General features: G+C 62.7%; 114 protein-coding genes and 1 tRNA gene (2 of these 115 cut by a window edge). 69 read left to right on the plus strand and 46 right to left on the minus strand.

What is annotated here, in order from left to right:
* On the plus strand, positions 1–1810 hold the 3' portion of the coding sequence (pcrA, locus tag FFI94_RS06950; RefSeq protein ID WP_260683897.1) for a DNA helicase PcrA. 797 nt of this gene lie to the left of the window's left edge; only the last 1810 of its 2607 coding nucleotides appear in the window; the start codon falls outside the window, past its left edge; its stop codon occupies positions 1808–1810.
* A gap of 79 nt (positions 1811–1889) precedes the next feature.
* Here the strand turns inward: pcrA and FFI94_RS06955 are convergent, their stop codons facing one another.
* Positions 1890–2927 carry a M23 family metallopeptidase gene (locus FFI94_RS06955; RefSeq protein ID WP_138872338.1) on the minus strand — a complete coding sequence of 346 codons (1038 nt, stop codon included), beginning with the start codon at positions 2925–2927 and terminating at the stop codon, positions 1890–1892.
* A 233-nt stretch (positions 2928–3160) separates the two neighbouring features.
* Between FFI94_RS06955 and FFI94_RS06960 the strand changes: the two genes are divergently transcribed.
* The 3 genes from FFI94_RS06960 to sucD all read left to right on the plus strand — a co-directional run bounded on the left by FFI94_RS06960 (position 3161) and on the right by sucD (position 7333).
* Positions 3161–5053, plus strand: coding sequence for a hypothetical protein (locus tag FFI94_RS06960; RefSeq protein ID WP_260683898.1), 1893 nt, complete (start codon positions 3161–3163; stop codon positions 5051–5053).
* 192 nt (positions 5054–5245) lie between these two features.
* Positions 5246–6415: an ADP-forming succinate--CoA ligase subunit beta gene (sucC, locus tag FFI94_RS06965; protein WP_138872340.1), complete on the plus strand. Its 1170-nt coding sequence runs from the start codon at positions 5246–5248 to the stop codon at positions 6413–6415.
* A 15-nt stretch (positions 6416–6430) separates the two neighbouring features.
* Positions 6431–7333 carry a succinate--CoA ligase subunit alpha gene (gene sucD, locus FFI94_RS06970; protein WP_033234208.1) on the plus strand — a complete coding sequence of 301 codons (903 nt, stop codon included), beginning with the start codon at positions 6431–6433 and terminating at the stop codon, positions 7331–7333.
* A gap of 113 nt (positions 7334–7446) precedes the next feature.
* Here the strand turns inward: sucD and FFI94_RS06975 are convergent, their stop codons facing one another.
* The gene (locus FFI94_RS06975) at positions 7447–8070 is read right to left on the minus strand and encodes a YigZ family protein (protein ID WP_138872341.1); all 624 of its coding nucleotides are present in this window, start codon (positions 8068–8070) and stop codon (positions 7447–7449) included.
* Between the two features lie 86 nt (positions 8071–8156).
* On the opposite strand from FFI94_RS06975, the gene FFI94_RS06980 reads away from it, so the two are divergent.
* From FFI94_RS06980 to purH, 4 genes are all read left to right on the plus strand, one after another.
* Positions 8157–9125, plus strand: a complete 969-nt coding sequence (locus tag FFI94_RS06980) for a DUF5336 domain-containing protein (protein ID WP_138872342.1) — start codon at positions 8157–8159, stop codon at positions 9123–9125.
* Positions 9126–9195: 70 nt separating this feature from the next.
* Positions 9196–10716 carry a DUF6350 family protein gene (locus tag FFI94_RS06985; protein WP_185993144.1) on the plus strand — a complete coding sequence of 507 codons (1521 nt, stop codon included), beginning with the start codon at positions 9196–9198 and terminating at the stop codon, positions 10714–10716.
* Between the two features lie 57 nt (positions 10717–10773).
* On the plus strand, positions 10774–11415 hold the full coding sequence (gene purN / locus FFI94_RS06990) for a phosphoribosylglycinamide formyltransferase (RefSeq protein ID WP_185993391.1): 642 nt from the start codon (positions 10774–10776) through the stop codon (positions 11413–11415).
* Entirely contained in the window at positions 11408–12967 is a 1560-nt protein-coding gene (gene purH, locus FFI94_RS06995) for a bifunctional phosphoribosylaminoimidazolecarboxamide formyltransferase/IMP cyclohydrolase (RefSeq protein ID WP_138872344.1), read from the plus strand. The genes purN and purH overlap by 8 nt, the downstream gene beginning before the upstream one ends.
* Positions 12968–13049: 82 nt before the next feature.
* On the opposite strand, the gene FFI94_RS07000 is transcribed toward purH, so the two are convergent.
* The 3 genes from FFI94_RS07000 to FFI94_RS07010 all read right to left on the minus strand — a co-directional run bounded on the left by FFI94_RS07000 (position 13050) and on the right by FFI94_RS07010 (position 15336).
* Positions 13050–13271, minus strand: coding sequence for a hypothetical protein (locus FFI94_RS07000; protein WP_138872345.1), 222 nt, complete (start codon positions 13269–13271; stop codon positions 13050–13052).
* Positions 13272–13767: 496 nt separating this feature from the next.
* Complete coding sequence (locus FFI94_RS07005) at positions 13768–14736, minus strand: alpha/beta hydrolase (protein ID WP_138872346.1); 969 nt, start codon at positions 14734–14736, stop codon at positions 13768–13770.
* A gap of 27 nt (positions 14737–14763) precedes the next feature.
* A complete protein-coding gene (locus tag FFI94_RS07010) occupies positions 14764–15336 on the minus strand; it encodes a DUF4126 domain-containing protein (protein ID WP_138872347.1) in 573 nt (190 codons plus the stop codon).
* 85 nt (positions 15337–15421) lie between these two features.
* Between FFI94_RS07010 and FFI94_RS07015 the strand changes: the two genes are divergently transcribed.
* The 3 genes from FFI94_RS07015 to FFI94_RS07025 are packed head-to-tail and all read left to right on the plus strand — an operon-like array spanning position 15422 to position 19204.
* Positions 15422–15826 (plus strand): VOC family protein, encoded by a 405-nt coding sequence (locus FFI94_RS07015; RefSeq protein ID WP_138872348.1) that lies wholly within the window; start codon positions 15422–15424, stop codon positions 15824–15826.
* Between the two features lie 53 nt (positions 15827–15879).
* Positions 15880–17256, plus strand: a complete 1377-nt coding sequence (locus FFI94_RS07020; RefSeq protein WP_138872349.1) for an ATP-binding protein — start codon at positions 15880–15882, stop codon at positions 17254–17256.
* 10 nt (positions 17257–17266) lie between these two features.
* A complete protein-coding gene (locus tag FFI94_RS07025; RefSeq protein ID WP_138872350.1) occupies positions 17267–19204 on the plus strand; it encodes a VWA domain-containing protein in 1938 nt (645 codons plus the stop codon).
* Here FFI94_RS07025 and FFI94_RS07030 read toward each other — a convergent pair.
* Together FFI94_RS07030 and FFI94_RS07035 are read right to left on the minus strand one after the other, a co-directional pair.
* Positions 19201–20226, minus strand: a complete 1026-nt coding sequence (locus tag FFI94_RS07030) for an agmatine/peptidylarginine deiminase (protein ID WP_138872351.1) — start codon at positions 20224–20226, stop codon at positions 19201–19203. The genes FFI94_RS07025 and FFI94_RS07030 overlap by 4 nt on opposite strands.
* Positions 20226–21170: a nitrilase-related carbon-nitrogen hydrolase gene (locus tag FFI94_RS07035; protein ID WP_138872352.1), complete on the minus strand. Its 945-nt coding sequence runs from the start codon at positions 21168–21170 to the stop codon at positions 20226–20228. Before FFI94_RS07035 ends, FFI94_RS07030 begins: the two co-directional genes overlap by 1 nt.
* 164 nt (positions 21171–21334) lie before the next feature.
* Between FFI94_RS07035 and FFI94_RS07040 the strand changes: the two genes are divergently transcribed.
* The gene (locus FFI94_RS07040; RefSeq protein ID WP_138872353.1) at positions 21335–21946 is read left to right on the plus strand and encodes a TetR/AcrR family transcriptional regulator C-terminal domain-containing protein; all 612 of its coding nucleotides are present in this window, start codon (positions 21335–21337) and stop codon (positions 21944–21946) included.
* Between the two features lie 64 nt (positions 21947–22010).
* Here FFI94_RS07040 and FFI94_RS07045 read toward each other — a convergent pair whose 3' ends face one another.
* From FFI94_RS07045 to FFI94_RS07055, 3 genes are all read right to left on the minus strand, one after another.
* Positions 22011–23564, minus strand: coding sequence for an APC family permease (locus FFI94_RS07045; RefSeq protein ID WP_138872354.1), 1554 nt, complete (start codon positions 23562–23564; stop codon positions 22011–22013).
* Positions 23561–24460, minus strand: coding sequence for a universal stress protein (locus FFI94_RS07050; protein ID WP_138872355.1), 900 nt, complete (start codon positions 24458–24460; stop codon positions 23561–23563). Before FFI94_RS07050 ends, FFI94_RS07045 begins: the two co-directional genes overlap by 4 nt.
* A gap of 89 nt (positions 24461–24549) precedes the next feature.
* Positions 24550–25980, minus strand: a complete 1431-nt coding sequence (locus tag FFI94_RS07055; RefSeq protein WP_138872356.1) for a gamma-aminobutyraldehyde dehydrogenase — start codon at positions 25978–25980, stop codon at positions 24550–24552.
* A 168-nt stretch (positions 25981–26148) separates the two neighbouring features.
* On the opposite strand from FFI94_RS07055, the gene FFI94_RS07060 reads away from it, so the two are divergent.
* Positions 26149–27666, plus strand: coding sequence for a PucR family transcriptional regulator (locus FFI94_RS07060; RefSeq protein WP_138872357.1), 1518 nt, complete (start codon positions 26149–26151; stop codon positions 27664–27666).
* A 33-nt stretch (positions 27667–27699) separates the two neighbouring features.
* On the opposite strand, the gene FFI94_RS07065 is transcribed toward FFI94_RS07060, so the two are convergent.
* The 7 genes from FFI94_RS07065 to rpmB all read right to left on the minus strand — a co-directional run bounded on the left by FFI94_RS07065 (position 27700) and on the right by rpmB (position 31689).
* Positions 27700–29061 carry an NAD(P)/FAD-dependent oxidoreductase gene (locus FFI94_RS07065; RefSeq protein WP_138872358.1) on the minus strand — a complete coding sequence of 454 codons (1362 nt, stop codon included), beginning with the start codon at positions 29059–29061 and terminating at the stop codon, positions 27700–27702.
* Between the two features lie 115 nt (positions 29062–29176).
* Complete coding sequence (locus FFI94_RS07070) at positions 29177–29641, minus strand: hypothetical protein (RefSeq protein WP_138872359.1); 465 nt, start codon at positions 29639–29641, stop codon at positions 29177–29179.
* 19 nt (positions 29642–29660) lie between these two features.
* Entirely contained in the window at positions 29661–30596 is a 936-nt protein-coding gene (locus FFI94_RS07075) for an AEC family transporter (protein ID WP_138872360.1), read from the minus strand.
* 112 nt (positions 30597–30708) lie between these two features.
* Positions 30709–30966, minus strand: a complete 258-nt coding sequence (gene rpsR / locus FFI94_RS07080; protein ID WP_003946414.1) for a 30S ribosomal protein S18 — start codon at positions 30964–30966, stop codon at positions 30709–30711.
* Positions 30967–30975: 9 nt separating this feature from the next.
* Entirely contained in the window at positions 30976–31281 is a 306-nt protein-coding gene (gene rpsN, locus FFI94_RS07085; protein WP_138872361.1) for a 30S ribosomal protein S14, read from the minus strand.
* Positions 31282–31283: 2 nt separating this feature from the next.
* Complete coding sequence (rpmG, locus tag FFI94_RS07090) at positions 31284–31448, minus strand: 50S ribosomal protein L33 (protein WP_003946358.1); 165 nt, start codon at positions 31446–31448, stop codon at positions 31284–31286.
* Between the two features lie 4 nt (positions 31449–31452).
* Positions 31453–31689: a 50S ribosomal protein L28 gene (rpmB, locus tag FFI94_RS07095; RefSeq protein ID WP_138873644.1), complete on the minus strand. Its 237-nt coding sequence runs from the start codon at positions 31687–31689 to the stop codon at positions 31453–31455.
* Positions 31690–31794: 105 nt separating this feature from the next.
* Here rpmB and mrf point away from each other — a divergent pair, with 105 nt between their 5' ends.
* The 9 genes from mrf to FFI94_RS07140 all read left to right on the plus strand — a co-directional run bounded on the left by mrf (position 31795) and on the right by FFI94_RS07140 (position 38748).
* Positions 31795–33033: a ribosome hibernation factor-recruiting GTPase MRF gene (gene mrf / locus FFI94_RS07100; RefSeq protein ID WP_138872362.1), complete on the plus strand. Its 1239-nt coding sequence runs from the start codon at positions 31795–31797 to the stop codon at positions 33031–33033.
* Complete coding sequence (locus FFI94_RS07105; RefSeq protein WP_138872363.1) at positions 33030–33284, plus strand: type B 50S ribosomal protein L31; 255 nt, start codon at positions 33030–33032, stop codon at positions 33282–33284. The genes mrf and FFI94_RS07105 overlap by 4 nt, the downstream gene beginning before the upstream one ends.
* Positions 33284–33457, plus strand: coding sequence for a 50S ribosomal protein L32 (rpmF, locus tag FFI94_RS07110; RefSeq protein WP_138872364.1), 174 nt, complete (start codon positions 33284–33286; stop codon positions 33455–33457). The genes FFI94_RS07105 and rpmF overlap by 1 nt, the downstream gene beginning before the upstream one ends.
* A gap of 18 nt (positions 33458–33475) precedes the next feature.
* A complete protein-coding gene (locus FFI94_RS07115) occupies positions 33476–34087 on the plus strand; it encodes a trimeric intracellular cation channel family protein (protein ID WP_138872365.1) in 612 nt (203 codons plus the stop codon).
* A 71-nt stretch (positions 34088–34158) separates the two neighbouring features.
* Positions 34159–34845, plus strand: a complete 687-nt coding sequence (locus FFI94_RS07120) for a response regulator transcription factor (RefSeq protein ID WP_033234232.1) — start codon at positions 34159–34161, stop codon at positions 34843–34845.
* Between the two features lie 68 nt (positions 34846–34913).
* Positions 34914–36293, plus strand: coding sequence for a HAMP domain-containing sensor histidine kinase (locus FFI94_RS07125; RefSeq protein WP_260684462.1), 1380 nt, complete (start codon positions 34914–34916; stop codon positions 36291–36293).
* A gap of 191 nt (positions 36294–36484) precedes the next feature.
* A complete protein-coding gene (locus FFI94_RS07130) occupies positions 36485–37969 on the plus strand; it encodes a S1C family serine protease (RefSeq protein ID WP_138872367.1) in 1485 nt (494 codons plus the stop codon).
* Positions 37970–38049: 80 nt separating this feature from the next.
* Positions 38050–38547: a molybdenum cofactor biosynthesis protein B gene (locus FFI94_RS07135; protein WP_179300869.1), complete on the plus strand. Its 498-nt coding sequence runs from the start codon at positions 38050–38052 to the stop codon at positions 38545–38547.
* A gap of 6 nt (positions 38548–38553) precedes the next feature.
* Positions 38554–38748: a hypothetical protein gene (locus FFI94_RS07140; RefSeq protein WP_138872368.1), complete on the plus strand. Its 195-nt coding sequence runs from the start codon at positions 38554–38556 to the stop codon at positions 38746–38748.
* 61 nt (positions 38749–38809) lie between these two features.
* Here the strand turns inward: FFI94_RS07140 and mscL are convergent, their stop codons facing one another.
* The 4 genes from mscL to FFI94_RS07160 form a co-directional block, all read right to left on the minus strand.
* Positions 38810–39232, minus strand: a complete 423-nt coding sequence (gene mscL, locus FFI94_RS07145) for a large-conductance mechanosensitive channel protein MscL (RefSeq protein ID WP_138872369.1) — start codon at positions 39230–39232, stop codon at positions 38810–38812.
* 97 nt (positions 39233–39329) lie between these two features.
* Entirely contained in the window at positions 39330–40073 is a 744-nt protein-coding gene (locus FFI94_RS07150; protein WP_138872370.1) for an SAF domain-containing protein, read from the minus strand.
* Between the two features lie 91 nt (positions 40074–40164).
* The gene (locus tag FFI94_RS07155) at positions 40165–40473 is read right to left on the minus strand and encodes an FmdB family zinc ribbon protein (protein ID WP_138872371.1); all 309 of its coding nucleotides are present in this window, start codon (positions 40471–40473) and stop codon (positions 40165–40167) included.
* A gap of 158 nt (positions 40474–40631) precedes the next feature.
* Positions 40632–41207: a 5-formyltetrahydrofolate cyclo-ligase gene (locus FFI94_RS07160; protein ID WP_138872372.1), complete on the minus strand. Its 576-nt coding sequence runs from the start codon at positions 41205–41207 to the stop codon at positions 40632–40634.
* 59 nt (positions 41208–41266) lie between these two features.
* Here FFI94_RS07160 and FFI94_RS07165 point away from each other — a divergent pair, with 59 nt between their 5' ends.
* The 5 genes from FFI94_RS07165 (at position 41267) to FFI94_RS07185 (ending at position 45402) form a co-directional block, all read left to right on the plus strand.
* Positions 41267–42178: a UTP--glucose-1-phosphate uridylyltransferase gene (locus FFI94_RS07165; protein ID WP_138872373.1), complete on the plus strand. Its 912-nt coding sequence runs from the start codon at positions 41267–41269 to the stop codon at positions 42176–42178.
* Between the two features lie 126 nt (positions 42179–42304).
* Positions 42305–43564 carry a gephyrin-like molybdotransferase Glp gene (gene glp, locus FFI94_RS07170; protein ID WP_138872374.1) on the plus strand — a complete coding sequence of 420 codons (1260 nt, stop codon included), beginning with the start codon at positions 42305–42307 and terminating at the stop codon, positions 43562–43564.
* A gap of 57 nt (positions 43565–43621) precedes the next feature.
* On the plus strand, positions 43622–44257 hold the full coding sequence (locus FFI94_RS07175) for a GNAT family N-acetyltransferase (RefSeq protein WP_138872375.1): 636 nt from the start codon (positions 43622–43624) through the stop codon (positions 44255–44257).
* A gap of 243 nt (positions 44258–44500) precedes the next feature.
* On the plus strand, positions 44501–45238 hold the full coding sequence (gene glpR / locus FFI94_RS07180) for a gephyrin-like molybdotransferase receptor GlpR (RefSeq protein WP_138872376.1): 738 nt from the start codon (positions 44501–44503) through the stop codon (positions 45236–45238).
* Between the two features lie 88 nt (positions 45239–45326).
* A tRNA-Ala gene (locus tag FFI94_RS07185) sits at positions 45327–45402 on the plus strand.
* A gap of 301 nt (positions 45403–45703) precedes the next feature.
* Here the strand turns inward: FFI94_RS07185 and FFI94_RS33575 are convergent.
* Positions 45704–46030, minus strand: a complete 327-nt coding sequence (locus FFI94_RS33575) for a hypothetical protein (RefSeq protein WP_185993145.1) — start codon at positions 46028–46030, stop codon at positions 45704–45706.
* Here FFI94_RS33575 and FFI94_RS33580 point away from each other — a divergent pair.
* From FFI94_RS33580 to FFI94_RS07200, 4 genes are read left to right on the plus strand one after another with little or no spacing between them, the layout of a single operon-like run.
* Positions 46024–46197, plus strand: a complete 174-nt coding sequence (locus FFI94_RS33580) for a hypothetical protein (RefSeq protein ID WP_185993146.1) — start codon at positions 46024–46026, stop codon at positions 46195–46197. The two genes, FFI94_RS33575 and FFI94_RS33580, sit on opposite strands and share 7 nt — an antisense overlap.
* A 7-nt stretch (positions 46198–46204) precedes the next feature.
* Positions 46205–46909, plus strand: a complete 705-nt coding sequence (locus FFI94_RS33585; RefSeq protein WP_185993147.1) for a hypothetical protein — start codon at positions 46205–46207, stop codon at positions 46907–46909.
* Between the two features lie 46 nt (positions 46910–46955).
* Entirely contained in the window at positions 46956–47417 is a 462-nt protein-coding gene (locus tag FFI94_RS07195) for an ImmA/IrrE family metallo-endopeptidase (RefSeq protein ID WP_045069236.1), read from the plus strand.
* Positions 47414–48427, plus strand: coding sequence for a hypothetical protein (locus tag FFI94_RS07200; RefSeq protein WP_138872378.1), 1014 nt, complete (start codon positions 47414–47416; stop codon positions 48425–48427). Before FFI94_RS07195 ends, FFI94_RS07200 begins: the two co-directional genes overlap by 4 nt.
* 49 nt (positions 48428–48476) lie before the next feature.
* Here FFI94_RS07200 and FFI94_RS07205 read toward each other — a convergent pair whose 3' ends face one another.
* Positions 48477–48893 (minus strand): helix-turn-helix domain-containing protein, encoded by a 417-nt coding sequence (locus FFI94_RS07205; RefSeq protein ID WP_033234244.1) that lies wholly within the window; start codon positions 48891–48893, stop codon positions 48477–48479.
* 504 nt (positions 48894–49397) lie between these two features.
* Between FFI94_RS07205 and FFI94_RS33590 the strand changes: the two genes are divergently transcribed.
* The 3 genes from FFI94_RS33590 to FFI94_RS07215 all read left to right on the plus strand — a co-directional run bounded on the left by FFI94_RS33590 (position 49398) and on the right by FFI94_RS07215 (position 51064).
* Positions 49398–49553 (plus strand): hypothetical protein, encoded by a 156-nt coding sequence (locus FFI94_RS33590; protein WP_185993148.1) that lies wholly within the window; start codon positions 49398–49400, stop codon positions 49551–49553.
* 116 nt (positions 49554–49669) lie between these two features.
* Positions 49670–50518, plus strand: coding sequence for an SDR family oxidoreductase (locus FFI94_RS07210; RefSeq protein WP_138872379.1), 849 nt, complete (start codon positions 49670–49672; stop codon positions 50516–50518).
* A gap of 54 nt (positions 50519–50572) precedes the next feature.
* A complete protein-coding gene (locus tag FFI94_RS07215) occupies positions 50573–51064 on the plus strand; it encodes a DUF2505 domain-containing protein (protein WP_138872380.1) in 492 nt (163 codons plus the stop codon).
* 7 nt (positions 51065–51071) lie between these two features.
* Here FFI94_RS07215 and FFI94_RS07220 read toward each other — a convergent pair whose 3' ends face one another.
* On the minus strand, positions 51072–51557 hold the full coding sequence (locus tag FFI94_RS07220; protein ID WP_138872381.1) for an FABP family protein: 486 nt from the start codon (positions 51555–51557) through the stop codon (positions 51072–51074).
* 61 nt (positions 51558–51618) lie between these two features.
* On the opposite strand from FFI94_RS07220, the gene arcA reads away from it, so the two are divergent.
* On the plus strand, positions 51619–52836 hold the full coding sequence (gene arcA, locus FFI94_RS07225; protein WP_138872382.1) for an arginine deiminase: 1218 nt from the start codon (positions 51619–51621) through the stop codon (positions 52834–52836).
* Between the two features lie 3 nt (positions 52837–52839).
* On the opposite strand, the gene arsC is transcribed toward arcA, so the two are convergent.
* A complete protein-coding gene (gene arsC / locus FFI94_RS07230) occupies positions 52840–53193 on the minus strand; it encodes an arsenate reductase (glutaredoxin) (protein WP_138872383.1) in 354 nt (117 codons plus the stop codon).
* A 95-nt stretch (positions 53194–53288) separates the two neighbouring features.
* Between arsC and FFI94_RS07235 the strand changes: the two genes are divergently transcribed.
* The 4 genes from FFI94_RS07235 (at position 53289) to FFI94_RS07250 (ending at position 56541) form a co-directional block, all read left to right on the plus strand.
* Complete coding sequence (locus FFI94_RS07235; RefSeq protein WP_138872384.1) at positions 53289–53972, plus strand: SDR family oxidoreductase; 684 nt, start codon at positions 53289–53291, stop codon at positions 53970–53972.
* Positions 53972–54334: a GntR family transcriptional regulator gene (locus FFI94_RS07240; RefSeq protein ID WP_138872385.1), complete on the plus strand. Its 363-nt coding sequence runs from the start codon at positions 53972–53974 to the stop codon at positions 54332–54334. Before FFI94_RS07235 ends, FFI94_RS07240 begins: the two co-directional genes overlap by 1 nt.
* A 47-nt stretch (positions 54335–54381) precedes the next feature.
* Entirely contained in the window at positions 54382–54813 is a 432-nt protein-coding gene (locus FFI94_RS07245) for a DoxX family protein (protein WP_138872386.1), read from the plus strand.
* Between the two features lie 84 nt (positions 54814–54897).
* Positions 54898–56541 carry a BCCT family transporter gene (locus FFI94_RS07250; protein WP_138872387.1) on the plus strand — a complete coding sequence of 548 codons (1644 nt, stop codon included), beginning with the start codon at positions 54898–54900 and terminating at the stop codon, positions 56539–56541.
* Position 56542: 1 nt separating this feature from the next.
* On the opposite strand, the gene FFI94_RS07255 is transcribed toward FFI94_RS07250, so the two are convergent.
* A complete protein-coding gene (locus FFI94_RS07255) occupies positions 56543–58102 on the minus strand; it encodes a dolichyl-phosphate-mannose--protein mannosyltransferase (protein ID WP_138872388.1) in 1560 nt (519 codons plus the stop codon).
* A gap of 23 nt (positions 58103–58125) precedes the next feature.
* Here FFI94_RS07255 and rsmI point away from each other — a divergent pair, with 23 nt between their 5' ends.
* Positions 58126–58956, plus strand: a complete 831-nt coding sequence (gene rsmI, locus FFI94_RS07260; RefSeq protein ID WP_138872389.1) for a 16S rRNA (cytidine(1402)-2'-O)-methyltransferase — start codon at positions 58126–58128, stop codon at positions 58954–58956.
* Here rsmI and FFI94_RS07265 read toward each other — a convergent pair whose 3' ends face one another.
* Both FFI94_RS07265 and metG read right to left on the minus strand, forming a co-directional pair.
* Positions 58957–60126 (minus strand): DUF2786 domain-containing protein, encoded by a 1170-nt coding sequence (locus tag FFI94_RS07265; RefSeq protein WP_138872390.1) that lies wholly within the window; start codon positions 60124–60126, stop codon positions 58957–58959. It lies immediately after the preceding gene.
* Between the two features lie 152 nt (positions 60127–60278).
* Positions 60279–61877 (minus strand): methionine--tRNA ligase, encoded by a 1599-nt coding sequence (gene metG / locus FFI94_RS07270; protein ID WP_138872391.1) that lies wholly within the window; start codon positions 61875–61877, stop codon positions 60279–60281.
* 21 nt (positions 61878–61898) lie between these two features.
* Here metG and FFI94_RS07275 point away from each other — a divergent pair, with 21 nt between their 5' ends.
* Both FFI94_RS07275 and FFI94_RS07280 read left to right on the plus strand, forming a co-directional pair.
* Positions 61899–62726 (plus strand): TatD family hydrolase, encoded by an 828-nt coding sequence (locus tag FFI94_RS07275; protein WP_070385506.1) that lies wholly within the window; start codon positions 61899–61901, stop codon positions 62724–62726.
* 77 nt (positions 62727–62803) lie between these two features.
* Positions 62804–63193: a DUF6578 domain-containing protein gene (locus FFI94_RS07280; RefSeq protein ID WP_138872392.1), complete on the plus strand. Its 390-nt coding sequence runs from the start codon at positions 62804–62806 to the stop codon at positions 63191–63193.
* A gap of 120 nt (positions 63194–63313) precedes the next feature.
* Here FFI94_RS07280 and FFI94_RS07285 read toward each other — a convergent pair whose 3' ends face one another.
* Together FFI94_RS07285 and FFI94_RS07290 are read right to left on the minus strand one after the other, a co-directional pair.
* Positions 63314–64060 (minus strand): amino acid ABC transporter ATP-binding protein, encoded by a 747-nt coding sequence (locus FFI94_RS07285; RefSeq protein WP_138873646.1) that lies wholly within the window; start codon positions 64058–64060, stop codon positions 63314–63316.
* A gap of 17 nt (positions 64061–64077) precedes the next feature.
* Positions 64078–65526 carry an amino acid ABC transporter substrate-binding protein/permease gene (locus FFI94_RS07290; protein WP_138873647.1) on the minus strand — a complete coding sequence of 483 codons (1449 nt, stop codon included), beginning with the start codon at positions 65524–65526 and terminating at the stop codon, positions 64078–64080.
* Between the two features lie 237 nt (positions 65527–65763).
* On the opposite strand from FFI94_RS07290, the gene FFI94_RS07295 reads away from it, so the two are divergent.
* From FFI94_RS07295 to rsmA, 3 genes are read left to right on the plus strand one after another with little or no spacing between them, the layout of a single operon-like run.
* Positions 65764–66888, plus strand: coding sequence for a resuscitation-promoting factor (locus FFI94_RS07295; protein WP_138873648.1), 1125 nt, complete (start codon positions 65764–65766; stop codon positions 66886–66888).
* Positions 66889–66923: 35 nt separating this feature from the next.
* Positions 66924–68051, plus strand: coding sequence for a resuscitation-promoting factor (locus tag FFI94_RS07300; protein WP_138872393.1), 1128 nt, complete (start codon positions 66924–66926; stop codon positions 68049–68051).
* Between the two features lie 10 nt (positions 68052–68061).
* Positions 68062–68958 (plus strand): 16S rRNA (adenine(1518)-N(6)/adenine(1519)-N(6))-dimethyltransferase RsmA, encoded by an 897-nt coding sequence (gene rsmA / locus FFI94_RS07305; RefSeq protein ID WP_138872394.1) that lies wholly within the window; start codon positions 68062–68064, stop codon positions 68956–68958.
* Between the two features lie 69 nt (positions 68959–69027).
* Here the strand turns inward: rsmA and FFI94_RS07310 are convergent, their stop codons facing one another.
* Genes FFI94_RS07310 through FFI94_RS07320 form a run of 3 tightly spaced genes read right to left on the minus strand, consistent with a single transcriptional unit; the run spans position 69028 to position 71668 of the window.
* Positions 69028–71265 (minus strand): cation-translocating P-type ATPase, encoded by a 2238-nt coding sequence (locus FFI94_RS07310; protein WP_138872395.1) that lies wholly within the window; start codon positions 71263–71265, stop codon positions 69028–69030.
* Positions 71262–71453, minus strand: a complete 192-nt coding sequence (locus FFI94_RS07315) for a hypothetical protein (RefSeq protein ID WP_138872396.1) — start codon at positions 71451–71453, stop codon at positions 71262–71264. Before FFI94_RS07315 ends, FFI94_RS07310 begins: the two co-directional genes overlap by 4 nt.
* A gap of 5 nt (positions 71454–71458) precedes the next feature.
* The gene (locus FFI94_RS07320; protein ID WP_033234263.1) at positions 71459–71668 is read right to left on the minus strand and encodes a heavy-metal-associated domain-containing protein; all 210 of its coding nucleotides are present in this window, start codon (positions 71666–71668) and stop codon (positions 71459–71461) included.
* Positions 71669–71981: 313 nt separating this feature from the next.
* On the opposite strand from FFI94_RS07320, the gene FFI94_RS07325 reads away from it, so the two are divergent.
* Positions 71982–72185: a cold-shock protein gene (locus FFI94_RS07325; protein ID WP_033234264.1), complete on the plus strand. Its 204-nt coding sequence runs from the start codon at positions 71982–71984 to the stop codon at positions 72183–72185.
* Positions 72186–72283: 98 nt separating this feature from the next.
* Here FFI94_RS07325 and FFI94_RS07330 read toward each other — a convergent pair whose 3' ends face one another.
* Entirely contained in the window at positions 72284–73252 is a 969-nt protein-coding gene (locus FFI94_RS07330) for a YafY family protein (RefSeq protein ID WP_138872397.1), read from the minus strand.
* A 98-nt stretch (positions 73253–73350) separates the two neighbouring features.
* On the opposite strand from FFI94_RS07330, the gene FFI94_RS07335 reads away from it, so the two are divergent.
* The 4 genes from FFI94_RS07335 to FFI94_RS07350 are packed head-to-tail and all read left to right on the plus strand — an operon-like array spanning position 73351 to position 77947.
* Entirely contained in the window at positions 73351–74337 is a 987-nt protein-coding gene (locus tag FFI94_RS07335) for an ABC transporter ATP-binding protein (protein ID WP_260683901.1), read from the plus strand.
* Between the two features lie 31 nt (positions 74338–74368).
* Positions 74369–75145, plus strand: a complete 777-nt coding sequence (locus FFI94_RS07340) for an ABC transporter permease (RefSeq protein ID WP_138872398.1) — start codon at positions 74369–74371, stop codon at positions 75143–75145.
* A gap of 58 nt (positions 75146–75203) precedes the next feature.
* Positions 75204–76139, plus strand: coding sequence for a 4-(cytidine 5'-diphospho)-2-C-methyl-D-erythritol kinase (locus tag FFI94_RS07345; RefSeq protein ID WP_033234267.1), 936 nt, complete (start codon positions 75204–75206; stop codon positions 76137–76139).
* On the plus strand, positions 76139–77947 hold the full coding sequence (locus FFI94_RS07350; RefSeq protein WP_138872399.1) for an ABC-F family ATP-binding cassette domain-containing protein: 1809 nt from the start codon (positions 76139–76141) through the stop codon (positions 77945–77947). Before FFI94_RS07345 ends, FFI94_RS07350 begins: the two co-directional genes overlap by 1 nt.
* A gap of 219 nt (positions 77948–78166) precedes the next feature.
* Here the strand turns inward: FFI94_RS07350 and FFI94_RS07355 are convergent, their stop codons facing one another.
* A complete protein-coding gene (locus tag FFI94_RS07355; RefSeq protein WP_138872400.1) occupies positions 78167–79510 on the minus strand; it encodes an HNH endonuclease signature motif containing protein in 1344 nt (447 codons plus the stop codon).
* 259 nt (positions 79511–79769) lie between these two features.
* The gene (locus FFI94_RS07360; RefSeq protein ID WP_138872401.1) at positions 79770–81257 is read right to left on the minus strand and encodes an acetyl-CoA acetyltransferase; all 1488 of its coding nucleotides are present in this window, start codon (positions 81255–81257) and stop codon (positions 79770–79772) included.
* 153 nt (positions 81258–81410) lie between these two features.
* Here FFI94_RS07360 and FFI94_RS07365 point away from each other — a divergent pair, with 153 nt between their 5' ends.
* The gene (locus FFI94_RS07365; protein WP_185993150.1) at positions 81411–82235 is read left to right on the plus strand and encodes a helix-turn-helix transcriptional regulator; all 825 of its coding nucleotides are present in this window, start codon (positions 81411–81413) and stop codon (positions 82233–82235) included.
* An 18-nt stretch (positions 82236–82253) separates the two neighbouring features.
* Here FFI94_RS07365 and FFI94_RS07370 read toward each other — a convergent pair whose 3' ends face one another.
* The 3 genes from FFI94_RS07370 to FFI94_RS07380 form a co-directional block, all read right to left on the minus strand.
* The gene (locus FFI94_RS07370; protein ID WP_138872403.1) at positions 82254–82721 is read right to left on the minus strand and encodes an SRPBCC family protein; all 468 of its coding nucleotides are present in this window, start codon (positions 82719–82721) and stop codon (positions 82254–82256) included.
* Between the two features lie 70 nt (positions 82722–82791).
* Positions 82792–84549: an ABC transporter ATP-binding protein gene (locus FFI94_RS07375; protein ID WP_138872404.1), complete on the minus strand. Its 1758-nt coding sequence runs from the start codon at positions 84547–84549 to the stop codon at positions 82792–82794.
* Positions 84546–86207: an ABC transporter ATP-binding protein gene (locus FFI94_RS07380; RefSeq protein WP_260683902.1), complete on the minus strand. Its 1662-nt coding sequence runs from the start codon at positions 86205–86207 to the stop codon at positions 84546–84548. Before FFI94_RS07380 ends, FFI94_RS07375 begins: the two co-directional genes overlap by 4 nt.
* A 226-nt stretch (positions 86208–86433) precedes the next feature.
* Here FFI94_RS07380 and FFI94_RS07385 point away from each other — a divergent pair, with 226 nt between their 5' ends.
* From FFI94_RS07385 to FFI94_RS07435, 11 genes are all read left to right on the plus strand, one after another.
* Entirely contained in the window at positions 86434–87321 is an 888-nt protein-coding gene (locus FFI94_RS07385; RefSeq protein ID WP_260683903.1) for a siderophore-interacting protein, read from the plus strand.
* A complete protein-coding gene (locus FFI94_RS07390; RefSeq protein WP_138872407.1) occupies positions 87318–88406 on the plus strand; it encodes a Fe(3+)-siderophore ABC transporter permease in 1089 nt (362 codons plus the stop codon). The genes FFI94_RS07385 and FFI94_RS07390 overlap by 4 nt, the downstream gene beginning before the upstream one ends.
* Positions 88403–89452, plus strand: coding sequence for an iron-enterobactin ABC transporter permease (gene fepG / locus FFI94_RS07395; protein ID WP_138872408.1), 1050 nt, complete (start codon positions 88403–88405; stop codon positions 89450–89452). Before FFI94_RS07390 ends, fepG begins: the two co-directional genes overlap by 4 nt.
* Before the next feature lie 20 nt (positions 89453–89472).
* Positions 89473–90309 carry an ABC transporter ATP-binding protein gene (locus FFI94_RS07400; protein ID WP_138872409.1) on the plus strand — a complete coding sequence of 279 codons (837 nt, stop codon included), beginning with the start codon at positions 89473–89475 and terminating at the stop codon, positions 90307–90309.
* Positions 90306–91334 carry an ABC transporter substrate-binding protein gene (locus FFI94_RS07405; RefSeq protein ID WP_138872410.1) on the plus strand — a complete coding sequence of 343 codons (1029 nt, stop codon included), beginning with the start codon at positions 90306–90308 and terminating at the stop codon, positions 91332–91334. The genes FFI94_RS07400 and FFI94_RS07405 overlap by 4 nt, the downstream gene beginning before the upstream one ends.
* A gap of 154 nt (positions 91335–91488) precedes the next feature.
* The gene (locus tag FFI94_RS07410) at positions 91489–92499 is read left to right on the plus strand and encodes an ABC transporter substrate-binding protein (RefSeq protein ID WP_138872411.1); all 1011 of its coding nucleotides are present in this window, start codon (positions 91489–91491) and stop codon (positions 92497–92499) included.
* Positions 92496–94319 carry an ABC transporter ATP-binding protein gene (locus FFI94_RS07415; RefSeq protein WP_138872412.1) on the plus strand — a complete coding sequence of 608 codons (1824 nt, stop codon included), beginning with the start codon at positions 92496–92498 and terminating at the stop codon, positions 94317–94319. Before FFI94_RS07410 ends, FFI94_RS07415 begins: the two co-directional genes overlap by 4 nt.
* Positions 94316–96070 carry an ABC transporter ATP-binding protein gene (locus tag FFI94_RS07420; RefSeq protein ID WP_138872413.1) on the plus strand — a complete coding sequence of 585 codons (1755 nt, stop codon included), beginning with the start codon at positions 94316–94318 and terminating at the stop codon, positions 96068–96070. Before FFI94_RS07415 ends, FFI94_RS07420 begins: the two co-directional genes overlap by 4 nt.
* A gap of 6 nt (positions 96071–96076) precedes the next feature.
* On the plus strand, positions 96077–96718 hold the full coding sequence (locus FFI94_RS07425) for a TetR/AcrR family transcriptional regulator (RefSeq protein ID WP_138872414.1): 642 nt from the start codon (positions 96077–96079) through the stop codon (positions 96716–96718).
* 95 nt (positions 96719–96813) lie between these two features.
* Complete coding sequence (locus tag FFI94_RS07430) at positions 96814–97317, plus strand: nuclear transport factor 2 family protein (protein WP_138873650.1); 504 nt, start codon at positions 96814–96816, stop codon at positions 97315–97317.
* Positions 97314–97973, plus strand: a complete 660-nt coding sequence (locus tag FFI94_RS07435; RefSeq protein ID WP_138873651.1) for a pyridoxal 5'-phosphate synthase — start codon at positions 97314–97316, stop codon at positions 97971–97973. The genes FFI94_RS07430 and FFI94_RS07435 overlap by 4 nt, the downstream gene beginning before the upstream one ends.
* A gap of 9 nt (positions 97974–97982) precedes the next feature.
* On the opposite strand, the gene FFI94_RS07440 is transcribed toward FFI94_RS07435, so the two are convergent.
* The 3 genes from FFI94_RS07440 to FFI94_RS07450 all read right to left on the minus strand — a co-directional run bounded on the left by FFI94_RS07440 (position 97983) and on the right by FFI94_RS07450 (position 101041).
* A complete protein-coding gene (locus FFI94_RS07440) occupies positions 97983–98531 on the minus strand; it encodes a hypothetical protein (RefSeq protein ID WP_138872415.1) in 549 nt (182 codons plus the stop codon).
* 165 nt (positions 98532–98696) lie between these two features.
* A complete protein-coding gene (gene pnuC / locus FFI94_RS07445; protein WP_138872416.1) occupies positions 98697–99347 on the minus strand; it encodes a nicotinamide riboside transporter PnuC in 651 nt (216 codons plus the stop codon).
* Complete coding sequence (locus FFI94_RS07450) at positions 99347–101041, minus strand: peptide chain release factor 3 (RefSeq protein ID WP_138872417.1); 1695 nt, start codon at positions 101039–101041, stop codon at positions 99347–99349. Before FFI94_RS07450 ends, pnuC begins: the two co-directional genes overlap by 1 nt.
* A 192-nt stretch (positions 101042–101233) precedes the next feature.
* On the opposite strand from FFI94_RS07450, the gene FFI94_RS07455 reads away from it, so the two are divergent.
* Entirely contained in the window at positions 101234–102868 is a 1635-nt protein-coding gene (locus FFI94_RS07455) for a fatty acyl-AMP ligase (protein ID WP_138872418.1), read from the plus strand.
* Positions 102869–102871: 3 nt separating this feature from the next.
* On the opposite strand, the gene pth is transcribed toward FFI94_RS07455, so the two are convergent.
* The 4 genes from pth to FFI94_RS07475 all read right to left on the minus strand — a co-directional run bounded on the left by pth (position 102872) and on the right by FFI94_RS07475 (position 107153).
* Complete coding sequence (pth, locus tag FFI94_RS07460; protein WP_033234284.1) at positions 102872–103444, minus strand: aminoacyl-tRNA hydrolase; 573 nt, start codon at positions 103442–103444, stop codon at positions 102872–102874.
* A 109-nt stretch (positions 103445–103553) separates the two neighbouring features.
* Positions 103554–104150 carry a 50S ribosomal protein L25/general stress protein Ctc gene (locus FFI94_RS07465; RefSeq protein ID WP_138872419.1) on the minus strand — a complete coding sequence of 199 codons (597 nt, stop codon included), beginning with the start codon at positions 104148–104150 and terminating at the stop codon, positions 103554–103556.
* Positions 104151–104419: 269 nt separating this feature from the next.
* A complete protein-coding gene (locus FFI94_RS07470) occupies positions 104420–105883 on the minus strand; it encodes an FAD-dependent oxidoreductase (protein WP_138872420.1) in 1464 nt (487 codons plus the stop codon).
* 88 nt (positions 105884–105971) lie between these two features.
* On the minus strand, positions 105972–107153 hold the full coding sequence (locus FFI94_RS07475; protein WP_138872421.1) for an aminotransferase class V-fold PLP-dependent enzyme: 1182 nt from the start codon (positions 107151–107153) through the stop codon (positions 105972–105974).
* Positions 107154–107209: 56 nt separating this feature from the next.
* Between FFI94_RS07475 and FFI94_RS07480 the strand changes: the two genes are divergently transcribed.
* From FFI94_RS07480 to FFI94_RS07505, 6 genes are all read left to right on the plus strand, one after another.
* Positions 107210–108442 (plus strand): APC family permease, encoded by a 1233-nt coding sequence (locus tag FFI94_RS07480; RefSeq protein ID WP_138872422.1) that lies wholly within the window; start codon positions 107210–107212, stop codon positions 108440–108442.
* Between the two features lie 94 nt (positions 108443–108536).
* A complete protein-coding gene (gene egtA, locus FFI94_RS07485; protein ID WP_138872423.1) occupies positions 108537–109742 on the plus strand; it encodes an ergothioneine biosynthesis glutamate--cysteine ligase EgtA in 1206 nt (401 codons plus the stop codon).
* Positions 109742–111049 (plus strand): ergothioneine biosynthesis protein EgtB, encoded by a 1308-nt coding sequence (egtB, locus tag FFI94_RS07490; protein WP_138872424.1) that lies wholly within the window; start codon positions 109742–109744, stop codon positions 111047–111049. Before egtA ends, egtB begins: the two co-directional genes overlap by 1 nt.
* A gap of 1 nt (position 111050) precedes the next feature.
* On the plus strand, positions 111051–111797 hold the full coding sequence (egtC, locus tag FFI94_RS07495) for an ergothioneine biosynthesis protein EgtC (RefSeq protein ID WP_138872425.1): 747 nt from the start codon (positions 111051–111053) through the stop codon (positions 111795–111797).
* Positions 111794–112759 carry an L-histidine N(alpha)-methyltransferase gene (egtD, locus tag FFI94_RS07500; RefSeq protein WP_138872426.1) on the plus strand — a complete coding sequence of 322 codons (966 nt, stop codon included), beginning with the start codon at positions 111794–111796 and terminating at the stop codon, positions 112757–112759. Before egtC ends, egtD begins: the two co-directional genes overlap by 4 nt.
* Positions 112760–112964, plus strand: partial view of a sorbosone dehydrogenase family protein gene (locus tag FFI94_RS07505; RefSeq protein WP_138872427.1) — the 5' portion only. It continues 1031 nt past the right edge of the window; only the first 205 of its 1236 coding nucleotides appear in the window; it begins with the start codon at positions 112760–112762; the stop codon falls past the right edge of the window.

Consider the following 112964-nt stretch of genomic DNA (forward strand, 5'->3'; position numbering starts at 1 on the left):
TCTGCTCCAGAACTTCCCGCAGATCACGGAGTACTACCGTCGACGCTTCCGGCACGTCCTCGTCGACGAATACCAGGACACCAACCATGCGCAGTACATGCTGGTGCGTGAATTGGTCGGTGGCGCAGGCGAATCAGACCACGCGGTGGCGCCGGCAGAGCTGTGTGTGGTGGGCGACGCCGATCAGTCCATCTACGCGTTCCGCGGTGCAACCATCCGCAACATCGTGGAGTTCGAACGCGATTACCCGGACGCCCGCACCATCTTGCTCGAGCAGAACTACCGTTCGACGCAGAACATCCTTTCGGCTGCCAACGCCGTCATCTCCAAGAACACGGACCGACGCGAGAAGCGATTGTGGACCGATTCCGGTGAGGGCGAACTGATCGTCGGATACGTCGCGGACAACGAGCACGACGAAGCATCCTTTGTCGCCTCCGAGATCGATCGGCTGGTCGAGAACGGTGACGCAAAATTCTCGGATGTCGCAGTCTTCTACCGCACCAACAACTCGTCGCGTGCGCTCGAGGAGATCTTCATCCGCCTCGGTGTGCCATACAAGATCGTGGGCGGCGTCAGGTTCTACGAGCGCAAGGAAGTTCGCGACATCGTCGCCTACCTGCGCGTACTCGCAAACGAGGACGACACGGTGAGCTTGCGTCGAATCCTCAACACTCCACGACGCGGAATCGGCGACCGTGCAGAAGCCTGTGTTGCCGTGCATTCGGAGCATCGCAACATCAGCTTTGCTGCCGCGTTGCGGGATGCGGCCGAAGGCAAGGTTGCACTTCTCAATACGCGTTCCCAAAAGGCGATCGTTGCCTTCCTCGACATGATGGACGGCCTGCGAACGTTGCTTCCGGCCGAATCTGCTGACGGCAGTGAGTCTTCCGAGATCGGTGACATCGGTGAAGTGGCAGAGGCTGTGCTCGAGCGCAGTGGCTACCGCGCCGAACTTGCCGCCAGCAGTGATCCTCAGGACGGTGCCCGGCTTGACAACCTCAACGAGCTTGTCAGTGTGGCAAGGGAATTCAGCTCTGATGCGCGAAATGCTGCCGGACTGATCGACCCGGACGACGAAGAAACCGCAGCGATGCGCGAAGGTGAACCCGATCCGGGTTCGCTGGCAGCGTTCCTCGAGCGAGTGTCGTTGGTGGCCGACGCGGATCAACTGCCCGACTCCGACGAAGGCGTTGTCACCATGATGACACTGCACACCGCCAAGGGTCTCGAATTTCCCGTCGTCTTCGTAACCGGTTGGGAAGACGGTCAATTCCCGCACATGCGGGCCCTCGGCGATCCGGCGGAACTCTCCGAGGAACGACGCCTCGCCTATGTCGGCATCACGCGCGCTCGGCAACGGTTGTATCTGACGCGCGCGATCATGCGCTCCGCGTGGGGGCAGCCGATTCAGAACCCAGCATCACGGTTCATCAGCGAAATCCCCGAGGATCTGATCAACTGGCGCCGCGAAGACCCGGGCACCGGCGGCGGTTTCGGCAGCGGCCGACCCGGTTACGGTGGCGGTCAGGGCTACGGCGGTGGTCAGGGCTACGGCAATCAGGGTGGCCGCGGGTACGGCAACACCTCTCGAAACGACTCTCCCGCACCCAGTTTCGGTGCTGCGCGAGGCCGAAACAACAACCTGGTTCTTGCAGTCGGTGATCGGGTCAGTCATGACAAGTACGGGCTGGGTACGGTCTTGGAAACCAAGGGCACCGGTCCGACTGCGACAGTCACGATCGACTTCGGCAGCGCAGGCAAGGTGCGTCTGATGCTCATCGGCGGCGTCCCGATGGTGAAGCTGTAGGGGGAAGAGAAACTGTAGCAAAAAACTTTTGGCCCGCACCGGATAAGGTGCGGGCCAAAAGTTTTGGTATCGGCTAAGTCTAGTCCTGCTCGACGCCCAGGCTGATGCCGCGCGAAGCGAGCCAGGGGAGGGGATCGATCTTGTTCTCGCCGGCGAGGTGAACCTCGAAGTGCAGGTGCGGGCCGGTGGAGAAGCCGCGGTTGCCCACGGTGGCGATCTGATCGCCGGCCATGACCTGCTGGCCGACCGTGACGAGGGTGGTATCGATGTGGCCGTAGACGGTGATGGTGCCGTCGGCATGCTGCAGGCGAATCCACATGCCGAACCCGGAAGCCGGGCCGGAGTCGATGACGGTGCCGTCGGCTACTGCGACGATAGGCGTTCCGATGGGTGCTGCGATGTCGACGCCGGCATGCAGGGTGCCCCAGCGGCTACCGAAGTTCGACGTGAAGGTTCCGACGGCGGGGAGGACGAACAGGGGGCGCCGGGCAGCGGCTTCGCGGGCTGCGCGCTCTTCGCTGAAACGCTGTCCCTTGGCAAGGAGGTTACTGAACTGCGACAGGTCGGTCGGTGCGGCGACGTTGAGCACCTGGGGTGCGTCGGCTGCGGTGGTGGACGACGCTGCGGCGGTGGGTGCGAACTGGGCTGCCTGCGGCTGTGCTGTGGTTCCGATGGTGGAGGACTGATCGGCCAGTGCGATGTCCGAGTGCTCGACTGCGTTACCTGAGCCGTTGTTGACTACTGCTTGCCCTGCGGCGACTACCGCGCCGGCTGCGACGGCAAGAACTGCGGCGCGGCCCTTGAGTGCGGAGGGCGGGGTGGGGATGCGGTGGGCGCCGGTGCGACGAACCGGGGAGGTGACATCTGCAGATGCCGGTGGGGTGAAAGTCGAGATGCTGTTCACGTCGGACTCGACGGTCTCGAAGTCTGCCGGGAAGGCGTCTACCGAGTCGGAATCTGACGACGTGGGGGAAGCGGAACGAGTGAACATAATGGAAGAAATCTCAGAACTTTTGGTCTCGGTGTAACGCCGGGCCGAGTGCGTTGGATAAGAGGGCGTGACCTCGTCCGGTTCTGATTTTGTGAACCTACTGGCGGTGAACTGGCTGTGTCGCATATGCCTGTTCGCTCCTTGGGGTTCGTGATCAGCCTGTGACTTAGCTGGAGCAACGGTAACGAAATGGTTGCGACACGTGCAACCTATACAGCAAACGAGCCTCTGTTTGTGACGTGGCTCACACTCTGACCAGGCAAAACATCGTTTCGGACAAATCGGACCAAGTATCTCGATTGATGTCAGGGTGTGTCACAACCAGATCACCGGCCTGCGCAGGCACTACCGTCGACCAGGTGTCGTCATCACCCCGAAGCTCGTCGGTACACGCGTCCGGCGATGTTCGCACCGATCGCCCACTCCCACCGCGGCTCGCCCTGGCACTGGTTCTGGGGCTGCTCGGCGCGGCCGCAGTCTCCGTTGCGCCGCTGATCGGTGTGGGGAGTGGACCTGGTGCGTCCGGCTCGATCGTGACCGCCTCGATATTCAGTGCGCTGTGCGCACTCACGATCCCGGCCGCTGCGATTGTGGTGACGCGTCGTCACCCTGCGATGGCGGGAGCGCTCTTGGCCGGTGCCGGTGCGCTGTCCTTCGGAGTCGCGATTCTCGATCTGCAGTTGTTCGTCGACGCAATCGACGCAAACCGCTTGGAACTCTTCCGTCCGATTTCCGCCGGAGCAATCACCGCCGGTGCCGGGTCGTACGTTGCACTCCTCGGACATGCGCTGTTGGTTGTTGCCGGAATCCTGGGACTCGTGGTGGTTCACGGTGAGTCCGAGCGCGACGGATACGGCAGCGCGCGTGCCGCCGAGTTCGACGGTAGATCCGTGGGTGGACGCATCGGTGCCGGTGCGACGTCCGTATTGATTCTTGCCGCAGGCGTCTACGCGATCTCTCTGTTCGGGCCTGCCTTCGACTCGCAGGATCCGATCTTTCTCGCGCGCACTCTCGTCGACAGTCCGGCAGCCAGTGCTGTCGGAACCGCGTTGGTCGCCGTTGCAGTCCTGATTGTCACGGCGTCGGCCCTGACGTCGATTTCGCCGTGGGTGGGCGCAGGCGGCGTTGTCGGAGCCGGTGTCGGCGCACTGGGAGTCAGTGGCACTCGCGTTGTTGCCGGTCTGGCGTCCGACGACCGGATCGGTGTCGGCGCGGGATCGGTCGTCGGTGCCGTCGCGGCGGTGGTCGTCGTGGGAGTTGGTGCGGTTTTACCGATTCTGGCGACGCGGCGCGAGGTCGCTGCAGCGGAAGAAGCAGAAGTGCGGCCGGTGAGATCCGGGAGTCAGGCACAGACCGTCGGCACCAAGAAGGCACGCCGAGCCGCGATGATCGAGCAGGCCCGCGAAGCGCAGGCTCACGTCACGAAGTTGCATCGCATCGCCGGGGCGCTCGGAATCGGCGCAGCAGTCTTGGCTGGACTGGGAGCGTCGTTGCCGATTCTGTCCCTACCCGGGGGCCTTGCCGAACCGTCGATACTTGCCACCCGCATCGTCTTCGTGGCGGCGATCGTCCTCCTCGTCGCGTCGCTCGGGTTGTGGATTCCGGGGCGCGGTGTTGCCATTCGGCCGGCCGTGGGAACGCTGTGGACCACCGTCGTCATGGGAATTGCCGCTGTACTGCAACCAGCTGTCATCGCGACCGATGTTTCGGGTGTCGGACTCGGGGCCGGGGTGTACGTGATGGGCGTGGCCTCCGCGCTCGCAGCTGCCGCCGGCCTGGCGTTGTGGTTCGCCGGAACCGCGGAACGCGAGGAAATCGATACATCCGTCGAGATCGAGGCGAACTCCGTGGTCCGAATCCTCGCCGGACTCGGCGGTGTACTTGCACTTGTCGGCACCGCCCTGCCGCTGTATCGCGGTGCAACTCACACTGCGGCGTCGATCACGCAATGGCCGTGGGGAAGCGACGCGTGGGGGATCGATACCTGGGGTCAACTCCTCGTCGGAGTGTCCGTCCTGCTCGCATCCGTCGTCGCCACCCGATCCCGGCCGCCGCGCGCCGCCGCGCTCCTCGTCGGATCGGCGGTGTCGGTGTCGGTGTATCTCGCAGCGGGACCACTGACGTCTTCACGCATACCGGACGCAACAGTGGGGGCGGGTGCGATCGCATCGGCGACGGGCCTACTCTTGCTAGTCGTTGCTGCTTTCTTCAGTGCGCGAACCACGCTGTCGATGCATGCCGGGCGGCGGTGAGACCCGCGCTTGACAAATGGGTGCGAAGTTACGTTTCCGATCGGTGACGACTGCCGCACCTGGCGATGTCGCGTGACATGGGCCACATAGCATGTATGCGGGCGCAAACCGAACGCAGCAACTGGTTAAAGTCCAGAACAGACCCGCTCCTACCCCTCGAGCGGGTGTCAACGCAGACGAGACGGTGAGCAGATGGATCTCTTCGAATACCAGGCGAAGGAACTCTTCGCCAAGCACGGAGTGCCGACTTCGGCTGGGCGTGTTACGGACACGGTCGCAGGAGCACGCGAGATTGCCGAAGAAATCGGCAAGCCCGTAATGATCAAGGCGCAGGTCAAGGTTGGTGGCCGCGGCAAGGCCGGTGGCGTGAAGTACTCGCCCGACGTGGATGCCGCAGTGGCAAACGCAGAGGCAATCCTGGGCCTGGACATCAAGGGCCATGTCGTCAAGAAGCTGCTGGTCGCAGAGGCAAGTGACATTGCCGAGGAGTACTACATCTCCTTCCTGCTCGACCGCACCAACCGCACCTACCTGGCTATGTGCTCGGTAGAGGGTGGCGTCGAGATCGAGGTCACCGCCGAGGAGAACCCCGACGCTCTCGCCAAGATCCCCGTCGACGCAGTCAAGGGCGTCGACCTCGCGTTCGCGCGCAGCATCGCCGAGGCAGGAAAGCTGCCCGCAGAGGTGCTCGACGCAGCGGCCGTCACGATCCAGAAGCTGTGGGAGGTCTTCATCAACGAGGACGCACTCCTCGTCGAGGTCAACCCCCTCGTTCGCACGCCTTCCGACGAGATCCTCGCCCTCGACGGCAAGGTCACCCTCGACGAGAACGCAGCGTTCCGTCAGCCCGGCCACGAGGCATTCGAGGATCGCGACGCAACCGATCCCCTCGAGCTCAAGGCCAAGGAAAACGACCTCAACTACGTCAAGCTCGACGGTGAGGTCGGAATCATCGGCAACGGCGCAGGCCTTGTCATGTCCACGCTGGACGTCGTCGCATACGCCGGCGAGAACCACGGTGGCGTGAAGCCCGCCAACTTCCTCGACATCGGCGGCGGAGCTTCCGCTGCAGTCATGGCAGCCGGCCTCGACGTCATCCTCAACGACGCACAGGTCAAGAGCGTGTTCGTCAACGTCTTCGGCGGCATCACCGCGTGTGACGCTGTTGCCAACGGCATCGTCGGCGCACTGAAGACCCTGGGCGACGAGGCAAACAAGCCGCTCGTCGTTCGCCTGGACGGTAACAACGTCGAAGAGGGTCGTCGTATCCTCGCCGAGGCCAACCACCCGCTGGTCACGGTCGTCGCAACCATGGACGAGGCCGCCGACAAGGCCGCCGAACTCGCTCACGCAGCGAAGTAAGGGACTCACAGAACAATGGCAATCTTCCTCACCAAGGATTCAAAGGTCATCGTCCAGGGCATCACCGGCGGCGAGGGCACCAAGCACACCGCTCTGATGCTCAAGGCCGGCACCCAGGTCGTCGGCGGCGTCAACGCACGCAAGGCCGGCACCACGGTCTCGCACGTTGCTGCTGACGGTTCCGCTGTCGAGCTCCCCGTCTTCGCGACGGTCGAAGAGGCAATCAAGGAGACCGGCGCAGACGTCTCCATCGCGTTCGTCCCCCCGGCCTTCTCGAAGGACGCCATCGTCGAGGCTATCGACGCCGAGATCCCGCTCCTCGTGGTCATCACCGAGGGCATCCCGGTCCAGGACTCCGCTTACGCTTGGGCGTACAACGAGTCCAAGGGCAAGAAGACGCGCATCATCGGACCGAACTGCCCCGGCATCATCACCCCGGGTGAAGCTCTCGTCGGCATCACGCCAGCCAACATTGCCGGCACCGGCCCCATCGGCCTGGTCTCCAAGTCGGGCACCCTGACCTACCAGATGATGTACGAACTCCGTGACTTCGGCTTCTCCACCGCCATCGGCATCGGCGGCGACCCGGTCATCGGCACGACGCACATCGATGCCATCGAGGCATTCGAGAACGATCCAGACACCAAGGTCATCGTGATGATCGGTGAAATCGGTGGCGACGCGGAAGAGCGCGCAGCCGATTACATCAAGGCTCACGTCACCAAGCCGGTTGTCGGCTACGTGGCAGGCTTCACCGCTCCCGAAGGCAAGACCATGGGCCACGCAGGCGCCATCGTCTCCGGTTCCTCGGGAACGGCTCAGGCCAAGCAGGAAGCTCTCGAAGCTGCAGGCGTGAAGGTCGGCAAGACGCCGTCCGCCACCGCTGCTCTCGCTCGCGAGATCCTTCAGAGCCTCTAAGTTCTTCGTGCGGAGCGTAATGCTTCGCGTGTTCGGACTACAGCGCCCGCAATCAGGTTTTCTCCTGGTTGCGGGCATTGTTCGTTACTGCGAGAGCGTGGCTGCCGGGCGTCTCAGACGTCCACCCACGTATCGCCCGCGGTTTCGAGTTGGCCGGCGCCCGAGGTGATCGACGCAACCGTCGACGCAAGGTATTCGGGGTCGTGAGTGGCAAGTGTCAGAACAGCTTTCGATCCGTAGTCGGTCCCCAGGACTACAACTCCGCGGGCGCGCAGTTCGGCCTCGACGCGGCCCGCCTCCCCATGTCGAATTGCCAAGGTGTGCAACGTTCGTCGCTCGCGGCCGACCAATGGGGCGGAATCCACCGCGACCGACACGGCCCCGGAATACGCGCGCACCAAACCGCCCGCGCCCAGCTTGATGCCACCGAAATAGCGTGTCACGACCACGATTACGTCCACGAGATCGCGGGCCTTGAGTACCTGCAGCATCGGAATCCCGGCAGTGCCGCCGGGCTCGCCGTCGTCGTCGGCGCGTTCGGACCGCGACGATGCGTCGTAGCCCACCACGAAGGCCGAACAATGATGGCGCGCATCCGAATACAGTGATTTCTGTTCGGCCAGGAATTGTTTTGCGGCCTCTGTGTCCTCGACTCGGCGGAGCGAGGCGATGAACCGCGAGTGCTTCACTTCCGTCTCGACAGTGTGATCCGCGCCGGGAGCGAGAGTGAAGGGCATCTGTCCATTGTCTCCTGTCGGTGTTGGCGTGAGAAGACAAGGCACATAGGCTGGAATCGACAGCCGTCCGTCCACGAGGGGAAGCCATGACGTTCACACCGCAAGGGTCAAATTTCGGAGGATCCTCGTACGGATCGCCGACGCCCCCGAACGCAGGCGGTGGGGCCAAGATCGGTTTCTTCTTGACCATCGCTGTAGCCGCGTTGGGAATCGTCAACTTTCTGCTCGGGTTCGCCCCCTTCACCTCGATCACGAGTTCCGGCGTCGGTTCCGAAGTGAGCACGACATCCAGCTTCTTCGAAACCAGCGTCTACGGACTCGGATTCCTCTTTGCCGGCGGTGTTCTGGCTGCGGTGTCATTGCTGCCGCAGCAACGCTACGCAGGGATATTTGCCGCGTTGTCCCTGGTCGGATATGTCTCGTTGGTGTTCACCGCGTTCAGCCTCGGTTCGACGGATTACCTCGATATCGGCTTCGGATGGGGACTGGTAGTCGTCCTCGTCCTCGGATTCGTGCAGACCGTCGTCGCGGTGGCTGCGCTGCTCTTCGACATCGGAATCCTCAAGGCCCCCGCGCCCCGGCCGGTAGCTCCCCAGGCGTTCGGGCAGGGCTACCAGCAGTACGGCCAGCCGCAGCAGCAGATGTACCAGCAAGGCCAGCCGGGGCAGCCGCAGCCGGGCCAGGCGCAGCAGTACGGGGCTCAGAGCCAGCAGTACGGACAGCAGTACGGCCAGACACCGCAGCCTGGCGCGCAGCAACAGGGATATGCGAGCGGATACGGCGCCACACCCGCGGATTCCGGCGACACGTCGGCCCAGCAATCCCAGCAGTACGGCGGGTACACGCAGTCCGCGCCGCAGTACCCCTCCGGGCAGCAGCCTCCGGCCGGGTATCCGTCCCAGCACCAAGCGTCGTCGTACCCGTCTGCCCAGCCCACGCCTTCACAGCAGACCGGTTTCGAAGCTCCCGCAACTCCCGAAACGGGCGAGAACACCGACCCCGCAGCCGAGACTCGAGCTTTCGAACCTCGGAACCCCGACGAGCGTCAGCAGTAAGGGGTTTTCGGATTTGTCCCGGCGGCGCGCCTGAGTGCGCGCCGCGACGTCGGGTGAAATCCTCGAGGGGATGAATTCTTTGACTGATCGAACACGACCACGCCCTTCTGCCGGTCAGCAAACACGAGGGCGTACGTCGCTGCGAACACCCGCGCCCGAAGCAGACGAGACGCGAACCTTGCTCACGGTGGCCTTCCGGTCGTCGGGAATGGCGATCCTGCTGATCTCGGCCGTCGTGGTCGTCACACTGGTATCGGCGAGCAGTGATCTGACCGGGACATTCGGCGCCATCGCGGCGACGTGGCTGGCCATTCATCAAGTTCCCGTTTTCATCGACGACGTTCAACTCGGTGTGCTGCCGTTGCTCCCCACCGCACTCATGATGTGGGTGGTAGCCCGGCGATGCGCGTCGGCGGCAACACTCGTCGATACGCGCGTAGCAGCAGCGCGACTCGTGGGCGCAGCTGTGGCGGGACCGCTCACAGTGACCGCGATCTGCCTGGCTGTCGTTGCGGACGCGTCCGCGGCAATCCCACTGTCGAGCCCCAATGCACTGAGTGCGTTCGGATGGGTCGCCGGAATTCACCTCGTGGCCGCGGCGGTCGGCGTTGCTGTCGCTCACTGGCAGATCATCGAACCGGAGCTTCCACGCTGGGCATCTGCTGCCGTTCGCCCGGGCGCGTGGACAACAACGGCGCTGCTGGCAGCGGGATCGATCGCCGTTCTGTGTGCGCTTCTCATCTCCTGGTCCACCGTCGGCGATCTCCTTTCACGCGGCGGTGGCTTTGTCGGAGCACTGGGTCTGACCGTGCTGTCGCTGCTCTATCTGCCCAATCTTGTTGTCGGTGCTGTCGCCGTCATGACGGGCGCAAGCGCCGACATCGGTGAGGTCTCCACCAGCGTTTTCGGCAACGTCGGCGGCGATCTTCCACCCCTGCCGATTCTCGGAGCCGTTCCGGCCGGCCAAGGTGGCGGGTTCTGGCCCGTCCTCCTCGTAGTTCCGGTTGCGATCGGGATTTACCTCGGCCGCGACTGCGCACGCCGCGTCGGCGGGCAGGACGGAATCCTCACAGCCGTTGCCGCCGCGTTCATGAGCGGAACAGTGATCGCCTTCCTCGCCCTCGCCAGTGGTGGGGAGTTGGGGTACTTCGGTGCCGTCGAGGTGACCTGGTGGGCCGTCGGGTTGCTGACCTTCGGCTGGTTGGCGTTGTTCGGATCGATCAGCGCACTGATCACGACGTGGTTGCAGCATCGGGCGGTACCCGCGCCGAAACCCACGGTGACGGCGCCGCCAGTCGAAGCTGCAGAGTCGGATGAACCCGCGGAGTCGGCTGAAGCTGCAGAGTCGGCTGAGTCCGAAGACGATGATGCGAGCACGGACCGGGCCGACGAGTCGGTGGACGAAACCGATTCCGCGCACGAGACGGAGCCCGAGGAGCCCGAGGAGCCCGAGGAGCCCGATGCTCCAGAACTCGAGGCTGAAGAAACCAAGGCTGACGAGGTCGAGGTTGACGCTGTCACCGTCGTTGACGATTCTGCCGACGAGTCTGCGACCGACCTGCCCTCACCGGTGAAAGACCCCAGCGACTAAGCTGTCGTCTGGCCGATTGTCCGGCCACACCATCTTCTAGATCTCAGGAGTAGAGCGCTGACTGCCTCGGCCCACAACCTGCAGCAGGCGACGCCTACCCGCGTCGTGGTTCTCGCCTCCGGAGCCGGAACCCTCCTGGCCTCGCTCATCGAAGCGTCGTACACCGAGAACTATCCCGCGAAGATCGTTGCCGTCGGTGTCGATCGAGACTGCGCGGCCACCGAACATGCGGGCGCCGCCGGGATTCCCGCGTTCAAAGTGTCGATCAAGGACTTTGCCGATCGCGCCGCCTGGGACCTGGCACTGACTTCCGCTGTTGCGGAACACCAGCCGGATCTGGTGGTGAGCGCCGGTTTCATGAAGATCCTCGGACCCAGTTTCCTCGCGAAATTCGGTGGCCGGATCATCAACACCCACCCCGCGTTGCTGCCGGCCTTTCCCGGCGCGCACGCGGTTCCCGACGCGATGGCGTACGGCGTCAAGGTCACTGGATCGACGGTGCATCTGGTCGACGACGGCGTCGATACCGGGCCGATCCTGGCCCAAGAACCTGTGGCAGTGCTTCCCGACGACACTGAGTCGTCATTGCACGAGCGCATCAAAGTTGTAGAGCGGCGGTTGTTGGCGGACGTTATCGCCGCTGTCGCTACACACGGAGTAGTTTCCGATGGACGAAAGGCCGTGATCCCCAGTGAGTGAACGCAAGGCTGTGCGCCGCGCTCTTGTCAGTGTCTACGACAAGAGCGGTCTGATCGAGCTGGCAACGGGTCTGCACGAGGCCGGTGTCGAGTTGGTGTCGACCGGCTCGACCGCGTCGAAGATCGCCGATGCTGGCATCCCCGTGACCCCGGTCGAGGCTCTGACCGGATTCCCCGAATGCCTCGAAGGTCGAGTGAAGACGCTGCACCCGCGCGTTCACGCCGGCGTTCTGGCTGACACCCGCAAGCCGGATCACCTCGCGCAGCTCGAGGAACTCGGCATCGCGACGTTCGAGCTCGTTGTTGTCAACCTGTACCCGTTCACGGCGACGGTTGCCTCTGGCGCCACGCCGGACGAGTGCGTCGAGCAGATCGACATCGGCGGTCCGTCGATGGTGCGCGCTGCCGCGAAGAACCACCCGTCGGTTGCCGTTGTGGTTGATCCGGCCCGTTACACCGATGTTCTGGCAGCTGTGGCCGGCGGCGGATTCACACTGCGTGAGCGCACAGTCCTTGCAGCGCAGGCATTTCAGCACACCGCGTCGTACGACGTGGCTGTTGCGAGCTGGATGACCAGCACCATCGCGGCGGACGAAGACGGCTCGCAGTTCCCGGCCTGGGTCGGTGCCACCTGGAACCGCAGTGCTGTTCTGCGTTACGGCGAGAACCCGCATCAGGATGCTGCGCTGTACGAAAACCCGGCCGCTCCGGCAGGTTTGGCTCAGGCCGAGCAGTTGCACGGCAAGGAAATGTCGTACAACAACTACACGGACTCCGACGCCGCGTGGCGCGCAGCTTACGACTTTGCTGACCCGGCGGTCGCAATCATCAAGCACGCCAACCCTTGTGGCATTGCCGTCGGCTCCGATATCGCCGACGCCCACCGCAAGGCGCATGCCTGCGACCCGGTCAGTGCTTTTGGTGGCGTCATCGCAGCCAACCGTGAGGTCACCGTCGAACTGGCCGAGCAGATCGCCGACATCTTCACCGAGGTTGTCATCGCGCCGTCCTATGCCGACGGCGCCGTCGAGGTTCTGCAGCGCAAGAAGAACATTCGTGTTCTGAAGGCTGCCGCACCGACCGCAACCGGCATCGAGCTTCGCCCCATCTCCGGTGGCACCTTGCTGCAGCAGCGTGACGTCCTCGACGCCGATGGTGACAACCCGGCCAACTGGACACTTGCCAACGGTGAAGCAGCAGACGCGGAAACACTCAAGGATCTGGAATTCGCTTGGCGCGCAAGCCGCTCCGTGAAGTCCAACGCAATCCTACTGGCTTCCGGCGGCGCCTCGGTCGGCGTCGGAATGGGCCAGGTCAACCGCGTGGATGCGGCGCATCTTGCCGTCCAGCGTGCCGGTGATCGTGTTGTCGGTTCGGTTGCCGCGTCCGACGCGTTCTTCCCGTTCCCCGACGGACTTCAGGTTCTCCTGAACGCGGGCGTCAAGGCTGTAGTTCAGCCCGGCGGTTCCGTTCGTGACAACGAAGTGATCGAGGCTGCCAAGGAAGCCGGCATCACGCTCTACCTGACAGGTGCGCGCCACTTCGCGCACTGATCAACTTCGTGTGAAGCGGGCCTCGACGTGAATGTCGGGGCCCGTTTTGTTGTCTCTAGCTTCTCGCGGTGTGTCTATCGGGTCAGGCAGCGTGGATGTGTGTTCCCTGAAGTTCACGCGGAGTTCCGGTGATCACGACACGGGAAGCGCCGCGGGCGCGGATCTCGCTGATCAAGGCGCCAAGAGTCGCTTCGTGGGCCGCGTCGGAGTGCGAGAGGTCCAGCGTCACGGCGTAACCGCTCAGGTCGGAGGGCAGATCGGCATACGGGGGCGCAGTGGACAGTTGGTTGACTCGAAGTTTCATGTTGTTCTCCTGCATGTGAAAGGTAAAAGAAAAGGCACCCGAGGCGTTTGCCCTGGGTGCCCGAAAAAGGATCCGATCAATCGGTGGATCATTCTCGGGGTACACCGCGCTTATGGCTCGCGTGCTTGTGATTCATCGCCTTGCCTGCCAGACGATCTGCCGATGTGACGGCCGAAAAAATCTGTACGGGGGCGGTGCAACTGCGCCAGGAAAGCGCGGATGCAAAGTCCGGGTGAAGCGTCATCTGATCCGTGCCTTTCTCGTTCGGCGTAGCTGGTTAATGGATGACCGTACAGGACGCTGCCAGGGTTTGCACCAATAAAAAACAACACAAACGTAAACTTCGCGTGACTTTTGTCCCGGTGATCGGCGTCGTGCGGTCGCTCTTTGTGCAGGTCCGGTGCTGAAAACGAAAGTCCCCTCACGATGATTCGCAAGGGGAACTTTCATGGTGAAAACAAGGTCGTTCGGTCTGTATGCAGCCCGGCAGTGTGACTCAGCGCAGAGATCGAACCCAGGCAGCAAACGGTTCCGCAAACTCGCTCGAGTACGGCAAGGGTGCAACGTAATCGGGACCGGTCGAGAACTCGTCACCGAGATCCTTGAGCACAAAACTCGCGTTCTTCATCCGTACCGACGTGAGCGCGGTATGGGCGAGAGCCTCGTCGAGTGCCGCGACTTCAGCCGGAACGATCTGGATGTCTTTCGCCGAGCAACTGGTGAGGACTGGCATGCCGGCGGGGAGTGCCGCCACCAGTGCAACCGGGTCCAGTGCATCTTCTTCGGCGAGAGCCTTGGCATTTGCGTACACCAATCCGGCATTGCGAAGAGGTTCGGGAAGATCGTCGGGAACCGTACCGTCACTGCGCAACGATTCGACGGCATCGGCAAGTGCCACACGAAGCTCGTCAGCCAATTCGACCGGCAACTGCCCGGCCCCGACAACTGCGTCGAGCTGCCCGTGAATCTGGTTTGTCAGAAGGTCGAGGAGCCTGATACTCAGCGGCTCGACCAGAGCGAGAGCGTGGACGCGGGAACCGTCGTGACCAGTTGCCACGGCAAGAGCCACCACCGCGCCGTCGCTGTGCCCGATGATGATCAGTCGATCGGCGTCGACGCCGGGTTGCGCCGCCAGGAAGTCCAGACCGGCAGAGGCCGCGTCGACGTACGTGTTGAAACCGAGATCTGCGATGTCGTCGACCTCGTATGGCCCCAATCCGGTTTCGCCGCTGCCGATCTTGTCGTAACGCAGACTTGAAATGCCCTGTTCCTCAAGGAGATCCGCGATGAATCGAAGCGTTCCGATATCGCCTTCGAGTAGTGCGCTGTCGCCGTTGCGATCGGTGGGACCGCTACCCGCGAGGATGAGTGCGGCCGGTGCTTGTTCGTCTGGAGTGGTGGCGAGGCGCAGGCTCCCGAAGAGGGTGACGTCGCCGGATTGAAACGTGATCTCGGTGTCGGACATGACGACCTGTCTACCAGGTTCGGATGTTCAGGCTGTGCGCGCACTGCGGAGGCGGCGCAGGCCCCGCCAACTGAACCACAAGAGCGCGGCGAGCAGCGGAATGATCAGAAGAGGAAGGATCATCGCAATCAACGACGTGAAGAACGTCAGCACGTCCTCGACGACGGAGAGAACAGGGTTGGCGAGCCCGCCGGTAGTTGCCGTACTGACCGCTCGCGCGCCGGTCTGTGCGGAGCTGAAAGTCAGGGCTGTTGGTGCCCCGACGATGATGGCGGCTATCCCGGCCACCGCAGGATCAAGATGGCTGAATGCCGCCCAGGCCGCGATCACCCCCGCGATGGGGCCGGTGACATTGCCGACCACGGACAGCGCGTTGTCGACAAACGGAATGAGGTCGGCACCCAATTCGACGACGGCGGCTATCGCCAGCGCCACCAGGGCACCGGTCGATCCGATCCACTGCATCGACTCACCGACAGTGATGCCGAACAGCTCGAAATGGACGGCAGCGCTCAGCATCAGTAGCGGTAGGAACGTTCGCATCCCCGACGCGGCGGCAAGGCCGAGGCCGAGCATGGCGGGCAAGACCCAGGTATCCATGGGTGGAGTTTAGGTCTACTGTGCGCCTTTATTAACCGCCCGCGGTTGATAAAGGCGCACAGCAGATCATCCGGAAAGGGACACCATGTCGACCATGTTCTTCCTCAACCTGCCTGTCACGGACCTGGGTAGGGCAACCACGTTCTACGAGGGACTGGGATATGCCAAGAATCCGCAGTTCTCCGACGACAACGCGTCGTCGATCGTCATCAGCGACGAAATTGTCGTGATGTTGCTGGCAGAACCATTTTTCAAGACCTTCACGTCGAAGGAAATCGCCGACACGTCTACGTCGACGGAAGCGCTGTTGGGTCTGTCGGCGGAGACTCGTGAGGCGGTGGACGCCATTGTCGACAAGGCGCTCGCGACCGGTGGTAGCGCTGGAAATGCCACTCAGGACCACGGATTCATGTACTCCCGCAGCTTCCAGGATCCCGACGGTCATATCTGGGAAATCATCTGGATGGACCAGTCTCAGGTGGAGGGCTGACCTCGAATCTTTCTCGGCGCGCGGCGCAATCACGCAAATGCTCGTAACTTGGTGTGGTGACTGTCGCCAAGACCCTCGGTGAGCTACGCGCCGCCGGACACGTGCAACGGAGTGTCAAAGAAGAAATACGGGAGAACCTTCTCGCCGCGTTGCGGGACGGCCGCGATCCTTGGCCCGGGATAGTCGGGTTCGAGGACACGGTCGCTCCGCAACTCGAGCGGGCGCTGATCGCCGGCCACGACGTCGTTCTTCTCGGCGAACGTGGGCAGGGCAAGACGAGAGTGCTTCGTACGCTCGGCCTGCTGCTCGACGAGTGGACGCCCGTCATCGAAGGATCGGAACTGGGGGAGCACCCGTACGAGCCGATTACGCCGGCTTCGATTCGCCGCGCCAAGGAATTGGGCGACGATCTGCCGGTGGCGTGGCGTCACCGCAGCGAGCGGTATTCCGAGAAACTCGCGACTCCCGATACCTCGGTCGCGGACTTGATCGGTGACGTCGATCCGGTCAAGGTCGCCGAGGGACGCAGCCTCGGTGACCCCGAAACCATTCACTTCGGCCTCGTACCTCGCGCGCATCGCGGCATTGTCGCGATCAACGAACTTCCCGATCTCGCCGAGCGCATTCAGGTGTCTCTTCTCAACGTGATGGAAGAGCGGGACATCCAGGTTCGTGGATACACGTTGCGGCTCCCGCTCGACGTGCTGTTGGTGGCAAGCGCCAATCCAGAGGACTACACCAACCGCGGGCGCATCATCACGCCGCTCAAAGACCGTTTCGGTGCCGAGATCCGTACTCACTATCCGGTCGAATTGATGGACGAAATTGCCGTGATCGAGCAGGAAGCGCATCTCGCGGCGGAGGTTCCCGACTACCTACTCGAGATTCTTGCCCGCTTCACCCGACTGCTCCGCGAGTCCACCTCGGTGGACCAGCGTTCAGGCGTCTCTGCCCGGTTTGCCGTGGCCGGTGCCGAGACCGTCAGTGCCGCAGCGGTACGACGCGCCGCCGTCCTCGGTGAGGCGGATCCTGTTGCGAGACCGGTGGATCTGGACTCGGTGGTGGAAGTACTGCGCGGCAAGGTGGAGTTCGAATCCGGTGAAGAAGGCCGCGAACTGGAGGTGCTCGAGCACCTGTTGCGTCGAGCGACGGCAGATACCGTCCGGGTGCGCCTGGGCGGAATCGACCTGGGTATGTTGGTTGCCGCCGTGGAGATGGGCAATACCATCGTCACGGGTGAATCCGTCACGGCCAAGGCGCTTCTCGACGAACTGCCGGAGATCGAGGTTCTGGACGAGATCGCCGAACGCCTCGGTGCCCAATCCGACGGTGAGCGTGCCGCGGGCGCCGAGCTGGCACTCGAGGGGCTCTACCTCGCACGGAGGATCTCCAAAGATCAAGGCCCGGGCGGCCGCTCGGTGTACTCGTAAGGAGCGGGCGATGATTCACAATCCGCGCTACGGGCCGTACGACGGCGGCCCTGATCCGCTGGCACCGCCGGTGGACCTGCGAGAGGCATTGGCGGCGATCGGTGACGACGTGCTGTCCGGCACGTCGCCTCGCCATGCGCTGCGCGAGCTCCTGAGGCGCGGAAACCGGGACATGCGCGGGCTCGACGACCTCGCTGCCCAGGCGAATCGGCGTCGACGCGAACTGTTGCGCCGCAACAACCTCGGCGGCACTCTCGACGAGGCCCGGAAATTGCTGGACAAGGCAGTTCTCGAAGAGCGCAAGGAGTTGGCGCGCGCTCTCGACGACGATGCCCGGTTCAACGAAATGCGCATTGAGGAGCTGCCACCGTCGACGGCTCAGGCGGTTCAGGAACTCGCCGATTACAACTGGCGCAGCGAGCAAGCGAGAGCCGACTACGAGAAAATTCGTGATCTTCTCGGACGCGAGGTTCTCGATCAGCGTTTCTCGGGAATGAAGCAGGCTCTCGAGGGTGCTACCGACGAGGATCGTGAACAGATTCGCCAGATGCTGGCAGATCTGAATCAACTGCTCGACGCCCACGCACGAGGGGTTGACACTCCAGAGCAGTTCGCGGAGTTCATGGACAAGCACGGGGAATATTTTCCCGACAACCCGCGCAATGTCGAGGAACTACTCGACTCTCTCGCGCAACGCGCTGCTGCCGCGCAGCGCCTCCGGAACTCCCTGTCGCAAGAGCAACGCGAAGAGTTGGATGCGCTGGCGCAGCAGGCTTTCGGTGATCCGAGCCTGATCGACGAACTCGGAAAACTGGATCAGTATCTGCAGGCGGCACGGCCAGGGGAGGACTGGGAAGGTTCGCAACAGTTCCGCGGTGACAACGGACTGGGCTTGGGCGAGGGAACCGGCGCACTGTCGGACATCGCAGAGTTGGAATCCTTGGCAGATCAACTCTCCCAACAGTATGCGGGCGCACAACTCGACGACATCGACCCCGAGCTGCTCGCGCGGCAACTCGGCGACGAAGCCGCAGCCGACGCACGTACACTCGCCGAACTCGAAAAGGCGTTGCAGGAACAGGGCTTCTTCGATCGGGCACCCGACGGTCAATGGCGCCTGTCGCCCAAGGCAATGCGCCAACTCGGGCAGACCGCGCTGCGCGACGTTGCCGGTCAGTTGTCTTCGAGAAACGGACAACGAGATACGCGTCGGGCCGGTTCGATGGGCGAACCCACCGGAGCGAGCCGGGAATGGGAGTTCGGCGACACGGAACCGTGGGACGTGACCCGAACGATCACCAACGCGGTTCTGCGTGATCCCGGCCGAATCCCGGTGCGGCTGAGCGTCGTCGACGTCGAGGTTGCCGAAACGGAGCAGCGTAGTCAGGCTGCCGTCGCGTTGTTGGTGGATACGTCGTTCTCCATGGTGATGGAGGATCGCTGGGTGCCGATGAAGCGCACCGCTCTAGCGCTCAATCATCTGGTGAGCACCAGATTCCGCAGTGACGAACTGCAACTCATCGCCTTCGGACGCCACGCACATGTACTGAACCCGTCGGAGTTGGCGGGATTGGACGGCGCGTGGGACCAGGGAACCAACCTCCACCATGCGCTCTTGTTGGCAGCTCGGCACCTTCGACGCCATTCCAACGCGCAACCGGTGGTGCTGATCGTCACCGACGGTGAGCCGACGGCTCACCTCGAAGCCGACGGGGAAGCGCGGTTCGACTACCCGCCGAGTGCCCGAACCCTCGGACTTACGGTTCGTGCGCTCGACGCGGTCGCCAGGCTGGGCGCCAAGGTCACGTTCTTCCGACTCGGTGACGATCCTGGTCTGGCCAGGGTGGTCGATCGCATGGCGCACCGCGTGGGCGGACGCGTCATAGCTCCTGATGTCGACGGTCTCGGCGCAGCCGTGGTGAGTGACTACATGCGGGGGCGCCACTAGTTCTGTTCCGCAGGTTGGTGCTGGGTGATGCAGTGGATTCCGCCGCCGCGTTCGAAGAGCGGCCTAGCGTCGACTGTGACGACGGTTCGTCCGGGATACGCGGCTGAAAGAATCTCTACCGCTTCGGCATCGGCGGGATCGTCGAAGCTGCAGGCGATCACACCGCGATTGACCACAAGATGATTGATGTAGCTGTAGTCGACAAACCCCTCGTCGTCGCGCAGGATCTCGGGCGCGGGTACTCGGATGACCTTCCACGGCCGCCCGCCGACGTCGGTCGAGCGTTCGAACAACGCGATGATCGTCTTGCTGACCGCGTAGTCCGGATGTATCGGGTTGCGTTGGTCGTGGACCAGTACCACTCCGGGGGAAGAGATGGCCGCGACGATGTCGACGTGTCCGCGGGTTCCGTAGGTTTCCTGATCGCGAGTCAATCCGCGCGGCAGCCAGATCACGTGCTTGGCGCCGATGGTGCGCGCGAGTTCGGCCTCGATGTCGGCCTTTGTCAGCTCGGGGTTGCGCCCCGGATCGAGTTGGACGGTTTCGGTGACCAACACGGTGCCGAGACCGTCGACCGCAATGCCGCCGCCCTCGTTGACGATTGGTGAGTCGACCAACTGGGCGCCGGACTGCTCGACGACAAACCTGCCGATCTTCGAGTCCTTGTCCCACTGTGCCCACTCCTGTGCGCCCCAACCGTTGAACACCCAGTCGACTCCGCCGAGACGGCCATCCTCGGACAAGACGAACGTTGGTCCGATGTCGCGCATCCACGCGTCGTTGAGCGGCGCTTCGACAATGTCGACCTTCTCAGACAGGTACTTTCGTGCTTCTTCGGCCTCGGCGGGATCCACGACGACAGTGACCGGCTCGAACTCTGCAACGGCGTGGGCGACGGCAGCCCACGTCGAGCGCGCTTCGTGCTGTTCTTCCGCGGTGTCCCCGAGGGAGTATCCGGCGCTGGGGTACGCCATCCAGGTACGTTCGTGCGGTTCGCTTTCCGCGGGCATACGCCAGGTCATCAGTTGACTCCAGCAGTGTTCACCGGTGCGGTCAGCGCCGAGTACGTGTCGGGACGACGCGTTGCCAGGAACGGGAACAATGCAAGCCAGTCGTCACGGTGCTGAAGATCGAGATCTGCGACCAGCACGGCTGATTCGTCGCGGGGAGCCTGAACGAGGATGCGCCCGTACGGGTCCGAGATGAACGACGAACCGTAGAACGTGATGAGGCCTTCACTGCCGTGGCGGTTGGGGACAACCATGAAGGTGCCGTTCGCTATACCGTTTCCGACGATAACCTGCTGCCACAGTGGTTGGGTGTCGAAGTTCGGGTGATCGGGCTCCGAACCGATCGCCGTGGGATACACCAGGATCTGTGCACCGGCGAGCGAGTATGCGCGCGCAACCTCGGGGAACCACTCGTCCCAGCACGTCGGGAGTCCGAACTTGGCGCCGAGTGCCTCGTGAACGGGGTATGCGTCCGTGGCGGGACCGCCGCGGAAGTACGTGTCCTCGTAGTATCCGGCTGTCACCGGAATGTGGAGCTTGCGGGTTCGGGCGAGAAGTTCCCCGTCGGGCGAGACGAGGATGGCGGTGTTGAATCCCAGACCGTCCTCGGCCTCGCTGCGCTCGTACAGCGACGCGTGAACGAGGACCTGGTTCTTTGCGGCAGCCTTGGCGGCGAAGGCAAGCGTTGGTCCGGTGAGTAGGTCTTCCGCTTCGCGTCCGGGATTGTCGCCGGCCGGGGTGGAGGCAGGGTAGCGGCTGAGCGTCAACTCCGGAAGGAAGACCACTGACGCGCCCAACTTCGCTGCGGCCGCGATGCCCTCGTTCAGCTCGGTGTGGAGGTCGCTCGGGTCCTCGTGCCAGCGATGCTGGACGAGGCCCACACGCAATGGGGCGGACGTGGACTGCGCTGTCGCGGCCAGGGACTCAGGCGCCGTGAGGGCGGTGATCGTCAGCATGGGGTTTCCTCAGTGCTCGGGTGTTCGACGTTCAACGTAAAACGAATGTGATTCGTTAAGTATGGTGGGTGAGCGCTGATTGATCAAGGACTTTCGGGGAATTGTTTTTGCGGCGTCTGGACCAGCGCCCAAGATCGAACCGTTCGGATTACACAGGAGGACACATGCCGCGGCCATCGCAACGACTGCTCTCGCCCGAAATCATCACCGAGGCGGCAATCGAATCGGTGGACGAAACTGGCGACTTCACGATGCCGGGACTCGCCGCAAGGCTGAAGGTGCGGCCGTCGTCGCTGTACAACCACGTGTCCGGACGAGCCGAGATCGTCGAACTGATGAGAGCGCAATTGATGGCGGGCATCGATCTCGAATCAGTTGACGGTTCGTGGACTGACACCGTCGCCGCGTTGGCGTCCGAATATCGACGCAGCTATGCCGAGCATCCTCGACTGATACCGCTCTTCACTGCGCAGACCGTGCAAGCTGGCGTTGCCTTCGGCCTGTACAACGCACTGGCGCAGGCCTTCTCGGACGGCGGGTTCGATCCGTCGCAGACGCTCCACGCGATCACGACCGTCGACAGTTTTGTTCTCGGTTCGGCGTTGGATCTGGCAGCGCCGGAGATCCAATGGGCCGCCGGACCAGAAGTGAACGACGCCATGAAGGCGGCATTGGCAACGTCGGGGAAAAATCCCGAACGTGCCGATGCCGCCTTCGAATTCGGTTTGCGCGTGCTGATGGCAGGGTTGGTTGCCCAGTCTCCTACGTCGAACTGAGATCATTTTCTCCTACGTCGAACTGAAATCACTTTCTCCTACGTCGAACTGAAATCACTTTCTCCTACGTCGAACTGAGATCACTTTCGTCGCGCAACGCGACGGTGTCACGGTTGAGGGTCTTGCCCTGGAAGAACTCCGGGTTGCGCACCCGCATGACCATCATCAGTACGGCGCCGAGAATCAGGATTCCGAAGCCCAGGAAGAACACCAGGCCGATTCCGCCGATCGAAGCGCCACTCGCATTCTCCGGGTCCATACTCTCCTGGATCGAGATGACGAACACCGCGAGTAGCATCAAGCCACCCAGTAGCGGGAACGCCAGGCGGAACACGAAGTTGCGCATGCTGTCGAACACGGTGCGGCGGAAGTACCAGACACACGCAAACGCCGTGATGCCGTAGTACCAGCAGATCATGATGCCCAACGCGGCAATCGTGTCGAGGAGAGCGCTTTCGGAGAGGAACGTGACAACGGTGTAGAACACGGCCGTCACGGCGCCGGCAACCACCGTCGCGTAGGACGGCACCAGGAACCGGGGGGATACCTCGGCGAGCTTCTTGGGGAAGGCTCCGTAGGCGCCCATCGCAAGCATGGTTCGTGCGGCCGGGAGGAATGTGGTCTGGAGGCTGGCAACCGAGGATACGAAGACGGCAAGGAAGAGGAGCATTCCGCCCCAGTCGCCCAGCACGGGGTCTGCCAATGCGCCGAAGACGTTCTCGGAGTTGTCGGGATTTCCGAGGCCGAGGCCTTCCTCGCCGACGCCGGCGTACATCATCGCGGCAACGGCAACCAGCAGGTAGGTCAGGAGAATCGTTGCAACACACAGCAGTCCGGCGCGTCCGGGCGTTTTCTTGGGGTTTTTCGATTCCTCGCCCAGCGTCAGGCAGGTGTCCCAACCCCAGAATGCGAAAATCGAACCGGTGAGGCCGATGACAAAAGCGCCGATGGCGAGTCCGCTGAAGGGGTTGAACCAACTCAAGTCGAACGACAGCCCGGCCGGAGCGTCTCCGGCACCGACATGAACCAGCGCGACGACGGCGAAGACGACGAGCAACACCATCTGGAACCCCACGAGCGCGAATTGCACGCGCTCACTTGTGGTGATTCCTCGACTCGCTATCCAGGTGGCCAGGGCGATGAACACCAGCGTGGTGCCGACGTTGACGAGTTTGTTACCCGGTAGATCCGCGATCGACGGGTTGTCGACGACACGGGCGATGAACAGGTAGAAGAAGTCGACCGCAATGGCGGCGAGGTTGGACAGCACGATGATGGTGGCGATCACCATGCCCCAACCGCACATCCAGCCGACGTACGGGCCGAATGCCTTGGTGGACCACGTAAATGACGCCCCACAATCAGGAGTGTCGGAGTTCAGTTCGCGATACGCGTACGCAGTGAGGAACATCGGGATGAAGCCGGCGATGAAGATGGCCGGCATCTTGAGACCGACAGCGGCGACGATCAAGCCGATACTGGCCGTCAGCGTGTAACCCGGTGCTACCGAAGAGATTCCGAGGACCGCGCCGGAGATCATCCCGATCTTGCCGGTGGCGAGACCTTTGGAGCTCAGTTCACTGCCGGCAGGTGGCTGCGTAGTTTCGTTGCTCGTCATGACAGTGCCTCCGGCTGGGTGAATTCGTGCTTGGGCACTACGACCATGGGAACGGGCAACACACGCAACATCTTGGCGGCGGTGGAACCCAGGAAAAGTTTGCGCGGTTGCGCGAGGCGGCTGGAACCGACCATGACGAGATCGCCGTCCTGCCAGTCAAGTTGGCGCACCGCCGATTCCACCGTGGAGCCGTCGGCGATGATGACCTCGATGGGAACCTCCTCGGGCAGCGCTGCCCTTGCGACGTCGAGTGTTTCCTGAGCGTGACTTCGCGCGCGCTCTCTCGCCGACTCGGCGGTGTCGCGGTGATCGCGCAGATCGTTCTGTGGGTCCAGCGCCACCAACGAGACCAGTCGCAGCGGAACATGCATCAGTTCGCTGGTGCGCACAGCCGTGTTCAAGACGATATCGGCGCCGACCCGGGTGCCGAGGGCGCACGTGACCTCACGAATCGCCGTAGCCGACGAGTGCCGGGTTCCGCGCGGCGCCAACGCCACCGGGACGTGCGCCGAGTGCAGCAGTTCGGTGGATACCGAACCTATCGAGTGTCGGCCGAGTAGACCGTCGCCGGACGCACCCACCACAATCGCCAGCGCGCCCAGTCGATCCACTTCGTCGAGCAGTCCCTGAGCAAACGACTCGTGGAAACTCAGGTGTACTTCTACCTGAATATCCTCGGGTACCGACGCTTTCGCCTCGCTGAGCCACTCGTGCGCGCGGGCGGCGAGGATGTCGTCGTAGCCGGCTTCCGAGGGAATCTTGGCCGGGAGGGTTCGGTCCGGGGGGAGGACCATGCAGATGTCGAGTTGCGCGCCGAGACTGCGCGCGAGCTGTGTCCCGAGGACCAGCCCGTCTTTACCGCTGGGTGTGGCGAGGTATCCGACGATAAGGCGCATGGTGGCTCTTTTCCGGATCGGAGGAATCTGCTGTGCGCCTTTATTAACCGCGGGGGTTAACAAAGGCGCACAGCAGAAGGGGACAGCGACTAGTCGTGCGAACTCATGACGTGCTTGAGACGGGTGTAGTCCTCGACTCCGTAGGCCGAGAGATCCTTGCCGTATCCGGAGTACTTGAAGCCGCCGTGCGGCATCTCGGCGACGAGCGGGATGTGGCAGTTGATCCATACCGCACCGAAGTCGAGAGCAGCGGAGACGCGTTGCGTGACACCGTGATCCTTGGTCCAGATGCTCGAGGCCAGGCCGAACCGAACGTCGTTGGCAAGCGTGATCGCCTCCTTCTCGTCGGAGAAGCTCTGGACGGTGAGGATAGGGCCGAAAGTCTCTTCCTGCACGATGTCGTCCGATTGTGCGACGCCGGTGATGACGGTCGGCTCGAAGAAGAATCCGGTTTCGCCCGAACGCTTTCCGCCGGTGACGATCGTTGCCGACGCCGGCAGGTTCGCGATCTTGTCGCTCACGGCGTTGAAGTGGTTGATGTTGTTGAGCGGTCCGTAGAAGGCATCGGGATCGGTCGGGGCGCCGGGACGCAGCTTCTCGGCGTTCCGCACGAGAGCGTCGACAAGCTGATCGTGAATGGATTCATGGACGATGACGCGGGTGGCTGCGGTGCAGTCCTGTCCGCCGTTGAAGAACGCCGCCTCGGCGATACCGGTGGCGGTTTTCTCGATGTCGACGTCGTCGAACACGATGGCCGGCGCCTTGCCGCCCAGTTCGAGGTGGGCGCGCTTGAGCTGCTGCGCCGCGGATACGGCGACAGCGATGCCCGCGCGTACGGAACCGGTGATCGAGACGAGGCCGAGGGCTGGATTCTCCACCAACGTCGCGCCGGTACCGCCGTTGCCGAGTACGACGTTGAACACGCCGTCCGGCAGGATTCCCTTGGACAGCTTGGCCAGAACCAGCGTGCTGCCCGGGGTGGTGTCGCTCGGCTTGAGGACGATGGTGTTGCCGGCCGCGAGTGCGGGTCCGATCTTCCACAGCGCCATCATGAACGGGTAGTTCCACGGCGTGACCTGACCGACGACGCCAATGGGCTCACGACGGACGTAGGAGGTGAAACCCTCCATGTACTCCCCGGCGGCCTTACCTTCGAGGAGGCGGGCGGCCCCGGCGAAGAACCTCATCTGATCGGCGCCGACCTTGACTTCCTCGTCGGCGATCATCTGGTGCGCCTGGCCGGTGTTTGCGCTCTCGGCGGCGACGATTTCGTCGCTGTGCGCTTCGATCGCGTCGGCGAGCTTGAGGAGTGCGGCCTGGCGGACACTCGGTGTGGTCTTGCCCCATGTCTCGAAGGCGCGTTGCGCCGCGTTGACGGCGGCGTCCACGTCGGCTTTGGTGGAGATCGGCGTACGCCCGACGATGCTCTCGTCCACCGGGCTGATCAGGTCGAGCGTTTCCGTTGCGGACGAGGCGACGAATTCACCGTTGATGTAGTTCTCGAGTACGACGATCGACATCGGTACCGGTTCCTCTCGAGGTCGAACGAGTTCCGGCCGTGTGATCAGCACGGAACTCGCACTTTGTGGGGCGTGTGTGAGCAAGTGTGCGCTGACTCACACGTAAAGACAGCTGCCAAAAAGGTGAAATCTTTGATCACCGACGCGCCGAGTTGTACAGTCCACCGCATGGCGATCCCCGTGCGGTGGATGTTGGCACAGTCGGACCTCGCTCTGGAACTCAAAGGCGGGGCGCCGGGAATCGGCCGTGAAATCACATTCGCGCACGCCACGGAACTGCTGGACCCCTTCCGATGGTTGACCGGCGGCGAATTCATCCTCACGACCGGCATCAGGTTGCCGTCGACTGCGCAGAAACGCGGGCGGTATCTCCGCATGCTCGACGCGGCCGGCGTGGCCGCGGTCGGATTCGGAACTGGACTCTCGTACCCCGAGGTACCGGCCGACCTGGTTACCGTCGCCGACGAAATCGGCTTACCGCTGATCGAGGTGCCGCTGCCGACTCCCTTTGCTGCAGTGGTCAAACGAGTGATGAGCCGGCTGGCCGAACAGGAATACGAAGCGGTTCTGCGGGCGTCGCGGGCGCAACCGAAGATGACGCGCGCGGTGATCTCCGGCGGAACCGCCTCGACGGTGCGTGAACTCGCCATCGCGACGTCGGCGTCCGTCCTGCTGCTCGACGCGGCGGGGCGGGTACTCGAGAGCTATCCCGAACTTCCGGCAGACGACGTGATCGAGGAGGTGCGGGGGACTTTGGGTGGCCGCGCGTCCAGCAGCGTGACCCTCACGAGTTCCGGAGCGTCCATTGCGGCGCAACAGATATCCGTCGGGCGAACCCTTCACGGGTATCTCGCGGTGATCAGCCCGTCGCCACTGAGTTATGTCGATCAGATCCTGCTCGGCCACGCGAACTCGTTGCTGGCATTGGACTTCGAGAAGCCGGCCAGATTGCTGGCAACGCAGAATCAATTGAACTCGCACGCGCTCGGCTTGCTGCTGACCGAGGATCGCGACCCCGCGCCGGCGTGGCAACAGATCCGGCCGGCGGCAGACGGAGATGGCATGATCCGCGGACTGACGGTTCTGGCCGACACCGCGGACATTGCGGCGCGAGTCTCGAACGAAATTGCGTCGTTCATGAACAAAGCCGGCCGGCAGCTCTTCTCACGTATCCACGACGCCCGCGTCACGGTTGTTCTGCGTGGAAGCGACGACGTGGACTTCGTTCGAGCGCTGCTCCGGGATGTGGCGACCAGTGATCGCCGTTCGCTGAGGGTGGGCCTGAGCGGCAAACGTGAGGTGCTGGCACTGGCGGCCACAGTCGAGCAATCACAACTCTGTGCGTCGGCAGCGGAAACCGGCGGGGAGCCTTTGGAATTCGCAGCCCTCACCGGGAGCGTGCTGCTGGCATTCAGTTCCACCCGAGACGTGCTGAACACGCTGGCGGAAACGATGATCACCCCGCTCGATCGCTACGACCGGGACAACGGCACCGAGTTGCTGGCGTCGTTGCGGGCTTTCCTCGAAGCCAACGGGCATTGGGAAGCGGCGGCAATCACGATGGGCGTTCATCGGCATACGCTGCGCAGTCGAATTGCAAAGGTGGAGACGCTGATCGACTGCAGTCTGGACGTGGCACGTGTGCGTGCGGAGTTGCTACTCGCGATCATTGCCCGGCAGTCGTAACCGGCTGCCGGGCAATGATCGAGGCTAAGAGGATTACGGCTTGACTCGGGAGACGATGTCGGCCGCCGTCCGTTGTCCCATCCGCACAGCGCCATCCACGTGCTGGTAGCCCTCGGCCGCAATGTCGGAGCAGGAGAAGTGAATCGGGCCGACCGGCGTCCGTGAATCGGCGCCATACCGGTGCAGGCCACCGAGATCGAAGCTCGCGGCGTACGCGCCTCGGGTCCATTCCTCCGAACCCCAGTCGGACTCGTAGTACACGACCGGCTCCGTAGCCTTCGGGCCGAGATAGCGGGCGAGTGAGGCGAGGATCGTGGCCTTACGCTCCTCGACGGAGAGCTCGAACATCGCGTCGGCCTTCTCGTCGGAGACAAAGGCGACCAGGGTGCCACGATCGTCCTCGTGGTTGGTGTTGTCGTACACCTCCTGGACTACCTCGGATGCGCCGAAGCCGGTGCCGGACAGGCCGTCTTCGCGCCAGAACGGAGTCTCGTACACCGCGTGCACCTTGATGACCAGGCCGAGGGACTGGTGCTGGTGCATCTGGTGCTGGCGGCGCGGCAGCGGGGGATCGTAGGAAATCCGGGAGTAGAGATTAGGCGGCACGGCAAGGATGACCTTGGTTGCCTCGACGCGAACATCACCGTCCGCCAACACAACTGCACCGTCTTCGGTCCACTGCACGGTACGCACAGGAGCGTTGAGGAAGACATCGTCGCCGAGGGCAGCAGCCATGCGGATCGATACCTGCTGCATTCCGCCGATCACACGCTTGTCGAGGATGAAATCCTCGTCCACCAGATTGGAGAACGAACCGGCGGAAGCGGCCATGAGAACTGCTTGCAGCGCGGAGAACGCGTGGGCCGGCTTGGTGAGCATGCCACCCGCGATGAAAAGCCCGATGTTGTCGCGAGCTTCGGCGTCGTCGGACTGATTGATCAGCCACTGCTTGAACGAGACGGTGTCGAGATCACGGGCGAGGGGATGCGCCCACGGCTCCTCGGCGCCGATCTGTGCTGCGAGATCGTCCATCTCGTCGATGAGACGGTCCATTTCCTTTTTTGTGGTGTCGTTCGTGGGGAAGGAGTCGCCCGTGTAGCGGGTGCGTTCGCCGGTGGTGGAGATGTAGACGGATTCGCCCTCCCGGTATCGGTCGAATGTCGTAAGGCCGAGTTCGTCGAGAAGCCCGATCAGCGCGGTCTGGTCGGGGGAGACCCACTGGCCGCCGATTTCCAGGACGGCACCGTCGACGGTGTCGGTCCAGGTGCGGCCGCCGACGCGGTCGCGCGCCTCGAGCACGGCGACGGACAAGCCGGCTTTGCGCAGCGCGGTTGCGGCTGCCAGGCCGGAGGGGCCGGCGCCGACGATTGCGACATCTCTCTGGAGAGTAGGCACTTGCGAGCTCCTTCGTAGAACGGGTGACTGATCTCAGTCTGTCGTGAGGAGACCCACGCCACACCTGACGAAACGGAGTGTTGCCCCGCAGAAGTTGTGACGAAAAGGCGTGCGGCTATCCGTTGATGACAAGACGATCGCCGAGCGGTCTACTCAAATGCACGTCAAGTGAACCGAACACCGCCACGAGAACGCACATCCTGTCCGCAGCCTCGGGCAGCGCCCCGGTGTGGAGAGTGATGACTACCGCGTCATCGGTTTCGTCGAGCGTTGTGTATGCGCCGTAACATTCCGGCGTTCCGGTCACGAAATGAACAGCAACCGTGGTGTCGTCCACTTCCGACCACGACTCGAACATGGTCGGCGCGGCGCCGACGATGTCCGGGCGATCCTCGAACATCGTGCCGATATCGGTGTCGTCGACCTCCGTGGGGACCGGCGATTCCCGGACCCAATCGGCGGGAACAGCGCCCTGCGCTGCAAGCACTTTCGGAGTCCCGACGCCGGCGTTGGTACCTGCAGCGAAGGTACATCCCGCCAATGCCAGGGCCGCCAGAACGGCGAGAGTGATTACGCGCATGCATCCACCGTAACCCTGGTCATGCGAGTAGTGCCGTGACCAGCGCAATTGCCGGAATTGATATCAAAGTGGTGACAAAGGCGCTGTCTCGGGCCAACACCATTCCGCGACGATAACGACTCGCGTAGATGAAGACGTTCTGAGCTGTCGGCAAGGTGGAGACGACCACGATCGCAAACAATTCGTGACCGTCGATGCCGAGCAGGTAATGCGCCATCAGATAGGCGAGCACCGGTTGGACGACGATCTTGAGCGTCGACGCCAATGCCACGTCCCGGCGCGGACTGGAGCCTTTCTCGAGCACCCGCACGCCGTACAGGGACAGGCCGAACGCAAGCAAGGCTCCGGGTACCGACGTTGCCCCGATCAGTTCGAACGGCTGCATCAGCGGCCGCGGCGGAACCCAGCCGATCAGCGCGACGATCAGACCGGCCGCACCCGCGAGCACGATCGGGTTCTTGAACGGAGCGGTCACCGTGTCGATCAGTGACAGCTTCTCGGCGTCTCCGCGCAATGCCGTCAGATCGAGGATCGTCAAAGCGATCGGGGAGTACACAACGATCTGGAACAACAGGAGCGGCGCCACGAAGGTCGCGTCACCGAGAACGAAAACGGCGATCGGGATACCGAGGTTCGCCGAATTCACGTACGACGCGGACAGTGCGCCGATCGTCAGTTCGGGAAGTGGTCGATGCAGCCAGAGTTTTGCGATCACGACGTACAGAGCGCCGACGCCGAAGGCTGTTGCCGACGCAACTGCGAGGGTGGGTGAGAAGATCACCGACAGATCGGACGACGCGAGGGTCGTGAACAGCAGCGCGGGCGTTGCGACGAAGAAGACGAGGCGCCCGAGAACGAATTGGCCCTGGCTACCCAGCGTGCCGAGGCGGCCGAGCAGATAGCCGATCGCGATGACAACAAAAATGACGGTGAAACCCGCAATAACTCCCGACACGCTGCGGGCACCTCTCGACTGGAATGAACGACTTCGGGAAATCTTAGTCCGGGCAACAAAAAGGTCGCGCAGTCGAGTGACTGCGCGACCTCTTCGGTACTTCTACGTTTGACTACCGTGCTGCGGTGAAGGGGAGCAACGCCATTTCGCGTGCGTTCTTGACTGCTACGGCGACCTGACGCTGCTGCTGCGGGGTCAGGCCCGTGACGCGACGGCTACGGATCTTGCCGCGGTCCGAGATGAACGTGCGAAGCAAGTTGATGTCCTTGTAATCGACATGCGTGATCTTCGCTGCGAACAACGGGTTCTTCTTGGGCTTACGTCCCTCTACGGGGCGTGGCTTCTTCGACGGTGAACGCTTGACTGCCATCCGACTTCCTTACCAGCTCGACTTGTGTACGCCAGGCAGTTCCCCACGGTGCGCCATTTCTCGCACGCGAATCCGGGATAGCCCGAACTTCCGCAGGTGGCCGCGCGGACGTCCATCCGCAGCGTCTCGATTGCGCAATCGTACCGGACTCGCGTCACGTGGTAGACGTTGCAGGGTCGCTTGGGCCTGTGCGCGCTCCTCGGGGGAGCTTTTCGGGGAGCGAATCGTCTCCTTCAGAGCGGATCGCTGCTCCGCGTACCGCGCGACTACTACCCGTCGCTGGTTGTTCTTGGCGATCTTCGACTTCTTCGCCATACCTACTTCTCTTCTCGGAAATCGACATGCTTGCGGAGTACCGGGTCGTACTTCTTCAGGACGAGTCGATCGGGGTCGTTGCGGCGGTTCTTGCGGGTCACGTACGTGTAGCCGGTGCCTGCGGTGGACTTCAGCTTCACGATCGGACGGATCTCGTTGCGGGCCATCTGCTCAGATCTTCTCGCCGCGGGCGCGGATTCGGGCGACGACGGATTCGATGCCGTCGCGGTCGATGGTCTTGATGCCCTTCGTGGACAGCGTGAGGGTGATACGACGCCCTTCGCTCGGCAATTCGTACGTCTTGCGCTGGATGTTCGGGTTCCAGCGGCGGTTCGAACGTTTGTGGGAGTGCGAGACGGATTTTCCGAATCCCGGCACCCGTCCGGTCACTTGGCAGTGAGCCGACATGAGTGTTCCTTTCAGATTGCAGATGACAATCATTTTCGACAATGCGGTGAGATCAATGTAGCGTTCATCTTCGGTAATGACAATCATTCCCAGAAAGGCTGCGCTGTGAACACGATCCTGGACGGCAGGACTCCGCTGGTCCTGGTCGCCGGCATGAGCGAAACCACCGCACCGACGGCACGTGCACTACTGCGGGCCGGAACGGTGCTGGTGCACCACGACCTGAGTCACGTCCGCGAGGGAGTCGTTCGACGGACGATCACGACAGTCGCCGGCAACACGGTCTCGGAACGGGAGACCATCCTCGAACTCGCACACGGCTGCGTGTCCTGCACACTCCGCCAGGATTTACTGCCGCTGCTGCGTCGACTACACGCTCGCAGTTCGGTTCAGCGCATCGTCCTGCTGCTGGATCGCCAACTCGAACCCGAAGCGTTGTGCTGGGCGATCGAGCACGTCGTAGTAGCCGGAGTGGTCGGTCAACTGGACGGTCCGGCCGACCGAGATGTTCGCATCGACGCCGTTGTGACCTGCATCGACGCCGGAAGCTGGCTCACGGACGCGCTCAGTGACGAAGCCATCGACGACGACCGGACACTGGCTCAGGTCGTCGTCGGTCAGGTCGAATTCGCCGACGCACTTGTCGTGCAAGGAATGGCAGATCTCGACAGCTGGCAACGAACCCGCCTGGGAGCCGTCCTGGCGCGGCTCGCGCCACGGGCACCCGTCGTCGATGCGGGCGGTGACATCGACAAGGTGCTCCTTGCGGTGCCGGACGATTCCAGACGCGGTGAACTCTCCGACGCGCACTCGCCGCTGCTGCGCTTTCAGCCACCGCTCAACGAGGACAGCGGAGTGATGCTCGTCGAGTTCACCGCCAACCGCCCGTTTCATCCCGGACGTCTACATGACGCGATCGACGTCCTGCTCGACGGCGTCGTGTGTTCGCGTGGACGAGTGTGGGTGGCGACGCAACCCGGAGAAGCGCTGTGGCTGGAATCCGCCGGCGGCGGCCTGCGGGTTGCGAGCGCAGACACGTGGCTGGCGGCCATGACCGCCGAGGAACTGGAGGGCGTGCCGGTCGAGCGACGCGTACTGGGCGCTCTGAAATGGGACGAGCGTTTCGGTGACCGAGAGACCTCGATGGTGGTGCTGGTGTGCGATGCCAACCCGCTCGAGATCGACCGAACGCTGCAACACGCGTTGGTCACCGACGAGGAACTGGCCGACGAAAAATCGTGGTCTACCTGGGACGACCCATTCGGCGAGTTCCACGAGGACCCGTGTGACGAATCCGAATCACCCTACGCAGAAACCGAATCGACCCGAGAGGCAAACGAATGAAAAAGCAACTGCATCCCGACTACCACCCCGTGGTGTTCCAGGACGCCAGCTCCGGCAAGAGCTTCCTCACCCGTTCCACCGTGACGAGTGACCGAACCACACAATGGGAAGACGGCAACACCTACCCACTGCTGGTAGTCGACGTCACGAGCGACTCGCACCCGTTCTGGACCGGAGCGCAACGCGTCATGGACACCGCTGGTCGCGTCGAGAAGTTCGAGCGTCGCTACGGAAAGCGCACGGCACGCTGATGGCTGTTCCCAAGCGGAAGATGTCCCGCTCCAACACACGTAGTCGACGGGCTCAGTGGAAAGCGACACCGCCCGATCTGGTCGAGGTCACAGCCTTCGGCCAAACCCACAAGGTTCCCCGACGGCTGGTCAAAGCAGTTCGACTCGGGGTGATCGACCCTCATCGCATCTGACCGTGCGATCCTTGGCCGGTGCTGCTGTCGATCCTCGAACTGGTGGGCATCGTGGCGTTTGCCGCTTCCGGTGCCCTGGTGGGCGTCACCAAGCGTCTCGACATCTTCGGGGTGTGCTCGGTGGGCGTGTTCACCGGTATCGGCGGCGGCATCGTCCGCGACGTCCTACTCGGCGTCCACCCACCGAGTTCGCTGAGCAGCTGGCCGTACTTCGGAACGGCGGCACTCACGTCGCTGGTGGTGTTCTACCTGCACGAGCCGTTCAACCGACTGCGCCGTGAGATCCTGGCGCTCGACGCGTTGGGCATGGGCCTGTTCGCCAGTACCGGAACCGTCATCGCTCTCGAGAACAACGCCAGCGGACTTGCCGCGACGCTGATCGGTGCCACCGCGGCAATCGGCGGCGGCGTGATCCGCGACGTCCTCGTCAACGAGGTGCCGTTGCTGCTGCACAAGGACCTCTACGCCGTCCCGGCGCTCCTCGGCGCTGCGTTGGTGGTCACAGTCTCGGCGTTGGGGTTGTCCACGAACGGGGCCCTCGTGGTCGGCACCGCGTTTGCCGCAGTCTTCAGATTGCTTGCGCTGTGGCGTCATTGGAGCCTGCCAGGACCACGCCGAACCGAAGACTGATCGCGACACGCCGAACCTCCCGAACGGGACCCTCTCAGCCCTATCTCAGCACTTCAGTCCAAACTGTCGGTATGCGTATTTTGGTGGTCGACGACGACCGGGCGGTTCGCGAGTCGCTCCGGCGCTCGCTCAGCTTCAACGGCTACACGGTCGAACTGGCGGTGGACGGACTCGACGCACTCGAGAAGATCCTCGCGAACCGACCGGACGCCGTGGTTCTCGACGTCATGATGCCGCGCCTCGACGGACTCGAAGTGTGCCGTCGACTGCGCAGCGCCGGCGACGATCTCCCCATCCTGGTGCTCACTGCCCGCGATTCCGTCAGCGAACGCGTCGCCGGTCTCGACGCCGGTGCAGACGACTACCTTCCCAAGCCTTTCGCCCTGGAAGAACTGCTCGCCCGGCTGCGCGCCCTGCTCCGCCGAACCGCACCGGATCCCGACGCCGACTCCGAGATGATGACCTTCGAGGATCTCACCCTCGACCCGGTGACCCGTGAGGTTCGGCGAGGCGAGCGATCCATCAGCCTCACCCGAACCGAGTTCTCGCTGCTCGAAATGCTGATGGCCAACCCGCGCCGCGTCCTCACTCGCGGCCGTATTCTCGAGGAGGTGTGGGGATACGATTTCCCGACCTCCGGCAACGCGCTCGAGGTTTACGTCGGCTATCTGCGTCGTAAAACCGAGGCCGACGGCGAACCGAGGTTGATTCACACCGTGCGCGGTGTCGGCTACGTCCTGCGGGAGACACCACCGTGATCGCAGCACCCTTCGGTAAGAACACGGAGCCGAAGACTTCGAGCACATCGAACGGATCGGCGGCCGGGATGCGTCCGCCGATGCCGCTCACCCGGTCGGTGTCGCTGCGCTGGCGGGTCACGTTGCTGGCTGCGTCCGTCGTTGCGGTGGCCGTCGCCGTCATGGCCATCGCGGCCTATGCGGTGGTTTCGCGTGCGCTGTACGCCGACGTTGATCACCAGTTGCGCACTCGCGCATCGGTTCTCATCGACAGCAACATCGTGCGCTTCGATCCTCGGTACATCACCGGTGCCACCCTGTACACCACCGATATCAGTGTGGCCCTGGTCTTTTCGAACCTCGATACGTATCAGCCGCCAGGCTCCGACGTGCCGATCGGCGAACCCGAACTCGCCGTCGCCCGCGGCACAGCAGAGTCGTCGCTGCGAACCGTCGAAGGCCAGCGCGTGCTGGCGCAACGAACCCACGACGGCAGCACTTTGGTGATCGCGCAGCGTTTGGAGCCGACCGTCGCAGTGCTCGATCGACTTGCCTGGGTGCTGTTTGTCGTCGGTGGCTGCGGCGTCATCCTTGCCGCGGTAGCCGGTACGACAGTGGGGCGCACCGGTTTACGACCTATCGCGCGATTGACGGATGCCACCGAACGCGTTGCCCGAACCGACGATCTGACACAGATACCCGTAACCGGCAGTGACGAACTGGCGCGGCTCACCGAGAGTTTCAACACCATGCTCCGGGCGCTCGCCGAATCCCGGGAACGGCAGAGCCGACTCGTCGCCGACGCCGGTCACGAACTTCGCACACCGCTGACATCGCTCCGGACCAATATGGAGCTGCTGATCGCGTCGAGTAGGCCAGGGGCACCACAAATTCCGGACGAGGACATGGCGGAGCTGCGAGCCGACGTCGTGGCGCAGATCGAAGAACTGTCGACTCTTGTCGGTGACCTCGTCGACCTCGCACGCGAAGACGCACCCGAAACCGTGTACGAGCGGGTCGATGTCAGTGACGTCGTTGAACGCTCGCTCGAACGTGCGCGTCGACGCCGCAACGAAATCGAATTCGAGGCCGTGACAACACCGTGGTTCGTCTACGGCGATCAAGCGGGACTCTCGCGTGCCGTACTCAACGTCCTCGACAACGCCGCGAAGTGGAGCCCCAAGGGTGAGCAGGTGCGCGTCGAGATGCGTCCTGTCGGTCAGGGTCTGTTGGAACTGACAGTAAGTGATGCGGGACCGGGCATTCCGGAGGAAGATCGGGAGTTGGTGTTCGATCGTTTCTACCGGTCCACCGCTGCGCGTTCCATGCCGGGATCCGGTCTGGGACTTGCGATAGTGCGGCAGGTAGTGATCAAGCACGGTGGCACCATCGCGATCGAGGAATCCGATCGTGGTGGGGCACTGGTTCGGATCGTGCTTCCCGGGGAGCCAGGTCCGATCGCAGAATAATTGGACATAGTGGGTAATGTCTTCAGCGGGAGTGCTTTTCGAAAAGTGTGCGGGGTGCGCAGAATGCTCACTGCAAACTCTGGGCAAAGTGACAGGTGAGTCTCAGCGGCTTCTCAGCAGCGCAAGGCAGTCTTGTAGTCAACAGAGTTGTGGCCAACCATGTTGGTGGTCACCGAGACGAAAGCGAGCCGATGACCGAGGACCGTAACACTGGGCCGAACCGGCCCGAGCAGCCCGACAACGAACCCCAGCCGACGCAGGCCCAGCCGACACAGGCCTACCCGACTCAGCAGAATCCTGCCCAGCAGAACCCCACGCAGGCTTATCCGACTCAGCAGCATCAGCCGCCGACGCAGGCCTACCCGACCCAGCAGCATCAGGCGCCGGGTTACGGGCAGCACTACGGCGCGCATGAGGCCGCCCACCAGCAGCCCTCGCCCTATCAGAGTGCGGCGAGCGCCGCCGGGCCTGCCGGACCAGGAGGCCCCGCTGGACCGGGAGGCCCCGTCGGACCAGGCTCTGACACACCGATTCCGGCTCCGCTGCGCGGACCCAACGCCGATCCGGCTCCGGCCAAGAAGCCGAAGCGTATGGCGCTGGTCGCCGGTGCACTGGCCCTGGTGCTGGTCAGTGGCGGCGTCGGCGGTGCGGTCGGCGCGATCGTGGCGGACAACAACAACGGTGGCAGCGGCACAGTCACCAACTCGCTCAACGCTGCCAAGCCGACGGCAACCAACACGTCCAACGCGCCGGCCGGTTCGGTTCAGGCCGTTGCCGAGAAGGTAGTGCCCAGCGTGGTCCAGATCGAAGTGGCCACGGCGCAGGGCTCCGGCGGTGAAGGATCCGGCGTGGTTCTGTCCTCCGACGGTCTCATCCTGACCAATAATCACGTTGCCGGCGCGGCAGGCGCGCAGTTGAGTGTGTCGTTCTCCGACGGCAGCAAGGCATCGGCCAAGCTGGTCGGCGCCGATCCTGTTTCCGACATCGCCGTCATCAAGGTCGACGGCCGTAATGATCTGACACCGATCGACCTGGGCAATTCGGCTGACGTAGTAGTTGGTCAGCAGGTTGTGGCAGTCGGTTCGCCGTTGGGGCTGGCCGGAACGGTCACCGAGGGCATTATCTCGGCACTCAACCGCCCGGTGTCCACCAGCGGTGAGTCCGGCAACCAGAACACCGTCATCGATGCCCTGCAGACCGACGCAGCCATCAACCCGGGTAACTCGGGTGGCGCACTGGTCAACATGGACGGACAGTTGATCGGCATCAACACGGCCATCGCGTCGCTCGGAGCGTCGTCGGGCACGCAGGGTGGTTCGATCGGACTCGGCTTTGCCATCCCGATCGATCAGGCGCGACGTGTTGCCAACGAGCTGATCGAAACCGGCAAGGCCACTCAGGCCATGATCGGCGTGACGGTGCCATCACAGGACAGCGCCGACGGCGCGACAGTCATGGACGTCACCGCTGACGGTCCGGCCGCCAAGGCCGGAATCCCGAAGGGCGCTGTCATTACGAAGGTCGACGATCGTGTTGTCGCAGACGGTGATTCGCTGATCGCGGCAGTTCGTTCGCATGCTCCCGGTGACAAGGTGTCGATCACGTACACCGATGGTGGCCAGACCAAGACCGTCGAGGTCACTCTGGGAACCGCACCGGCACAGGGCGGGCGATGACAATTGGTGATCTGCCGACGATCACCCCGATCTTCGGCCGGATCGCAACTGATTCGGGGCGCGGCACTACGGTAGGAGTCATGGAACTCGAAGCCACATCGGCCGGCCGCGCCCTGGTTGTCATCGTCGACGATCGCACAGCTCACGGTGACACCACCGACTCCATCGGTCCGCTGGTCACCGAACTGTTGAACGAAGCAGGTTTTCACGTCGACGCGACGGTTGCGGTCGCCGCTGACGAGGTGGAGATCCGGAATGCACTCAACACCGCGGTGATCGGTGGTGTCGACTTGGTGATCTCGGTCGGCGGCACCGGCGTGTCACCGCGCGATGTGACACCGGACGTGACGGCCGAGGTGCTGGATCGGGAGATTCCGGGAATCGCCGAGGCACTGCGCGCGTCCGGTCTGTCCGCAGGATCGCTCGAAGCAGGCTTGTCTCGTGGTTTGGTGGGCGTCTCGGGCAGCACCGTCGTCGCCAACCTGGCGTCGACGCGCCCCGCGATTCGTGACGGCATGGCAACTTTGACGGCTTTGGCGGGTCACGTGATCGCCGAACTGTCCAGCCTCGAGGGCTGAGCAGAGTTGTCCGACGACAACGGCTCTGGCAAGAAGGACAAGTCCTCTGGCAAGAAGCCTGTCGACAAAGAGGCTTTGGCACGCATTTTCGGGGACGTGTTCCCGGAGACCACGTCAGACGAGCGTGATCCGCAAGGATCATCCGGTTCGTCGGATGACGAGTGGTTACGCAGGCAGGTTCCGCCGCATCACGGTGGTTGACGTACAACACACATCAGGCCCGCCCGGACATTCCGGGCGGGCCTGATGTGTCAGATGAGCGCTAGTCGAAGCTCTTGGCGTGCGCGCCGGAGTCGGGGTCCGTCGCGCCGGAAGCGAGGATGTCGCGAATCTGGATGAGCAGATCGGTTTCGCTGGCTTCCTTGTCCTCGGGTTCGGTGGCGAACTTCTTCTTGGCCGCGTTCGCGGGAACGATCAGCACGAAGTAGACGACTGCCGCGACGATGACGAAGTTGATGATCGCGGTGACCACGGCACCGATGTTCACGAAGGTCTCGGCATTGCCGGCGATGATTTCTTTTCCCCAGCCCAATTCGTCCGATCCACCGATAGCGGCGATCAGTGGGTTGATGATGTTCGACGTAAAGGCTGTGACGATGGCGGTGAACGCTGCGCCGACGACCACTGCAACGGCCAGGTCCAGAACATTTCCGCGGAGCAGGAAGTCTTTGAATCCCTTGAGCATTTCGGTGTCCCCCGAATTGTGTGTGAGGTGAACGTGGCGGTTCTCCGGCGAGAGCCGACTGCAAAAATCCTAAAGGAGCAAGCACCAATATGTTTGCTCACTTGAACGTCACCGTGATTGCGCTGACGAGCGATGCGGCCGCGACGCGGGTCGCAGCCTCGGTGGGCAACGCCAGCATGATCACCTGTTCTCGCTGGTTACGTGTACTTTCTGCAGCAGTGACCAGGACCACGACGGCGTCGGACGCAAGAATCGTGGGGTTGCTGTCGTTTGTCTGCTCGTTCGGAGTGTCGGGCCCAACTGTGAGCACGTCGACAATGTCTCCGCTACGGACAATGTCCGAAACAGCGGCATCGGCGAGCCGGACCGGGACAATTCGAGCGTCGTCGGTTCCCGTGGACTCACGGGCCAGGCGCGAGCCGAGAACCCGGACATCGGTGACGATTTCTCCGCGGCGAACAGGCCCGGCGACGGTACTGCCCACCACGTCACCGACCTCGGTGAGCGTTCCGTCGGGGAGGTGGTCGGCCGGGAACTCACTGATTCCGAGATCGTCGACGGTGACAAGTTGTCCCGGAGCAACATCGCGGGCGGCAGTGACAACGCGAACGATATCGGTGGCGGGATCGCCGCGAAACAGCAGTGCTATTCCGAGCCCGGCAAGAGTGAGGGCAGCGATTTTTCGAACTGTCGCGCCGCGCGCACGGTTCGGTTTGGTGATCTCAACCAACCGGTCGACGACGCTGGGCGTGAGATCGACGTCACCGAAATTCTGTGATCCGGGTCGACCCTGACTCCGAGAGTGCGCTCGGAACAGCCCTGACAGGAATGGTTGTCGCATAGACAAACGGTAGGGCCGGAAGCGTGCTTTCCGGTCCTACCGATATTTGTCTGTGCACAACCTCGCGGTTGTGGAGAAAGTTGTGCTCGAACTAGCTGGCGGCAGCCTTTGCAGGAGCCGGAGTGCTGGTCGACGACGAGGAAGACTCGGACTTGGTCGACGACTCGGACTTTGCGGCCGGAGCGGAATCGCTCTTGGCGGGTTCGCTGGCCGTGCCGGAGCCACCTCGGCTGTCGGTGCGGTAGAAACCGCTGCCCTTGAACACGATGCCCACCGAGTTGAACAGCTTGCGGAGCTTGCCGGAGCAGGCTGGGCAGACCGTCAGCGAATCTTCGCTGAACGACTGGACGATGTCGAAACGGTTGTCACATTCCGTACATGCGTATGAGTAGGTAGGCACCGGGCTTCCTCCGCATTGTGATCTAAGTGCTTCATCAGGTCTGGCGAGTGCTGTCGAGCCAGTTCTGACACCGCAGCCCTTAGCACTCTACAAGTGACAGTGCCAACAGCGCTAATTACGTGTCCATTCCCACTGTCCGAGAAATGGTGGCGGACGCCTCATCGGCCCAGTCGGGTCCAACCCGCAGTCGGGGTCAGAGCCCAGCCCATCGGAATGTCGTGCGGGTCTGCGGGGAGCCGTTCCACGAGTTCGGAGTCGCGAACTACCGCGACGAGCCTGGCAGTCGGCGACGCCAACCCCAGCGTGCGGTCGTAGTACCCGGCGCCGCGTCCCAACCGAGTGCCGTGCAGATCCACCGCGAGAGCCGGGACAAAAATTGTGTGGGCGAGCGCAACGGTTTCCGGTGGCAGCACGGGTCCGACGGGTTCGCGTAACCCGTACGCAGCGGGGCGAAGTGCGTCGACGCCCGTGTATTCGACCCAGGACAGGGGACCGGGTGTGCCGGTGATCGGCAGGAGAACGCGATCTACGACGGCTGCCAGTGCGTCCAGCAGGTCAGTGGTTCCGGGTTCGGTTCGGGTAGGAACGTAGGCGCACACAGTCGTCCCCGGGATTGTCAGATCGATCGAGTGCGCGGTGAGAGCCGATGATTCGGTGCTCCGAGTTTGCTCGGATATCGCACCCCGCTCGGTCAGCACTGATTGTCGCCATTGCGCTTTTTCTCGAGGTTCCACCACTTCACGATAAGCATCGTGCTGACCATTGGGTAACAAGCTGCCGTTAGGGTGTTGGCATGACAGACGTGGTCGCTAGCAACAAGAAGGCCTTTCGCACGGCCGTGGTTCCTGCTGCAGGATTGGGCACCCGCTTCCTGCCGGCCACCAAGACTGTTCCCAAGGAATTGCTGCCGGTCGTCGACACACCGGGCATCGAACTGGTTGCCGGTGAGGCCGCCGATTCGGGCGCTGAGCGACTGGTCATCGTGACTTCGCCGGGCAAAGACGGCGTTGTTGCCCATTTTGTCGAGGACCTCGTCCTTGAAAGCAAGCTGGAGGCGAGTGGAAAGCTCGCTCTCCTGGCCAAGGTGCGTAAGGCGCCAGGGCTCCTCGAAGTCGACTCCGTGATCCAGGATCAGCCGCTCGGACTGGGACACGCGGTCGGTTGCGCCGAAGCTGTCCTCGACGACGACGAAGATGCGATCGCAGTTCTGCTGCCCGACGATCTCGTGTTGCCCAGAGGTGTGCTCGAAACTATGGCCAAGGTGCGCGCCAAGCGCGGCGGTTCGGTTTTGTGCGCCATCGACGTTCCCAAGGACAAAGTCAGCGCGTACGGCGTCTTCGACGTCGAGATCGTGCCGGACGCCACCAACCCCGACGTCCTCAAGGTCATCGGAATGGTCGAGAAGCCGTCGATGGAAGATGCGCCGTCCACGTTTGCTGCCGCAGGTCGATACCTGCTCGATCGCGCCATTTTCGACGCACTGCGACGCATCAAGCCCGGAGCCGGTGGTGAGTTGCAGCTGACCGATGCCATCGCGCTTCTCATCTCCGAAGGCCATCCCGTGCACGTCGTCGTTCACCGCGGTACTCGACACGACCTCGGAAATCCCGGCGGTTACCTCCGCGCTGCGGTTGACTTCGCACTGGACATGGATGACTACGGCCCGTCGTTGCGAGAGTGGTTGATCGCTCGTCTCGAACGATAAGGACCAGTTCGGACATCTCCGCACAGCAGTTGACGCAGGATCGAGATGACCGGCCAATCGTGTGGCAAGGCATCATGGGCTGCGGGTAACACGAGTTTCGCGACAAAGTAGGAGGACGCAGTCCATATGCGGTCGGTTGAGGAGCAGCAGACCAGGGTCACAGCCGCTGCAGTTGCGCCCCGGCCGGTTCGTGTCGCTATTTCGGAGGCGCAGGGGTTGCTCTGCGCCGAGGAAGTGGTTACCGAGCGGCCGCTGCCGGGGTTCGATCAGGCCGCTATCGACGGATACGCAGTCCGTAGCGTCGATGTTGCGGGTGCCGGAACGGACCTGCGTGGTGAGGACGGCGAGCCGATCGACTTGAGCCTCCCGGTCGTCGGTGAGGTCACGGCCGGTTCGCGTCAGCCGATCCGGCTGCAGCCCCGGCAAGCTGTGCGCGTCGACACCGGCGCGCCGCTGCCCACGCTGGCCGATGCGGTCCTACCGCTGGAGCAGACGGACGGTGGCCGTGCCCGCGTGCGAGTCTTCGCGCCGGTGCGCTCAGGTGACTACGTACGACGCGCCGGTGACGACGTGCAGCCGGGTGATGTCGCTGTTCGAGCGGGAACCATCATCGGGGCTGCTCAGGTCGGGCTGCTCGCGGCAGTGGGCCGGGACAAAGTTCTGGTGCATCCGCGTCCGAGGCTCTCGGTCATCAGCGTCGGCGGCGAACTGGTCGACATCGACAGAACTCCTGGACCCGGCCAGGTCTACGACGTGAATTCGTATGCTCTGGCCGCGGCCGCCCGCGACGCCGGAGCCGACGTCAACCGGGTCGGTATCGCCGGATCCGACGCTCGCCGCTTGCGTGAGGTCGTCGAGGGACAGTTGATCCGATCCGAGATCGTGGTCATCGCCGGTGCTGTCGGCGGTGGAGCGTCCGACGAGGTCCGCGATGCTCTGGCCGAACTGGGCATGCTCGAAGTCGAGCGGGTTGCGATGCATCCGGGATCCGTTCAAGGGTTCGGCCAGCTCGGGCGTGACGAGGTACCGACGTTCCTGTTGCCGTCGAATCCGGTCAGCGCGCTCGTGGTGTTCGAGGTCATGGTCAGGCCGCTCATCCGGATCGCGCTCGGTCGTCGCCAGCCGATGCGCCGCATCGTGAAGGCCCGGACAGTGGGAACGATTACGTCGATCGCGGACCGTAAGGGATTCCTGCGTGGACAGTTGATGCGTGACGAAGCAACGGGGGAGTACCTGGTCCAGGCCCTCGGCGGCGCTGCGGGTGCGTCGTCCCACCTGTTGGCGACGTTGGCCGAAGCGAACTGCCTGGTTCTCGTCGACCGTGATGTCACCGAAGTGCAGATCGGTGAAGAAGTCGACGTCGCATTTCTCGCCCAGCGTGGCTGAGTCACGGTTGGTTCACTTCCGGTGCGCCGCTTCGACTTTCCGACCGAATGAGGTGTGATGTCAGTCCATCCCGGATGGCCCGAGAAGCTGGGCCCGATTCGTGTGGCTGCCGGTGTGGTCACCGTCCGGCCGATTCGGCTGCGTGACGCGTCCGCCTGGAGCAGATTGCGCATTCGCGATCGCGAGCACCTCGAGCCGTGGGAACCGACCGGCGAATCACCGTGGGACGCCAGACATCACATCACCGTGTGGCCGTCGTTGTGCGGAAGTCTGCGATCCGAGGCGCGCAAAGGCCGGATACTTCCGTGGGTGATCGAGCTGGACGGCAACTACTGCGGCCAGATCACGGTCGGCAACATCGTTCGCGGCGCTCTGCGTTCCGCCTGGGTGGGCTATTGGGTTGCGTCCGACGTCACGGGTGGTGGTGTGGCGACAGCAGCGGTGGCGCTCACGCTGGACCATGCTTTCTCCCGAGTGGGATTGCATCGCGTCGAGGCAACTGTTCGTCCGGAGAATTCGTCCTCGCGCGCTGTGCTCCACAACGTCGGCTTCCGTGAAGAGGGACTCCTTCGCCGGTATCTCGACGTCGACGGGCAGTGGCGCGATCACGTGCTTGTCGGGATGACGATCGAAGAGATTCCCACCACAGTTGTGGATCGGCTTGTGCGCGCCGGTCGGGCGTCGTGGGTATGAAGTCCCTAGTTAAAAGGTAGTTACCGCCCCAATTGGCATCAAAATGACCGAGGCAGGTCATTGTGAGTTCAACTTTTCCTGCGACAGATTCCGGCGGATCGGTCAGTTCGGTTCGGTACGCGTGTGACACATGAGTAAGGTGGGGTTCGGCGCGTCGGCAACGATGCGAGCCGGTTGGCCGTTAACCTTGATTCATCAACGGCTGGCATAGGTGCTGGTAGGTGATCGGGAGGAGGTCGCGGCATGCCTAGTTCATTCGTGTGGATCGGGCTCGTGGCCGTCTGGTTGTTCGTCCTCGTGCCCATGCTCGTGAACAAGCGCCCCCGGATCCGCCAGACCAGCGAAGCGGCTCTTGCGACTCGCGTACTGCACCGCGGCGACAGCAATCCTGTGCGACGCGGACCGGCAGCCGGACATCGAAGCGATCCGAACTGGCAACCAGAACCAGTGCGCAGCGGCTACGACGCGGAGGACCAGATGGACACTCACGCAGAAGACAGCGACTACAGCGGCGGACGTGCCCCGGTCAGGGAGTTCGTGCCTGTTCGACGCGGACGCGGTGGATTCGATCCCGAAGCTGATGCCGTCGCCCGAGAAGCGCGCTACACATTTCGTCAGCGCACTCTTCTCGGACTTGCCTTCGTCTCGATCATGGCCGGCGCACTCGCGCTGATCGTCTCGCCCCTCGTGTGGTGGCTCTGTGCCTTGTCGTTCGCCGGCCTTGTCGGTTACCTGGCATATTTGCGTCGGCAGGTGCGGATCGAGCAGGAGATTCGTCGCCGTCGCACGGAACGGCTCAACCGGTCGCGCCTTGGCGTCGAATCACACACTGACGAGGAATTGCGTCTCATTCCTTCGCGTCTGCGCCGACCGGGCGCAGTAGTCCTGGAGGTTGACGACGGCGACCCCGCGTTCGATCACCTCGATCACTACGAGGAAGTGCCGATGCAGTCGGAAATGCGACGCGCATCGGGGCAGTAAAACGTCCACCGTTCGGAAGGCGGGTAACTCGAGGCGCGGACTTCGGTCCTGCTAGAGTTGCCGAGCACCCGCTTTCGGGCGGCGGCAAGGGGCTGTGGCGCAGTTGGTAGCGCGCTTCGTTCGCATCGAAGAGGTCAGGGGTTCGATTCCCCTCAGCTCCACCACGTAGTCACCCGCAACAGGTCCTTCAGTAAGTACTGAGGGGCCTGTTTTCGTTTCAGACCGCTCGGTCGACAAATCGCGCAGACTCGCGAAGAATGTGCGGGTGTGTGCAGGTTCATAGGGTCGTTTGGGCTCATCACAACCCGTTTCGAAGCGGTTGAGGCATGATCCTTGGTGAGCCAGTTATTTTCTGGACATGTAACGACCGTGGTGTAGCGACGATAACCCCACTGTGTCGCTGGGATCGTGCATGCAGCTAGAACGTATTTTGTCGGGAGGAACTTGATGAGCCAGCCGCGACGGCTAGCCATGGCGCTTGTAGCTGTCCTGTGTCTGACAGGTGTGGGGTTCCTCGCGATTTCTGTCTTTCCGACTGTCGTTTCGGCGCAACCAGGTGCAGCCGACAACACCACCGGTACTGAAATCGCCGACGACAATCCGAGTGCCGACGCCCTCCGCCCTGGCGGCAACGGCAATAACGGCAACGGCAATAACGGCAACGGCAATAACGGCAACGGCAATAACGGCAACGGCAATAACGGTTGCGGTAACAACGGCAATGGTTGGGGTAACGGTTGCGGCTGCGGCAATAACGGCAACGGTTGGGGTAACGGATGTGGTGGTTGCCACCACCATTGCCCGACGACAACCCCTGTAGTGACCACGACAAGTCCAGCGGCGACGACAACAACTCCGGTGGTGACGACGACGACCGATCCTGTGGTGACGACGACTACCGATTCGGAAGTTCCGACGACGGACCCGACCGAACCGGAAGTTCCGACCACGACTACTGATCCTGTCGTGACCACGACGACTGATCCTGTGGTGACGACGACTACCGATTCGGAAGTTCCGACGACGGACCCGACCGAACCGGAAGTTCCCACGACGACTACTGATCCCGTCGTGACCACGACTACTGATCCCGTCGTGACCACGACCACGACTACTGACGCTGTCGTGACGACGACTACCGATTCGGAAGTTCCGACGACAGGCTCGACAGAATCCCAGAGGCCGAGCCAGTCGACTGAAGTGTTTGCAAGTACTGAAGTGTCTGCAAGTACTGAGGCGCCTACTAGTTCAGAACAGCCCAGCGAAACTTCGGCAGCGGCAGCTCCGGCCGGGCCCGAAAATCCGCAGGGCCCGTCTGCTCCGGGTGGGGCGCCGTCGCCGGGGCCATCCGGTGGTGCAGGTGACGCCGCAACGCCGGCAGCACCTCAAATCTTGGCTGCACCGGCACCGATCGCTGTTGCGGTGCAATCCGATACCCCGAATTCCTCGGCCTCGACACAAAATAACGACCCGCAAGCTCTCCCGGTGGTCTTCACCTCAGGATTGCCTCCAATTCAGAATGCTGCTGCGGTAGTAGGCGGCCTTGCGGGAATGACGTTGGTTGCGGCGGGTGCAGGTGCGTTGACGTTCAGAGGCGCGTCGATGCAGAAGGCTCGATTGACAGCGGCGCGGGCTGAGTTCCTGGCACCCCGATCCGGAAGAGGTGTGTAGGAAAGTGCCGACAAACAGACGATCGCATCGTCGAGTTCTCGCCGCGGTGGACGCGGTGTGTGATGCTGCGGCATCGTCGGAGGCGGTGAATTTGTTGACGGTTGTCGAGGCGGTGGCGCTCGAGCGTGAGCGGCCGATCGAGATCGATCTACAGACTCCGTTGGCGACGGGGGTGTGCGGTCAGCGGCGCGCGTTCGACGACCATGACGTGATCGTTCTGGCCCCCGGCTTACCCAACGTCGAGCGAACTCTTGCGCATGAGTTGGGGCACATCGTGTTTCGGCATGAAGGGGCGGAGATTGCGGAGGCGACGTTGGAAGCGAGCGATGATCTGATCGCGTACATGCTGAGCCAGCGATCGTTGCGCCGCAATGAGCCGGTTCCCATGGATGATCTTGCAGAGTGGGAAGCGGAGACCTTTGCTTCGATGCTGTTGATGAGGTTGAAAACGATGAGTGGCCGTGGGACGCCGTTGTCGGTGCTGCGGTACGACGAGGCGATCGGATGATCGCTTGGGCTATTGCCTTGGTGGTGTGGATCGCGGCGGGTGCAAGACTGGGGCGCGTGGTGGCGCGAGTTGCCACGCCGCTGCGTACGGCCATGGTTATCGTCGGATTTTGTGTTGCGTTGATGGTTACGGTGATTGTCCCCGGGGTGTGGGACATCGTGGACAGAATTTCTCCCGATCAGCACTTTGCGGCGATGGTTGTTGTTGTGCTGTGGGTGTTCTTGTCGGCGGCAAGCGCGGTTGGTGCGGTTTCGGCGTGGCCTGTGATGACGCGTTCGGCGATGCGCGGCGTTGCGATCGTGTTGTACACGGTCGGGTTGCTTGTTTCGATAGCCGTGGCGGTCGGTTATTCGGTTCCGGCTTTGCTCTTTGTCGTTGTCGCGCTGGCGCTGGTTATCTCGACCGGGTTGCGGCACGTTGCGTGGGCGCCGTTGGGTCGCGGAATCGGACTCATCGTGGTGGGTTCGATGATTTTGTTGATTGTTGTCGTGGTCATGCTGGTCGAGTCGGTGCGTGGGGCGAACGCACTCGAGTCGGGTATCTGGTCCGGCGCCGGCGTCCAGTTCGTGTCGGTGGCGGGGCTACTGATCGCGTTGGGTATCACGTGGATGCTGACCGAGACGTGGGTGCGCGCGCGTTTGGATCTGAAGCGACTGCGGGGCATGCACGGCCTGCTGGTGAAGCGTTTTCCGGAGGTTGTGGATGCTGACAGCGCGGCAACCACAACAGTGCTCAAAGCGTCGGACATGATCGCGCAGATCATGGACGCCATGTACATCCAGGCGGGTGCCGGTTTGTTCGACGTCGGGGGGAGGGAGCCACCGAGGTCGCTCGCCACTCATTCCGCGATATTGACCGAGTGGATTGTGAATCCACTGGAATCAGATGTTCTCGATACCCGTTGGATTGCGCCTCCTGACGGTATGTCTGCCAGGAGATGGGTTCTAGTTCTGGCCAGGGATTACGACAAGCTTGAACCCCAGCCGAATACGACAAAAGCAGGCCGATAGGTGTCGATCGACCTGCTCAGTGACGTCCAGGGACAGCCCTGGCCTCGCGTCAACGTGACGCGTCTGGTGGAACTTCAGGTAGTCCTTCGCTTGCGCGGAGCTTTTCGGCCATAGTCGTGAGAAGGTTCTGGGACTCTTCAGACAGATCGAACGCTCGGCTCGACAGTCGACGCAGACCGTAACCCTGGAGCTGTGCGAGCAGTTCGAGGTCGTGATCGATCTTCGCGGCATAGATGTCGTTGAAGAAGTAGTCGGGCTTCACTTTGAAGAAGCGCGCAAAAGCAGCGACGGTCTCGTCCGACGGGTTGGTGCGTTGTCCCGAGCGGAGCTGTGAGATGTACGGCTTGGAGATCTGGTGGCCGTCCTCGATCAACGCGGAGGCAACCTCGGCGTTGGTGTGGGGCTTGCGCCCGGGAGGATGGACACTGTCGAACAATTTGTTCAGTCGTTCTGCAAAGTCAGCCATTGTGAACCGCCCCGTAATCCTCTCTATCAGCGATTGTTTCGTTCAGCGAATCCCACGATATCACGCGGATAACCGATTGGTAGCTCGCTGTAGTCCATTCAGTGGGCTCGGGTCGCAAAGTCGGGTTCTGTGATTAGGGGAGCTCCGAGGCGGATTCCGTCGAGTTCGGGGGCAATTTCAGGTCCGTCGATATCGCAATAGGACCATTTATGCGGGAACTGCGGACCTACTCCAGTGCTGCCTATTGTCACCATAACGAACCGTTTACCCGTTTTGCGTGCAGTAGCTATACGTTAACCCGGTTTTGGCGGTTCTTTCGGTTCGAATAATCGCAGTTCAGCCCCCGGTTGACTGCAGTTAACCTGCAGAAGCTGGCCTTATCGGGACTTCTGGCCCGAATTGCCGAGATGTGGCCCACAGTCTGCTGCGCAGAGGGCGGTCGGGGTTTACCGAAAAGGGCGTTCGCCACTAGCCATGGCCTGATGGTTGGCGCAAAATTGTGACATGAAACACATCATGAGTGACGAAGAGTTACGCCGAGCGATTCGTGCCCTCCAAGATCGCGCCCTCGATGCGCGCAAGCGTGGAGACCGTGAAGCAGCAGACGCAATCGAGCGCACCATGCGTGACTATCAAGACCAGATGGCGCACCGCTTGTAGATAAATGCACCATGGTGATGGTCCCCGGCGAAGGGGACATAAGCCCTGCCGGCAGGTGCTGCGTGCGTACACTTCCCTTCCATGTCCACAGTGCTAGCGCGGGGGAGTGTAAAGCCATGTCGATAAGGTCGCTCGATGGAAAGAAATGCCTGATCACGGGTGCGGGTAGCGGGATCGGTCGAGCTACGGCGATCGCGGCGGGCGCTGGCGGGGCAGAGTTGTTTCTCACGGATATCAACAGTTCCGGTCTTGATGAGACCGTCGAAATGGTGTCCTCGGCCGGCGGTACCGTCAGCGTGGCAGAAGCGTTCGATGTTTCCGATTACGACGCCGTATCGAAATTCGGCGCAGAAGTGGCTGAGCAGTTCGGATCGATGGATGTCGTGATGAACGTTGCCGGCATATCGGCGTGGGGAACAATCGAGAATCTCGAGCATCGGCACTGGCGATCCATGGTGGACGTCAACCTCATGGGTCCCATTCATGTCATGGAGACGTTCATTCCGCCGATGATCCGCGCCGGAAAGGGCGGTCATCTGGTCAATGTCTCGTCGGCCGCCGGACTGCTCGCTCTGCCCTGGCATGCGGCATACAGTGCCAGCAAGTTCGGTCTACGTGGCGTGTCAGAGGTGCTTCGGTACGATCTGAAGCGTCACGGTATCGGCGTGAGCCTCGTTGTCCCGGGTGGGGTGAAGACTCCGTTGGTGGGCACCGTCGAGATTGCGGGTATCGATCGGGAAGACCCGCGGGTCAAGTCATTGGTCCATCGATTCGAGAAGCGGGCGGTCTCCCCGGAAAAAGTGGCGGCATGCATTCTCTCCGGAATCGAGAAGAATCGATATCTGGTTTATACGTCCAATGACATCCGGTTCGGTTATTGGTGGGCTCGCAAGTTCTCTCCGCCCTATGAATTTGTTATGCAGAAAGCGAACGACCAGTTCGCCAAGCTGTTACCACGCTCGTAATTAACTGTCGGTTAGGACCTGTGTCGAACTCGGATAGGGACCAAGGTCACCAAAATGTCAAAGAGCTTTCGATTTGGTATCGAATTCAACTTTCCGCCCGAGCGTGTCCATGCGGCATTGACGGATACCCGGTATTGGATGGTCCGACTTGGCGACCTGTATTCCAAAGCCGTTATCGAAGTCGGGGGTGGAGCCATAACGGTGTCGTTAGCCGACAATCTCGAATCGTCGGCATTGCCGGGGCTGATTGCAAAGCTGGCTCCGGACCGACTCGGCGTCGAGCGAGCTGATCGGTGGGGTCCGCTCTCCGACGGCCGGGCCGTCGGATCGGTGACCGGGAGAACACACGGATTGCCTATCCGCATCGAGGTCGACCTCGAATTGGCTGAGTCAGGCGAAGCTCGTTCCGTTCTGAACGTCGATGGCTGGGCCGAGGTGAAGATTCCGGTTGTCGGCGGCCAGATCGAGAGGCTGTTGAAGAATATGGCCCAGGATCTACTGCGCCGCGATCACGACGCTGTCGAAGCGTTCCTCCTGAATCCCTGAACGCTAGCTACTCGTCGACGCGATGAAGCTCGGCATGCAGATGATGAGTGAGGGGCGTCTGATCGTGTGCCATCCAGATGTCGTACGTCAGCGTGTCTTCGTGAACCCGCATTACGCGTCGTACATCGACGACAGGCTTGGCGTCCGGTGACGCCGCCAGTGTGAACAGTGTGAAGGCAAGAGTGCCATCGGCGTCGATGCTTCCGCGGTGGATCTCCACGAAACCGGTCGGCTGCGTGATCAGCAACTCGAGCTCGTTGCCGGAGACCGGGCGCAAGTATCCCGATTCCATGTGAAGCGGGCGGCCGTCGGGCAAGCCACGTGTGCGTGAGCTGTACGTCAGAAAAGGTTTGGGGGTCGGAGCGAAGACGATTTCCTCGGAGTACTCGAAATCGTCGATCGTCGGAAAGTGCCCGCTACCCGTGCCGGCCCAGCGTCCACGCAACAACTCGACCCCTCGGTGCTCGTTCTCGGGTCGCTGTGGTGCCGTCATGGTGGTTCCTCTCACTGGTGTCGGCCATCAGATTACGCATCAGCGGGAATACTGTTTATCCATGAACGGTTCTGGATCCGTCTCGCTCGGTGTCGACTCCGAGGTAGGTAAGTTGCGTTCGGTCATCCTGCATCGTCCGGGCGACGAATTGAAGCGGCTCACCCCGCGAAACAACGACCAACTGCTGTTCGACGGTCTGCCGTGGGTTGATCGGGCGCAGGACGAGCACGATCAGTTCGCGTCGGTGCTGCGTGAGCACGGTGTCGAGGTTCTGTTGTTGGCGGACTTGCTCACGGAAGCCTTGACGGTCAGCGGTGCGGCCCGGATTCAGGGAATTTCGGCTGCAGTGGACACCCGGAAGATCGGGCATTCGCTGGGGCAGCATCTGTCGTCGTATCTGCGCAGTGTGCCGCCGGCGGAGTTGTCGTCGATCCTCACCGCCGGCATGACCTTCGACGAACTCCCGGTGGATGCGTCGTCGACGTCGCTGGTGCGTCGGATGCATCACGGCGGGGATTTTGTAATCGATCCGTTGCCGAATCTGCTGTTCACGCGTGATTCGTCGTTCTGGATCGGGCCGCGGGTGGTGATTACGTCCTTGGCGTTGTCGGCGCGGGCGCGGGAGTCGTCGATCACCGATCTGGTGTATGCGCATCATCCGCGGTTTCGCGGTGTGCGGCGGGCGTACGAATCACACACCGCTCCGGTGGAAGGTGGTGACGTGCTGCTTCTCGCTCCCGGTGTGATTGCCGTCGGTGTGGGTGAGCGCACGTCGCCGGCGGGAGCAGAAGCACTGGCGCGCAGTGTGTTCGACGACGATCTGGCGCATACGGTGTTGGTGGTTCCGATCGAGCAGCGCCGCGCGTCGATGCATCTCGATACGGTGTGCACGATGGTGGAAGCCGATGCTGTGGTCATGTATCCAGCTATTCAGAACACATTGTCGGCCTTCACTATTCGGCGTGAGGACGAGGGTGTGAGCATTCGTGGCGCTGACCCCTTCCTCGAGGCCGCCGCCGACGCGATGGGGATCGGGAAGCTGCGGGTCATCGACACCGGATTGGACACGGTGACTGCCGAACGTGAGCAGTGGGACGACGGAAACAACACTCTGGCAATCGAACCCGGCGTGGTGATCGCCTACGAGCGCAACGTCGAGACGAACGCGCGGTTGGAAGCGTCTGGTATCGAAGTGCTCCGGATCGCGGGGTCGGAACTGGGATCCGGCCGAGGTGGTCCCCGGTGTATGTCCTGTCCGATCGCCCGCGATCCGCTGTGATGCCTAGAGAATTTCTTCGACCTTGTCCGCCGGGCGGGCGAGGACAGTGCCCTTGTCAGTGACGACAAAGGGGCGTTCGATGAGAATCGGGTGTTCGATCATGGCGTCGAGGATCTTGGACTCGGACGCGTCGGCGAGCCCGAGCTCCTTGTACTGCGATTCACGCTTGCGGACTGCCTGGCTGGGAGTGAGGCCGGCGTCGGAGAGGAGTTTTTCCAGTTCCGAACGGGTAGGCGGTGTATCGAGGTACATGACGACGTTCGGTTCGATGCCGTGTTCGCGCAGCCGCGCGAGAACGGTTCGTGAGGTGTTGCATCGTTGATTGTGGAAGATCGTTGCAGAGGCCATGGTCGACATTGTGCCTGGCGTGATCAGCCGTCCGGTCGGGAAGTGGGAACAAACGACCCCTTCCGGCGCGCTGGACTGAAGTACCGACGTATGAGGAGTGGATGATGACGGAACATCGGAGTGTCGACGAACGGCGGGTGGCGATCGCCGGAGGTCACGGCAAGATCGCGCAGCACCTCATATTTTTGCTGGCCGGGCATGGTGATCGGCCGATAGCGCTGATCCGCAATCCGGATCATGAGGGTGCAGTCCGCACGTTGGGTGCATTTCCCGTGGTGATCGATTTGGAAACTTCGACCGTCGACGAGGTTGCGAAGGTGTTGGCGGGGTGTGATGTTGCGGTTTTTGCGGCGGGAGCCGGTCCGGGGAGCGGAGTTGCCCGTAAGGACACTGTCGACCGGGCGGCGGCCGTACTGCTTGCCGATGCCGCGGAAAAAGCGGGTGTTCGTCGTTTCATCCAGATCAGTGCAATGGGCGCCGGTGAACCGGTAGCGGAGGGGACCGACGAAGTCTTTGCGGCGTATCTCGAGGCAAAGACGGCTGCCGAGAACGATCTGAAGGGTCGTACCGAGTTGGAGTGGACGATTGTGCGTCCGGGGCTTCTCACGGATGACGACCCGACCGGTGAGGTAACACTGGCAGAACCCCCGGTTGCGCGTGGAGCGGTCAGTAGGGCGGACGTGGCGGCGGTGATCGAGGCGCTGATCGATGCGCCCGCGAGTGTTGGCAAGACGTTGGTTCTGACGTCCGGCCCCGACCTGATTCGCGACGCGGTCGATGCCTTGTGATGACCGGCATCGTGATCGACCATGATTCGTCTGTGGCGCCGTACGACCAACTGCGGCAACAGATTATCGAGCAGGTGCAGACCGGGGGACTGATTGCGGGGGCCAAGATTCCCACGGTTCGGGCGCTGGCGACAGATTTGGGTTTGGCGGCGAATACCGTTGCAAAAGCGTATCGGGTGCTCGGCGAGCAGGGGGTGATCGAGACCCGAGGGAAACAGGGCACGTTCATCGCGTCGGGAGACGATCCGGTGCGAGCGCAGGCGGAGCAGGCGGCGACGGCCTTCGTGAAAGATGTGCGTGCTCTCGGATATTCGGACGATGAGATCGTGACCATGGCCCGGGCGGCATTGAGAGGGGCGTGACACAGCTTTAAGTTGACGCTTCAACTTAAAGCTGTCAGGCTTGCACCATGAATTCGTCGATCGTCCGTGACCTCGGACTCCTCATCGCCCGTATCGGCCTCGGCATCATCTTCATCGCCCACGGCTGGCAGAAGTTCTTCACGTACAAGATCGCCGGCACACAGGCGTCGTTCGAAGCCATGGGCGCACCGCTGCCCAAGGTGTCCGCAATTGCCGCTGCCACCATCGAACTCGGCGGCGGAATCCTGCTCATCGCCGGCGTGTTGACTCCGCTTGTCGGTGTGCTGTTGTTCCTCGACATGGTGGGAGCCTTCTTTATCGTCCACTCGGGCAATGGTGTTTTTGTCGACGCCGGCGGCTATGAACTGGTACTTGCACTCGGTGTCGGTTCGCTGCTGATCGCAGCGATCGGTGCCGGACGCATCAGCGTCGACGGATTGATTGGTAAAGGCGACGGCTGGTTGAAAACCGCAGCTTAAGACGTATTTCGAGGCGGGCCCGACTGGTGTCGGGCCCGCCTTTGCTATTGCTTTTGTTCGCTCGAGTGACCAACGTATTGACTTATGGTGACGAAATCTGATCGATCCGAGCAGAATTCCGGTGCCAACGAGGACCGACCGACGACGGGGTTCACACGTTTAGGTGTGCGAACCGATTACGTGGTTTTTTCCGTAACGGCAGTGGCGGTCTTGGCAATTCTCGTGTGGGGACTCGTTGCACCCGACAATTTGAACTCGGTGACGGGGAGCGTTCTCGACTGGCTCGTAGTCAACATCGGCTGGCTTTTTGTTCTCGCGGCGTCCGCCTTCGTGCTGTTCTCCATCTACCTCGCCGTCAGCAGGTTCGGAGACATTCCACTCGGCAAGGACGGTGAGAAACCGGAGTTCCGGACCGTCAGTTGGATTGCGATGATGTTCAGTGCCGGAATGGGAATCGGCCTGATGTTCTTCGGCGTCGCCGAACCGCTGGCGCATTACGTCAATCCGCCGCCCGGCACCGACGGTGGTATCGGCACCGCCATGGCAACAACCATGTTCCACTGGGGACTTCACCCTTGGGCGATGTATGCCGTTGTGGGCCTTGCCATTGCGTACGGATCGTATCGACGTGGACGCAAGCAACTGTTCAGTTCGGCATTCATACCCCTGCTCGGGCGTCGGGCTGAAGGTCCGATCGGCAAGGTCATCGACATTCTTGCGATCTTCGCGACTCTCTTCGGTACGGCCGCGTCGTTGGGACTCGGTGCCTTGCAGATCGGCTCGGGATTCCAGGTGGTCGGGTGGATGCAAGAAGTGAGTGTCTTCCTCCTCGTGTCCATCGTTGCGGTGCTGACCCTGGCCTTTGTCGCATCGGCAGTTTCGGGCGTTTCCAAGGGAATTCAGTGGTTGTCCAACATCAACATGGTGCTCGCATTGATCTTGGCGCTGTTCGTGTTCGTGCTCGGACCGACAGTTCTGATCCTCAACCTTCTGCCCACCACCATCGGCGCCTACGCGTCGGACCTCGCCCAGATGTCGGCACGTACCGGAGCGTCGTCGAATCCGGAGACGGGAGAGTGGCTGTCGTCCTGGACCATCTTCTACTGGGCCTGGTGGGTGTCGTGGACGCCGTTCGTGGGGATGTTCTTGGCGCGTATCAGTCGTGGGCGCACCATCCGTCAGTTCATCATCGGCGTCATCGTTGTTCCCACGACGGTGAGCTTGCTGTGGTTCTCGATCTTCGGCGGGGCCGGGATCGGTGAGGAACGAGAGGGAATCGATCTTGCGAGCCGCGGTTCGGAGGAAGCGCAGTTGTTCGGAATGCTCGACAATCTCCCGCTCGCCGGAGTCACGACAGTTCTGGTCATGCTCCTGGTCGCAGTGTTCTTCGTCTCGGGCGCAGATGCGGCGTCGATGGTGATGGGCACGCTCTCGCAGCGGGGAACACTCGAGCCGAGTCGATGGGTCGTAGTGTTCTGGGGTGTGCTGACGGGTGGGGCGGCGGCGCTACTGCTGTGGACCGGCGGTTCCGAAGCACTCGAAGGTTTGCAGACCATGACGATTATCGCTGCCGCGCCCTTTGTCGTGGTGATGATCGGCCTGTGCTTCTCGCTGTACCGGGATCTGTCACACGACCCGATCATCGTCGCTGCCCGCGAGCAGAAACGAGCGCTTCTCCAGACGACGCGACGGGTCCGACGAGGCACGCGCGCTCGGCGCGATACCTGAGCTATTTCCAGCTCGGCAACCACAGGTGGCTCTGCCACGATTCCGGAGTGATCGGCATCGCGGTCAGGATCGGCCACAGGTAGACGAAGTTCGCGACAACCAGCCCGATGTACAGGCTGACCGCGAGTAGTCCTGTGGTGCGTCGCTCGACGGAATCCGTTGCCTTGCCCAGGACGTCGCCGAGTGTCAGCGCAAATCCCATGACCATGAACGGTGCGAGTGCAACGCCGTAGAAGAAGTACATCTGACGGTCCATCGTGGCGAACCAGGGGAGGTAGGCGGCGCCGTATCCGGTGAGGACAACGGCATAACGCCAGTCGCGCCGGACGAACGTCTTCCAGATTGCCCACGCCAACATGGGCAGGGCCAGCCACCACATCGCCGGGGTACCGATCAGCATGATGGCCTTGACGCAACTGGCGGCTCCGCAGCCCGTCACCTGCTCGCCGTCGGCGTAGTAGTACAGCATCGGACGCAGACCCATCGGCCACGTCCAGGGCTTCGATTCCCACGGATGATGATTGCCCGCGGAGTTCGTCAGACTCGAGTGGAAGGTGAGCACGTTTCCGCTGTAGTACCAGAGGGAACGCAGCGCCGACGGTATGAAACTCCACGTTCCGCCCTCGCCGATCTCGTTGCCGACGGCATGGCGATCGACGCCGGTCTCACTCGCGAACCAGGCCCAGTAGCTGGCCAGGTAGACGCCGATCGGGATGACGACCAACGCATACAGGGCGGGGCCGATGTCGCGGATCGCGGTGCCGAACCACGGCCGCTGCACACGGTAGGCGCGGCGGGCGGACAGGTCGAACGCGACGCTGAGGAGTCCGAAGAACAAGATGAAGTACATGCCGGACCATTTGGTGCCGCAAGCCAATCCGAGCAGGATTCCGGCGCCGAATCGCCACCACCGGAATCCGAGCCGTGGACCCCATTCGGAATCACCGATCCGGCCCTCGGCGTAGGCCGTGGCCATCCGTTGCCGAACCTGGTCACGGTCGACGACGAGGCAGCCGAGCGCGGCCAGGACGAAGAACGCGAGAAAGATGTCGAGCATGCCCAGACGGGACGAGACGAACGTGACGCCGTCGACGATTAGCAGAATGCCGGCAATCGCACCGATGAGTGTCGAACGCGTCATACGTCGAACGATCCGAATGATCAGCAGCACCATCAAGGTTCCGACCAGTGCCGACGAGAATCGCCAACCCCAGCCGTTGTAACCGAAGATCGCTTCACCGATTGCGATCATCTGCTTGCCGATCGGCGGGTGCACCACCAATCCGTAACCCGGGTTGTCTTCGATCCCACCGCCCGTCAGCACCTGCCATCCCTGCGGCGCATAGTGCTTCTCGTCGAATACGGGAGTGCCGGCGTCCGTGGGATAGGCGAGCATTGTGAACCGGGTGATTGCGGCGATCGTGGTGATGACAGCGGTGACGATCCAGCCGCGCAGTCGGTCCGTGGGGCCGAAGTCCGGGGAGGGTACAAGCGGCGCTGGACTACGCACTACCCGATCGCCACTGGCGGGCGTTGGCCGCTCGTCCGTCTGCACAGTCACTTGGCAATCGTAGGCTGTCAGGTATGACTGGTCGCTTGGTACTCGCCGCAACACCCATGGGAGATGTCGGTGACGCGTCTCCGCGTCTGCGCGACGCTCTCGCAACCGCCGACGTAGTGGCGGCCGAGGACACCCGACGAACCAAGTCGCTGGCCTCGGCTCTCAATGTCACGATCACCGGAAAGGTGGTCAGTTTCTACGATCAGGTGGAGATTGCGCGACTTCCTGCGCTGGTCGCCGACGTTGCCGACGGCAAAACCGTTCTTCTCGTGACCGACGCCGGTATGCCGTCGGTCAGCGATCCCGGATACCGCCTTGTTGCTGCCTGCGTGGCCGAAAACTTGAAGGTCACGTGTCTGCCGGGTCCCTCCGCAGTTACCACGGCTCTCGCGCTGTCAGGACTGCCTGTCGAGCGCTTCTGCTTCGACGGTTTCCCGCCGCGCAAGGGTGGACAACGCAAGACCTGGTTCGCGGGACTGCTCGCCGAACAGCGCGCGTGTGTGTTCTTCGAGGCGCCGCATCGCCTGGCTGATTGCCTGGCCGACGCCGTCGAGGTGCTCGGTCCCGATCGGCGCGCCGCTGTTTGCCGCGAGTTGACCAAGACCTATGAAGAAGTGAAGCGCGGAACGCTCGGCGAACTCGCCGCGTGGGCTGCCGAAGGTGTGCGCGGCGAAATCACTGTAGTGCTCGAAGGCGCTGTCCTGGTGGCCTCCGATCCGGCCGATCTGGTCGAGGAAGTGGAACGCCTGGTCGAGGGCGGAGCACGTCTGAAAGACGCGTGCGCCCTCGTCGCCACCCCCGGTGTATCGAAGCGCGAACTGTACGAAACGGTGCTGGCTGCGCGTAAGGACTAGCTACCGGCGCACTGCAGGTGCTCCGGGCCGGAGGTTGGCGTCGTCGGCAGCTGCTTGGCCGGCATGCCACCCTTCGGCGTCGACCGACCGTCCGCGAGCTTTGCGGGTTCGGGGGAACAACCGATCGAATTCGGTGTCGACCGCTGCCGAGGTGGTCGCGAGAATCGGCAGGAGATCGGCGACGTCCATCGATGCCGCGTCGGCGGCTTCGGCGGTTGCTTTGGTACCGGCGTCGCGAAGACGTTGACCGATCCGGTTGGCGAACCCGGTGAGGAAGCCCTTGCGGAACGACGTGGTTCGGGAGCCGCCGCGATTGCTGGTGTCGGCGAATTGCATTGCGCGCGTTGCCTGCACGAGTAGCGACGTGAAGAGCATGTCGACCTGTTGGAGATCGACGGGTGTGCCGATGACGGTGGCGATGGACACCTCGCTGAACCACACAGCGCGTACCCGGTTGGAATCACCGATTGCAGTGAGGAGATGGACCTTCTCCTTCACGTACGGGTTGTCGAGGTGGATTCGACGCCCGTTCACAGCGGTATCGGTGATGCCGGTGCGATTGTGCAGAAGTGCGGCGTCGATGGCGTATCGCGTCATCAACTCCTGTGCCTTTTCGGTGAAGGATTCGGCTTCTTCCGCAAAATTGGTGGCCTCGGCCTTGGCGAGGAGTCCACGAATCCGCTTGAGCACCTTGGCGTCTACTTCGGCTCCCGTGCCCGCGTAGCTGGTGTCTGTTCGCTGCGGCGGCCACGTGGACGGCGGCGCGAGCAGTAGATTCCACGGCGCGAGCCGCGTCCAGTGCAGTGATACCTCGGCGATCTGGGAGACGAGGAAATAGGGATCTTCGAACAGGAGTCCGGCAGCGAGGGATCGAAAAACGTCCTCGTCCAGAGTGATTCGCGAAGCGATGCGATCGGCATTGGGGAACTGTTCACGAATGGACGCGAGCTGCCCGACCCATTCGAGGGGAGCGCGGTCGGCGGCCCTGGTTCGGGCGCCGTCGAGCAGGACGGCGGTGGCAACAAGATCGGCGTTCGAGGGATCTTTGCTGCGACGGGCCAGGTGAACAAGATCGGCAGGCTGCCACCCGCGTTCGTAGACGCCGGCAAGCTCGGCGATCAGGGCCTCGGCAGCTGCGACGGATTGAGGACTGACTTCGTGAGAGGACACGTGGGTTCCGTTCCATGGCAGCGTCTGCGAGGAGGCAGCAGATCGAAAGTATGTTCTATCGGGTGTCATGGACGCAGTGTGCACGTGGGGTCCGACACAACTGGCTCAGACCAGATGCGGCGGACCCCACTTAAAGCGTCACACGGTAAAGATCACTCGTCGACGAAACGAGGGAAAACAGGTGCCGGAGCAGGCAGCTTCCGGTTCGCGTCGATGCGAACGGCGATGTCGGTGAACTGACGGTTCTCTTCGCTCTGGCCGAGCAGATCGAGGATCCGCGACGCTGCGTCCGGCATGACCGGCTGAACGAGAATGCCGACGATACGGACCACTTCGATCGTCACGTAGAGGACCGTCGCCATCCGTGCCGGATCGGTCTTGCGCAGAACCCACGGTTCCTGCTTGGAGAAGTACCGGTTGGTCTCGCCGAGTACGCCCCAGATGGCTTCCAGCGCGAGGTGCAGAGCCTGGACATCGAACTCGCTGCGGCACTTGGCAAGCAAGGCGTCCGCCGACGCCAGCATCGCCAGGTCGTCCTCGGTGAACTCGCCGGGGGTGGGGACCTGGGCGTCGCAGTTCTTCGCGACCATCGTCAGTGAACGCTGCGCGAGGTTGCCCAGTTCGTTCGACAGGTCTGCGTTCATACGCGTCACGATTGCTTCGTGGCTGTAGCTGCCGTCCTGGCCGTACGAGATCTCGCGGAGCAGGAAGAAGCGGACCGCGTCGAGGCCGTACTGATCGACCATCGCGATCGGATCGACCACGTTGCCGACCGACTTCGACATCTTCTCGCCCTTGTTGTACAAGAAGCCGTGGACGAAGACCCGCTCCGGCAGCTCGATACCGGCCGACATGAGGAACGCCGGCCAGTACACGGTGTGGAACCGCGTGATGTCCTTGCCGATGATGTGCAGGCTCGCGGGCCAGAACTTCTTGAACTCCTCCGAGTCCACGTTCGGGTATCCGACGCCGGTCAGGTAGTTGGTGAGAGCGTCGACCCAGACGTACATGACGTGGTCGGGGTCGCCGGGAACCTCGACGCCCCAGTCGAACGTGGTGCGCGAGATCGACAGATCCTTGAGGCCGCCCTTGACGAAACTGACAATCTCGTTGCGGCGAGTCGTGGGGGCGATGAACTCGGGATGCTCCTCGTACAGCGCGAGCAAACGGTCCTCGTACGCCGAGAGCCGGAACGTGTAGTTGGACTCCTCGGTCCACTCCACCGGCGTGCCGGTCTCGGTGGACTGACGCGTGCCGTCCTCGAGAAGCGTGGTCTCGGCCTCGGTGTAGAAGGCCTCGTCGCGAACCGAGTACCACCCCGAATACGTGTCGAGGTAGATGTCGCCCGATGCCGCCATCTTCTCCCAGATCGCCTTGCTGGCGACCTGGTGATCTGCGTCGGTGGTGCGGATGAACCGGTCGTACGAGATGTTCAGGACCTTGTCGAGGTTCTGGAACACGTCGGAGTTCCGGGCGGCCAGGTCGCGGACGTCGATGCCCTCTTTGATGGCCGTCTGCTGCATCTTCAGACCGTGCTCGTCGGTGCCGGTCATGAAGAACACTTCATGTCCGTCCAACCGCTTGAAGCGGGCGAGCGCGTCCGAGGAGATGTATTCGTACGCGTGGCCGATGTGCGGAGCGCCGTTGGGATACGCGATCGCTGTCGTGATGTAGAACGGCGATCGTTCCGCGCCTTCCGGGGCGGCGGAGTCCGGGCGCGTGGTCTGGGAGGGTGAGGCAGGCACAGTCATGGTGCGCTTACTCTATCGGGCGTGAGCAAAGACCGTCCCGCCCCCGATGCCCCTGAGCCCTTGTCGCCTCTGATCGACGCCCATACGCACCTCGACGCGTGTGGTGCACATGACGCTGCGACCGTGGCCGAGATAGTCGATCGAGCCGAGGCCGTCGGCGTCGGACGGGTCGTCACGGTGGCCGACGACCTCGACGCCGCACGCTTTGCCGTCGACGCTGCGAACTGGGATTCGAGGGTCTACGCAGCCGTCGCAATCCATCCGACCAGGGCAAACGTCCTTGATGCCGATACCCGAGCCGAGATCGAGCGGTTGGCGTCGGATCCGCGAGTTGTCGCAGTGGGGGAGACAGGGCTTGATCTCTACTGGCCCGGCAAGCTCGAGGGCTGCGCCACCATCGAGGAGCAGGTCGACGGTTTCCGGTGGCACATCGACTTGGCGAAGCGACTGGGTAAGACGCTGATGATTCACAACCGCGAAGCCGACCAGGACTTGCTGCGGGTGCTGAATGAGGAAGGCGCACCCGAGACTGTCGTGTTCCACTGCTTCTCCTCGGATTCGGAGATGGCGCGGGCGTGCATCGACGCGGGTTACGTCCTGAGTTTTTCGGGAACCGTCAGCTTCAAGAACGCAAAAGCATTGCGTGAGGCCGCACTGCTCGTGCCGTCGGATCAGCTGATCGTCGAAACGGATGCACCGTTCCTCACTCCGCACCCGTTCCGGGGTGCGCCCAACGAGTCGTACTGCCTGCCGTACACGGTCCGGGCACTAGCTGACATCCGCGGCGAGGATCCCCAGACGCTCGCGGCAGCGTCCACCGCGACAGCGGAGCGGGTCTACAAGCTCTGACCGCTATTCTGAGCTGACAGGTAACTCCGCGCCCGGGACCGTCGTGTCCCGGTCCGTCTACTGCGCGGAGTATTCAGATGAACGACTACATCTATCCCGACGACGTGGTCACAATCCGCATCGAAACGTGGGAATTCGAGTGCTGTGCACCGCTGCCGGTGGTCGGCGAAGAGTCTTCGTGGGCTTTGCACCCGGCACGTGAGTCGCTGTGGTTCGATGCGTCGGTCCATGGAGGAATCTATCCCGACGGCGTGGATCCCACCTCCGGGATCGTTCTCTCGATTCGACTCGAGCGCGGGGAATTTCTCGAACAGGAGCCTGGGCACTGGGTGTTGGTGCCGGGGAGCATCGATCACGTTCGCGTCGAGAAGGTCCCGCGACACTTCCGTGGGATGTCGTCGTTAGTTACGGGTCGTCGCGGCTGGATGGAGACGGCGGTCGTTGTCGAGTTGGCCGTCGACTCGTAAGACTCCAGTGCCTAAGTGCACACAACTGCGCGCCCGGGAGCTCATCCAGCCCTCTGGAGCCGACTTGTGTGCAGAAATACCCGGCGGGCAGCCCCTCGAGGCAACCCGCCGGGCAGAAGGTTAGAGCACCTTCCCCAGGAAATCCTGGGTGCGCTTCTGCTGCGGGTTGCCGAACAACGCTTCCGGCTTCCCCTCTTCGACGATGTAACCGTCGGCCATGAAGATGACGCGATCGGATACCTCGCGCGCGAATCCCATTTCGTGGGTCACGACCACCATCGTCATGCCCTGTTTTGCGAGGTCACGCAGTACTTGCAGAACCTCGCCCACCATTTCGGGGTCGAGGGCGCTGGTGGCTTCGTCGAACAGCATGATGTCCGGGCTCATGGCGAGTGCGCGGGCGATGGCAACGCGCTGCTTCTGGCCGCCGGACAGACTTGCGGGCTTGGCGTCGGCCTTCTCGGCTAGACCAACCTGACCCAGCAGTTTCACCGCGATCGCGCGTGCCTGTTCCTTGGTGGAACGACCCGTCTGGACTGGGGCGAGCATCACGTTTTCGATGACGGTCATGTGCGGGAACAGATTGAAGTGCTGGAACACCATGCCGATGTGTTGGCGCACCTTGTCGATGTCGACGTTCTTGTCCGTCAGGTCGAACTGGTCGACGCGCACGTTGCCGGCGGTGATGTCCTCGAGGCGGTTGAGGCAGCGCAGGAAGGTGGACTTGCCGGATCCGGACGGTCCGATGACGCACACCACTTCGCCGTTCTTGATGTCGACGTCGAGGCCTTTGAGGACCTCGTTGTCGCCGAACGACTTTTTCAGCCCTTTGACTTCGATCTTGATCTCGGTGTCTGGCTTGCTCATGTTGACGGCTGTTTCGGTCACTTGTTGATCCTCTTTTCGAGGCGGTTCGAGAACTTGGTGAGCGCCATGATGATGATGAAGTACATGGCGCCGATGATCAGCCACATGTTGAAGGACTGGAAGTTGCGCGCGATGATGATGCGCCCGGTCTGAGTGAGCTCGGCGAGTCCGATGACCGACAGGATCGACGTGTCCTTGAGGGTGATGACGAACTGGTTGATGTACGACGGGATCATCGTGCGAATTGCCTGCGGCATGATGACTTTCCGCATCGTCTTCATGTAGCTGATGCCGAGGCTGCGTGACGCTTCCATCTGGCCCTTGTCGACGGCCAGGATTCCGCCGCGCACGATCTCCGCCATGTACGCGCCGGCATTGAGCGAGAGCGTGATTACACCGGCGGTGAATGCCGACATCTGGAAGTGCAGGGCGGCCGGGATGCCGAAGTAGATGAAGAACGCCTGGACCAGAAGCGGTGTGCCGCGGAAGATGTCGACGTAGGCAGTACCGATTCCGCGGACGACGATGTGTGTCGATACGCGGCAGAGTCCGAAGATCGCACCGAGGACCAGAGCGATCGCGATCGAGACGACCGACAGAACGATGGTCAGCCACAGGCCTTTGAGCAGTTGAGGGTAGGTGCTCTTGATCAACCCGATGATGGAGTTGTCCGACGACGTCGCTCCTTGACCGAGGAACTGCGAGAGGATGTCGTCGTATTCGCCGCTGTCGCGCAGGTTCTGCAGACCGGCGTTGAACATCTCGAGGAGTTCGGCGTTCTGGCCCTTGTTGACGGCAAAGCCGTAGCTTGCGCCGGCTTCCTTCTCCGTGACGGTTTTGAGTCCGTTGCCCTGGGTGATGCCGTAAGCGAGGACGGGATAGTCGTCGAACACGGCGACGGAGTTTCCGGTGCGGACCTCGTCGTACATGCTGGCGGAGTCGGCGAAGTAGACAGTCGTGAAGCCGTATTGATCCTTGATGGATTCGGCGAACGAGGCGCCTTCGGTGCCGTTCTTGACGGCGACGCGTTTGCCCTTCAGGTCCTCGTAGGACTTGATGTCGTTGTTCGTTTCGAGCACTGCCATCTGCACGCCCGATTCGAAGTACGGGTCGGAGAAGTCGAAGACCTGCTTGCGAGCGTCGGTGATCGACATACCGGCGATGACGCCGTCGGCCTGGCCTGCCTGGACAGCTTGCAGGGCCGCGTCGAATCCGAGTTGTTTGATCTCGACGTTGAATCCCTGATCCTTGGCGATGGCCCGGATCAGTTCCATGTCGATGCCGGTGAGGTTGCCGTTTTCGTCCTCGAACTCGAACGGCGCAAACGTGACGTCGGTGGCGATGATGTACGTGCGGCCCGGCTGCGCCGACGCAATGCCGGGAGCGAACAGCGCTGCGATGAGCGCCAGCAGGACGGCCAGGATGGGCCATCTCGAATTACGTGGTTTGTCGAATCTTATTCGCACTCTCGCCCAGCTTTCGTATGTCACGCCCGGGATCACCGGACTGCTTATGACCAGACGAGAACATACTGCGCGCCGCACTGAATCGTTACACCGTTAACTGAGGTAAAAAGTTACCGACCTGCGACACGCCGTGGTGCATCCGTGACAAAAGTCGCATTCCGTGACCGTTTGGTTGCCGAAGCGGTGTGTGGCCGTTACCGTATTGTGATCGAACGTCCGCCTGCCTTGGGATTTCCTGTGTCGCCTTTTGCCAAGATCAACTCCGCGAAGTCACCGCTTCTCTACTCGATGGTGGCCGCGCTGTTGCTGACGCTTGTTGTCGGTGGGCTGCTCGTGGTGGTTCAGCACAAGACGATCACGCTGGACGTCGACGGCGAGATGATCTCGCTGTCCACCATGTCGAGCAGTGTCGGTGGCGCTTTGGACAAGGCCGGCTACGAGGTAGATCCGAAGGACGCACTCGCACCCAGTTCCGACGCCTCCCTGTCCGACGGTGACACTGTCGTTCTGCGCCGGGCACGCGAGTTGGAGTTGACCGTCGACGGCAAGCAGCAGACGGTATGGACTACCGCGCTGACCGTCGACGAAGCGTTGAAGCAATTCGATGTGGCTGACGACTTTGCGGTATCGGCGTCGCGCTCGCATCGTTTGCCGCTCGAGCGCACGGAACTCGACGTGATCAGCCCCAAGGTTGTCCATGTTGCGGATGGCGGCGCCCCCGCCACGGAAATCAAGCTTGCCGCCGCAACCGTCGGTGATCTTCTGGCCGCACGCAATGCCCCGCTCGAGCAGGCTGACACGGTTGTTCCGCCCGCCGAGACTCCCGTCACGGAGGGTCTCACCATCGAGATCACCCGGACGCGCACCGACACCCTCGTCGAGACCCAGCCGATTCCCGCGCCGGAGAACAAGATCGACGATCCTTCGCTCGAGAAGGACACGACCGTCGTCGAAAACCCGGGAGTGCCCGGTGAGCGCACAGCGACCATCGAGGTCAAGACCGTCAACGGTGTCGAGGCCGGGCGTACCGAGCTTGCCGCGACCGTCGTCGCGGAACCTGTTGCCGCGGTCGTCAAGGTCGGCACCAAAGAACCTGCGGTACCGGCAATTTCCAATGCGTCGACGTGGGATGCGATTGCGCAGTGTGAGGCCACCGGCAACTGGGCGATCAACACCGGAAACGGCTTCTACGGCGGATTGCAGTTCACTCAGAGCACCTGGCAGGCATTTGGCGGCGGCGAGTACGCATCGCGTGCCGACCTCGCAACCCGTGAGCAGCAGATCGCGATCGGCGAGAAGGTTCGGGCCGGTCAGGGCTGGGGCGCATGGCCTTCGTGCACAAGCAAATTGGGTCTGCGCTAATCGCGCGCTGACCACGGACCAGAAGTCAGGAACCTATGTCACCGCTTGCGAAGCTCAACTCGACACGATCACCGCTGTTGTATTCGATGATCGCCGCGTTGCTTCTCACGCTGGTGGCCGGCGGAATCCTGGCCGTGGTCAATCACAAGACCATCACCCTCGACGTCGACGGTGAGCAGATTCGCCTGAGCACCATGGCAAGCAACGTCGACGGCATCCTCGAAGATGCGGGTTACGCAATCGGTGACAAAGACGCTGTTGCACCGGCATCCGACGCTTCCGTGTCCGACGGTGACACCGTGGTGCTGCGTCGCGCTCGCGAGATCACGTTGACGGTCGACGGTCAGCAGAAGTCCGTGTGGACAACGGCGCTCACCGTCGAAGATGCGTTGAAACAACTCGATGTTGCTGCAGATGTTCATGTTTCGGCTTCACGTTCTCAGCGTCTGCCATTGGACGGCGCTGCGCTCGATGTGCTCACGCCCGTGGTCGCAAAGCTGGTCGACGGAGCAAATGCGGAGACGGATGTGCGGCTCGCAGCTCCCACCGTTGGTGAGTTCCTGACTGCCAACGGAACTCCGCTCGGAGCTGCGGACACCGTTGTTCCCGCAGCAGATGCGCCGCTCACCGAAGGCCTCGAGATCACGGTGACGCGCAATGTCACCGAAAGCCGCGTGGAGACCTTGCCGCTCGATCCGCCGGATCAGCGCATCGAGGATCCGACCATGAATCAGAGTCGCACGATCGTCGAGAATCCGGGAGCGCCCGGCGTTCGCGACGTCACATTTGCGGTCAATCTGGTCAACGGTGTCGAAACCGCTCGCACTCCTGTTGCCGAGACGATCACCACACCCGCGCAGCCCAAGGTTGTCCGCGTTGGCACCAAGCCGGGCACCGAGGTGCCGCCGGTCGAGAACGGCGCGACGTGGGATGCCCTCGCTCAGTGTGAGGCCACCGGCAACTGGGCTATCAACACCGGCAACGGTTTCTACGGCGGCGTGCAGTTCGACCAGAACACCTGGGAACGACAGGGTGGGCTCAAGTACGCTGCCCGTGCCGACCTCGCGACCCGCGAGGAGCAGATCGCAATTGCGACGCAAACCCAGCGTACCCAGGGCTGGGGCGCATGGCCGTCGTGCTCGGGTCGTCTCGGACTGGGTTAAGTTCTTACCTGTGTCAGACGCCGAATCGAACCAACCCATCGCCACCCCTCGCGGGCAGGCAGCGCTGCTCGGCCCGGCCGAGGTGCGCGCGCTTGCCGAGGAATTCGGTGTGCGCCCCACAAAGCAGTTGGGGCAGAACTTCGTTCACGACGCCAACACAGTGCGACGCATCGTCACCACCGCGGGCGTTACCCGCGACGACGTGGTTCTCGAGGTCGGACCAGGTCTCGGCTCACTGACCATGGCGCTGATGGACGTCGTGGATCGTGTCATCGCGGTGGAGATCGATCCGAATCTGGCGGCTCGTCTGCCCAAGACTGTGTCCGAGCGCGCTCCCGAACTGGCAGATCGTCTGACGGTGGTGGAGGCCGACGCCATGCGTGTGTTGCCTTCGCAGATTCCGGGGGAGCCGACGGCTCTGGTCGCGAACCTTCCGTACAACGTGGCGGTGCCGGTGCTGCTGCACCTGTTTGCTTCGCTGCCGAGCCTGCGCACCGCTCTGGTGATGGTGCAAGCCGAGGTCGCTGATCGCCTTGCTGCTGATCCGGGAAGCAAGATCTACGGAGTCCCGAGCGTCAAGGCCAATTTCTTCGGTGAGGTCCGCCGCGCCGGTGCCGTGGGTCGCAATGTGTTCTGGCCGGCGCCGAAGGTGGAATCCGGTCTGGTGCGCATCGATCGTTATGCCGAGCCGCCGTGGCCGATGGACGAGCAGCATCGCAAGCGTGTTTTTGCCGCGATCGACGCTGCTTTTGCTCAGCGTCGCAAGACTTTGCGAGCAGCTCTCAGTGGTTGGGCGGGTTCGCCGGTTGAAGCGGAACGCAGGCTCCTCGCTGCCGGAATCGAGCCGCAGACGCGTGGCGAGATGCTCGACGCAGCTGCGTTTGTTCGTCTGGCAGGAGTCGAATAGCACTGTGCGCCGTTCCGGTAGTCGCTACCAGAACGGCGCACAACGGGCTCTGCCCACTATGTGAACCGGCTATTTGAACCGGCGCAGCCTCAGGCTGTTGCTCACCACGAACACGCTGCTGAATGCCATTGCGGCACCGGCCAGCATCGGGTTAAGCAGGCCCGCCGCCGCGAGGGGGATGGCTGCCGTGTTGTAGGCAAAGGCCCAGAACAGGTTGCCCTTGATGGTTTTCAGTGTCTTGCGAGAGAGCCTGATTGCATCCGCTGCCGAGCGCAGGTCACCGCGAACCAGGGTGATGTCGCTGGCTTCGATTGCGACATCGGTGCCGGTACCCATCGCCAGTCCGAGATCGGCCTGAGCCAGGGCTGCCGCGTCGTTGACGCCGTCGCCGACCATGGCCACGACGCGTCCTTCCGCTTGCAGTTTCTTGACTGCGTCGACCTTGTCGGCGGGCATGACCTCGGCAAATACCGTGCTGATGCCCACTTGGTCTGCAACAGTCCTGGCGACGGTCTTGTTGTCGCCGGTCAGAAGCACCGGCTCGAGGCCGAGGGCCTTCAACTGTGCGATCGCCTCGGCGCTGGTGTCTTTGACGGCGTCGGCAATCACGAGGACGCCGCGTGCTGCTCCGTCCCAGCCGACTGCGATGGCGGTACGGCCAGCTTCTTCTGCGGCAGTCTTCGCGGCCCGCAGGTTCTCGGGCAACGTCATCGCCCAGTCCGCCAGCAATGCGTCACGGCCGGCTACGACAGCGTGGCCGTCGACCATTCCCTGCACGCCACGTCCCGCGACGTTCACGAAGTCGGAGACCGCGGGAAGCTCGCCCACTGTTTCCTTGGCGCCCTTGGCAATTGCCGCAGCGATCGGGTGCTCGGAGCGATGTTCGAGCGCACCTGCCAAACGTAAGACGTCATCGACGCTGGTTCCGTCGGCTGCGACGGTGTCGAGCAGAGTCATCTGGCCGGTGGTGACGGTGCCGGTCTTGTCGAGGACGATGGTGTCTACCGCGCGAGTCGATTCCAGCACTTCGGGGCCCTTGATCAGGATTCCCATCTGGGCGCCTCGACCGGTGCCGACCAACAGTGCTGTAGGTGTTGCCAATCCGAGTGCACAGGGGCAGGCGATGATCAGGACGGCGACGGCCGCGGTGAACGCCATCTCGATTCCACTGCCGCTACCGAGCCAGTAACCCAGTGTGGCAACGGCAATCGCGATGACAACGGGAACAAAGATGCCCGCGATGCGATCGGCGAGACGCTGAACGTCGGCCTTGCCGTTCTGGGCGTCTTCGACAAGTGCTGCCATCTGGGCGAGTTGGGTGTCGCTGCCGACTCGGGTGGCCCGGACGGACAGGGTGCCGCCCACGTTGACGGTGGCTCCGACAACGCTGTCGCCGACGCCTACCTCTTCGGGCACCGATTCGCCGGTCAGCATGCTCAGGTCGACGGCGGAGCGGCCTTCGGTGATAACGCCGTCGGTGGCGATCTTCTCACCGGGGCGGACGATGAAGACGTCGCCGGTGACAAGATCTTCCGCTGGGATTCTGACCTCGGTGCCGCCGCGCAGTACTGCAACGTCTTTTGCGCCGAGTTCCATCAGGGCGCGTAGCGCCGCACCCGACGTGCGCTTGGACTTGTGCTCGAAATAGCGTCCGGCCAGCACGAAGGTGATCACACCTGCGGCTACCTCGAGATAGATATTGGCGGTGCCGTCCATCCGGTCGACGGTGAGTGAAAACGCGTGTTTCATCCCGGGTTCGCCGGCTGTGCCGAAGAACAGTGCGTACAGCGACCACAGGAATGCGGCAATGGTGCCGATGGAGATGAGGGTGTCCATCGTGGCTGCACCGTGCCGCAGGTTGATCCAGGCGGCGCGATGAAATGGCAGTGCCGCCCAGACGATGACGGGTGCCGCCAGGGTCAGGGAGAGCCATTGCCAATTCGTGAACTGAAGTGCGGGGATCATCGCCATCGCGATGACGGGAACCGAGAGTAGGGTCGAGACGATCAACCTGGTACGTAGTTCGCGGAGGTCACGATCCTGTGAGGTCTCCGCGTCTGCGTCGGCGGTGGTGGCGGGCGGTGTGGGGAGCGCCGCCGAGTAGCCCGCATTTTCTACGGTGGCGAGTAGTTCTTCGACCCCGACGGTGTCCGGGTAGGAGACCTTGGCTTTTTCCGTGGCGTAGTTGACCGTGGCACTGACGCCCTCGATCTTGTTGAGCTTCTTCTCGATTCGAGCGGCGCACGACGCACAGGTCATTCCCGTGATGGCAAGCTCGACGCTACCGACGGTGGTGGGAGTACTCATCGGTGACCTTCCTCATGGGGTGCGGGCGCGATTGATGTGCTCGACGCCGGCGCGTGGCTCGGGGTGTGGCTTGGTGTTTGGCCTGGTGTTTCGATGGGGCTGCCGACTGCCGCCCCCACACCGAAGGCGGCGCCGAATACGACGACCAGGCCTGCGGTGTAGGCGGCAAGTGTTGTGGAGGTGCGCATTGCCATCAGCTGTCTACGACGGCGTAGCCGGCTTCGTCGACTGCTGCGGCGATGTCGGTTGCGGATACCGGTGCGTCGCTGGTGACGCTGACGCGGCCGCTGGCCAGATCGACGTCGACGGCGGTCACTCCGGCGATGTTGCCGATCTCTTCCTTGACGGATCCGACGCAGTGTCCGCAGGTCATTCCGGAAACGGTGTATTCGGCGGTGGTCATGGGAGATCCCTTCGGTTGACTGGCTCTATTGTACGGATACCCCGTGTAGGTATCGCTTCGAGATTCAAGGTACCCCCAGGGGGTATGCCTGTCAATGGGATGGAGAGTGATCTGACACTCAAGCGAGACAAAGTTGAGGATCTGTGATCTACTTGTGTTGGTCGTAAGTGTTTGTGTTTGTGTTTCCACGCTCGCAAATGGTTAAGTTGCGAGCGTTTGGACATCCTCCACGGATTTGTCTCAGAACGGTCGTAGTAAGTGACCCGGGCGGTCGCAGTGACAGCCCGTAGACACTGTGTTAGAGGAGATTTACATGGCAGAGGGCATCGTGAAGTGGTTCAACTCCGAGAAGGGGTTCGGCTTCATTGCTCCCGAAGACGGCAGCGCTGACGTCTTCGTTCACTACTCCGAGATCCAGAGTGGCGGCTTCCGCACTCTCGAGGAGAACCAGCGTGTTGCGTTCGAAATCGGTCAGGGCAACAAGGGCCCGCAGGCCACCGGCGTTACCGTCGTCTAAGACGTCCATGTGAGCCGGGCAACCGGCGCATGACGTATACAACAAAACCTCAACTCTTTCAGGGTTGGGGTTTTGTTGTATCTAGGTGAAAAGTACTGTCAGGCATCACGATAGCGGGCCGTGATCACGGCCTGCTCCTCGGCGATCGTTCGACATTCGTCGCGTAGTTCGGGTGGATTCAGAACAGTGAAGTCCACGTCGAAGGCTCGCAGCCATTGCGCGACGGATCGCAGTGAATTTCCCGAAAGTGCTATGACGCAGCGATTTTCGCCGTCGGATTCCACTGATCCCCACTGATCGCTGACCATCGGCGCGATCTGTTCGATAGGTGCATGGAGCAGAACTGTTGCGCGCGTGGACGAAAACGCGCGAGCGACTCCTTTGGAGACAAATTCCGCAGCCCCTCCCTGTGGGAGTTCTCGAGGTGAAAATCGTGGTCCCGTAGGAATTTTAGGTTCCATCCGGTCGACACGAAACGATCGCCAGTCCTCACGGGAGAGATCCCACGCCACCAGGTACCACCGCACTCCCGACCGCACCAGACGGTATGGCTCTACTTCGCGGCGGCTCTGCGTGCCGTCGTGGGTTGCGTAGTCGAACCGAAGTCGCTCGTGGTTGTGGCACACCGACGCGATGGCGGACAGAACAGAGGCGTCCACGGCGCTTGTGGCCGGTTCACGCGGCACCACGTCGATCTGCAGCGATTCCAGGCGATAACGGAGTCGGGGCGGCATGATCTGGCGGAGTTTGGCGAGCGCGCGCATCGAGGCTTCGCCGATGCCGACCACCGAACCCGTAGCGCCGGACTGCAGCGACAGCGCCACCGCAAGCACTTCTTCGTCATCCAGTTGAAGGGGCGGCATCTCTGCCCCGGCGCCGAGACGATATCCGCCACCGACGCCCACCGTCGCATCGACCGGATATCCGAGGTCGCGCAGGCGGTCGACGTCGCGGCGAACAGTGCGCGGTGTGATGGCAAGTTTGTCTGCGAGTTCGGCGCCGGACCAGTCTCGACGGGTCTGGAGCAGCGACAGCAACCGCAGTAGACGAGCTGATGTCTCCTTCATGAAATTCAGTGTCGCAGAGATTGAGGACCGTAACGGTCCTCAATTGATTCTAGGTTGATCCGCATCCGAGAAATCGAGAAGAAATGTGGGGCTCAAGCATGAATCACAACGGTCCGATGATCGAGACGAAGTCGCTCACCAAGCACTTCTCGCAGGGGAAGAACCTGGTCGAAGCAGTCAAAGGCGTGACGCTCGATGTTGCGGAGGGGGAGTTGGTGGCCTTGCTGGGGCCGAACGGCGCTGGAAAGTCGACGACGTTGCGCATGCTGACTACTTTGCTCGAACCGACCTCTGGCAGTGCGCGGATCGCGGGATTCGACGTGTCCGGCGCACGAAGCGAGGTGCGTTCGCGACTCGGATACGTCGGGCAGGGCAACGGCGCCGGCCACAACCAGCGGGTTCGCGACGAATTGGTGACCCAGGGGCTCTGCTACGGAATGCCCAAAGCGGATTCGCAGGTTCGGGCTGACGAGCTTCTCGGTGATCTCGAGCTTGCGGATCTCGGAAGTCGTAAGGTCAGCACGTTGTCGGGAGGCCAGCGCCGACGGCTCGATATTGCACTCGGCCTGGTGCATCGGCCGCCGCTGTTGTTTCTCGACGAGCCCACTACCGGCATGGACCCGCAGAGTCGGGCCAACCTGTGGGATCACATTCTCCGGTTGCGGCGCGAGATGGGTACGACAATCGTGTTGACGACGCACTATCTCGAAGAAGCGGATTCGATGGCCGAGCGAGTCATCGTCATCGACGAGGGAACCGTGATCGCCGACAACACGGCCGCCGCGCTCAAGGCGGACCTCGCGGGGGATCATCTGTCGTTGACGTTCGAGACCGAGTCGGATGCAGTGACCGCGGCGTCGGTGGCGGAGCAGCTTGTCACGGTTCGCGAGGTTGCCGTCGACGGATGCACGGTGAGTATTCGTGCGCGCGAGGGTGATTCGACGCTACCAGTGCTACTTCGCGAAACGGATGCTCGTGGTGCCCGCGCTCTGACCGCCGATATCACCCGTCCGACACTCGACGACGTTTTCCTGACCCTCACCGGACGTAGCTTGCGTGAGAGCGCTGCCGCGGTCGCTTCCTAGACTGAGAACTTTTACCGAAAGGACTTCTGCCATGACACTCACACTCGATACCCCACGCGCTGTGCGCGGCAACATCGTTCGCGACAGCGCGATAGTGATGGGGCGCGAACTTCGGCCGATGCTGCGCGACCCGGTCAGCGTTGTCTTCAGTCTCATTCAGCCCCTTATTCTGCTCGCACTGTTCGGTCCACTACTCAAAGGCGTTCCAGGCACCGGTGACGGTGTGTGGAACTGGTTCATCCCCGGGGTACTGGTGATGATCGCGATCTTCGGAACGACGATGACCGGCTCGAACCTCCTGATCGAGATGCAGCAGGGATCCCACGAGCGGATGTTGGTGACGCCGCTACGACGCTCGTCGTTGTTGATCGGGCGGGCATGCAAGGAAATGGTTCCGCTTGCGGCGCAGGCGATTCTGATCATTCTGGTGGCGCTCCCGCTCGGGTTGGACGTGAACGCCGCCGGTGCTGCACTCGGGATTGTTCTGCTCGGAGTTTTCGGCGTCGGGCTCGGGGCTCTGTCCTATGCCTTGGCTCTGGCTGTGCGGGAGCAGGATTGGATGTTCTGGGTGGTGCAACAGACGCTGATGTTCCCGCTCCTGATTCTCTCGGGGACCATGCTTCCGCTCGACGACGCACCGGGTTGGATGAAGGTGCTCGTGAACATCAATCCGCTGGGATACGTCGTGGATGCCGAGCGTGCGCTCTTTGCCGGAGACTTTGCGTCGGGCAGCGTTCTGGCCGGAGTTGTGGCTGCTGTGAGCGTCGCCGTTGTCGGCCTCGGTGTAGGGGTTCGGGCAGTCAAATGAGGCGTCGGGCGGTTCTAGGTTTTCGCCCAGGTGTTCGCAGCGCCTATTGTTGTACCTTGTGCTCTCCGTCGTTCCACGCCCTGTAGTAGTCCGGGCCCCGTCCAAGGTGAACCTGCATCTGGCTGTCGGGGACCTGCGCGACGACGGATATCACGATCTGACCACCGTATTCCAGGCATTGTCGCTGGCAGACACGGTGACGGTGTCGGCCGCAGACGGCCTGTCCGTCAGTGTTGTGGGCGATGACGCCGCCGCCGTGCCCACCGACCGCACCAATCTCGTGTGGAAGGCCGCGGAACTGCTGTCGGCCGAAGCCGGCGTGGAGACGGACGTCGAAATTCTCATCGACAAGGGAATCCCCGTCGCCGGTGGTATGGCCGGTGGTAGCGCGGATGCCGCGGCAACGTTGGTTGCGCTCAATGCGTACTGGAAATTGGATCTCTCGCGTCGTGAACTGGACGGCTTTGCCGCGAAATTGGGTAGCGATGTCCCGTTCTCACTGCACGGCGGCACCGCGCTGGGGACCGGGCGCGGTGAGCAGCTCGTTCCCGTGCTGACTCGAAACACCTTTCACTGGGTGCTGGCGCTGGCCAAGGGCGGGCTGAGCACACCCGTGGTGTTCCGCGAACTCGACAAACTGCGGGCCGAGGGCACCCCGAACCGACTCGGTGACGCGGACGATCTGATCCACGCCCTCACCACCGGCGATCCGCGACAACTGGCACCACTACTCGGAAACGATCTGCAGGCGGCGGCGTTGTCGCTCAATCCGGCACTGCGCCGTACGCTGCGCGCAGGCGTCGACGCCGGCGCTCTGGCAGGAATCGTCTCCGGATCAGGACCGACCTGCGCTTTCCTCTGCAGCGACGCACAGTCCGCCGTAGATGTCAGCGCTGAACTTGCGGGAGCGGGGGTGTGCCGCACCGTTCGCGTGGCGAGCGGACCCGTTCCCGGAGCACGAATACTCGACAAAGCGGCAAAGGGACAGCACTGATGGCTAACTTGATCAATCTGGAAAACGTGTCGAAGTCGTTCGGCGTCAAGCCGTTGCTCGACGGGGTGTCGATGGGCGTCGAGGAAGGCGAGCGCATCGGCGTCGTCGGCCTCAACGGTGGCGGCAAGACAACGATGCTCGAGGTCCTCGCGGGCGTCGAGGAACCTGATTCCGGTCGGGTCAGTCGCGTCGGTGGCCTGCGGATGGCAGTCGTGACGCAGCGCGGTGTGCTGCCTCCCGGATCCACGGTCGGCGATATCGTTCTTGGCCCGCTGGGTGTGGCTCAGCACGAATGGGCAGGCAATGCCCGAATCCGCTCCGTGCTCTCCGGTATCGGAATCGACAACCTCGGTGCCGGCGGCGAGCGTTCCGCATTGGACGCGCAGGTCGACGGACTCTCCGGTGGTGAGCGTCGACGCGTCGCTCTGGCCGCGGCCCTCGTCCAGGATCTGGACCTGCTGGTACTCGACGAGCCCACCAACCACCTCGACGTCGAGGGCGTGCAGTGGCTGGCCGAGCACCTCGTGTCGCGTCGGAGCGCCCTGGTGGTCGTGACCCACGATCGTTGGTTCCTCGACACCGTTGCCACACGCACGTGGGAAGTTGTCGGCGGCGGCGTCGAAAGCTACGAGGGTGGCTACAACGACTGGGTGTTCGCCCGCGCCGAGCGCTCCCGCCAGGCCGACGCCTCCGAAGAGCGTCGTCGCAACCTCGCGCGCAAGGAATTGGCGTGGCTGCGCCGCGGCGCTCCGGCCCGCACCTCCAAGCCGAAGTACCGCATCGAGGCCGCCGAAGCGTTGATCGCCGACGTCCCCGCGCCTCGTGACGCCGTCGCATTGGCGTCGTTCGCGCAGCGTCGACTCGGCAAAGTTGTCATCGAACTCGAAGACGCTCGCCTCGAGACCCCGGACGGCCGCGTATTGGTCGAAGATCTGACGTGGCGTCTGGCTCCCGGTGAGCGCGTCGGCCTCGTCGGAGTCAACGGATCCGGCAAGACCACGTTGCTGCGCACACTTGCCGGTGAGCTGGAACCTGCTGCGGGACGGCGCATTCAGGGTCAGACCGTGCACATCGGTTGGCTCAAGCAGGAACTCGACGATCTGCCCACCGACATGCGAGTGCTCGACGCAGTCAAGGACGTGGCTGAGCGAATCACTCTGGGAGACAAGGAAGTTTCGGCCGGCCAGTTGGCCGAACGCCTGGGCTTTACCCCGGCGCGTCAGCGGACACCGGTGGGGGATCTCTCGGGTGGTGAGCGTCGACGCTTGCAGTTGACCCGAGTTCTCATGGCTGAGCCCAACGTGCTGCTCCTTGACGAGCCCACCAACGATCTCGACATCGACACCCTCCAACAGCTCGAGGATCTGCTCGACGGTTGGGCCGGAACGATGGTCGTGATTTCGCACGACCGGTACCTGATCGAACGTATCTGTGACACCACCTGGGCCCTCTTCGGTGACGGCAAGCTCACCAACCTGCCCCTCGGTATCGAGGACTACTTGCGCCGACGCGCAGCGATGGGCGACGGAGACAACCCATCTGTGGCATCCACGGCGAGCGGCGCGACCAAGAGCAAGCAGGTTCGTGACGGGGCAGCGGATCGCGCTGCACGTAAGGAACTTTCGAAGCTCGAGCGCTCTATCGCCAAGCTGGACGATCGTGAGAAGAAGCTGCATGCGGCGTTGGCTGACGCGGCAACAGATCCCGACAAGTTGCAGAGCCTCGGCGCCGAACTCAAGACTGTTCTCGCGGACAAGGAAGCTGCTGAAGAGCAGTGGATGGAGTTGTTCGAGGAGCTGGACGGCTAGGCATCTGCCCTATCGGCGGTGAGATTGTCGCAAAGCCCGGTGTCGTGAGTTTTCTTGCGGTGCCGGGTTTTCGCGTTCCTAGTCACTGACGCTTCCGCCCGCCCGTGCACTGAGCGGGCTTTTCAACGGTATTTCGAACCGGGACATGCGTGTGGGCTTCGCATCGTTGACTGGTGATGCGAAGCTTTCACACGGTATGTAGTTCCGGCAGAGCCGGATTCAGTCTCGGTGGACAGGGCCTTGCCGGGTGGTGGAGCGTCGGCGTCGTTGTTTCGGGTCGATCGCCGACGGTGGGATGAACCACGGTTTGTGATCGGAACCCATCTTGATTTCCCAGATTCCGCGGAACCCGCTGGTGCTGTGCATCAGCGTGTGGTGGCTGCGGCAGAGCAACACGAGGTTGTCCATCACCGTCAAACCGCCCATTGACCACGGTTTTATGTGGTGCGCGTCGCACCAGGCCGGTACGGCATCGCAGTTGGGGAAGGCGCAGCCTTTGTCCCGGGCGATCAACGCGATACGTTGCTCGGCTGTGACGAGGCGTTTGAGTGGGGTCGCATCCAGCGGTGCGCCTTTGCCGTCCATCAGGACGGTGGAGAGCATGCAGTCGCACGCGAGCATCCGGGTTTTGCTCACACTCAGCGGACCCATCCACGGCATGTAGCCGACGTCAAGATCCTCGAAATCGCGATCTTCGTCTGCTGAGTCGTCGTTGTCTGCTTGTGTGGTGGCGCATTCCCGATGCTCCGCAAGGTCTTTCGCGGTGATGTGCACATTCACATGCGGACGCTGACCACCGTCAATGCCGGTGACAGCGTTGTCCAGATAGCGGCGGATGAGTTCTGTGAAGGCGTCGGCGGTGCGTTTGGCTGCCGACCGCTGATCTGGGGTCCCGTCCGCCGCGGGTTTCGGCATCGACAACCCCGACAGCGCAGACAGGAGCATTTCGCCGGTGAGTGCGTCGAAATCGCCCTTGATGACGACCCGACCATTCAGCGTCGGTGCGATCCGTAGCGCATTCAGATCATTGTCCTCACCGGGCGGCGGCTCGTCGGATTCGAAGATCCGCTCCAGAACAGCGATCGCATACCGCACCTTGACAGTCGTAGCCTCTACTCCGGATGCGGCAGCCAACAGCGTTTTCAGGCTTGGCGCTAATGCGATGTCCGGCATCCCTTTTGGTGGAGATTCACAGAACGCGGCGATCAACGCCGCATGATCGAGCGACAGATCACCCGCCTCGAACTGCGCAGCAATATCCGGGAACACCCGCAGTGCAGCACCGAGGGCGGCGATCTTGTTACCCGCCGAGTTCTGCAGCATCGTATTCGCCGCCAACCACCGCCCCGCGCCCCGGTAGCAGAGCACTTGTTCGTCGGGATTGAGTGCTAGCTCGTCGACCGCGGCAACTCGAATTGCTTCCAACCGAAGAATTTCCGCAGATGCACTTACAGCAACATCCCGAACCTCAGCTGGACGCAACCGCCACAACCTGGCGCGCACACCCACAGCAGAACCGGCTACAACATCCCCCACCGCAATAGAATCAAAAACCGTCGTCATCAAGGCCTCCCCACCCGTGACCTCAATTATACTCGAACACCCATTCGAATCAAGGGATATTTCGGGCACATTTTGGGCACATTTCGGTCGAAGTCACAAGAACATTCGCGATCATCGATGTGTTGAATGATGTTTTCAGTCAACAGGATTGATCGTCTCGATCGGCGCCAATTCTGCGTATTATCGGCTCATCGCATCCCTTCTCGCGTTCTATGCGCTTGAAACGCTGGGGCAACCAATATGCTGGGGCAACGTACGGCTAGAACTTCAGCGTGAGTCGACCGTTCTCGTCGCTGATGTGAACGTGACGACCCACCGCTGGGGGATTGGTTCCGCTGAGTTGAGTCAACTCTGCTGCATTCTCGGGGCCGGTGTGGCCCGCGAGGCGCCGGCCGTCCGGTGTTGTAGCGATAACCAGTCCGGTTTCCGGTTCGCCACTTCTGTTGTATTCGACTGTGGCGGTGACGATCTTGGCATTTCCGGTGTAGTCCGTGACCAGGTCCGGAGCCTGGGGTGAGAGGGTGTGGGCCTGTGGATCCCCGACATATCCGCGTTCGTGTGCGGACGCGGACAGCAGCACGGCATGTTGGTAGGTGAGAAATCCGCCGTTGCCGTGAACCAGGGCGAGTTGGTCGCCTGATCGGAGTCGGCGCGTCACTTCGGTCAGGGAATGGAGTGTGTAACTGTTGAGTGGTCCGCCGAAGAACGAGTGACCGCCCGTGACACTGGGGATGGTGTCACGGGATAATCCGAGTTCGTGAATCAGCAGCTTGGGCACGATCGGAAAGCAGCTGTATGCGTCCACGATGTCGAGGGACTCGGCGCTCACATCGGCGTTGGCGAGTGTGCGCTGCACAGTGTCCTGTAAGGCGTCGGAGCTGTGGAAGTTGTTTCTGTGCAATATATCCAGTGGATCAACCGCTCCGGCTCCACCCCACAGGTAGACAAGTCTGTCTTGGTCGACACCGAATTCGAGGGCTCGGGCCAGGGAGCAGATCACCACGGCAGCAGCCTGATTCACGAAGGGCATGGCGTTGAGCATCAAAGGATAAGGTTCGGACACCATCCGGTTGCCCGGTCCGACGGTGCTGATCTCTTCTGCAGTACGTACTTCCGCCGTCCATGCTGCCGAGTTCTTCGCGGCAACGGCGGAGAACTCGGAATACATCTGTGCCGACCAGGCCAGTGACGCGTCGGTGTCGTGGCCGATCGATGCGCTGAAACTGTTCTCGAACAGTGGGTAGACGCGAGTGGGGACGATGAATCCTGCGCGCTGCATCTCGGCGCCGCCCAGATCGGCGGGATCAAAGCCGGGAGGTCCGCCAGGTTCGGTGGCCCACCCGAGAGACTCGGGACTGACACCCGATTTTCGCAGTGCGGTTGTGGTGGCGTGTGATTCACCGCCGACCAGAAGTGCGACGGAAGACGTGCCGTCTGCAATGGCGGCGCCGATTCGATCGATCAGTGCGGCCGGCCAGTGTCCGCCGATCGGTGAGGTGACGGTGATCGCGGGTGTGGCGTCCAACCTGGCGGCCAGAAGTTCGGGGAGGTTGTCGTATGACCAACTGACAGTTTTGATCGCGTAGATCGTGTCGACGTGCTTGCCGAGCGAGGGTTCTCCGCTGTCCGCGAGGGCGGCAACTGTCGCGCTGTGGATCAAGTCGAGGGGTTCGAGGTGTCCGTCATCCGGACTCCATCGCAGATCGCTCACGCCGACGATGACGGGAATCCGTGACGCGTCAACCATCGTGTCCCTCTTTCAGCCAGTTCTCGTGTGTGCCCGACGTCGGGAGTTCCGCCACGATAGCGTTGCGATAAGTATGTGTAACTATGGGGTCACATTCAAGAACTTTCGATTTACTATTTAGGTATGCCTAACGAAAGTCCTATACTCATCTGCATGACAGCTGTTGCGGAGAGAATGTTGGTGCCAGTCGGGCCTCGGGTCATCGACGATCCGTATTCGATGACCACCGTGACATTGAAGTTGTCGCATCAGCGTCAGTGGTCAGCGCACCGCCATCCGGAACATGAGCTGATCTGGGGTAACTCGGGCGGAATGCTCACCGTTGTTGCCGATGACATCACGTGGGAGGTTCCTCCGTCGGCGGGGCTGTGGCTGCCGGCTGGAGTGCTGCACTCGGTCAAGGCTGGTCCGGGTACCGAATTCTTCTGCACGTACTTCCGCCCTGAGGCGCACGCAGCGCCCGCTACGGTGCCGGGCCTCTTCGGGGTCAGCGCTCTGCTGCGGGAGGTGCTGTTGCACATGCATCGTCGCAACATGCCGGACGAGGCGCGCAGTCGGGCAGAGCGAGTGGCGTTCGACATGCTGCAGCCGCTCGAGGTTGCCGCCGTCGAGGTTCCGATGCCGACGGATCCACGAGCACTGTTTGTCGCCCAGGCGTTGGTGGCCAATCCGGCAGATCAGCGGTCATTGTCCGAATGGGCTCTGACGGCGGGCGGGAGTGTCCGGACGTTGACGCGCGTCTTCACGCAGGGGACGGGAATGACCTTTGCCCAGTGGAGAATTCAGGTGCGTGTGCGAGCGGCCCTGACTTACCTGGCAGCGGGGGTTCCGGTTTCCGTGGTCAGTCGACGCGTGGGTTACGAGACTCCCAGCGCTTTTGTCGCCGTCTTCCGCAGGGTCACCGGCCGCACTCCGGGCAGCATGATGAAACATTCGAATCGTGGTCCGAACGCACCGCAGGAACTTTTGCGCGCCTGATCTGGTCGCCGACCTGAGTCAGCCGTGCTCTTCGACGTACGACGCCAGGTTGGCCAGCGAGGACGCGATCCCGGTCTCGTGTTGCGCGTGATCGATGCCGGGTGGCACATCCGTGGCAGTGACGGTCACCTCGGTCCCGTTGCCAACGGCAGCGAGGTGCCAGGTCATCGTCATGGTTCCGGCGAACAACGGGTCATCAGACTCGAATACCGCCCGCTGCACCACGCGCTCCGACGGCACCAGATCGGCGAATCCGATATCGACGACATCTGTTGCAGCTGAAGTCTTGCCAGGGCTGTCGGTGGCATCGAGGTAGGTGAGGACCATTCGAAACCCGCCACCTGGCCACGGATCCCACCGCTCGATCCGTCCGCACATACCGTCCGGCGGCAACCACGCCTCGAGGGATTCCCGGTCGACGAGGGCGTCGTAGACGGTCCTCGGTGGTGCCTCGATCACCCGACTGGCGCGGTCGACCCTATCCATAGTTCGATTCTAGAGCCGTCCAATTCTCGAGCCACGGATTCTGGTGCCGCAGTCTCTCAACGCCGCAGTCTCAACGTCGTGGTATCGACCACGCCTCCCAGAGTTGCGCGTACCGGCCGCCCAGGTTGACCAACTCGTCGTGGGAACCCTGTTCCACGACACGTCCGTCGTCCATGACCAGAATGCGATCGGCGTCGACGGCCTGTGAGAGCCGGTGGGCCACGGTGATCGAGGTGCGCCCACGGGTCAGCGCGAGAGCGGCGTCGTCGAGTACTCGGGCGCCGGCGCTGCCCGCTTCCGCCGTTGCCTCGTCCAGAATCAGCAGGGGTGGATCCAGGAGTTCGATCCGTGCCAGGGCGAGCTGTTGCGCCTGGGTCGCGGTGAGGCGGTGGCCGCCGCCGCCGACCACTGTCTCGATGCCCTCGGGCAGCGCTCCGACCCAGTCCGAGGCGCCGACGGTATCGAGGGCGGCGACGATGTCGGCGTCGGTTGCGGCAGGGGCGGCTAGGCGGAGATCGTCGGCCACCGTGCCCGCAAAAACGTGAACTTCCTGAGTAACCAACGCAACTGCGGTCCGAGCAGTGTTCCGCGAGAGTTGATTGCGGGGGACGGAGCCGATCCGCACGGTACCCTCGGTGGGTTCGTAGGTCCCGGCGAGAAGTTTTGCCACCGTGGACTTTCCGGCGCCGGTGGCTCCCACGAGAGCGGTGACGGTACCGGCCGGAATCGTGATGTCGATATCGCGCAACACGGGGGCGTCGCTCGGACGGTACGAGAAGGTCACGTCCTCCAACGAGGCTGAACTGTTGACGGGTTCGCGGGGATCGGCCGGAATCGGGGGCACCGGTGCGAGGGTGACGCCGACAAGGCGAGCCAGAGCGATTGTGCCCTCTTGCAACTCGTCGAAGACGCTGAGAACGGCTCCGACAGGGTCGAACAACCGGTGGAAGAACAGGGCTGCCGCGGTGGCGGCTCCGATGGTGACCTGCCCGTTCTTCACGAGCCAGAATCCCGTGATCAGAACTGCCGAGAGTCCGATGAATTCGGCGATGTTGAGACGACCGAAGAACCTGGTCCGTAGCCGTGTCGTCTTCAGGCTGAGCCGAACCGCTGTCAGTGAGCGCGATTCGATCTGCTCCAGGTGCGGCTTCGCCAGCCGTAGAGATCCGACGGTGTCGGAATTGCTCAGTGAGTCGAGGAGCTGTTGTGCGCGTGCACCTTCGGCTTCGCGTTCTTGTCGGTAGACGGGTGCTGATTGTGTGAGGTACCACCTCAGGGCACGCACCTGGATCGGTGCGGCGATCACAGCGGCAATCGCAAATCGCCAGTCCAGCGCGCCTAATCCGATCAGAGTCAAGACGATAGTGAGTGCAGCGGTGGCAAACACCGGTAAGGCCTGCGACACGGCTTGCGTGACCAGGCGAACGTCACCGGTGATGCGGGAGACGAGGTCACCACGTCCGGCGCGCTCGACGTCGCTCTGAGGTAGATCGAGTACTCGGACGACCACTTCTTCACGTAGGTCTGCCACGACGCGTTCCCCGACCCCGGCCAGAAGGTATTCGCTGACACCGACCAGTAGGGAGGACAGGACGGCGACAGCAACCAAGGCCCCGGTCAACGTGCCGATACGGGAGACGATGTCGGTGCCACCAGAAGTGACGGTGTCTACCATCTCGCCCAGAATCAGTGGGGTGAGCAGGCCGATTGCCGTGGCTGCGGTCAAGGTGAGCGCCGCACCGCTCGCTCCGAGTCGGTGCGGCCGCAGCAGCCGAAGTGCCTCGGTGCGAGCCTGTTTGGGGGTTGCGGTGGGGAGCAGGTCGTTCACAGTTCGATTACCCGATCGCAGATATCGAGCAGCGCGGGGCTGCTGGTGAGAAGAATTGTCGCGTGAGCACTGCGAACCTCGGATATCCCGCGGGCAATGCGCGCTTCCGTGACGGAGTCGACGGCGGTGGTCGGATCGTGCAGTACCAGTATCGGTACGTCGCTTGCCAAGGCCCGCGCGAGCGCAACTCGTTGACGTTGACCGCCGGACAGCGAGTTGCCCTGCTCGGTGACGCCGGTGGCAAGTCCGTTCGGGAGAGCCTCGATCACCTGATCCGCGGCGGCTGCCGAGATGGCGGCGTCGGTTCGGTGCCCGACCGGAGTCAGAGCGCCGATGTTGTCGCCGACGGTGCCGATGAAGAGTGCGGCATCGTGCGGGGCGGCGAGGACATGCGTTCGGAGTTCGTCGATGTCCAGATCGTGGATGGGATTGTCACCCAGACGGATTGATCCAGAAGGAGGATCTATCCGGCGCGCCAGCACATCCATGAAAGCATCGGCCCAGGCCGTGTTGTCGTAGGTGATGCCGACGATCTCGCCGCGCTTGACATCCAGGTCGACCGGCGCCGCTCCGGCCAGAACAACGTCACGCAGTGTCAGGGATTCCGAATGGCTCAGTGCTACAGGATCGCTCGCGGGGGAGACGGCGCGGCGTGTCCCGATGAGCGCCGCAATACGATTCGCGGACGCGCGGGCTCGGGCCAGTCCGGCACCGAAATAGATGATGTCGATGAGCGGTCCGCGGAGGAACTGCGCCAATCCCACCACCGCAATGAATTCACCGACCGAAATACTGCCGGATGCTGCCATTCTGCCGCCGACGTAGGCGATGACGGCAAGGTAGGCGCCCGCGATGGCGACGTTGGCCGCCGAGTACATCGCTTGGTAGCGCTGAGCGCGCAGGGTTGCATCGAGCGATGTCCGGCTGGCACCCCGATAGCGCTGCGCCGCAGCATCTCCGGCGCCGATGCCGGACAGAATACGTAAGCCGGACAGCAAGTCGGCGGCGAGTGCCCCGGCGCGTGCGCCCTGCCACTGATCCGTTTCGGCCCGGCGTTCGAGGGGACGGCTCACGACCTGCATCAGTACGAGTACCGGGGGAGTGCTGAGGATGACCAGAAGCCCGAGCGGCACCGAGATGACCAGTAGTGAGATTGCGGCGGTCAGCACTCCGCAGGCAGCGCCGAGTTTGGTGCTGAGAGTGTGGGTGAATCCCGCGACCGAACCGGCGTCGGAGGTCGCGATCGAGTAGACCTCACCGGGCATCCGACGCGGATTCATGCCGTGCGGATCGAGGCCGCGTCTGGCGATGTCCATCCGAAGCCGATGGGCGCCGTACTCGGTGACCGAGTCGGCGATCCGGGCTGCAATTCTCCAGCTGAGCAGCAGGCCGGTGAACAGGATGCCGAGAACAAGAATCCACTTGCCGAGAGCTGCGGCGTCGCTGGTCGCCACGGCACGGTCGATGACCGCACCGATCACGACCGGGACCAGAGCTTCGGCTACCTGGTGTCCGGTGAAGCCCACCGACGCGGCAGCCAGCTTTGCCCCGCGCCCCTCGGCTGCGATGGCGCGCGTGATCACCTGACGTGGCGTGATCGCCGGAGGCAGCGGCGGACCGTCGGTATCGTTACTCGGATGAAGCGGCGTTGATGACACTGGGTCCACGCTAGGGATCGAATGCACCTGTTATGAAGTCACGCTGATGCCAAAACTTGTCGTGAACAGGCCATATACGACACGGTGGCCGAATTGCGATACTAGTTGACCCCGTTGTGGCGGAGAATTCGTCGACGCGGCGGCGGCTCTGCAATAAATTAAGGTCTGCCTTACCTTTGTGCTTGATTGTTGTGCGTTTCGTGTTTCACCGATGTTGGAGATTGTCGTGAGTCTTGTGTTCGGCGAGGTGCTCTTCAAGGAGTACGTAACCCCGGGAATGGTTCGGATCGTGTTCGGCGGGGAGGGTTTGACCACGTTTCGAACAACCGGTATCGGTGACGAGTATCTTCGCCTCCATTTCCCGGTCCCGGCAACCGGTAAATTTGTTCTGCCGGAGGAAGATCCGGACGCACCACGTGGTTGGCGTTACCCGGAAGGCCAGGAGGCTTCGCCGTGCCAGCCCTACACGGTCCGACGGTTCGATTCCGAAACCAGCCGCATGACGGTCGATTTCGTGGTTCACGACGGCGGAATAGCCAGTGATTGGGCACAGGGCGCCGCGATCGGTGACGCGTTGGCGATCGGCGAGTCCCGTGGTCTGTACGAGCCCCCGGCCGATGCGTGCTGGCAGGTGTTCGTCGCCGACGCAACCGGACTCCCGGCCCTGGGCCGCCTGATCGAACAGTTGCCTGCCGGTGTGTCGGCCAAGGCGATAGTCGAGGTGGTGGACGAGTCGCACCGCCAGCACATCGAATCGGCCGCGGACGTCGAGTTCATCTGGTTGGTGGGCAGTGGCAACGGCATTGCGCCGTCGAAGCTTCCGGATGCAGTGCGTGCACTGAAACTGCCCACCGAACCTGGATACGTCTGGGTAGCAGGGGAAAGCACGATGCTGCGCGATATCCGCAAGTATCTCCGGCACGAACTGAAGTTGCCGGCGCAGCAGTACAAGGTTATCGGCTACTGGACGTACAAAGCCGAAGTGTGGAATGCGAAGTACGAAGCGCTCGACGAAACCATTCGCGCGCAGTTGGATGCGGCGTGGCAATCCGATCGAGACGAAGAGGAAATTCGTGACGAAGTCGACAAGACCCTCGAGAGTGCGGGCTTGTGACCACGGCAGTCAACGAGAGTGAGACGACTGCGGAACTGATCGACGAGTCCCTGGCGGAGAAGCAGAAACAACCCGCCGGACTCGTCGAAACGAATTCTCGTCGAACCCTCGGGCTTGTTATCTGCCTGGCAGTTCTCGGATGTGTTGTGCTGGTGAGTATCGCGGTCGGATCGAAGACCATTCCGTTCGGCACCGTCGTCGACGCGTTGGTCAACTACGACGATTCCAACGATCACGTGATCATTCGTGATCTGCGACTGCCCCGCACACTGCTTGGCCTGCTCGTCGGCATGGCGTTGGGTGTGGCCGGCGCATTGATCCAGGCAATGACCCGAAACCCATTGGCGGACCCGGGAATTCTCGGTGTCAATGCCGGTGCGGGATTCGCGATGGTGGTTGCCGTCGCGGTGTTCGGGTTGACCAGTATCTGGTCGTACATCTGGTTTGCGTTCATCGGTGCGGTGATCGCAACCGTCATCGTGTACGCGTTGGGATCGATCGGACGAGGCGGCGCCACACCGATCCGGCTCACACTCGCCGGCGTGGCAATCGGATCGGTGTTGGGCGGCATCTCGTCCGGAATCACCTTGCTCAACCCGACGGCATTCGACCAGATGCGTCAGTGGAACGCCGGTTCTCTCAGCGGTCGCTCCCTGGACATCGTGCTGGCTGTGACACCGTTCATCGTGATCGGGCTCGTCCTGGCACTGGCTCTGGCGCGACAACTCAACGCTGTCGCCCTCGGTGACGATCTGGCGCGTTCACTCGGCGCCAACATCACCCGCACGCGCGTCATCGGGGTTGTTGCCGTGACCCTGTTGTGCGGTGCGGCTACTGCTGCTGCCGGTCCGATCGGGTTTGTGGGGCTGATGGTTCCACACGTTGCCCGCTGGTTCGTCGGACCGGATCAGCGCTGGATTCTTCCGTACACGATGGTGTGCGCGCCGATTCTGCTCCTCGCCTCCGATGTGGTCGGGCGAATCGTGCTGCGCCCCGGTGAACTTCAAGTGGGTATCGTCACGGCCTTCATCGGTGCTCCGGTACTGATCCTGCTGGTGCGTCGAAGCAAGGTGAGCGGCCTGTGAGTATCGACTTCGGGCGCCCAACCACGGTGGTGCGCTCACCCAAGGAGGGCTGGTCGGCGCGGATCGACGTCCGCACGGTCACCGTGTGCGTTGTACTTGTTGTCATCGGATTGGGTGTCGGTGTCATCGCCCTGGGTAGTGGCGACTACCAGGTGCCGATTGCTGATGTCTTGGGGGCCTTGTTCGGTGAGGCGCCGGCGCGAATCCACATGGTTGTCGTGGAATGGCGTCTGCCGCGGGTGTTGTTGGCGTTGATGCTCGGTGCCGCATTGGGTATGAGTGGTGCGATATTCCAATCGCTCACCCGAAATCCGCTGGGCAGCCCCGACATCATCGGCTTCAATTCCGGTGCATACACCGGCGCGCTTGTAGTCATTCTGCTGGTAGGTGGAACGTATTACGAGATCGCGGTGGGCGCGCTGGTCGGCGGAATCGCCACTGCAGCAGTCGTATACCTGCTCGCGTACAAACGCGGTGTGCAGGGTTTCCGTCTGATCATCGTGGGCATCGCGATCAGCGCGATGCTGGGATCGGTCAACACCTGGCTGATCCTCAAGGCCAAACTCGACGACGCGATGGCGGCCGCAGTGTGGGGAGCCGGTTCGTTGAACGGTCTGGGATGGACCCAGGTGTGGCCGGTTGTTGCAGTCCTGGTTGTGCTGGTTCCGCTGATCCTGTTGTTGGGCAGGCGGATGCAAATGCTCGAGATGGGCGACGACGCGGCCAAGGCGCTCGGGGTTCGAGCTGAACCCACGAGGTTGTCGTTGGTGGTTCTCGGTGTTGCGCTGACGGCGATGGTGACGGCGGCGGCCGGTCCCATCGGGTTCGTCTCGCTCGCCGCACCACAATTGGTACGGCGACTGACCGGTAGTGCGGGTGTGACGCTTTTGCCTTCTGCCGCAATGGGTGGGGCTCTGTTGATGATCAGTGACTGGGTCGCGCAGCGAGCATTTGCCCCGACGCAGTTGCCTGTCGGAGTAGTGACGGTATCCATCGGCGGCGTCTATTTCGTCTGGCTCCTCGCACGTGAGGCCCGCAAGCAGTGACCGAAAGAACGAGGAAGAGCGTGAACGAAACCAGCGGGCAGAAGACAAATCGGTTGCGCGCCGAGGACGTCACGATCGGGTACGACAAGCGCATCATCTCGCAGAACCTCAACGTCGACATCCCCGACGGCGGCTTCACCGTCATCGTCGGGCCGAATGCCTGCGGCAAATCGACGCTCCTGCGGGCGTTGTCTCGCTTGCTCAAGCCGAGCACCGGCACAGTTCTGCTGGACGGTAAGGCGATCACGTCGTATCCGGCCAAGGAAGTTGCTCGCAGACTCGGGTTACTGCCGCAGACGTCGATCGCGCCCGACGGCATCAAGGTCGCCGATCTTGTTGCGCGAGGCCGGTATCCGCATCAGAAACTGATTCGCCAGTGGTCGCGTGAGGATGAGGCCGCAGTCGTCACTGCGATGGAAGCCACGAAGGTCACGGACTTGTCCGCCCGTCTCGTCGACGAATTGTCAGGTGGGCAGCGTCAACGAGTGTGGGTTGCCATGGTGCTCGCGCAGCAGACGCCGCTGGTGCTGCTCGACGAGCCGACTACCTTCCTCGATATAGCGCATCAGATCGAACTGCTGGAACTGTGCCGCGATCTCAACGAGAACGACGGGCACACCTTGGTGGCGGTGCTGCACGATCTGAATCACGCGTGCCGCTACGGAACTCACATCATCGCCATGAAGGACGGCGCGGTTGTGGCAGAAGGCCCACCGGCCGAGATCATCACGGAAGAACTGGTGCAGGAGGTGTTCGGCATGGCATGCCGCATCATCGACGACCCGGTTTCCCATACGCCGCTGGTCATCCCGCTGGGACGGGAGCGGCAACGACGCATCGAAGGAGCACAGGTATGACACTCGTCCTGGATACGCAGGTCACCGATTTCGAGTGGGCGCACATTGTCGATCGTATTTCGCGACGTCAATTCTTCGGTGGCGCAGCGGGTATGGCAGCGGTATTGGCACTGAGCGCCTGCGGAACCTCCGATGCGGAATCCGATTCGGCCGGCGACACCGTGGCGTACACATGGGCGGAGTTCAGCGGCGACGTTCCGCGCAACCCCAAGCGTGTGGTGGTTCTCGACGGACGGGTGGACCTCGAGTTCGCGATGATGATGGACTACCCGATCGTGGGTTCGGGCAATTTCTGGTTCCCCGAGGAAAAGGCGGGGTTTCAGTTTCCCGGACGGGCTATCGAGGATGCGAGCTTCGTCAACGTTGCCGGTGATTTCTCGACCAACTTCGAGGCTGTTCTCGGCCTCGATCCCGATCTGATCGTGATGACGTTGATCGGATACACCAGTGATTGGTACGGCAACGAGCGGTTGGCGTCCATCGCACCGCTGTTGGTAGTGGGAGATGATATCGAGCAGAGTGCGGGGCACCCGGTTGACTGGCGGGGCGCGTTACTGGCGCAGGCACGTCAACTCGATCGTGTTGCCGTCGCCGAGGCATCCATCGCCGACTACGAGCGCAAGCTCGCCGAGTTGCGTCCGTTGCTGCAGGACAAGCTCGGTGGGAAGAAGCTGGTCTTCGGTGTCCAGACGCCGACGGGTTTTGTTGTGCACCAGCGTAATCTGAGGATCAGCGTGGCGTTGGACGCCGGGCTCGATGTTCTGTTCCGTGACGACGACAATGCCGAGAACTCATTTGAGGTGTCGTTCGAGCACCTCGACGTTCTGGCGCCGGCCGACATGATCATCGCGCAGGCCAGAAATCAGGAAGCGCTGGACGTCATCAAGACGCAGCCGACCTGGCAGCGGCTGCCGGTTGTGCAGGCGGGCAACGTGATCACGACGGACGCGCGGTACAACCAGGGATTTGCACTCACATCGGCGATCTTCCTCGACGTTCTGGCGGATGCTGCCAGGCGCTTCTGACCCCGGCTCGACTCGCGGCACGTGGCCGCTCGCCCCCGAATGCGGGTGGTGGGCGGCCACGACTGTTCGCACGTGTGGAAACCCCACCACCATCCAACTAGTTATTGTAGGCTGCCCTAATAGAGACAGGCTGTAACTAAGGTGGGAGATGCAGATGACACGGTATTCGGCACGCCGGTGGGGCGTGCGCGCTGCTGCACTGGTGGCAGCGGCGACGATTCTTGTCGGCTGTTCCGACGCGAAGAGCACTGAAGCCGAAACGAGCACTGAAGCTGAAGTGACGTCGGAGGCAGCGGCACCCCAGAAGTTACTGGCTTTGGACGAGTTTGCCGCCCTCAATGCTCTGACACTCGGGGTCAAGCCCGACACCGTTTTTGCGACGCTGCAGTCGCAAGCGGCCAAGGAGATCCTGCAGAGTGAGGGAATCGAGGTCATCGACAAGCCGACATTCTTCCAATCGCCGGACATCGAACAAATCGCGGCGGTCGGTCCGGACAGGATTTTGCTCAGTGACGTCGGTTCCCTGACGTCGATTGTCCCGCAGGCCAACGAGATTGCGCCGACCACGGTTCTGGCCTACGCGGCGCCGTGGCGCGAGGTGATCGCCACGACGGCCGATGCGCTCGGGAAACAGACGGAAGCCGATGCGGTTGTTGCCCGCCTCGAGGCCAAGTTCGGTGAGGTCTCGGGCGAAGTAGCAGCGCAGCCTCAGACGTTGTCGGTCCTGGTCGGATTCTCCGGCGGCATCTACACCGTCATCCCGTCGTCGCCGATGTCGTCGATCATCGAGGAAGCCGGATTCGGGCGCCCGCAGGCCGAACTCGACGCGAAGGTCGGTCCCAATACCGGTGTTGCCACGTCGTCGGTGTCAGCAGAGAACGTCGGCGCGCACGTTGCCGACGCCATGGTGGTCACGTCGGGAAACATCTACGACGGTGCCTTGGTACACGCAAATCCGTTGTTCAGCGAGATTCCGGCGGTGACCGCAGGGCGAACCGCCGACGTGAGCGGTGAACTCTGGTTCGGCAGTTACCCATTCGCGGTGTACTGGATTCTCGAAGACCTGCATGCACTTGCCGACCGCAGCCTCGCAGGCACCGATCTGCAGGCCGAGATCGCCGCGGACTCCGACGCCGTGGCGCGGTGGAAGGCGTTCTCGGCATGACCGTCGTAGCGGAGACTGCAATCGCGCAAGAGCCTGTAGACGCCGGGGTACGCGCCAAGGCAGAGGCGTCGGTTCACAAGGCTGCGCTTCGTGAACTCCTGCAACCGGTTCGGACGCGAACCACCCTCGCCATGGTGATGCAGGTAGTCGCGGCGGTGGCTGCGATCGTGCCGTACGTGGCCATCGCCGAGTTGGGGAAGATCCTGATAGTCGGTGGTGACATCGATTCGTCTCGCGTCTGGACCATCGTGAGTGTTGTTGTCATCGGATTGGGGCTGAGAACATTCTTCGGCGGCGGCGCACTGGTGGTGACGCATTTCGCCGATGTCCATCTGCAGGCGATCTTGCGTCGGCGCATTGCTGCCACTCTCGGTCGACTTCCGCTGGGCTGGTTCACCTCCCATTCGTCGGGAACCGTGCGGAAGGCGGCGCAGAACGACATCGCGGATCTTCACTACCTCGTGGCCCACAGCGCCGTCGAGACCACCGGAGCCGTCGCAGTTCCGTTGGTCGGACTCGGCTATGTGATCTCGATCGACTGGCGTCTGGGACTGCTCGCGATCGCCACTCTTCCGATTTACGTGATCGCTTACGCGATCATGACGCGGGGCATGGCAGTCAAGATGAGTGAGATGAACGAGGGCATTGCCGAGATCAGCAACACCATCGTCGAGTTTGTCACCGGCATTGCCGTGGTCAAGACGTTCGGTCAGGACAGGCGGGCACATTCCCGATACCGCGATGCTGCCAAGGGTTTTGCCGTGTCCTACGAGGGATGGGTCCGGCCGATGCTTCGCACCGAGGCGCTGGCCACCATTGCTCTGAGTGCTCCCGTCGTCTTGGTGGTCAACCTCGGTTTCGGGTCCTGGTTGGTCCACTCCGGAGTGGTGTCCCCGATCGATGTTCTGACGAGTTCACTGGTGGCGATGGTCATTCCGATTTCCGTCACCACCATCGGATTCGGGATGCAGGCCAGGCGTGAGGCCTCGGCCGCAGCGGCGCGGCTCGCCGAACTCTTCGCGACGGATGCGCTGCCGGAATCGGAGAATCCGAAAAGTCCGGCGGGCAACGACGTTCGGTTCGCGGAAGTGTCGTTTGCGTACGACGGCGGTTTCGACGTTCTGTCCGAGATCAACCTGACGCTCCCGGCTGGGTCGGTCACGGCGTTGGTCGGGCCGTCGGGTTCGGGTAAGTCGACGTTGGCGACATTGGTTCCTCGGTTCCACGACGTGCGCGCCGGCAGTGTGTCCATCGGCGGTGTCGACGTTCGAGACATCGCAACCGACGAGTTGTATCGGCACGTCGGATTTGTTCTGCAGGACGTTCAACTACTCGAAGCGAGTGTGGTGGACAACATTCGGTTGGCGCGCCCGGATGCGAGTCTGGCGGAGGTGAAGGCAGCGGCATCCGCAGCTCGGATCGACCGATGCATCGAAGCGCTCCCACGAGGCTACGAGTCCGTGGTCGGCGTCGACGCCAGGTTCTCGGGCGGGGAGGCACAACGAGTGTCGATTGCCCGCGCGATTCTCGCGGACACGCCGGTTCTCGTACTCGACGAGGCAACGGCATTCGCGGATCCGGAATCCGAGGCTGATATCCAGGAAGCGCTGTCGCGGTTGACGCTCGGCCGTACGGTGCTGGTTATCGCTCACCGATTGGCGTCCATTGTCAGCGCAGATCAGATCGTCGTCCTCGATGGTGGGCGCATCGTGGAGACGGGGTCACACGATGCGCTTGTCGCGAACGGGTCGACATACGCCCGGATGTGGTCTTCCCATCAACGCGTCGACGACGCGGTGTCCCGAAAGGGCAACTCATGATTCGCGACCTGTTCCGAATTCTCGGTCCCGAGAACCAGAATCGCTACCGCGAGTTCCTGGTGTGGGCGGTGCTGTACGGCGTACTGCAGGGGTTGGCTGTCGCCCTGTTGGTGCCCACGGTGCGGGCACTGTTCGATCAGGACTGGGCCGGTGTCGCCGGTTGGCTGACGGCTATGGCGGCCTGTGCTCTTGTCAGTTCGATTGCGCATTATCTCCAGGCAATGAAGGGTTTCGAGTCCGCGCTGACCCTGCTGCGCACTATGCATCTGCGCCTGGGGGATCATCTGGTGACCTTGCCTCTCGGATGGTTCGGTGCTGGGCGGCTAGGCCAGGTCTCGCAGGTTGCCAGCAAGGGCACCATCTCGGTGATGGGTGCCGCTGCGCACCTGATGACACCGATCATCTCCGGAATCGCCGGGCCCGCAACCATCGTCGTGTGCATGCTGTTTTTCGACTGGCGACTCGGACTGGCTCTGGTGATCGGTGTTCCGGTTCTGTTTGCCGCTGCTCGGTTTGCTTCGATCATGACGGCGCGCGCCGACGGTCAGGCTCACGACGCTGCCGTCGAATCGAACAATCGGGTGCTGGAATACGCTCGCTGCCAACCGGTCCTGCGGGCGTTCGGCCGGACCCACGGTGTGTACGGCCCGCTCGACGACGCGATCGAAGCTCAACGCATCGCCGGACGGTCGCAGTTGTGGTTCGTGGTGATCGGATCGGTAGTCAACGGCGTTGCACTCCAGTTTGTGTTTTCCGCGGTGATCGCGGTGGGCGCCTTCCTCGCGTTGGGCGGTGATATCGATCCGGTCACCTTGATCGCACTGCTCGGGCTCACGGCCCGTTTCATTCAGCCTCTCGGCGAGATCGGGGAATTCGGTGGTGCCATTCGGATGGCCCGCAACGAAATTCGCCGGATGTCTGAGATTCTCGAAGTGGAACCGTTGGCCGAACCCGAAACCAGTGCCCGTGCGACGGGGGAGATCGCCGTGCAATTCGACGGCGTCGGCTTCGGTTACGACACGAGCAGCAGTGACGGCTCGAGCAGAAAGGTGCTGCGGGATATCTCGTTCGACGTGCCCGCCCGGTCGATGACCGCACTGGTCGGTCCGTCCGGATCGGGAAAAACCACGATCACCCGTTTGACAGCTCGCTTCTACGACGTGGATTCCGGGGTGGTGCGTGTCGGCGGAGTGGACGTACGTGACCTCACGACCGCCGACCTCATGGCGCAACTCTCGCTCGTGTTCCAGGACGTGTATCTCTTCGACGACACGTTGATGGCCAATATTCGCTTGGGTCGCCCCGACGCCACGGATGACGAGGTGTTCGAGGTCGCTCGCATCGCCGGTGTCGCCGAAATCGCCCTGCGACTCCCCGGAGGGTGGGACACCCGCGTCGGTGAGGGGGGAAGCGCGCTGTCCAGCGGTGAACGTCAGCGGGTGTCCATCGCGCGGGCATTGCTCAAACGAGCCCCGATCGTGTTGCTCGACGAGGCCACTGCTGCGCTCGATCCGGAGAACGAAGCGCACGTGCAGGCGGCGATGACCGAGTTGGCGACCGGCGCCACCCTGCTTGTGATCGCGCACAAACTGTCGACGGTGGTGGCGGCTGATCAGATCGTTGTACTCGGGGACGATGGATCAATCGTCGAAGTGGGTACTCACGACGTGTTGCTCGCGGCCGGCGGCAAGTATGCGGATTTCTGGGATCAACGCCACCGCGCGGCGGGATGGAGGTTGGTGGCAGGCTGAGAGGTTATGCGGACTGGAAAGAAGACGGGGCGGCCTCCGACTCTGTCGACGGAGGACATCGTCGAGGCTGCCCTGGCCGGAGATCTGAGCACCTTGACGATGCCCGGTGTGGCAAAACGCTTGGGTGTCAGTCACTCTGCGCTGTACCGATATTTTGCCGACCGCGAAGCCTTGCTACGAGCGTGCGCGGATCATGTTGTGCGCCTGATGGTGTGGCCGGACACCGATAAACCATGGCGGGAGTTTCTCCGTGAGTTCTGCGACGTGTTGTGGCTCTCGTTCGAGCGCTACCCCGGTCTGGCTCAGGTAGGTCTCACCGTTCCGGGAACGCCGCCCGCGATAGTGGAAGTTGTCGAGAAACTGGCCGGGTCGCTGATGGCACAAGGATTTCCTGCGCGCGATGCACTGCTTGCCGTCGATTTCGTGTCCGAGGTCACGATGACGCAGTTCGCGATGATGGCGGCGCTCGACAACACGGTCAGCACTGCCGATTCCCGTTCCGCGCGGCAGGCGTACCAGGACAGTTGGAATGCATCCGAGGCGTTGACGGAGGGGCTCGGCGACGAATCGACGTGGCACGGGCGGGGTTGGCTCGACGACAAGATCACGATCATGCTCGACGGCCTCGAAAGGCGTGTGGTCCGGTGAGTTATCTACTAACTTAGAAGGTAATGCCCGATTCATTCCGTTGCGGGTTATGGTTCAGATTGATTCGGGTGGTTGCTCCACGAGAGGCGAGGATCATGGATCTCGAAGCGATTGTGCACATTCAACGGCTCAAGTACCGATATGCGCGTTCGTTGGATACTAAATCCTGGGTCGAATTCGCAGACACGCTGACCGTTGACGCCACCGCAATCTACGGCGAGCAACTCAGTTTCGACTCCCGTGATTCTTTTGTGTCCTTCCTCGAGAACACTCTCGGCGCCCATGTCATCACCGAGCACCAGTGTGGTCAACCGGAGATCGACGTCGACGGTGACACTGCCACCGGGGTGTGGTGCCTCGCCGATACCGTCGTGGTGCCAGAGGACGGCATGCTGATGCGGGGTTCGGCTTTCTATCACGACAGGTACGCCCTGTGCAGTGACGGTAAGTGGAGAATCTCGCATACGAGTTACGAGCGGACCTGGGAGTCGGTGATGTCGCTGTCGGACATGCCGAGCTTTCGGCTGACGTCGAACAAGTGGGCCATGTTGCAACCGAACTCCTACGGGAACTCGATTCCGGCTGTGTCCGCCGGGTGACGGGCGAAAATATCCGGTCCTGGATTCGGGGATTACCCGCTCTGACCGGGACACCGCCACCGGCCCCGTCGACGTTTCCCGACCGTCCGAACGACCTGTTCGTCAGCTGGCTGCGCGAAGCCGTCGCCGCCGGAGTTCGTGAACCGCACGTGTGCGCGCTCGCCACCGTCGACGGGAGCGGTGTCCCCGATACCCGGTATTTGATTCTCAAAGATGTGACGGACGCCGGGTTTTGGTTCTCCGGTAGCTCGGATTCCATGAAGGGGATTGAGCTGCAGGCGAATCCGCAGGCGGCGTTGGCGTTCTACTGGCGCGAGCAGGGGCGTCAGATCCGGATCAGGGGAGCCGTGAAAGCGGATACCGGGCCGGTCAGGGATCGCGACTTCGTCGAGCGCTCCGTCACGGCGAGGGCCGTGGCGGCAGCGAGCCGGACAAGTCAGGTCCTGACCGACCCGGAAGAGTACAACCGACTTGTCGAAGAAGCGGCGGCGGCCATCGAGAATGATCCCGGCTTCGTAGCCGAGAACTGGCGTGCGTGGTGCCTGGTTCCCGAGACGGTCGAGTTCTGGCAAGCGGACCAAGGCCGTCGGCACCAGCGCTGGCAGTATCGCCGCACCGGTGACGGCGATTACCTCCGTGAGGTCCTGTGGCCGTGACAGTTCGAGCTACGTCGCGCTGATCTCCGGCGACACGAGGTTGACGACGATGGACTGCCCGCCGAGTTTTGCGTGAATCTCGGGATGCTCGAACCCCGACGAGAGCAGGTAGCTGCCGAGCATGGTCAGTAGTTCGTCCAGATCAACCGTCGGATCCGACGAATGCGCGCTGGACGGGGACGCCTGGTTGGCAAGAAGTTCGGTGTGGGTGAGTCGTCCGGCGACACGAACCGCGGCTACACCCATGGCGTCGCGTCGGACAACGGTACGGCTGCGAGTTTCGAGGTTGCGCGACGATTCACGGGACGGCGTTGGTGTTGCGGCAGGCATGGACGGGTCCTCTCCGCTGCTGTGTGCTGCGGTGCTGTGGGTGGGAAGGGCAAAGCTGAAGGCGTCGGTCGGCTTGCTTGACGCAGGGTCGGCTGTAGCCGTGGAACTGCCGGAGCCGTTGGTGAGTCCACCGTTCGATCCATGGGAGGAACCGTTGGTGGCCCCGTTTGTCGACCCGTTAGTCGACCCGGTGGGACTGCTTGCTCCATGCGAAGTCTTGTCTTCCATCGTGCGCTCCTGATGCTGTGTGCTCCCAATACCCGCATACAAACCGGGCCCGTAAACAGACCTCGCCCGTTAATAGACCACGCCCGTAAACAGACCATAGGTTTGCACAGTTTCGGCAAACATACCAGGAGTCGGTTTTGCCTCACACGGCTTCGGCGGTGATCGCTACGCGTGTACGGCAGTGCGCCGTTGAATCTTCAGCCACGCGAGGAACCCCCACACGACAAAGAAGGCGTAGACGAGATAGAGGATCGCCGACGGGTAGTAGCCGGCGCGGAAGAGCAATGGCACACCCACTGCGTCGACGCCGATCCAGATGAGCCAGAACTCGGTCCAGCCACGGGCCATGCCGTATGTGGCGAGGATCGAACCGGTGAAGATCCAGGCTTCTGCCCACGCGCCGTACGAGCCGAGGACCGTGAAGACCCATGCGAAAATTACTGTGCCACTTGCCATGACGGCGATCATCGCCAGACGTTCCCGCGTGCTCGCCCAATGTGGCAATACTGCGTCACCGGAACTCTGCGCACCGCGCCGCCACTGCATCCACCCGTAAATGCTGACGGTGATGAACAGCAATTGACGGCCGGCCTGGCCGTACAGGTTGAGCTCTTGCGGTGTATGGAACAGCGCACCCATGAACACGGTGAACAACAAGGCATTTCCGGCGATACCGACAGGCCAGGCCCACACGGATCGCCGGGCTCCGGCTATTGCCGAGCCGATGCCGAAGGTATTCCCGATGATCTCCCGCCACAAGATCGTGGCGCTGCCGATGTGTAGTTCGGCGTCGAACAGCGCCTCGATCAGGCTCATCAGTCCGCAGCAGCGACGAGTGGTTCGAGCGTCAGATCAGGGAGTTCCTTCTGGATGTACTGCAGGCGCCACTTGTCACTGACCAGAGCCAGCAGGACGCCGTCCGAGCGGGTGAAGACCTCGACGCCGCGCTGACGGTTCAGTTCGACCTCGGATGCGGCGTCGGTACGTCGTGCCAGTGCGTAGCCGAGCGGCTCCATCTTGGCTTCGACGTTGAATTCCGCCTTCATCCGAGCCGCGACGACCTCGAACTGCATCGGGCCGACGGCCGCCATGACGGGGGACGCGTCGCCGCGAATGTCGTTGCGGAGAATCTGCACGACGCCTTCGGAATCGAGTTGGTCGACGGCACGGCGGAACTGCTTGTACTTTCCGGCGCTCTCGGCGCGCAGGATCGAGAAGTGTTCCGGAGCGAAGGACGGGATCGGCGGGAACTCGATCTTCTTCTCGGTGTACAGGGTGTGGCCGGGTGCAAGTGCGGTGGCGTTGACCAGGCCGACGACGTCACCGGGGAACGCGGATTCGACGGTGGAACGCTCGCGGCCGAACACCGTCTGCGCGTACTTGGTCGTGAACGGCTTGCCGGTCTGCGCGTGGGTGACGACCATGCCGCGTTCGAACACGCCGGACACGATGCGCATGAATGCCAGACGGTCACGGTGCGCGGTGTCCATACCGGCCTGCACCTTGAAGACCACCGCGCTGAACGGATCGGTGACTTCGCGCGGCTTGCCGTTGATGTCGTCGCGGGCACGCGGCGGCGGCGCCAACTCGACGAGGGTGTCGAGGATCTGACGGACACCGAAGTTGAGCATCGCGGACGCGAAGATCACCGGGGATGTCTGCCCGGCCAGGAACATTTCCTGATCGTGGTCCTGGCCGGTAGCCGAGAGCAGTTCACTCTCCTCGGCTGCGGTCTCCCACTCGGAGCCTTCCTTGGCGAGTGCGGCGTCGGCGTCCATGACCTCTTCGGGGGCGATTTTTGCGCCGCCGGCTGTGCGGGTGAACCGGACGTACTCGCGAGCTGCTCCGTCCTCGCCGCGTCGCAGCAGGCCGCGGAAGTCGCCGGCGATTCCGACAGGCCAGTACAGGGGAGTAGGTGTGAGGCCGATGCGCTCACTGATCTCGTCCAACAATTCGAGCGGGGTCTGGCCGGGACGGTCCCACTTGTTGATGACCGTGATGACCGGGATGCCGCGGTGACGACACACCTGGAAGAGCTTGAGCGTCTGCGGTTCGAGGCCCTTGGCGGCGTCGATGAGCATGACGGCCGCGTCGACGGCAGTCAGGACGCGGTACGTGTCCTCGGAGAAGTCGGAGTGACCGGGGGTGTCGACGAGATTGATGACGTTGATCTGATCGTCGGGCGTCTCGGACGAGTGGTAGTTGAACTGCAGCGCGGTGGAACTGACGGAGATGCCGCGGGCCTTCTCCATTTCCATCCAGTCCGAGACCGTGGACTTGCGTCCGGCCTTGCCGTGAACTGCGCCGGCTTCGGAGATCTTCTTCGCGTGCAGAGCCAGCGCTTCGGTGAGCGTCGACTTACCGGCATCGGGGTGCGAGATGACGGCAAAGGTGCGACGACGTGCAGCTTCGGCGGCGAGGCCCTTCGCGCTGACCGGAGCGGATGTGTCACCGGTGTCGGACTGGACAGTCGAGTCGGTGGGGACAGTCGAGTCGGACGGGGTAGTCAACGAAGAGCCTCTCGCAGTGGGAGCAGTGGGCGTAGCGCGAAAAAGCACGGGTGCGGACGCACAACAGAGAAAGGATACTCGCCCACGAATTGGCGGTAACACTCGGCGAACTTTGTCTGATTATCCAGATAGGTGTGCGTGGGATCACATGGTGGGTTCGGCGACTGTATTCAAGCGTTCTGAGGAGCTGCATTGAGCAAATTCACCGACGAGATGTACAAGAGTGCCGCTATCGGCGATCACGGCATAGTGACGGGCGAACCGGATCGCCCGCTACGACAGACGTGGGGCGACATTCATCGGCAAGCGCGAGCGATGGCGGGTGCGTTGGCCGACTCGGGGATCGAGCACGGAGTCGCCGTCGGAATCCTGGCCGGTCAACCGGTCGACATCGCGCCGGCCTGCCAGGCGAGTTGGATGCGCGGCGCTTCCGTGACGATGTTGCATCAGCCGACACCGCGAACCGATCTGGCGGTGTGGGCGCAGGACACTCAGAAGGTGATCGACATGATCGCCGCGCGGGCCGTCATTGTCGGGAGCCCGTTCGATGCGGCAAAACCACTTCTGGAAGCGAGTGGCATCACGGTGTTGACGATCGACGAACTGCGGGCCGGGCGGGCGATCGATCCGGTCGACACCGCGGAATCGGATATCGCTCTGCAGCAGTTGACGTCAGGGTCCACCGGGTCGCCGAAAGCCGTGCAGATCACGCACGAGAACTTCTACGTCAACGCGTACGCGATGGTCAATCGCATCAAGTTCTCGATCGACGAGGACGTCATGGTGAGTTGGCTCCCGCTCTTCCATGACATGGGCATGGTCGGATTCCTCAGTGTTCCCATGCAATTGGGGGCCGAGGTGGTCAGCATCACGCCGTTGGACTTTCTCCGCAGTCCGATCCTGTGGGCGGAGCTGATGGGAAAGTACGGTGGAACGGTCACGGCAGCACCGAATTTCGCGTACTCGCTTCTTGCGCGACGCCTGGCTCAGGCGGAGGACGGCGCTGTGGACCTCTCCACTGTCCGGTACATGTGGAACGGCGCCGAACCTGTCGACCCAGACACCTTGGACGCCCTCGCCCGGGCCGGGGCACGGTTCGGATTGAATCCGACGGCGCTCGCACCTGCGTACGGAATGGCCGAGACCACTCTGGCCGTGTCCATCCCAGATCCGGGTCAAGGTGCGATCGTCGACTACGTGGATCCCGATTTCCTGGATGCGATGTCGCGGGCAGTCCCTTCGAACCGTCCGAATGCGCGGGCTCTTGCGACTCTGGGGCGACTTGTTCCGGACTTGGAGGGCCGCGTCGTCGACAGCGATGGGCTGGTGCTGCCGGCGCGGGGAGTCGGGATCATCGAGGTCCGAGGCAAGGCCGTCACGCACGGGTACATCACCACCGAAGGTCACCGATCCGCGCCTGGCGTCGACGGCTGGTTCAACACCGGAGACGTCGGCTACCTCACCGAAGAGGGTCTCGTCGTGGTCTGCGGCCGGGTCAAGGACGTCATCATCATGGGCGGTCGCAACGTGTATCCCACCGACATCGAGCGGGCAGCGGCGACAGTTGCCGGGGTGCGACCGGGAAATGCGGTGGCGGTGCGACTCGACGCCGGACAGAAGCGCGAGAGTTTTGCCGTTGCCGTCGAGACCAACGCGTTCGAGGATCCGGACGAAGTTTCCCGCATCGAGCACGACGTGATCCGCGCCGTGTTTACCGAAGTGGGTCTGCGGCCACGCGCCGTTGCTGTTTTGGGGCCTGGCAGTATCCCGAAGACGTCGTCGGGAAAACTGCGACGGTCCAACTCTGCGGCGCTGATCGGCAAGTAACCGTCAGTGCAGGCGATTCTGCGCTGCTTCGAGTCCCAGTTCGAGGAGTAGCTCCACCGCGTCCGCGGCCTCTTCGCAAACCAGATCGAGTTCTTTGCGTTCGGCGGCGGAGAACGGCTTGAGCACGTAATCGGCCGGGTCCATCCGGCCGGGTGGACGACCGATGCCGACGCGGGTGCGCAGGTAGTCCTTGGTGGACAGCGAACTCGAGATGGAGCGCAAACCGTTGTGGCCACCCTCGCCGCCGCCCAGCTTGAGGCGGATGGTTCCGAAGTCGAGATCCAGCTCGTCGTGAACGACGATGATGTTCGACGGATCAACCGAGAAGAACCGTGCCAGGCCGGCAACGGCGCCACCGGAGAGATTCATGTACGAGCGCGGCTTGCCGAGGATCACGCGTCGGCCCGCCAAGCGGCCTTCGACGATCTCGGCCCCACTCTTCTTGTGCGCGTTGAACTTTCCGCCCATCCGGCCCGCGAGGGTGCCGGCCACCATGAACCCGATGTTGTGTCGGGTCTTCTCGTACTGGGGGCCGGGGTTACCGAGTCCGATCACCAGGGCTGTATCTGTGCTCATCGGAAATCTCCTTTACCGACCGGGGGAGTGGACGCGCAAACGGCGCGTCACTCCGAAACTCGGAATGACGCGCCGCTCACAAGCTGAGTTCTCGAGGAGAACGCGAGGATCAGGCCTCTTCGGTTGCTGCCGCTGCTGCTGCTGCTTCTTCGGAAGCTTCGGTGGCTGCTGCGGTGATGTTGACGATCAGCACGTCTGCATCTGCCTGCAGGGTTGAGCCCTTGGGGAGCTCGAGCTGGCTTGCGAGGATCTGGGTGCCGGCTTCGAGGCCTTCGACCGAAACCTCGATCTGCTCGGGGATGTGCAGAGCGTCAGCTTCGAGCGAGATGGTGGAGGCATCCTGCGCGACCATGGTGCCGGCAGCTGCGTCACCGGTGACGACGACGGGAACGTCGATCGTGACCTTCTCGCCCTTCTTGATGACCAGGAGGTCAGCGTGCTCGATGTAGTTGCGGATGGGGTGCACGACGACCGACTTGGTCAGTGCAACCTGCTCCGTGCCGTCGATGTCGAGGGTCAGCACAGCGTTGGTGCCGTGTGCGCGGAGGATGGAAGCGAAGTCGCGAGCGACGACGTTGAGGTGCTTCGGGTCTTCACCGTGGCCGTACAGAACCGTGGGGACGAGGCCGTCGCGGCGTGCGCGGCGAGCTGCGCCCTTGCCGAATTCGGTGCGGACGACAGCGACGAGGTTGTTCTCTTCAGACATGATGAAACGGCTCCTACAACTCACGGGGTTCGTGCTCGGTTTACTGACGTGTGGTTCTGTCGGCGACAGATTCTGCCTTCGGAAAGTGGACAGGCGCGCACACGGCCAGGAGCGAAACGCTCGAGCTGAGCCGTAGCCGCGTCGATCACGGAAAACCTGCAGTTAGTGGAACAGCTGCGATTCACCCTCGCCGAGACAACGTCCCCACAGTACCGGAACTCACGCGTCGGAGCGAATCGCCGCACGAGTTCCGGTACGTCACTGCCGTATCAGGAGCGGGCGGCGCTGATTCCGGCGCGACGGCCGAAGAAGCTGCCGTCGCCGAGGCTGGTTCCGCTGGCGTAGCCGCCCGCGCAGACACCCGACGTGCAGCGACCCGCTGCGAACAGTCCGGGGATCGGCTCACCGGACACGTGCAGAACCTCGGAATCGACAGTCGTCTTCAACCCGCCGAGCGTGAAGCCACCGGTGCGGCCGCGCAGGTCGATTGCCGCGAACGGGCCGACGATCGGCTTGACCCACTCGGGCTTCTTGCCCAGCACAGGGTCGGAGTTCGACTCGGCGTGACGGTTGTAGAGATCGACGGTGGATTGCAGCGCGCCGACGGGAAGCCCCATCTCGGCTTCGAGTTCCTCGACGGTTTCCGCTACCCAGGTCGGCTGCGCACGTAACTGCGCACTGGACGATTCGGCAGTCATACCTTCCTCGTATGCAGCCTCGTCGATCACGAGGAAGGCCTGATTGTCCTGCTGGAAGAGTGTTGCCTGGCCGATGCGGCCCGGGTAGGTGTCCTCGGGGATGTATCGCTGGCCGCGACCGTTGACCAGAATGCCGCGCACCATCAATTGCGGGTCGCAGAAGAACGCGACCTCGGTGGCGTCCATGTGCGCGGTGTCGGCGCCGAGTGCTTGGCCGATCTGGATCGCGCGCCCGTCGTGCGCCTCGATGGAAGCAGCCGGATGGCCGAAGATGCGCGGTGCGTTGGAACGCACCATCTCGTTGTTGTACGCAAAGCTGCCCATCGCCAGTACGACACCCTTGCGGGCGCGGATCGCGACGTCCTTGCCGTAACGCTTGGCGACGACACCGACCACCCTGGGACCGTCGACCACCAGCGTCTGGACGCGCAAGTCGTATTCTGCTCGGACGCCCAGCTTTTCGGCAGTTTCGACCAGCGGCTTCATCAGCATGTAGCCGCCGCCCTGCTCGCCTGTCTTCTTCTCGGACATCTGCGGAACGTGTCCACGGGGCGCGGGATCGACCAGCGTGTTGAACGGCGCGGCGTTCTCACCGCCGGAATACATGAGGCCGTCGTCGAAGGGCGGTTCCCAGCCCGGCTGACCCCAGAACGATTCCTTGAAGGGGACACCGGCGTCGACGAGCCAGTTGTAGTGGTCGACGCTGCCCTCGCAATACGCGTCGATTTTCGCGTCGTCGGTTCCGGGGCCGAGTGCGGCTTTCATGAACGTCTTCATGTTGTCGACGGTGTCGTCGAATCCGCATGCCTTCTGCAACGGAGTGCCGCCGCCCAGGTAGATGAAGCCGCCGGCCAATGACGCGGCACCGCCCCAACCGCCGGTTCGCTCGAGTACGAGCACGTCGGCGCCCGCGCGGGCAGCTTCGATGGCCGCGGTGACTCCGGCGATTCCGTAGCCGGCGACAACAACGTCGGCTTCGAAGTCCCAGGTGGTGATATCGGAAACGGAAATCGGGGAAATAGTGGCGTCGGCCATGGGCGGCGTCCTCTCGCAAAAAACGAACTGATCAGGGTGAGAGTCAAGATTTGCAGCTCCGTTCGACTCCTGCCTGACGTGATCCCGGTCATCGGGAGACGCTTAACTCCCGCACAGCGCCGAGAAAGATATCCAAGTCTTTCTCGTCGACAAAACAGTGCGGAGACGCTCTGACCACGGCGTCGAGACCGCGGGCGGTCATGTCGAGGAGCGTCGATCCGCGGCTGCTCACCGTGACGGTGATGCTCTGCGCCGCAAGTCGACTGCGAACTTCGGCGGCCGGAACCGCGTCCAGGGTGAACGAGACGATGCCGCTGAGGGTGGGTCCGCGATCGTGGACGGCGACACCGGACATCGCGTCCAGCCCGGTTCGGAGATAGTGCGCCCTCGATTCGATCTGCTGGGCAACGGTTTCCGTTCCCAGCGCCAAGAGATAGTCCGCCGCCGCCCCGAGCCCGAGGCGAGCCGCGACGCTGGTTTCCCACAATTCGAACCGGGTGGCATCCGGCGCGGGCACGTAAGCGTCGGCGTGGGTCCAGTCCGCTCCGTGCAAGTCCATCGCGGCCGGTTCGAGCGCGGTCGCCAGTCCGGGACGCACGTACAGGAAGCCGGTTCCCCGTGGACCCCGAAGCCACTTGCGTCCCGTGGCGCTCAAGGCGTCGACGCCCAGGGCGGCCACGTCGATGGGTAATTGGCCCACCGATTGGCACGCGTCGAGGAGAACCAGCGCGCCGTGGCGCGCGGCCAGTTCGACAACCTCACGGACCGGGTTGACCAGGCCGCTGTTTGTAGGTGCGTGAACAACCGAGATGACGCGGACGCGGTCGTCGAGCATCGCTTCGAGTGCATCGAGGTCGATCCGGCCGTCGTGATCGCTCGGGATCACCTCGACCTTCGCGCCGGTTGATCGCGCCCGGCCCAGTGCGGCAATGGCGTTGCTGGCGTATTCGACACCGCAGATCAGTACGCGATCTCCGGGGTTCAAGGGCACTGCGCCGAAAAAGTCGTTCCAGGCGCGGGTTGCGCTGTCCGTCAACGCGATATCCGAGGGCTGGGCGCCGATCACCCGGGCCAGTGAATGTGGAACCGCAGCCAGGGCATCGCTGCGGCGGTCAGCGGCGACGTAGCCGCCGACGTCAGCTTCCAGGCGCAGATGCTCGATCATCGCCGTCAACACAGGTTCCGGCGGTAGGGAGGATCCGGCGCTGTCGAGGAACACCTTGTCGAGGCACCCAGGGGTGTCGCGGCGGATCGAGGTGAGGTCGAACATGGCACCATCCGTTCACTTCGGTGTGGTTCAAAGGCTCTGTGAACGAAGCTATACCGATGAACCGCACCCTGGGGACATTCGACGCCGTTGTGATCGGCCTTGCCGCGATGATCGGTGCCGGAGTGTTCGTGGTGTTCGCACCGGCAGCGGCGGTAGCGGGCACCGGATTGATGTTCGGTCTGGTAATCGCGGCAGGTGTGGCGTACTGCAACGCGACGTCGTCGGCGCAACTCGCCGCGCGGTATCCGACCTCCGGCGGGACGTACGTCTACGGACGTGAGCAACTCGGACCGTGGTGGGGGTTTGTCGCGGGGTGGTCGTTTGTGATCGGGAAAACCGCCAGTTGCGGGGCGATGGCGTTGACCTTCGCGACTTACGTTGTACCCGAACCGTATCGGAAGATCGTCGCGGTAGCGCTGGTGGTGGTGCTGGTCGCGGTGAACTACCGCGGTGTCACCCGGACGGCGCAGATGGCGCGAGTGATCGTCGCGATGTCCGTGACGGCGATCGGCGTGGGCTTGTGTGTTTCGCTGTGGGGACCAGGCGCGCATCGCGTCATGCCCGAGTTCGGTGTCGGTTCCTGGTACGGGGTTCTGCAGTCCGCGGGACTGCTGTTCTTTGCCTTTGCCGGGTACGCCCGCATCGCGACGCTAGGGGAGGAAGTCCGGGATCCTCGACGCACGATTCCACGCGCGATCCTGATAGCGCTGGGCGTCGCGGTTGTCGTCTATGCACTGGTGGCGATGGTTCTTCTGGTGACCCTGGGGCAGGAGAGACTTGCTCAGTCGACGCGTCCGCTCGCGGATGCGGTCGCTCTCACCGGGTGGGGGTGGGCCGAACCGATCGTGGTGGTCGGCGCCGCCGCCGCATCCGCCGGTGCACTGTTGGCGCTGATCGCCGGCGTGAGCCGAACCGCGATGGCGATGGCTCGCGAACGAGATCTGCCACGGACTTTCGCGGCGATTCACCCGCAATTTGCGGTGCCGCATCACGCGGAACTGGCCGTCGGCGCGATAGTGATCGCGCTCGTCTTGACGGTCGATCTTCGTGGGGTCATCGGGTTTTCGTCGTTCGGGGTGTTGTTGTACTACCTCGTGGCAAATGTCAGCGCTTATACCCAAGGACGCGCGGATCGGATGTTCCCGCGACTGCTGCAGGTTGTCGGAGCGCTCGGATGCGCGGTTCTGGCGTTCACGCTGCCGATATCCGCCGTCGCAGTGGGGACAGGTGTTGTTCTTCTGGGTTGTGGGTATCGGTGGATACGACTGAAAAAATTTGGCGACACGTAACACGGCAAAGGGTGCAATTGGTGTGTGTGGGCTCTATCGTCGGTACAACCGCTAGAGCACGCGTACCGCTAGACATACCCAAAGGGGAAGTCGAATGGCAACCGCAGTACTGGACACTACGCTGGACTCGCGTCCCGCCGCCGAGGCATATATCGGCGGGGTGTGCTTCAAGCAGGGCCCGCCGCGACTGGTCGGGACCGAGGTCGAATGGCTGACCAGGGACGCCGGTGGTGGCCGCCCGTCACTCGAGGCGCTGGCCCGCGCGCTGGGAAAACACACGCCCACCAGCATCGACCCTCGCTCGCCCGGCGCTCCACTTCCCGGCGGCAGTCTGGTGACCGTCGAACCGGGCGGTCAGATCGAACTCTCCTCGGCGCCGCGCACGTCAGCGCGTGAAGTATGCGATTACCTGAGCGAAGATCACCGCGTGTTAAGTGGGCTTCTGCGCGATCAGTCCGTCGAGATGTACGACGGGTCGGCAGATCAGCAGCGCCAACCACAGCGCTTGCTGCGATTGCCCCGATACTGCGCCATGGAACATCAATTTTCCTCGATCGGGCCGTACGGCGCCCTCATGATGTGCAACACCGCCGCCGTGCAGGTGAGCGTCGATGCGGGTGGCAGCCGAGAAGCCATCGCGCGGCGGTGGCGACTCCTCGGTGACATCGGGCCGGCTCTGATCGCCGCATTTGCGTGTTCGCCACAGCTGGAAGGGATTCCGCGAGGGGAGTGGGCGTCGCAACGTATGCGGACGTGGCTCGAACTCGACGCCAGGCGCACAATGCACGTTGTCGACGCCGCCGATTATGCGCAGTGGGCCTTGAACGTCCCGCTGATGTGTGTCCGGAACGGTACCGACGACTGGACTGCGCCGCGGGGCGCCACGTTTGGCGACTGGATCGACGGGGCACTCGAAGCCGACATTGGTCGTGCGCCCACGTCCGAGGATCTGGACTACCACCTGTCCACGATGTTTCCGCCGGTTCGTGCGGCCGGACATCTGGAGGTGAGGTACATCGACGCTCAACCCGGCGATCTGTGGCGCGTCCCGATCGCTGCGATCGACGCGCTGCTGTCCGGGCCCGCGGTGATGCAGGAAGCCGGTGATGCCGCGGCGTCGACGGCGGGCCGCTGGCGCGATGCCGCGGAATACGGACTGGTGGATGTCGAACTGCGTTCGGCAGCAACATCTCTGATGTCGCTCGCGGCGTCGTATGCGCCTGATCCCGAGTTCGTTCGTCTCCTCGATCGTGCGGCCGAGCGGTGTTGTCGGGGCCTGTCACCGGTCGAGGGAAGCTGATGTCGACGGAGGTCACCAAGGAGGCGGTCGAGACCGTGCTGGAGCGGGCACGAGCGCGTTCGCTGCTGCTCACGGATTGTGTCGACGACACCGAGTTGATCGCTCAGCACTCACCCCTCATGAGTCCGCTGGTGTGGGATCTTGCCCATATCGGCAACCAGGAGGAACTGTGGCTGGTGCGCGACGTGGGTGGGCGCGAACCGGTACGGCGCGACATCGACGACATGTACGACGCGTTCAAACATTCGCGGCCGACGCGCCCTGAGCTTCCGCTGCTGGACCCGGCCGAATCGCGTCAATACATACGTACGGTTCGCGGCAAGGTGTGGGACGTCTTGGCTGACAGCAACTTCGACGGAAAGCCGCTCGAACGCAGCGGGTTTGCGTTCGGCATGATCGCTCAGCATGAACAGCAACATGCGGAGAGCATGCTCGCAACACACCAATTACGTTCCGGCCCTGCGGCACTCGTAGCGACGCCCGCCCCCGCTGCGCGGCGTACACCCATTCATGACGAAGTGGTCATTCCCGCCGGACCGTTTGTGATGGGTACCGATGACGAACCGTGGGCCCTCGACAACGAGCGAACCGCTCATCAGGTGTATCTCGGCCCTTACGCTATCGACCGGTTCCCGGTTACCAACGGCGAGTTCATCGAGTTCATCGACGACGGTGGGTATTCCCGGCCGGAACTGTGGTCGCGGGCCGGATGGCGCCATCGCATCGACGCCCATCTCACTGCGCCGCTGTTCTGGGAACGCGACGGATCAACATGGTGGCAGCAGTCTTTCGGTACCGACAAGCCGGTAGCGGTTCGGCGTCCGGTAGTGCACGTCAGCTACTTCGAAGCCGAAGCCTATGCAACCTGGGTCGGCAAGAGACTTCCCACCGAAGCGGAATGGGAGAAGGCTGCGCGGTGGGATCCCGAATCCGGGCGGTCCAGACGGTTCCCCTGGGGCGATACCCCACCGGACGAGACTCGCGCCAATCTCGGCCAGCGCTATCTGTCGCCGGCTGACGCGGGGGCATATCCCGATGGCGCGTCGGCGTACGGAGTGGAGCAGTTGATCGGGGATGTGTGGGAGTGGACGTCTTCCGGTTTCCACCCCTATCCGGGTTTTCACGCGTTTCCGTACCGTGAGTACTCCGAGGTGTTCTTCGGCGGCGACTACAAGATGCTGCGCGGCGGTTCGTTCGGCACCGACAGCGTTGCGTGCCGTGGCACCTTCCGCAACTGGGATCATCCGATCCGGCGGCAGATATTTTCCGGATTCCGCTGCGCCAGAACACTGTCCGGACACGTCTGACATGTGCCGACATCTCGGCTATCTCGGGCCGCCGCGCTCCGTCCGAGATCTCCTGCAGACCGGAACCCATTCGCTGGTGAAGCAGTCGTGGGCTCCCCGTGAGATGCGCAAGGGTGGAACCATCAACGCCGACGGTTTCGGTGCGAGTTGGTGGACGGACGGGCAGCTGGGTCGGTATCGAAGTAGCACCCCGATCTGGTCGGATCCCACTGTGGAGGAAACGCTTTCACATATCCGTAGCGGATCGGTGCTGGCGGCAGTGCGTTCCGCGACCGAGGGGATGGCCGTCGAGGTCGGCGCGTGCGCTCCCTTTGCCGACAACACCTACGCGTTCAGTCACAACGGAGCCCTCACCGGTTGGCCGAGTTCGGTTGCCGCCCTTGCCCAGGAGGTTCCGACTGCCGCGCTGCTGACCATGTCGGCGCCGACAGATTCGGCACTGCTGTGGGCCCTGTTGCGTCATCGCTTGCAGGACATGTCGGTGGAAGCCGCGGTGACCACCGTCATTCACGACGTCGAGGCAGTGGCCACCGGTTCGCGTCTGAACTTCCTGCTCGGTGACGGCAACGAACTCTGGGCCAGCACGTGGGGCCATACGCTCTACGTCCTCGTCGACGAGTTGCAGGCACTGATCGCGTCCGAACCTTTCGACGATTCACCCGCGTGGGAACAGGTTCCGGACAGACACCTCGTCTGCGCCCGGCCCGGCCATTTGATCATCACCCCGATTCCGATGGGAGAACGATGAGCACCCCGATTCTCGAAATCTTTCTGACTCCGGAAGATCTTGTCGAGCAGTTACGGTCCGACGCCCGCACCGGGTTGACCGCCCGGTCGAAGTGGCTTGCGCCGGTGTGGTTCTACGACGCCCGCGGCAGTGAACTCTTCGAGCAGATCACCGAACTACCGGAGTATTACCCCACTCGCACGGAACGCGCCTTGCTGGCCGAGTGTGCCGGGGAGATCGCATCGTTGACCACACCGAAGATGCTGATCGAGCTGGGTTCAGGTTCCTCGGAGAAGACTCGCCTCCTGCTGGATGCGATGTCTGATTCACTGCACACCTATGTACCGCAAGATGTTTCGGTGACTGCCTTGGAAGGCGCCGCCAAGGCGATCAGCGCGGAGTTTGCGGACATCGACGTCATCGGAGTGGTCAGCGACTTCACCGGTTCGCTGCATCATCTTCCCAGCGGAGGTAGGCGAGCGGTCGCGTTTTTGGGCGGTACGTTGGGGAATCTGATTCCCGGCGAGCGCGCGGAGTTCCTCACCGGGATCGCCGAGGTTCTCGGCCACGGTGAGAGCCTGATCCTGGGAGTGGGGCTGGTGACCGATCCCGCCGTGCTGGTTCCCGCGTACGACGACAGCGCCGGAGTCACGGCGCAGTTCAACCTCAACGTGCTCAGTGTCCTGAACAAGCAACTCGGCGCGAACTTCCCGTTGGAAGCCTTCCGGCATGTCGCGCTCTGGGATGCCGAGAAGCAATGGATCGAGATGCGGTTGGAAGCCCTCCGCGATCTTTCGGTGCGGATAGAGGACTTGGATCTGGAGATCACCTTCGCCGCCGGCGAGCACATGCGCACGGAAATTTCTGCGAAGTTCACCGTCGACGGGATCACTGCCGAGTTGGAGGCCGCGGGTTTCCGGTTACAGAAAGTGTGGACCGACGCGGACCAGCGGTTCGCGCTGCTGTGCGCGGAGCGAGCCTAGATGTTCACGAATCGACTCGCGGCGCGGGTTTCCGCCTCCAGCGCCAACTTCGGTGCACTCAGATCCGGCCGTACCGTCGTCACTGTTGCGACCATCGCGATTCTCGCCATCCCGATAACACAGTGCTCGGCTCAGACACTTCCATCGGGGAGTCTCGGATCTGCCGACAGCAGCTCGGAAGTCCCCACCGAGGACACGTTGCCTG

Origin of the sequence: Rhodococcus sp. KBS0724 (genome assembly GCF_005938745.2) — a bacterium.
Lineage (GTDB): Bacteria > Actinomycetota > Actinomycetes > Mycobacteriales > Mycobacteriaceae > Rhodococcus_F.

What these genes read in the sequence shown, in the direction of transcription:
- FFI94_RS07300 (WP_138872393.1), top strand. Translation starts at nt 66,924, where the DNA reads ATGTCACCGCTTGCGAAGCTCAACTCGACACGATCACCGCTGTTGTAT.
- FFI94_RS07415 (WP_138872412.1), top strand. Translation starts at nt 92,496, where the DNA reads ATGACCGTCGTAGCGGAGACTGCAATCGCGCAAGAGCCTGTAGACGCC.
- FFI94_RS07330 (WP_138872397.1), bottom strand. Translation starts at nt 73,252, where the DNA reads ATGAAGGAGACATCAGCTCGTCTACTGCGGTTGCTGTCGCTGCTCCAG.
- FFI94_RS07480 (WP_138872422.1), top strand. Translation starts at nt 107,210, where the DNA reads ATGAACCGCACCCTGGGGACATTCGACGCCGTTGTGATCGGCCTTGCC.
- pth (WP_033234284.1), bottom strand. Translation starts at nt 103,444, where the DNA reads ATGAGCACAGATACAGCCCTGGTGATCGGACTCGGTAACCCCGGCCCC.
- FFI94_RS06955 (WP_138872338.1), bottom strand. Translation starts at nt 2,927, where the DNA reads ATGCGACACAGCCAGTTCACCGCCAGTAGGTTCACAAAATCAGAACCG.
- FFI94_RS07135 (WP_179300869.1), top strand. Translation starts at nt 38,050, where the DNA reads ATGGAACTCGAAGCCACATCGGCCGGCCGCGCCCTGGTTGTCATCGTC.
- FFI94_RS07285 (WP_138873646.1), bottom strand. Translation starts at nt 64,060, where the DNA reads ATGAGCAAGCCAGACACCGAGATCAAGATCGAAGTCAAAGGGCTGAAA.
- FFI94_RS07060 (WP_138872357.1), top strand. Translation starts at nt 26,149, where the DNA reads ATGGCGATCCCCGTGCGGTGGATGTTGGCACAGTCGGACCTCGCTCTG.
- glpR (WP_138872376.1), top strand. Translation starts at nt 44,501, where the DNA reads ATGCCTAGTTCATTCGTGTGGATCGGGCTCGTGGCCGTCTGGTTGTTC.
- FFI94_RS07370 (WP_138872403.1), bottom strand. Translation starts at nt 82,721, where the DNA reads ATGGATAGGGTCGACCGCGCCAGTCGGGTGATCGAGGCACCACCGAGG.
- metG (WP_138872391.1), bottom strand. Translation starts at nt 61,877, where the DNA reads ATGACTGTGCCTGCCTCACCCTCCCAGACCACGCGCCCGGACTCCGCC.
- FFI94_RS07280 (WP_138872392.1), top strand. Translation starts at nt 62,804, where the DNA reads ATGAACGACTACATCTATCCCGACGACGTGGTCACAATCCGCATCGAA.
- FFI94_RS06985 (WP_185993144.1), top strand. Translation starts at nt 9,196, where the DNA reads ATGAATTCTTTGACTGATCGAACACGACCACGCCCTTCTGCCGGTCAG.
- FFI94_RS07245 (WP_138872386.1), top strand. Translation starts at nt 54,382, where the DNA reads ATGAATTCGTCGATCGTCCGTGACCTCGGACTCCTCATCGCCCGTATC.
- arcA (WP_138872382.1), top strand. Translation starts at nt 51,619, where the DNA reads ATGAACGGTTCTGGATCCGTCTCGCTCGGTGTCGACTCCGAGGTAGGT.
- sucD (WP_033234208.1), top strand. Translation starts at nt 6,431, where the DNA reads ATGGCAATCTTCCTCACCAAGGATTCAAAGGTCATCGTCCAGGGCATC.
- FFI94_RS07150 (WP_138872370.1), bottom strand. Translation starts at nt 40,073, where the DNA reads ATGCGACAACCATTCCTGTCAGGGCTGTTCCGAGCGCACTCTCGGAGT.
- rpmF (WP_138872364.1), top strand. Translation starts at nt 33,284, where the DNA reads ATGGCTGTTCCCAAGCGGAAGATGTCCCGCTCCAACACACGTAGTCGA.
- arsC (WP_138872383.1), bottom strand. Translation starts at nt 53,193, where the DNA reads ATGTCGACCATGGCCTCTGCAACGATCTTCCACAATCAACGATGCAAC.
- FFI94_RS07310 (WP_138872395.1), bottom strand. Translation starts at nt 71,265, where the DNA reads ATGAGTACTCCCACCACCGTCGGTAGCGTCGAGCTTGCCATCACGGGA.
- FFI94_RS07350 (WP_138872399.1), top strand. Translation starts at nt 76,139, where the DNA reads ATGGCTAACTTGATCAATCTGGAAAACGTGTCGAAGTCGTTCGGCGTC.
- FFI94_RS07205 (WP_033234244.1), bottom strand. Translation starts at nt 48,893, where the DNA reads ATGGCTGACTTTGCAGAACGACTGAACAAATTGTTCGACAGTGTCCAT.
- FFI94_RS07335 (WP_260683901.1), top strand. Translation starts at nt 73,351, where the DNA reads ATGAATCACAACGGTCCGATGATCGAGACGAAGTCGCTCACCAAGCAC.
- FFI94_RS07165 (WP_138872373.1), top strand. Translation starts at nt 41,267, where the DNA reads ATGACAGACGTGGTCGCTAGCAACAAGAAGGCCTTTCGCACGGCCGTG.
- FFI94_RS07125 (WP_260684462.1), top strand. Translation starts at nt 34,914, where the DNA reads ATGCGTCCGCCGATGCCGCTCACCCGGTCGGTGTCGCTGCGCTGGCGG.
- FFI94_RS07105 (WP_138872363.1), top strand. Translation starts at nt 33,030, where the DNA reads ATGAAAAAGCAACTGCATCCCGACTACCACCCCGTGGTGTTCCAGGAC.
- FFI94_RS07050 (WP_138872355.1), bottom strand. Translation starts at nt 24,460, where the DNA reads ATGCGCCTTATCGTCGGATACCTCGCCACACCCAGCGGTAAAGACGGG.
- FFI94_RS07430 (WP_138873650.1), top strand. Translation starts at nt 96,814, where the DNA reads ATGGATCTCGAAGCGATTGTGCACATTCAACGGCTCAAGTACCGATAT.
- FFI94_RS07425 (WP_138872414.1), top strand. Translation starts at nt 96,077, where the DNA reads ATGCGGACTGGAAAGAAGACGGGGCGGCCTCCGACTCTGTCGACGGAG.
- egtD (WP_138872426.1), top strand. Translation starts at nt 111,794, where the DNA reads ATGAGCACCCCGATTCTCGAAATCTTTCTGACTCCGGAAGATCTTGTC.
- FFI94_RS07035 (WP_138872352.1), bottom strand. Translation starts at nt 21,170, where the DNA reads ATGCTGACGATCACCGCCCTCACGGCGCCTGAGTCCCTGGCCGCGACA.
- FFI94_RS07000 (WP_138872345.1), bottom strand. Translation starts at nt 13,271, where the DNA reads ATGAAACTTCGAGTCAACCAACTGTCCACTGCGCCCCCGTATGCCGAT.
- FFI94_RS07175 (WP_138872375.1), top strand. Translation starts at nt 43,622, where the DNA reads ATGTCAGTCCATCCCGGATGGCCCGAGAAGCTGGGCCCGATTCGTGTG.
- FFI94_RS07200 (WP_138872378.1), top strand. Translation starts at nt 47,414, where the DNA reads ATGATCGCTTGGGCTATTGCCTTGGTGGTGTGGATCGCGGCGGGTGCA.
- FFI94_RS07440 (WP_138872415.1), bottom strand. Translation starts at nt 98,531, where the DNA reads ATGGAAGACAAGACTTCGCATGGAGCAAGCAGTCCCACCGGGTCGACT.
- rsmI (WP_138872389.1), top strand. Translation starts at nt 58,126, where the DNA reads ATGACTGGTCGCTTGGTACTCGCCGCAACACCCATGGGAGATGTCGGT.
- FFI94_RS07210 (WP_138872379.1), top strand. Translation starts at nt 49,670, where the DNA reads ATGTCGATAAGGTCGCTCGATGGAAAGAAATGCCTGATCACGGGTGCG.
- egtA (WP_138872423.1), top strand. Translation starts at nt 108,537, where the DNA reads ATGGCAACCGCAGTACTGGACACTACGCTGGACTCGCGTCCCGCCGCC.
- FFI94_RS07340 (WP_138872398.1), top strand. Translation starts at nt 74,369, where the DNA reads ATGACACTCACACTCGATACCCCACGCGCTGTGCGCGGCAACATCGTT.
- glp (WP_138872374.1), top strand. Translation starts at nt 42,305, where the DNA reads ATGCGGTCGGTTGAGGAGCAGCAGACCAGGGTCACAGCCGCTGCAGTT.
- FFI94_RS07250 (WP_138872387.1), top strand. Translation starts at nt 54,898, where the DNA reads ATGGTGACGAAATCTGATCGATCCGAGCAGAATTCCGGTGCCAACGAG.
- FFI94_RS07420 (WP_138872413.1), top strand. Translation starts at nt 94,316, where the DNA reads ATGATTCGCGACCTGTTCCGAATTCTCGGTCCCGAGAACCAGAATCGC.
- FFI94_RS07215 (WP_138872380.1), top strand. Translation starts at nt 50,573, where the DNA reads ATGTCAAAGAGCTTTCGATTTGGTATCGAATTCAACTTTCCGCCCGAG.
- egtB (WP_138872424.1), top strand. Translation starts at nt 109,742, where the DNA reads ATGTCGACGGAGGTCACCAAGGAGGCGGTCGAGACCGTGCTGGAGCGG.
- FFI94_RS06975 (WP_138872341.1), bottom strand. Translation starts at nt 8,070, where the DNA reads ATGCCCTTCACTCTCGCTCCCGGCGCGGATCACACTGTCGAGACGGAA.
- rpmB (WP_138873644.1), bottom strand. Translation starts at nt 31,689, where the DNA reads ATGTCGGCTCACTGCCAAGTGACCGGACGGGTGCCGGGATTCGGAAAA.
- FFI94_RS07355 (WP_138872400.1), bottom strand. Translation starts at nt 79,510, where the DNA reads ATGACGACGGTTTTTGATTCTATTGCGGTGGGGGATGTTGTAGCCGGT.
- sucC (WP_138872340.1), top strand. Translation starts at nt 5,246, where the DNA reads ATGGATCTCTTCGAATACCAGGCGAAGGAACTCTTCGCCAAGCACGGA.
- pnuC (WP_138872416.1), bottom strand. Translation starts at nt 99,347, where the DNA reads ATGAGCCTGATCGAGGCGCTGTTCGACGCCGAACTACACATCGGCAGC.
- FFI94_RS07410 (WP_138872411.1), top strand. Translation starts at nt 91,489, where the DNA reads ATGACACGGTATTCGGCACGCCGGTGGGGCGTGCGCGCTGCTGCACTG.
- FFI94_RS06980 (WP_138872342.1), top strand. Translation starts at nt 8,157, where the DNA reads ATGACGTTCACACCGCAAGGGTCAAATTTCGGAGGATCCTCGTACGGA.
- rpsN (WP_138872361.1), bottom strand. Translation starts at nt 31,281, where the DNA reads ATGGCGAAGAAGTCGAAGATCGCCAAGAACAACCAGCGACGGGTAGTA.
- FFI94_RS07055 (WP_138872356.1), bottom strand. Translation starts at nt 25,980, where the DNA reads ATGTCGATCGTCGTACTCGAGAACTACATCAACGGTGAATTCGTCGCC.
- FFI94_RS07470 (WP_138872420.1), bottom strand. Translation starts at nt 105,883, where the DNA reads ATGGCCGACGCCACTATTTCCCCGATTTCCGTTTCCGATATCACCACC.
- egtC (WP_138872425.1), top strand. Translation starts at nt 111,051, where the DNA reads ATGTGCCGACATCTCGGCTATCTCGGGCCGCCGCGCTCCGTCCGAGAT.
- FFI94_RS07015 (WP_138872348.1), top strand. Translation starts at nt 15,422, where the DNA reads ATGTCGACCATGTTCTTCCTCAACCTGCCTGTCACGGACCTGGGTAGG.
- FFI94_RS07465 (WP_138872419.1), bottom strand. Translation starts at nt 104,150, where the DNA reads ATGTCTGAAGAGAACAACCTCGTCGCTGTCGTCCGCACCGAATTCGGC.
- FFI94_RS07040 (WP_138872353.1), top strand. Translation starts at nt 21,335, where the DNA reads ATGCCGCGGCCATCGCAACGACTGCTCTCGCCCGAAATCATCACCGAG.
- FFI94_RS07320 (WP_033234263.1), bottom strand. Translation starts at nt 71,668, where the DNA reads ATGACCACCGCCGAATACACCGTTTCCGGAATGACCTGCGGACACTGC.
- FFI94_RS07405 (WP_138872410.1), top strand. Translation starts at nt 90,306, where the DNA reads ATGACACTCGTCCTGGATACGCAGGTCACCGATTTCGAGTGGGCGCAC.
- FFI94_RS07130 (WP_138872367.1), top strand. Translation starts at nt 36,485, where the DNA reads ATGACCGAGGACCGTAACACTGGGCCGAACCGGCCCGAGCAGCCCGAC.
- FFI94_RS07070 (WP_138872359.1), bottom strand. Translation starts at nt 29,641, where the DNA reads ATGCGCGTAATCACTCTCGCCGTTCTGGCGGCCCTGGCATTGGCGGGA.
- FFI94_RS07240 (WP_138872385.1), top strand. Translation starts at nt 53,972, where the DNA reads ATGACCGGCATCGTGATCGACCATGATTCGTCTGTGGCGCCGTACGAC.
- FFI94_RS07025 (WP_138872350.1), top strand. Translation starts at nt 17,267, where the DNA reads ATGATTCACAATCCGCGCTACGGGCCGTACGACGGCGGCCCTGATCCG.
- rpsR (WP_003946414.1), bottom strand. Translation starts at nt 30,966, where the DNA reads ATGGCAGTCAAGCGTTCACCGTCGAAGAAGCCACGCCCCGTAGAGGGA.
- FFI94_RS07030 (WP_138872351.1), bottom strand. Translation starts at nt 20,226, where the DNA reads ATGACCTGGCGTATGCCCGCGGAAAGCGAACCGCACGAACGTACCTGG.
- FFI94_RS07235 (WP_138872384.1), top strand. Translation starts at nt 53,289, where the DNA reads ATGACGGAACATCGGAGTGTCGACGAACGGCGGGTGGCGATCGCCGGA.
- FFI94_RS07325 (WP_033234264.1), top strand. Translation starts at nt 71,982, where the DNA reads ATGGCAGAGGGCATCGTGAAGTGGTTCAACTCCGAGAAGGGGTTCGGC.
- FFI94_RS07315 (WP_138872396.1), bottom strand. Translation starts at nt 71,453, where the DNA reads ATGCGCACCTCCACAACACTTGCCGCCTACACCGCAGGCCTGGTCGTC.
- FFI94_RS07010 (WP_138872347.1), bottom strand. Translation starts at nt 15,336, where the DNA reads ATGGATACCTGGGTCTTGCCCGCCATGCTCGGCCTCGGCCTTGCCGCC.
- FFI94_RS07360 (WP_138872401.1), bottom strand. Translation starts at nt 81,257, where the DNA reads ATGGTTGACGCGTCACGGATTCCCGTCATCGTCGGCGTGAGCGATCTG.
- FFI94_RS33590 (WP_185993148.1), top strand. Translation starts at nt 49,398, where the DNA reads ATGAAACACATCATGAGTGACGAAGAGTTACGCCGAGCGATTCGTGCC.
- FFI94_RS07045 (WP_138872354.1), bottom strand. Translation starts at nt 23,564, where the DNA reads ATGACGAGCAACGAAACTACGCAGCCACCTGCCGGCAGTGAACTGAGC.
- FFI94_RS07365 (WP_185993150.1), top strand. Translation starts at nt 81,411, where the DNA reads ATGACAGCTGTTGCGGAGAGAATGTTGGTGCCAGTCGGGCCTCGGGTC.
- rpmG (WP_003946358.1), bottom strand. Translation starts at nt 31,448, where the DNA reads ATGGCCCGCAACGAGATCCGTCCGATCGTGAAGCTGAAGTCCACCGCA.
- FFI94_RS07120 (WP_033234232.1), top strand. Translation starts at nt 34,159, where the DNA reads ATGCGTATTTTGGTGGTCGACGACGACCGGGCGGTTCGCGAGTCGCTC.
- FFI94_RS07005 (WP_138872346.1), bottom strand. Translation starts at nt 14,736, where the DNA reads ATGTCCGACACCGAGATCACGTTTCAATCCGGCGACGTCACCCTCTTC.
- mscL (WP_138872369.1), bottom strand. Translation starts at nt 39,232, where the DNA reads ATGCTCAAGGGATTCAAAGACTTCCTGCTCCGCGGAAATGTTCTGGAC.
- FFI94_RS07220 (WP_138872381.1), bottom strand. Translation starts at nt 51,557, where the DNA reads ATGACGGCACCACAGCGACCCGAGAACGAGCACCGAGGGGTCGAGTTG.
- FFI94_RS07475 (WP_138872421.1), bottom strand. Translation starts at nt 107,153, where the DNA reads ATGTTCGACCTCACCTCGATCCGCCGCGACACCCCTGGGTGCCTCGAC.